Raw genomic sequence first — 113,638 nt, 5'->3', positions numbered from 1 at the left:
CGTGCGGCAGCCCGACCACGACCGCCTCCGCGACGTCCGGGGCGGCCGCGTAGACGGCCCGCTCGACCTCCAGCGAGGCCACGTTCTCGCCTCCCGTCTTGATCACGTCCTTGACCCGGTCGGCGAACCACAGCACGCCGTCCTCGCCGAGCCGGCCGACGTCGCCGGAGTGGAACCAGCCGTACCGGAACGCCTCGGCGGTCGCGGCGTCGTCGTCGAGGTAGCCGTTCATGGTGGACGGGCCGCGGTAGACGATCTCGCCCTCCTCCCCCGGGCCGAGCAGGGTCCCGCCGGAGTCCATGACCGCGACCCGGACCCCGGTGATCGGGGTGCCGACCGCACCGATGTGGGTCAGCTGGTGCTCGGGCCGGAACAGGGTGGTGCACGGGCTCATCTCGGTCTGCCCGAACAGCAGCGCGAAGTCGCAGCCGAAGCCGTCCAGGCAGGCCCGGATCAGCGGCTCGGGCATCGGCGCCATCGCGTACACCGCGCGCCGCAGCGACGACAGGTCCCGACCGGCGAACGACGGGTGCTCCAGCGCCGCCCGGTACATCATCGGCAGCCCGAACACCTGGGTGATCCGCTCGCGCTCGACGGTGTCGAGGAACGCGGCGGGCTCGAACCCCCGGGCGAGGTGGATCGTCGCCCCGACCAGCACCGCCGGGGTGCAGAACGCGTTGAGCTGCGCGGTGTGGAACATCGGCATCATCGCCAGGAAGCGGTCCGCCGCCGACCAGCCCGAGTCCAGCGCGGCGGAGAACGACTCCAGGGTGACCGCCAGGTGCGAGGTGACGACGCCCTTCGGGAACGACGTCGTCCCCGAGGTGTACAGGTAGGACAGCGGGTCCCGATCCTCGACCAGCACCTCGACCGGCCCGGCGCCGTCCCCTCCCCCGGCCTCGACGTCGGCCAGCGGGACCCCGGCACCGGCCACCCCGCCGGTGCCGGGCGCGACGAACACCTCGGTCACCGCGGGCACCTGCTCCCAGGCGGGCGCGAGCGCCGCGACCAGCTGCGCCTCGACGACGATCCCGCGGGCCCGGGAGTGGCCCAGGACGTAGGCGACCTCGTCCGGACGCCAGCCCAGGTTCACCGGCACGCAGACCAGGCCGAGGCGGGCGCAGGCGTAGTAGACGGCGAGGAACTCGGCGCTGTTGCCCGAGGCCAGCGCGAGCGCGTCGCCGCGGGTCCAGCCGCGCGCGGCGAGCCCACGGGCCAGCCGGTCCACCCAGGCGTCCAGCTCGGCGTAGGTCCAGGACCGCTCCCCGTCGACGACGGCGGTCCGCCCCGGCCGGGCGGCCGCGCTGCGGCCGAGCGCGTCGGCGACGTTGACCCGCCCGATCAGGTTCCGGTCGAGCTCGCCGGCACCCATCAGTACGACCTCGGCAGCCCGAGCCCGTGCTGGGCGACGTGGTTGAGGATCATCTCGCGGTTCACCGGCGCGACCTGCATGAGCCGGGCCATCCCCCAGTACGGGATCAGCCCGTACTCGCTGGCCAGACCGTTGCCGCCGTGGGTCTGCATGGCCGCCTCGACGGCGTGCGTCGCCGCCTCGGCCGCCGCGTACTTGGCCATGTTGGACTCCTCGCCCGCGGGCATCCCGCGGTCGTGCAGCCAGGCGGCCTTGCGGGTCATCAGCGCCGCGAGCTCGGTCTCGATCCGGGCCCGCGCCAGCGGGTGCGAGACGCCCTGGTGGGCGCCGATCGGGGTGTCCCAGACCTGCCGGGTGCGGGCGTAGTCGGCCGCCTTGGCCAGCGCGAACCGGGCGATGCCGACGCCGAGCGCGGCGCCGGTGATCCGCTCGGGGTTGAGGCCGCGGAAGACCTGGCGGAACCCGTCGCCCTCGGCGCCGACCAGGTTGCCCGCCGGGACGCGGACGTCGTCGAAGTGCAGGACGTGCTGCTTGTCCGGGGCGATGAGGTCCACCGGCAGCGGGGTGCGGGTCAGCCCGGGCGAGTCGACCGGCACGACGAACAGGCTCAGGCGCGCCTTCCCGTCCGGCGCCTTCCCGGTCCGCGCGACGACCAGCACGGCCTCGGCGTCGTCGGTGCCGGAGATGTAGTGCTTGGTGCCGGTGAGCACCCAGTCGTCGCCGTCGCGGTCGGCGCGGGTCGCCATCCGGTGGGTGTTGGAGCCCGCCTCCGGCTCGGTGATCGCGAAGACGACCTTGGTCGAGCCGTCGGCGAGCCCCGGCAGCCAGCGACGGCGCAGCTCCTCGGAGCCGAACTCCCCGATCACCTCGGCCGAGATCGCCGCGGACACCAGCACCAGCAGCAGCGGGGCGCCCTGCGCCGCGGCCTCCTCGCAGACGATGGACAGCTCCACGAGCCCGCCGCCACCGCCACCGTGCTCCTCGGCGACGTTGACGCCCAGGAACCCGGCCTGCCCCATCGCCTTCCACAGCTCGTGGGTGTGCCTGCCCTCCCGGGCGCACCGCAGGTAGTACTCGCTGCCGTAGGAGGCCGCGATGGCGGCGACGGCCGCCCGCAGATCGCGTTCCTCGTCGGTCTCGGTGAAGTCCACGCCGACTCCCTAGTGATCCGTTGTTCACTTGTGGCGGACCGTACCGCGCGGATGCGATGCTGGAAAGATGCCGACGCGAACCAGCTCCGGAACCGCGGGACCCCCGCGGCGGCGCGACCCGGACCGCGGGGAGCGGATCCTCGAGGCGGCGGCCCGGCTCGCGGCCGGTCGCGGCTTCCACACCGTCGGGATGGCCGAGATCGGCGCCGAGGCCGGCATCGTCGGGTCCGGGATCTACCGGCACTTCGCCTCCAAGGAGGCGGTCCTGCTCGCCCTGCTCGACCGAGGCATGGCCCGTCTGGAGGCCTCCGCGGCGGCGGCGCTGGCCGCGGGCACGCCCGAGCGCGAGACGCTGACCGTGCTGGTGGCCGACCACATCCGGCTGGTGACCGAGAACCGCACCGAGTTCGCCGTCTACTACGGCGAGGTCCACACCCTGCCCGCCGAGGCCCGCCGCGACCTGCGGCGCCGTCAGCGCCACCACGTCGAGGACTGGGTGCACGTGCTCGCCCCGCTGCGCCCGGACCTGTCCGACGGCGAGCTGCGCGTGCTGGTGCACGCCTGCGTCGGCGCGATCCAGTCGACGCTGTTCTTCCGCAGCGGCCTGGACCAGCACCGGCTCGTGGGGCTGCTCGGCGGGCTGGCGCACGGCCTGCTCGGGGTCGACCCGGTCCACCGGTGAGGACCCGTGGTGATCTCCCCGGCATCCGGTTGACAACAACCGGCTCCGCGGGTTCGGTGGGAGCGTGACCGGCTTCCTGCTGACCCGACGCCGTCACGTCGACAACCTCGTCGTCGTGAGCCAGGCCTGTCGCTGAACGCGTCACCGCAGGTCCGTTTCCTCCCTCTTTCCTCTCTTTCCGGCGCCGTCGCGCGCCCGTCTGCCGTGCCCGGCACACCCCGAGGAGTCTCCCGTGTCCGATGCTCTCGCCACCACGCCCAACACCCGGATCCAGGAGCCGCTGAAGTTCGCGTACTGGGTCCCGAACGTCTCCGGCGGGCTGGTCACCAGCACCATCGAACAGCGCACCGACTGGGGCTTCGAGTACAACCGGAAGCTGGCGCAGACCGCCGAGAACAACGGCTTCGAGTACGCGCTGTCCCAGATCCGCTACATGGCCAGCTACGGCGCCGACCACCAGCACGAGGCCACCGCGTTCTCCCTCGCGCTGGGCCTGGCCACCGAGCGGCTCAAGGTGATCGCCGCCGTCCACCCCGGCCTGTGGGAGCCCTCGGTGCTGGCCAAGTGGGTCGCCACCGCCGACCACCTGACGAACGGCCGGCTCGCGGTCAACGTCGTCTCCGGCTGGCTGAAGGCCGAGTTCACCGCGATGGGCCAGCCGTGGCTCGAGCACGACGAGCGCTACCGCCGCAGCAACGAGTTCATCCGGGTGCTGCGCGAGATCTGGACCTCCGACGGCGGCGCCGAGTTCGCCGGCGACTTCTACCGGATCCGCGACTTCGACCTCAAGCCCCGCCCGGTCGACGTCCCCGGCCGTCCGCACCCGGAGATCTTCCAGGGCGGCAACTCCACCGCGGCCCGCTACAACGGCGGCACCGTGTCGGACTGGTACTTCTCCAACGGCAAGGACTACGACGGCTTCTCCGAGCAGGTCGAGGAGGTCCTCGGCCACGCGAAGACCGCCGAGCGACTGCAGCCCGTCCGGTTCGGCCTCAACGGCTTCATGATCGCCCGGGACGGCGAGAAGGAGGCCCGGGACACCCTGCGCGAGATCATCGAGAAGGCCAACCGGCCCGCCGTCGAGGGCTTCCGCGACGCCGTCCAGCAGGCCGGCAACTCCACCGGCGACAAGCGCGGCATGTGGGCGGACTCGTCGTTCGAGGACCTCGTCCAGTACAACGACGGCTTCAAGACCCAGCTGATCGGCACCCCGGAGCAGATCGCCGACCGCGCGATCGAGTACAAGCGGCGCGGCGCGAACCTGCTGCTGCTCGGCTTCCTGCACTTCCAGGAGGAGGTCGAGTACTTCGGCGCGAAGGTGCTGCCGGTCATCCGGGAGAAGGAGGCCGAGCTGGCCGCCCGCGAGCCGCAGCTCACCACCGTCTGACCGAACCGCCCGACCGACACCGTCCGCACGGGCCCGGCGACCGTCGTCGCCGGGCCCGTCCGCGTTCCCGGGGTCCGTCCTGACCGGACATCCCGCGCCGCGTCCCATTTCCGGGAACGTCTCGTTGACTTCCACCGTGATCTCCCCGAACACTGGGACCGTGCTGTTCACCGAGCTCACCCGTCGACGCCACGTCGACCTCTCGCGTGTGACCTCGTCGCTCTGTCGCTGACTGGCATCCCCGCGGAGCAGGCCCTCTGACCTGCGCCGCGGCCGGCGACCCCGGTCGCCGGTGACCGCCCCGACAGTTCCCTCCCGTCCGGGCCCACCGTTCCTCCGCCGATTCGGTGCGCATTCCCGCGCGTATCCGCCGAATCGTGCGCCGCCGTGCCCGGACGCCTTTCTCCGACGACGAGGAGACACACCGTGACCACGACCGAGAACCGTTCCGAGCCCACCACCGTCGAGTCGCTCGACTGGTCCGCCACGCCCACCGACGCCGCGGGCTGGCTGGCCCGGGCCCGCGACGTCCGCCGCGTCCTGGAGCGTGACGCCGCGGCCCGCGACCGGGCGGGCGCCACCCCGCACGACGAGGTCGCCCTGCTCAAGGACTCCGGCCTGGTCACCCTGCTCGGCCCGGTCGAGCACGGGGGCGGCGGACAGGAGTGGCCGCTGGCCTACCGGGTGATCCGCGAGGTCGCCGCGGGCGACGGCTCCATCGGCCAGCTGCTCGGCTACCACCTGCTCTGGTTCTGGGCCGCCCGGCTCGTCGGGACGCCCGAGCAGATCGCGGCGGTCGAGGCCGACGCCACCCGCAACCGCTGGTTCTTCGGGGGCGCGGTCAACCCGCGCGACGCCGAGCTGACCATCCGCGACGACGGCGACGAGCTCGTGTACTCCGGCCGCAAGTCGTTCTCCACCGGCAGCAGGGTCTCCGACGTCACCGTGCTGGAGGGGGTGATCGAGCGGACCGACACCCACGTCTTCGCGATCGTGCCGAGCCACCAGGAGGGCATCGTCTTCGCCGACGACTGGGACAACATCGGCCAGCGCCTCACCGAGTCCGGCAGCGTCACGATCACCGACGTCCGGGTGCCGTGGGCGGCGGCCGCCGGGTTCACCGACCGGGTGTTCACGCCGCGGGTCTACAACACGCTCAACGTGCCGATCATCCAGCTCGTCTTCGTGGCGTTCTACCTCGGGATCGCCCGCGGGGCGCTCGAGACCGCGGCGCGCTTCACCCGCGAGCGGACCCGGCCGTGGCTCCACGGCGGCCACGAGCGCGCCGTCGACGAGCCCTACCAGCTCGACCTCCACGGCGACCTGCACGCGAAGCTGTGGGCGGTCGAGGCGCTGGCCGACGCCGTCGCGCAGGAGCAGCAGGTGATCCACCGCGACGCCGACGGCGTCACCGCCGAGCAGCGCGGTGAGCACGAGGTGCGGGTCGCCGCGGTGAAGGCGCGGGCCACCGACGTCGCGCTGGAGATCACCTCGGGGATCTTCGAGGGCCTCGGGGCCCGCGCGACGACGACGGAGCTGGGCTTCGACCGGTTCTGGCGCAACGTCCGCACGCACACCCTGCACGACCCGGTCGCCTACAAGCGGCGCGAGGTCGGGGCGTGGGTGCTGCGCGACGAGCTGCCCGAGCCGACCTGGTACTCCTGACCCCGCCCGCGGTGCCCGCCCCCGTCCGGTCGGGGCGGGGCGGGCACCGCGCCGGGACCGCGGCGGCGCCTCAGGTCAGGGCGGCGCGCAGCGACCCGGCGTGCTCGGCCGCCCAGGCCTCCACGGTGGTCCCCGGCCGCCCGGTGACCTGCTCGACCACACCGTTCGGGGCCGCCGCGCCGGCCCGCAGGAACTCCCCGAGGACGGTGTGGACGACGACCCCCGCCCGGTCGGCGTCCATCGACCCGGCCAGCACGGCGGCCGCCTCGTCCGGGGTGACCTGCTCGAACCCGATCGGCACCCCGGTCGCCGCCGCGATCGCCGCGACCCACCGGCGGCGGGTGACCGCCTCCGGGCCGGTGAGGGTGAGCGCGCGCCCGTGGTACTCCTCGCCCGCGGTGAGGGCGACGGCGGCGACCTCGGCGATGTCGGTCATCGCGGTCGGGGTGCTCGCCAGGTCCGGCCACGGCTCCCGGACCACCCCGTGCGCCGCGATCTGCGGCAGCCACATCCGGCAGTTCTCCACGAAGTCCGCGGGCCACAGGTGGGTCCACGGGACCGGCGCGGCCTCGACCGCGGTGACGACCGTCCCCCACCAGCTCTCCGGCTCACCGGACAGGTCGACCACGTGCCCGACCCCGGCGGCCGCCGCCCGGTCGAGGACCTCGGCCACGGTGGGCACGTGCGGTGCGAGGTAGACCGCGCGGACGCCGTCGAACACCCGGTCCAGCGACGCCAGCCGGTGCAGCGAGCCGCGCACGACCTCGACGTCGCCGGGCAGCGCGGCCCGGACCGGGTCGACGGTGAGCGCGCGGACCGGCTCGTCGGTGCGCGCCCGCAGGTGGTCGACGACCATCCGGCCGATGTTGCCGGTCGCGCCCGTGACCAGGACCGTCATGACCCCACCGTACGACGGCGCGGGCCCCCCGACACGACACCGCCCGCCCCGGTCGCGCCGGGGCGGGCGGTGTCGTCGCGCGGCGGTGCCGCGGTGTCGCGCTGTCGGCGCGTGCCGGTGCGGTGGTGCCGCCGGAGCGGCGCCGCGGTGCCGGGACGCTCAGCCGACGGTCGTGCGGTCGCCCTCACCCGCGGGGGTGCGGTCGGTGCGGACCCGCGGGAGGAACCGGCCGGTCCGGGCGCGGTACTCGTCGTACTCGGCGCCCAGCGCGCTGCCCAGGCCGGGCTCGTAGACCGCACGGGCCTGGATCTGCACCGCGACCAGGATCAGCACCCCGGCGAGCACGCCGAGCAGGGTCGGGGCCATGAACAGCATCCCGGCGCACCCGACGATCAGGCCGGTCAGCGCGGGGTTGCGGACGCGGCGGTAGATCCCGCCGGTGGCGAGCACCGGGCGTCGTGCGGCGTCCGGGTCACCGGCCGCGGCCGCCCCGGCCTCGGTGGCCGAGCGGCGCCACACCGTGCCGAGCTGCAGCATCGCGACCGCGACGACGGCGAAGCCGAGCAGCAGCAGCCCCGCCCCGACGACGGCGACCGCCGGCCGGGCCAGCACCGAGATCGGCTGCAGCACGTCGAGGGCGACCAGCAGCGGCGCACCGAACCCGAGCACCGCGGCCAGCACGAACAGCGTGCGGGCCCACCAGGCCGGGCTGCCCGGGGTCCGGGCGACGTCGAGCCTGCGCTCCCCGCGGGCGCGGTGCGCCCGACCGCGGAACCACAGCCCGGCGCCGACGGCGAGCGCCCCCAGCACCAGCGCGGCCCAGCCGAGCCCGTGGTGCCCGGCGACGTCGAACACGCGGCCCCAGGCGTCCTCGCCCCACACCTGCGGGACGGCCTCGTAGAGCAGCCAGGCGCCGAAGACGAAGAACATCACCGCGGCGCCGATCGAGATGGCCCGCTCCGGGAGCCGCTTGCCGAGCTGACGCCCGACGACGATGGCCAGACCGTCCGCGGCGACCATGCCGACCGTGGACCCGGCCCAGATGCCGATCGACCCGGCGAGGGTGTCGTGCTGGGCGGCCAGGGTGATCGTCGCGAGCATCGTCTTGTCACCGAGCTCGGCGAGGAAGAACGCGACCGACGCGGCGACGACGGCGGACCCGCCGGCCCGCTTGGCCTTCGCCTCCTCGTCCTCGGAGAGGCTGTCGCCGCGCAGTGTCCAGGCGCCGAACGCCAGGAAGGCGACCGCGGCGACCAGCGCGATCCAGCCGGTCGGGATCGACGCGCCCAGGCCGTAGCCGACGGCGACCGACACGAGGTGGGTCACCGAGGTGGCGATCGTGATCCCGATCAGGACCGGGATCGCGTTGAAGCGCGTCGCGAACGTGAGGGCCATGAGCTGCGACTTGTCGCCCAGCTCGGCCACGAAGATGACGCCGAAGCTGATCGCGAACGCGATCAGGAAACCGTTCATGTCCATCCCTCGATCTCGACCGGACCGAGGTGGGGGTGCCCTCGACCCGGAGTATCCGGATCGAAGGTCTCGCTCGCCTGGTGGTGGTCAGGCCGCTGCACCCGGGTCGGCCGTCGGAGTACGAGGCGGACCAGTATGTCGAGCGCAGCGTTGGGAGCTACTCCCCTTCGCGTACGCCGGAGACGGTACCTCATCGATCCAGAGCGTCTCGACACCTGATGCACATACGACGCTGTGATCGCCCTCTCAGCGCCGACCCCCTCCGATGGCTTAGCGTCGCGAACGAGTCGTGTCACCGGTGACCGAGGAGGACCCCCATGCCCGAGGCCGTCGTCTGTGCCGCCGTCCGCACACCGATCGGGAAGCGGAAGGGGTCGCTGGCCGAGGTCCACCCGGTCGACCTGTCCGCCGCCGTCCTGAGCGCCCTGGCCGAGCGGACCGGGATCGACCCCACCGTCGTCGACGACGTCGTGTGGGGCTGTGTGAACCAGGTCGGCGACCAGGCCGCGCAGATCGGCCGCTACGCGCTGCTCGCCGCGGGCTGGCCGGAGACGGTGCCCGGGGTGACGGTGAACCGCGCGTGCGGGTCGAGCCAGTCCTCGTTCGACTTCGCGGCCGGGATGGTGCTGGCCGGGCAGTACGACGTCGTCGTCGCCGGTGGGGTGGAGTCGATGACCCGGGTGCCGCTGGGCGCGGGCCGCGACCTGGGACGTCCCTACGGGCCGCTGGTGCGCGAGCGCTACCGCGCCGACCTGGAGTCCGGGGAGTTCCCGAACGGGGACTTCAACCAGGGCGTCGGCGCCGAGCGGATCGCCCGGGACTGGGGACTGTCGCGGACCCGGCTCGACGAGTACGCGGCACGCAGCCACGAGCTCGCCGCCGCCGCGATCGACGCCGGCGTGTTCGACGACCAGCTCGTCGACGTCCCCGGCGCGCCCGGGTTCACCGCCGACGAGGGCCTGCGCCGTGGCACCACCGCCGACACCCTGGCCGCGCTGAAGCCGTCGTTCTCCGCGGACGGGGTGATCCACGCCGGGAACAGCTCGCAGATCTCCGACGGCGCGTCGGCGGTCCTCGTGACCACCCCGGAGCGGGCCCGCGAGCTCGGCCTGACCCCGATCGTGCGCTACCACTCCGGGGCCGTGTCCGGTGCGGACCCGCTGCGGATGCTGACCGGGCCCATCCCGGCGACGCAGAAGGTGCTGAAGCGTTCCGGGCTGTCGATCGGTGACATCGGCGCGTTCGAGGTCAACGAGGCGTTCGCGCCGGTCCCGCTGGCCTGGCAGGCCGAGCTGGGCGCCGACGACGCCGTGCTCAACCCGCTCGGCGGGGCGATCGCCGTCGGGCACCCGCTGGGGGCCTCGGGCACCGTGCTGCTCACCCGCCTGGTGCACCACATGCGCGACCGCGGGATCCGCTACGGGCTGCAGACCATGTGCGAGGGCGGCGGCACCGCCAACGCCACGATCGTGGAGCTGGTCGCCTGACCTGCTAGGTTCCGCCCGTGCTGTGGGTGGGGATCATCGCGCTGCTGGCCGGGGCCGCCTGCGTCTGGGTCGCGGTCCGCACCCAGCGCCGGGTGCACGCGATGATGGCGGCCGAGACGCTGTCGGTGCCCGAGCTGCTCGACCTCGCGGGCGTCGCGGCGGAGCTCGCCGGGCGGCCGGGCACGTTCCGGAAGGTCTGCGAGGTCGTCGGGCAGACCGCGCCCGCCCCGGTCGGGGTGCTGCACTCCGACCTCGCGGGCGTCGACTGCGTGTGGCACATGCAGCGGGTCGAGCGCCGGTTCGAGCGCCGTGAGCGCGACGACGAGGGCCGCACCCGGACGCAGACCCACACCGAGACCGTGTCCGAGCGGACGTCCCCGCACGGCTGGGCGCTGCTGCGCGACGGGCACACCATCGGCGTCGACCCGGGCGGGCGGCACCCGGACCCGGTGGAACGGGTGCTGGACCGGTTCGACCCGGCCGACGACCGGGGCCGTGGCGGGGACCGGACCGTCGGCTACCGCAACCAGGAGTGGGTGCTGCGCCCCGGCGTCGCGATGTACGTCCTCGGCGAGGTCGACGACCGCGACGGGCCACTGGTGATCCGGCCCCCGCAGGACGCCGGCGGAACCTTCGTGCTGTCCACCCGCACCGAGGCCGAGCTGACCGAGTCCGACCGGCGCGCGCAGCGGCTGTGGGCCCGCGGCGGGGCCGCCCTCGCGGTGCTGGGACTGGTGCTCACGGTGGTCGGCGCGATCTCCTGACCTGCCCGGACCGCCGGTGAGGACCCGCGTGCCGGGCACTCTCACCCGATGCCCGAGCGATTCCCAGCGCGGTCACAGGGTCGTCTCAGGGTCACGGCGCACAGTTGCCCCATGACCGAGAACGGGCCGGGAACGGGCGAGTCGTCCGACGGACGGACCTCCACCGGAGGCGGCGCCACCGACCCCGTCCGGCCCGCACGGCGTCACGAGGGGGCGGTCCCCGCCCACCCGGCCGGCGACGACGGCACCCACGCACAGGAGGCGACCACCGTGACCGACACCGACCACCGGCAGCAGGGCGGCAGCCAGGGGGGCGACCCGGGCGGCAGCCACGGGGCCCAGACTCCCCCGCCGTGGGCGACGACGAGCAACCCCACGATCCCGGCCTACGGCGCGGGGAGCCCGCCCACCTCGGTGTACCCGCCGTTCCCGCAGCAGGGTCCGGCTCCGAGGCCGCCGCGCCGGTTCGGTGCGGGCCTGGCCGCCGTCGCGCTGACGGCCGCCCTGGTCGGCGGTGCGGCCGGCGTCGGCGGCGCCTACCTGGTGCTCGACGGCTCCTCCACCCCGGCCACGCTGACCAGCGCCGCCGCCCCCGGCACCCCGGCCACCCCCGCCGACGGCTCGATCGCCGGTGCCGCGGCCGCGATCACCCCGAGCACGGTGGACATCCAGGTCCGCACCGCGCAGAGCGTCGCCGAGGGGTCCGGGGTCATCCTGACCTCCGACGGCCAGATCCTCACCAACAACCACGTGGTCGCGAACGCCACCGACGGCGGCCGGATCACCGTGTCCACCGCCGACGGGAAGCAGTACACCGCGACCGTCGTCGGCACCTCCCCCAGCTACGACCTCGCCGTCATCAAGCTGCAGGGCGCCAAGGACCTCAAGCCCGCCACCCTCGGGGAGTCCTCGAGCGTGCAGGTCGGCGAGCAGGTCGTCGCGAACGGCTCGCCGCAGGGCCTGTCCGGCACCGTCACCGCGGGCATCGTCTCGGCGCTGAACCGGACCGTCACCGCGGGCGGCGACGGCCAGGCCCCGGTCGTCTACAACGGCCTGCAGACCGACGCCCCCATCAACCAGGGCAACTCCGGCGGCCCGCTGGTCAACCTGGCCGGGCAGGTCGTCGGCATCAACTCCGCGATCGCCACCGCCGGGCAGAGCTCCGGCTCGATCGGGCTGGGCTTCGCGATCCCGGTCGACACCGCCAAGCGGGTCGCCCAGGAGCTGATGGACTCCGGCGTCGCGACCAAGCCGCAGCTCGGCGTGCAGGGCTCGGTGTCGGCCTCCGGCAGCGCCCCGAGCGAGACCGCGGGCGCGCAGATCACGACGGTGGAGCCGAACTCGCCGGCGGCCGCCGCGGGCATCAAGGCGGGCGACGTCGTCACCAAGGTCAACGAGTACCCGGTGTCGAGCTTCGCGGACCTGATCGCCCGGGTCGGCAACTTCACCCCCGGCCAGCAGGTCACGCTGACCGTCGGCAGTGGGTCCGGTGCCCGTGAGGTGCCGGTGACGCTCGGCAGCGTGCGCGACACCGCCGCCGCGACCGCCCAGAACGGGGCGCGCACCGTGCCCGAGGGCGGCTCCACCGGCGAGCTGCCGTTCGGCATCAACCCCTTCGGCGGCGGCAACTGACCTGATCCCCCCGGGGCGACGCCACGCCCCGGGCACCCGCTCCGGCCGGGCGCGACATCCCCCTCCCGTCGCGCCCGGCCGGTTCCGTGTGCGCGGGTGGACGAGCGTGCCGGCCGGCGGGGCCGCCGGGGATCAGCCGGTGGGGTGGCGGGCCCGCAGCCGGGTCCGCACCCGCCCGGCCAGCGCGGTGACCGCCGCGACGACGGCCACCAGCCCGACCGCGAGCAGCGCGGCCACCAGCGGGGAATCGGTGAGGTTGCCGGTCAGCACCCCGAGCACGCCGTAGAGCAACGTCCACAGCACCGCCCCGGCCGCGACCGCGGGCACCAGCTTCGCCCAGGTCATCCCGGAGACCGCAGCCGCGATCAGGGTCGGCACCCGCCCCGCGGGGGCGACCCGTCCGACCAGCACGACCAGCCAGCCGCGCTCGGCGAACGCGCCGCGCATCCGTTCGATCCGGGCCGCGGTGCGCTCACCGCCGAGCCGCCCGCCCGCGACCGCGGCGCGGACCGGGTCACCGGCCAGGCGGGCGACGGCGAAGGTGATGACGTCACCGAGCAGGGCCGCGGCGAAGGACAGCAGCAGCACCACCGGCAGCGACAGCGCGGAGCTGGTCATCGCCGTCGCGGCGGCGGCGCCGACGATCGCACCGGTCGGCACGACCGGCACCACCGACCCGAGCAGCACTCCCCCGGCGACGACGAGGTAGGCGATCCGCCCGGCGTCCGGGCTGAGCTCGGCGTCGAGCCACTCCTGCGCGGACGCGGCCAGCAGGTGCGGCGCGCTCACGCCGGCGTTCCGACGGCGTCGCCGGGCGGGAGCACGAGGGCGCGGGTGGACAGCCCGGCCGCGGCGACGGCGTCGGCGAAGTCGTGGGGCGGGCGCACGAGCAGCTCCCGCATCCGGGACCCGGTCCGCCCCGGGACCGAGCACAGCCCGGCGACGGCGAGGGTCCCCCAGTGCACCGGCAGCGCGACGGCCGGTGCGAGCCGCCGGACGGCCTCGGCGGCACCGGCCGGGTCGAGGTGGCCGGGGCCGAGGTTCGGGCCCCAGCCCCACACCGGCAGTGCGGCGAGGTCGATCGGGCCCTGGGCGGCGACGTCGTCGAGCCCGGGGAACAGGCCGGTGTCCCCGGCGACGTAGACGCGCAGCCCGTCGCCCTCCAGCAGGTGCCCCATGGCGTCGGCCTGCGGGCCGTGGGTGAACCGGGGCCCCCACCGGTGCCCGGAGTGGTCGGCCGGTGTGCCGGTGACGCGCAGCCCGTCGAAGACCCGGGTCTGCCCGACGGCGAGCTCGGAGACCCGGGCGACGCCGCGGCGGCGGAGCCAGTCGCCGGCGCCCGCGGGCACCACGACCTCCGCCGCGCGCGGCAGCCGGCGCAGCGAGGCGAGGTGCAGGTGGTCGGCGTGCAGGTGGGAGATCAGGACCAGGTCGGCCCCGGCGGGCCCCTCCGGGTCGACGGCCGGCGCCGTGCGGCGCAGCGGCCCGACCGACCGCCCCAGCACCGGGTCGGTCAGGACGGTGCGCCCGCCGATCCGCAGCCGCAGGGTGCTGTGGCCGAGGAAGGTCGTCTCCGGCAGGTCCACACCGGCGAGTATCCCCTCAGGCGTTGCCGAGGACCCGGTCGACCGCGATCTGCAGCACCACCCGTGCCGGGTTCTCCCGGGGCTGCTTGTACTCGGCGGCGTAGCGGCGCTCGGCGTCGGCGACGACGTCGGGCTCGTCCCGCACGACGGCGCGGCCCTCCAGCGTGGACCAGGTGCGCCCGTCGACGACGGTGACGCTGACCCGGGCGCCGTCCGGCCCGGCCGCGGCGACGTTGCGCGCCTTCTGCGACCCGCCGCTGCAGATCACCCGGGCGGTGCGCTCGGCCACGTCGACGGTCACCCCCACCGGCACCGCGTGCGGGGTGCCGTCGCGGCGCGGGGTCACCAGGACGCACGGGCGGCGCTGGGACCAGAGCTCGACGAACGCGTCGGAGACGGCGTCGTCGAGGGACCGGCGGCGGCGCCGGGGCGGTTCGGGGGTGGTCGTCACGGTCGCCATCCTGGACGTCGTGCCGGGCCCCGCGCGCCCCGGCACGCCGAGGCCCCGGTCACTCCGGGCGACGCCACCCGCCCCGGTGATCCCCGTACGGGCGACTTCCCTGGCCCTCTCGACCGGGTGTCGCTTCACTCTCCGCCATCGGACAGGGCGTCACGTTCGCCCCACCGGTCACCAGGATCACGTTCGTCACAGGGAGTGGATCATGACCGCACGTTCGCTCGTCCGCCGCACCGGCGCCGTCGCCGCGTCGCTCACCCTCGCCGCGCTCGCCGGGGTCCCGCTGGCCGGGGCGGCGTCGGCCGCGGAACCGGCCGTCACCCCGGTGGCGAGCGCCGTCACGGCCCCGACCGTCGCCACCGCGGGCCCGGTCGTCACGGCCCCGGCCCAGGAGGACACCGAGGAGCCGCCCGCCGAGGAGCCCGCGGACGACGCGACGCCGGCCGACGAGGACCCCGACGCCACCGCCCCGGACGCGACCGATCCCGAGGAGACCGCGCCCGAGGAGACCGCCGCGGCCCCGGAGGCGACCACCCCCGCGGCCGGGTCCCCCGCCGCCGGGCGCGGCAGCGACCTGGACTGTGTCGACCTCTCCCGTGCCCAGGCCCAGGCCGTGCTCGCCGCCGACCCGTCGGACCCGAACAACCTGGACCGCGACAACGACGGCCGGGCCTGCGAGGGCTCGGACCTCGTCGCGGCCGCCGGTACCGGGCAGGTGCGCGCGGTCCCGGGCGGTGGGGTCGAGGCCGGTGACGGCTCCGGCGGCGCCGGGGTCGACCCGACGGTGTTCCTGCTGGCCGGGACGGGCGCGGTCCTCGCCGCCGGGGCGGGCGTCGTCGTGTGGAACGGGCGTCGCACCGGCCGCGCCGCACTCCCCCTGACCACCCGCCACTCGTGACCCCCACCCCCACCCCCGCCCTCGCACCCGCACACCCGTCGGGACACCGGACGCGCACCGGTCCGGAGAACGCGCTCCCGATCGGGGACGCGTCCTCCGACCCCGCGCGCGTCCGGGAGCCGCGGGGGCCGCTCGGGCCGCGTGGGTCGCGCGGGCCTCGTGCGGTGCGACGGGTGTGGTGGGGGCTGCTCGTCGTGCTGGCGCTGGCCGTCCCGCTCGGGGCGCCGCCGGTGGCGCTCGGTGGGGCGGTGCCGCCGCTGCCCACCACCACTCTCCGTGCGGCGGCGGCCCCGCTGCCGTCGTCGGAGCCGGTGCGGGTGCGGGCGCCCTCGATCGGGCTCGACAGCGGGCTCGTCCCGCTCGGCCTGACCGGGCGCGGAACCCTCGAGGTGCCGCCCGACGGCGCCGACACCGGCTGGTACACCGGCGCCCCCACCCCGGGCGCCCGGGGACCGGCGGTGCTCGCGGCGCACGTCGACTGGGACCACGAGCCGGGCCCGTTCCACCGGCTGCACGCGCTGGCCCCCGGTGACCTGGTGTCGGTCGACCGCGCCGACGGCACCACCGCGACCTTCGAGGTCCAGGCGGTGCGCCGCTATGCCAAGGACCGCTTCCCCACCGCGGCCGTCTACGGCGACCTGCCCGGCGCGGGCCTGCGGATGATCACCTGCGGCGGGACGTTCGACCGGGGCGTGCGCAGCTACACCGACAACGTCGTGGTGCTCGCCTCGCTGGTCGACCCGGGCCGCGGCCCGGTGTAGACGCCGGTCGGCCGGAACCGCAGACCGGGCTCGGCGTACTCCTCCAGGGCGTGCGCCACCCAGCCGACCGTCCGGGCGCAGGCGAACAGCAGCTCGCCGGCGTCGGGGCGCAGGTCGTGGGCGTGCATCAGCGCGGCGAGCGCGAGGTCGACGTTCGCGGCGGGTCCGTCGCCACCGCGGTCCATCCCCGCGACGACGGCGTCGACGCAGGCCACGACGTCGTCCGCGGCCGGGTCGGCGCGCAGCCGGTCGAGCAGCACCGTGGCCCGCGGGTCGGTGCCCCGGTAGACCGAGTGCCCGAAGCCCGGGACCCGCTCGCCGGCCCGCAGCCGCTGGGCGAGCGCGCCGGGCGGGTCCTCCAGCGCGTCGACGAGGAAGCGGTGCGCGAGCCCGCTGACCAGACCGTGCCGGGGCCCGTCGAGGGCGCCGAGCCCGGCCGAGACGACGGCGTGCACGTCGGCCAGGGTGCTCGCGGCGACCCGGGCGGCGACCGTCGACGACGCCAGGCCGTGGTCGGCGAGCAGGACCAGCGCGGCGCGGACGTGTCCGGCCGTCGCCGGCGCGGGTGCCCGGTCCGGGTCACGGACCAGCGCCGGAAGCAGCCGCTCCGCCAGGTCGGACCGGCCGGACCCCGCGGGCACCGGCTCCGCCCCGGGACCCGGCTCCCCGCCGGGCCCCGCCCCCACGGCGCCCCGTAGCCCGCCCGCGGCTCCCGGGTCCCCGGCGAGCGCGGTCACGACCGTCCCCAGCAGCGACGACGCCGTCGCCACCACCGCTCCCGGCCGGGCGTCGGCGCGCAGCGGGTCGGCCGCGGCCACCGCGGCGACGGCGAGCCGGAACCGGTCGGTCGCCCGGGCCCCGGCGGGGGCGGCGGTGAGCACGGCACGCGCCGGGGCGAGCAGGTCCGGGGCGGCGTCGAACGGCACCCGGCCGGGGACCTCCCACAGCAGCGCCGCGACGTGCTCGAGGTCCGAGGACGCCGCGAGCGCGGGCACCGCCACCCCGCGGAACCACGGCCCGTCGTCGGCGACGAGTGTGATCCGCGTCCTGATGCGCTCGACCGTCCCGGACGGCTCGCCCGACTCGCGGCCGCGCGCGGCGAGGGCCTCCACCTCGTCCTGGGCGAACCGGCTGCCCCGCCGCTGCGCGCCGCGCACGCTGGTCAGCAGCCCGCGGCTGGCGTAGGCGTACACGGTCTCCCGCTTCACCCCGAGGCGTTCCGCGGTCTCGGCGACGGTCAGGTACTCCACGACGTGGACCGTATCAACATTGACTGCATCAATATTGACAATGGTTCCCGACGGGCGGACGGTCCGGTCATGACCAGCACCGACAGCATCGGCGCCGCCGTCCCGCAGGTCCCACCGGGCCTGCGCGGCGTCGCCGTCACCAGCACCCGCATCGGGGACGTCCGCGGCGACGAGGGCTTCTACCACTACAGCCGGTACTCCGCGGTCGACCTCGCGCGCACCCGCACCTTCGACGACGTGTGGTTCCTGTTCGTCCACGGCCGTCTCCCGGACGCGTCCGAGGCCGCGGAGTTCGCCGCCGCCACCGCGGAGCGCCGGGTCCTGCCCGACGCCGTCGCCGCGCAGCTGCCCGCGATCGCCGACGCCTGCGGGCCCGACCTGCTCGCCGGGCTGCGCACCGCGCTGTCGCTGCTCGGCCCGCAGCACGGGATGCGCCCGCTCTGGGACGACCCGGCGGCGGGCACCCGCGACGCCGCGACCGTCTGCGCCGCGACACCGACCGTCCTCGCCGCGCTGCACCGGCTGCGGCACGGCCTCGACCCGGTCGCGCCGCGCACCGACCTGTCCTCCACCGCGAACTGGCTGTGGATGCTGGACGGGGCCGAGCCCGCGCCGGCGCACGTCCGCGCGCTCGACGCCTACCTCGTCGCGACGGTGGACCACGGCTTCAACGCCTCCACCTTCACCGCCCGGGTGGTCGCCTCCACCGGCGCCGACGTCGCGTCCTGCGTGGTCGCCGCGCTCGGGGCGTTCGCCGGGCCGCTGCACGGCGGCGCCCCCGACCGGGCGCTGGAGAGCCTCGACGCGATCGACCGCGACGCCGGCGGCTCGCCGGAGCGCTGGGTGGCCGACCGGCTCGCCGCGGGGATGCGGATCATGGGGTTCGGCCACGCCGTGTACCGCGGGCCGGACCCGCGCTCGGCGCTGCTGCGCGAGGTCGCCGCGGAGCTGGGCGGGCCGCTGCCCGCGCGTGCCGCCGACGTCGAACGGCGGGTGGCCGCCACCCTCGCGGAGCTGCGCCCGGACCACCCGCTGTTCGCGAACGTCGAGTTCCACGCGGGCGTGGTGATGGAGGGCTGCGGGATCCCCCGCAGCATGTTCACGCCGACGTTCGCGGTCAGCCGGGTCGTCGGCTGGTGCGCGCACGTGCTGGAGCAGGCCGCCGAGCGACGCCTGATCCGGCCCTCCGCGGTCTACGACGGCCCGCCGCCGCCCGAGCCGGTCCCCGCGCGCGGGAGGTGACCCGGCTTGCCGGACGGGTGACCGGCATGCTCATCTGATGGGTGACTCCCGCTTCAGCGGGGTCGTCCGCAGGCACGATCTGTCACCCACCACGGAGGTCGAGTGTTCCGGGCACGCCGTCCGCACCAGCAGCCCGAGAGCACCCACCCCGAGGGATCCGCACCGGCGCCGCCACGCCCCGGCGTCGCGATCGCCGTCCTGGCCTCGTGCGGGCTGCTCGTCTCGCTGGTCCAGACCATGGTCGTCCCGCTGCTCCCGCGGTTCCCGGAGCTGCTCGACGTCAGCGGGTCGACGGCGTCGTGGCTGATCACCGCCAACCTGGTCGCCGGCGCGGTGTCGGCGCCGGTGCTGGGGCGGCTCGGCGACATGTTCGGCAAGCGGCGGATGCTGCTCGTCGCGCTCGGCCTGGTCGGGGCGGGGTCGCTGCTCGGCGCGCTGGCGCCCGGGATCGGGCTGCTGCTCGTCGCCCGGGTGCTGCAGGGCGCCGCGTTCGGGGTGATCGCGCTCGGGATGAGCCTGATGCGCGACGTCCTGCCCGCCGACCGGGTCGGGTCCGGGGTCGGGCTGATGTCGTCCTCGCTCGGCTTCGGCGGGGCCATCGGGCTGCCGATCACCGGCGTCGTCGCCCAGTTCGCGAGCTGGCGCTGGCTGTTCGCCGGGGCCGCGGTGCTCGGCGTCGTGCAGATCCTGCTGGTCCGGCGGCTGGTGACCGAGTCACGGCTGCGCACCGGCGGCCGGTTCGACGTGCCCGGGGCGCTCGGCGTCGGCGGGGCGCTGGTGTGCCTGCTGCTGGCGATCTCCAAGGGCAACGACTGGGGCTGGGCCTCCCCGACCGTGCTCGGCCTGTTCGCCGGCACCGTGGTGCTGGTGGCCGCGACCGTCCGGTGGGAGCTGCGCGTCCCCGCACCGCTGGTGGACCTGCGGGTCTCGGCACGGCCCGCGGTGCTGCTCACCAACCTGGCCTCGGTGCTGGTGGGCTTCGCGATGTTCGCCGGCTTCGTGCTCGCCACCCAGATCCTCCAGGCGCCGGTCACGACCGGCTACGGGTTCGGGCTCTCGCTCGTCGTCGCCGGGCTGGTGCTGCTGCCGATGGGCGGGTCGATGGTGGTGTTCTCCTCGGCCTCGGCGCGGCTGTCGCGGCTGCGCGGCCCGCGCACCACGCTGGTGATCGGCACGCTCCTGCTGGGGGCGGGCAACTTCGCCTTCGCCGCGATGCCGTCGACGGTGCCGCTGCTGATGGCCGCCTCCACCGTGGCCGCGGTCGGCGCCGCGCTCGCCTACTCGGCGATCCCGCTGACGATCATGCGTGCGGTGCCGGAGTCGGAGACCGCCGCGGCGAACAGCCTCAACACCCTGGCCCGCCAGCTCGGCACGAGCTCGTGCACCGCGGTCGTCGCGGCCGTGACGGCGACCTACGTGCTCGGCGACGGCGGACCCCCGTCGGCAACGGCGTACACGATCTCCTTCGTCGCGGCGGGCGCCGCCGGGCTGCTCGCCACGGTGCTGGTGCTGCTCACGCCCACCCCGGCGGCGGAGACCGTCGAGGCCCCGGCCCCGGCCCCGGCCACCGCCCACGGCTGAGCACCGGACCACCCGGGAACGGTGCCCCGGGAATGGGGACCGCATTCCACCGACGCATTCCCCCTCGGGTGCCGTCCCGGCCGTCCCGGCCGCACGCCGCGGCCCGCGCGCGACCGTCCACATCGGAGGCGGGGCGCCGTCCTCCCCCGTTCGGACGATGGCGCACCCCACCAGGTGCGGGTGACGATCACCGCACGGGCTGTGACGCCGACGACCACGCTCCCGCCTGCATGTGCACGCGTCGGGACCGACCGGCCACGCCCGGTGATCATTCCACTGTGGACGACCTCCGCCCGCCAACCTGCGGATCTGCGGAATTCTTTCGGGGAACCGACGAGTAGAACCGACCGGTAACATTCTCGCCGGTAACAGTCCGAGTTGACCGACCATCCGTGAGAGCGCACACTCGGCGGCTGGATCACATTCCGATCGTGACTGTTCATCGATAGCGTTGCAGGCACCGCAACCGATCCGATCGACCAGGCCGCACCGCGTCCCGCCTGGCGATTCCGCCGGTCGACGCCGCTGCTGGAGGTCGTCACATGAAACCGTTCGTGGTCAACAACCACGACCGACTGGTCTTTCCCGCCAATTTTCTCGGAGAACTCGACTTCTCCGTCATCGACGATATGGAGCAGTTCACCGCCATCGTCGGTCGCGATTTCGAGGCAAAGGCGCCCACCGGCACCGACATCCTCGAGCGGGTCACCAGCGGCGCCTACGAGAGCCGCTTCGCACTGCTGCGCGACATGAGCCAGAACCTGTTCTGGGTCAACCGGTACACGCTCACCATGTTCGAGAAGCGTCCGACCCGCTGGCGTGACCTCCCCCGCCACCGCAACGACGTCTTCCTCCCGCTGCTCACCCCGTGGCGCGACGGCGACAAGAAGGTCCGGGCCGTCGCCGACGCCTTCGCCGCGCTCCCCAGCACCTGGGACGAGGCGACCGAGCGCCGCATCTTCGACCTCCTCTTCGACGTCTACGGCAACCGTCGCCACCACGCGACCGAGCTGCCGGCCGTCAAGCCGACCGTCGAGCAGTTCCTCACCACGCCGGGGGCGCAGACCTTCGTCGTGCCGCAGCACGACCCGGACTACCCGGTCTTCTCCTTCAACGAGATCCTCGACGCGCACGCCGAGCGTCCCGAGCTCGAGGCCCTGACCCGCTGGGCCATGGTGCTGCACAACCAGTACCCCTGGGACCGTGCCGCCACCGAGCTGCGCACCGCCGACGAGATCGGCGACGACGAGTACGTCATCGCCTTCCACCCCCGCAACCGCGACGTCGAGCAGTTCCTGGACCGCGCCACCGGCACCCGCCCGGCGCGCCGCGGCCGGCTCTCCACCCAGTCCGACCCGGTCGAGCCCGCCACCCCGCTGCCCCCGATCCGGGTCCGTGAGGCGTTCGCGGTGCAGCCGAGGATCGAGGCGCTCGCCGTCGTCCGGGGCGAGCACGTCTGCTCCAACGACGACGTCGTCCGCAACTCCGCGTTCTCCTGGTCGCCGATGAGCGCCGACGAGATCTCCGCCAAGACCGGCATCGACCAGCGCCGCTACACCGAGCTGGACATCGAGGACCTGGCCTGGGCCGCCGCGGTCCGCGCGCTGGAGCACTCCGGCCGCGACCGCTCCGAGATCGGCGCCGTGCTCGTCGCCACCTGCACCAGCGAGCGGCTCATCCCGTCGCTGTCGACGTGGCTGTCCGGGCGGCTCGGGCTGCTCCAGACGCACTGCTCGGCCGACATCGTCGCCGCCTGCGCCGGGCTGCCCTACGGCCTGTCCGAGGCCGTGCGCCAGCTGCAGGAGGTGAACCGGCCGGTCCTGCTGGTCTGCGTCGAGAAGTTCTCCGACAAGATCGGCAACGTCCGCACCTCGCGGATGATCTTCGGTGACGGCGCGGCCGCGATGGTCGTCGCCCCGGCCGCCGAGGGCGAGCGGGGCGACATCGACCTGCTGCAGACCTACGCGTCGGGCCCGGACACCCAGGTGAACTCGATCATCTGGCCGAACCCGGAGTTCGACAACGACATCACCGTCTACGGCCCCGAGGTCAAGGCGCTCGTCGCCCGCTACCTGTCGCAGATGATCGGCGAGCTCACCGAGCAGGCCGGCCCCGACGGCGAGGGCTCGATGCTCGACGCCGTCGACCTGATCGTCCCGCACCAGGCCAACAAGACGATGATCCTGCAGCTCGCGGGCAAGGCGGGGCTCTCGGCCGACCAGCTGTACTTCAACATCGAGTCGATGGGGAACGTGTCCGCGGCGTCCATCCCGATCGCGCTGTTCGACTCCGTGGCCGACGGCGTCGTGTCCGGCCGGACCCGGGTCTTCGCGCCCGGCTTCGGGGCCGGGGCGGTGGGCGGCTACGCGGTGCTGGAGGTCGACCCGGCCGTGATGGCACCGGAGGTCCACCTGGACCCGACCGCCGCCGCACTGGCCGAGCCGGCCGCCGCACCGACCTCGGACGACGTCCGCATCGCCTTCGGCGAGTAGGCACGACCGGGTGACACGGGCCACAGTGGGCGGGAAGATCCCTGTCCGAGAGGTGAGCCCGCCCGCATTCCGGCACCGACCGGGCCACCGTCCGTACCGACCCGCCGACCGCACGACGACGATGTCGATGCGGCACACCGCCGCCGTCCCGTCGTCGCACCCGTAGGAGCAGTGAAGCCCAGCCATGTTCTCGCGCATCGCCATCGTCAACCGCGGCGAACCCGCCATGCGGTTGATCAACGCCGTCCGTGAGTGGAACGCCCAGAACGGGCCCGACCGCCGCCTGCGCACGATCGCGCTGCACACCGCCGTCGACCGGCGGGCGATGTACGTCCGTGAGGCCGACGAGGCCGTCCTGATCGGGCCGGACGACCCGGACCACATGGGCGCCAGCCCCTACCTCGACCACGCCGAGCTGGAGCGCGCGCTGCGCGCCACCCGCGCCGACGCGGTCTGGCCGGGCTGGGGCTTCGTCTCGGAGAAGGCCGACTTCGCCGAGCTGTGCGAGCGGCTGGGGATCACCTTCGTCGGCCCGTCGGCCGAGGTGATGCGCCGGCTCGGGGACAAGATCGCCTCCAAGCAGCTGGCCGAGTCGGTCGGCGTGCCGATGGCGCCGTGGTCCGGCGGTCCGGTGGCCGACGTCGAGACGGCGCGCAAGGCCGCCGAGACCGTCGGCTACCCGCTGATGGTGAAGGCGACCGCGGGCGGCGGGGGCCGCGGCATCCGCTACGTGCCGGGCCCCGAGCAGCTCGACGAGGCCTTCGAGCGGGCCGCGTCGGAGGCGTCGAGGACCGCCGGGGACGCGACCGTGTTCCTGGAGCGCGCGGTGTCGGGCGGACGGCACGTCGAGGTGCAGGTCGTCGCCGACGCCACCGGTGACGTCTGGACCCTCGGGGTGCGCGACTGCTCGGTGCAGCGGCGCAACCAGAAGGTCATCGAGGAGTCGGCGTCCACCGCACTCGACCCCGAGCAGGAGGCGCTGCTGCGCAGCTCGGCCGCCGAGCTGGCCCGCGCCGCGGGCTACGTCAACGCCGGCACCGTGGAGTTCCTCTACCAGCCCGAGGAGAAGCTCCTCTCCTTCCTCGAGGTCAACACCCGGCTGCAGGTCGAGCACCCGGTCACCGAGGCGTGCACCGGCGTCGACGTCGTGAAGCTGCAGCTGCACGTCGCCGCGGGCGGCACGCTCGCCGAGGTCGCCCGCGAGGTCCCGGCGGCCCAGGGCTGGGCGATCGAGGCCCGGCTGACCGCCGAGGACCCGGAGCGGGAGTTCGCGCCCGCCCCGGGGCGCATCGAGCACCTGGCGCTGCCGTCCGGTCCGGGCATCCGGGTCGACACCGGCGTCGCCGCGGGTGACGTCATCCCGCCGCAGTTCGACTCCATGATCGCCAAGGTGATCGCCTGGGGCCGCGACCGCGACGAGGCCCGCGCGCGGCTGTCCCGTGCGCTGCGCCAGACCTCCGCGGTGATCGACGGCGGCTCCACGAACAAGGCGTTCCTGCTGGACCTGCTCGACCGCGACGAGTTCCGCTCGGGTGAGCTGCAGACCACCTGGCTCGACACGATGATGGCCGACGGCTACGCGCCGCCGCGCCGCCTCGACGTCGCGCTGCTCGCCACCGCCGTGCAGAGCCACGACGGCCACGTCGCCCGCCAGCAGGAGCGGCTGTTCCGCTCCGCCGAGGCCGGCCGGCCCGAGGTGGGCTACGAGACCTGGCACCAGACCGATGTCACCGTCGCCGGGCAGTCCTACAAGCTGAAGGTCGCCCGCACCCGCGCCGGCCGCTACACCGTCGAGCTGGACGGCGTGTCGGTCGACGTCGACGTCGAGCGCAACGGCGCCTACGAGCGCCGGCTCACCGTCGGCGACCTGTCCTGGACCGTGCTGTCGGTCGCGCAGGAGGCGGACTACCTCGTCGAGGTCGACGGCGCCGTGCACCGCATCTCCGGCGGCGAGGCCGGCATCGTCCGCGCCCCCGCCCCGGCGATGGTCGTCGCGCTGCCCGTCACCGCGGGCCAGACCGTCTCCGAGGGCGACACCCTCGCCATCGTCGAGTCGATGAAGCTGGAGACCTCGCTGCGGGCGCCGTTCGACGGCACCGTCGCCGAGATCCTCGTCCCGGCCAACACCCAGGTCGACGGCGGCACGAAGCTCGTGCGGCTGGAGCCGTCGGCCGACGCGGACTCCACGGTCCCCAGCGGGGAGCGCGCCGACCTGTCCGCGTTCGCCGCGGCCGGCGCCGACACCGACGCCGCCGCGACCGCGGCCGACGCCCTGTCCGCGCTGCGCTTCCAGGTGCTGGGCTTCGACGTCGACGAGCGCCAGGCCCGCCCGCAGCTGCGCCGCCTCGCCGGCGCCCGCGAGCAGCTGGCCGCCGACGACCCGGCCGTGCTGGCCGGGGAGACCGCCGTCCTGCAGATCTTCGCCGACCTCTGCCAGCTCTCGCGCAACCGGTCCGAGACCGACGACGAGACCGGCGAGACCGAGCGCAACCCGCAGGAGTACCTCTACGCCTACCTGCGCTCCCGCGACGCCGACGACGAGGGCCTGCCCGAGTCGTTCCAGACCAAGCTGCGCCGGGCGCTGGCCCACTACGGCGTCACCGAGATCGACGGCGGGACCGGCCGCGCCGACGACCTGGGCCCGGCGCTGTACCGGATGTTCCTGGCCCACCGCCGCGCGCCGCAGCAGGTGCCGGTCGTGCTGGACCTGCTGAACTGGCGGCTGCGTCACCCGGAGTCGGTCGCGAACCTCTCCCCCGCGGCGCGCGAGGACTACCTGCGCACCCTCGACGAGGTCGTCGTCGCCACCCAGCTGCGGCACCCCGTCGTCGGGGACACCGCGCGGCTGGCCCGCTACCGGGCGTTCGACGCCCCGGTCGTCGCCGCCGAGCGGGACCGGGCGCTGGCCGAGGTCCGGGAGAGCCTGGACGTGCTCGCCTCGGACCCGGAGACCGCGGACCGGGCCCGCCGGATCGACACCCTCGTCGGGTCCTCGGAGCCGATCCTGGGCGTGTTCGGGGAGCGGCACGACGCCGTCCTGCTCGAGGTCATGACCCGGCGCTACTACCGGGTGCGGGTGCTGCGCGACCTGGAGCTCGTCGAGCACGCGGGCAAGCCGCTGCTGACCGCCCGCTACCAGCACCTGGGCCGGGACCGCACGGTCTTCGCCTCGGTGATCGACAACAACGACCCGGCCGCCGCGCAGGCCGTGTCCGACGAGCTGCGCCGCCGCGTCGGCGAGCTCGACGGGGACCGCACCGCGCTCGTCGACCTCTACGTCACCTCGACCAAGGCCGACGACGGCGGTGACCCCGACGCCCGCGCCGAGCGCGTCCGCGCCGCCCTGGGGAAGGTGCCCGCGCACCTGCACCGGGTCGCCGTCGCCGTTCGCCCGAACCCGCGCGCCGCGGGCACGGCGAGCGACGAGGCCGAGCCGCCGACCTGGTTCACCTTCCGGCCCGACGAGACCGGCGAGCTGGTCGAGGACCGCACGCTGCGGGGCATGCACCCGCTGGTCGCGGACCGGCTGCGGCTGTGGCGCTTCCGCAACTTCGAGCTGCACCGCCTGCCCGCCGCCACCGACGTGCACCTGTTCCGGGCCACCGGCCGCGAGGTCACCGCCGACGACCGGCTGGTCGCGATGGCCGACGTCCGCGAGCTGACCGTGCTGCGCGACGAGGAGACCGGGAAGGTCCGCTCGCTGCCGCAGTTCGAGCGCGCGCTCGACGCCTGCATCAACTCGCTGCGTGCCGCCCGCGCCGGGGACCGCACCCTGGCCCGGATGTCGTGGAACCGGATCGCGCTCTACGTGTGGCCGGAGGTCGACGTCCCGCTCGCCGAGCTGGACTCGGTGGTCCGCCGGCTCGCGCCGCGCACGGCCAGCCTCGGGCTGGAGCAGGTCCTCGTCGAGTTCCGCACCGCCGACCCGCAGGTCACCGGCGGCCAGGGCGGTCCGCGCTCGATGCTGCTGCGCATGTCCCGCCCGCCGGGCGCGGGGCTCACGGTCAAGCTCGACCAGCCCCCGACCGAGCCGATGCGCGAGCTCGACGCCTACGACCAGAAGGTGCTCAAGGCCCGTCGCCGCGGCGCCGTCTACCCGTACGAGATCGTCCCGCTGCTCACCGCCCCGGTCGACGCCGGCCCGGGCACCTGGCAGGAGTACGACCTCGTCGACCCGGCGGACCCGGCGCTGCCGGTGCCGGTCGACCGCGCGCCCGGCGGCAACAGCGCCAACCTGGTGCTCGGCGTCGTCTCGGTGCCGACCCGGCGCTACCCGGACGGGATGGAGCGGGTCGTGCTGCTCGGCGACCCGACCCGGGCGCTCGGCGCGATCGCCGAGCCGGAGTGCCGCCGCGTGATGGCCGCGATCCACCTGGCCCGCGAGCTGGACGTGCCCATCGAGTGGTTCGCCGTCTCGGCGGGCGCGAAGATCGCGATGGACTCCGGCACCGAGAACATGGACTGGATCTCCCGGGTGCTGCGCGGGATCATCGAGTTCACCCAGGACGGCGGGGAGCTCAACGTCGTCGTCACCGGCATCAACGTCGGCGCCCAGCCCTACTGGAACGCCGAGGCGACGATGCTCATGCACACCAGGGGCATCCTGGTGATGACGCCGGACTCGGCCATGGTGCTGACCGGCAAGCACTCGCTGGACTTCTCCGGCGGCGTCTCGGCCGAGGACAACTTCGGCATCGGCGGCTACGACCGGATCATGGGCCCGAACGGGCAGGCGCAGTACTGGGCGCCGGACCTGGGCGGCGCCGTGGGCGTGCTGCTGGCGCACTACGCCCACACCTGGACCCAGCCGGGCGAGCGGTTCCCGCGGCCCGCGCCGACCACCGACCCGGTCTCCCGCGACGTCACCACGGCGCCGCACTCCGGGCCGAACTGCGACTTCACCACGCTCGGCGAGATCTGGGCGCCGGAGACCAACCGGGAGCGGAAGAAGCCGTTCGACATCCGCTCGGTGCTGCGCGGCGTCGCCGACGCCGACCACCCGACGTCGGAGCGGTGGGCCGACATGCACGACGCCGACTCGGTCGTCGCGCTCGACGCCCACCTCGGCGGCCAGCCGATCGCGATGATCGGCATCGAGTCGCGGCCGCTGCCGCGGCGCGGGCCGCGCCCGGTCGACGGGCCGTCGCAGTTCACCGCCGGGACGCTGTTCCCGCGCTCGTCGCGCAAGTGCGCGCGGGCCATCAACGCCGCGTCGGGCAACCGGCCGCTGGTCGTGCTGGCGAACCTGTCCGGGTTCGACGGCTCGCCGGAGTCGCTGCGCGGCCTGCAGCTGGAGAACGGCGCCGAGATCGGCCGGGCCATCGTCAACTTCGACGGCCCGATCGTGTTCTGCGTGGTCTCCCGCTACCACGGCGGCGCGTTCGTGGTGTTCTCCGGAACGCTGAACGACAACATGGAGGTCGCCGCGATCACCGGCTCCTACGCCTCTGTGCTGGGCGGGGCGCCCGCCGCGGCCGTCGTGTTCGCCGGCGAGGTCAACGACCGCACCGCCAAGGACGAGCGGGTCACCGACCTGGAGACCCGGATCAAGCAGGCCGTCACCGACGGGGACGAGGCGACGGCGGCACGGCTGCGCGGCGACCTCGCCACCCTCCGCCCGGACGTCCGCTCCGAGAAGCTCGGCCAGGTCGCGGACGAGTTCGACACCAAGCACTCCATCGAGCGGGCGCAGTCCGTCGGCTCGGTGCACCGGATCGTCTCCCCCGACCAGCTCCGGCCGTACCTGGCCGACGCGGTCCAGCGGGGCATGAAGCGCACTCTCGACACCCTTGGAGGAAACGCATGACCGCTATCACCGATACCCACCCGGAGCAGCGCGTCGCCATCGTGACCGGGGGTGCGCGCGGGATCGGCGCCGCGATCACCACCGCGCTGGCCCGCACCGGGGTGCACGTCGCTGCGGGGTACTCGTCGAACTCCAAGGCCGCCGACGAGCTGAAGGGCAAGCTGGAGGCCGAGGGCGCGTCGATCTCGGTGCACCAGGGCAACGTCGGCTCGCCCGAGGACTGCCAGCGGGTCGTGTCCGAGGTCCTGGAGCAGCGGGGCCGCGTCGACTACCTGATCAACAACGCCGGCATCACCGTGGACAAGACCGTCCGCAAGCTGACCGTCGACGACTGGCACGCCGTGCTGCGGATCAACCTGTCCGGCGCGTTCTACATGACCAAGGCCGTGCTGGAGCACATGACCGGCAACGAGTTCGGCCGGATCGTGAACATCTCCTCGGTGATCGGCCAGACCGGCGCGATGGGCCAGGCCAACTACGCCTCGTCGAAGGCCGGCCTGATCGGCTTCTCGAAGTCGCTGGCCCAGGAGGTCGCCCGCAAGGGCGTCACCGTCAACTGCGTCGCGCCGGGCTTCATCGAGACCGAGATGGTCGCCGCGGTGCCGGAGAAGGCGCTCGAGAAGATCGTCTCGAAGATCCCGGTCGGCCGCCTCGGCCAGGCCGACGAGATCGCCCGCGCCGTGCAGTTCCTCGTCGACGACCGCGCCGGCTACGTGACCGGCTCGGTGATCAGCGTGAACGGCGGGCTGGACATGGCGTCCTGACCGTCGTTCTCCCCGGCCGAGGGCCTCGCACAGTGTCGTGCGGGGCCCTCGTGCGTTCCGCGGGAGCGCTCAGCCGCGGCTGCAGAGCCCCTTGGCCGCCAGCACCCGCGCGACGGCGGTGTCGTTGGCCTGCGCCGTGATCCGCCCGTCGGCCAGCGCCTTCTCCGCGGCGTCGAGCAGCGGGGCGACCGGGGTGACGTTGGAGAACAGCGCCATGTCCGCGCCTGCGGTCAGGGCCCGGGTGGTGGCCTCGGCGAGCCCGAAGCGGTCGGTGATCGCCTTCATCGCACCGAGGTCGTCGGTCATGGCGAGGCCGTCGAACCGGTAGTCCTCACGCAGCAGCCGGTAGGCGGCCGGGGCGATGCTGGTGGGCACGTCGGTGGTCAGGCCCGGGACGTCGAGGTGGCCGAGCATGACCCCGACCCGCCCGTCGAGCGGCTTCCCCGGTCCGACGAGGTCGGCGTAGGGCCGGAGGTCACCGGCACGCAGCCGGTCCAGCGGCGGCGTGCTCACCGAGCCCTTGTGCGAGTCACCGGAGCTGTGCCCGTGGCCGGGGAAGTGCTTGAGGACGCCGAACACCCCGCCGGCCACCTGACCCTCGGCCCAGGCCGCGGCGTAGCGGGTGACGGTGGCCGGGTCGTCGGAGAACGAGCGGTCCCCGATGACGGCGGTGCGCGGCTGGTCGGAGACGTCGACCGACGGCGCGAGGTTCCAGGTCACGCCGCGGGCCTTCAGCTGCCCGGCGCGCTTGCGGGCGATCTCGGTGACCTGCTCGGGGGTGTCGGACGCGGCCATCTGCCGGGCGCTGGGGACGTCGCCGTCGAGCTCGTCGATGCGCTGGACCCGGCCACCCTCCTCGTCGACGGCGACGGCGAGCGGCGTGCGGGACACCTTCTGCAGCGCCGCGAGCCGGTCGTCCTGCAGCAGCGCGGTCGCGTTCCCGCCGAGGAACACCCCGCCGACCTGCGAGTCCCGCACGATCGCGGTGGCACCGGCCGGGTCGGCGGCGTCCACCCCGACCATCAGGCGCTGGGCGAGCCGGTCACGCGGGGACAGCGCCGCCACCATCGGGGCGCAGGTGTCCGGGTCCGGAGCAGGCTGTGCCGCCGGTGCCGCCTGCGGCGCTGCGCCCGGCGGGGCGGCGTCGGTGCTGTTCGCGGTGAGCTGCGGCCCGGCGACGGCGACGAGCCCCGCCGTCAGCGCGCCCACGACGGCGGCGGTGAGCAGTCCGGTGCTGCGACGGCGTCGCTGCCGGATCACGGGGTGGGGTCGTCCAGGCACTCGCATCGCGACCATCGTGACAGGCCCGCCGCGGCCCGGCGCCCCCGCCGCGCCGCGGTCACCGGCTGCCCCGGCCCGACCCGCTCCGCCGGATGCGGGGCTCAGCCGATCGCGGGGACCCGCTCGGACTCCGGCGGCGGGCCGGGCGGGGTGCCGTCGCCGAACGGGCGCCCGCCCAGCTCCTCGCGGCCGTGCGCGGTCGTCCAGCCGGCGGTGTCGGGCCCCTTCGGGACGATCCCGGTCGGGTTCACCGACGCGTGCACGCCGTAGTAGTGCTGCTTGACCTGCTCGAAGTCGATGGTGTCGCCGAAGCCGGGGGTCTGGAACAGGTCCCGGGCGTAGGCCCACAGCACGGGGAGCTCGGTGAGCTTGTGCCGGTTGGCCTTGAAGTGGCCGTGGTAGGCGGCGTCGAAGCGGACCAGGGTCACCCACAGCCGGATGTCGGCCTGGGTGATCGAGTCACCGACCAGGTAGCGGCGCGTCGACAGGTGCTCGGACAGCTCGTCCATCCGGGACCACAGGGCGTCGTAGGCGCGGTCGTAGGCAGCCTGGGACGAGGCGAACCCGCACTTGTAGACGCCGTTGTTGACGTCGTGGAAGATCCCCTTCCCGATCTCCTCGATCGCGTCCGGGTCGGTCCACAGGTCCGGGGCGCCCTCGCGGTGGAGCTCCCGCCACTGGGTGGACAGGTCGCGCTCCAGCAGCGCGTACTCGTTGGTGACGACCTTGCCCGAGGAGACCTCGACCATCGCGGGGACGGTGACGCCCTCGTCGTAGCCGGGGACGGCCTTCTCGTAGGCCTCGCGCAGGTACTCGATGCCGAGCACGGGGTCGACGTCGCCCGGGTCGAGGTGGAAGCGCCAGCTGCGCTCGTCGTGCAGCGGGCCCGCGACGCCCATCGAGATCGCGTCCTCCAGCCCGAGCAGCCGCCGGGTGATGATCACCCGGTTCGCCCACGGGCAGGCGCGCGCACCGACGAGGCGGTAGCGGCCCGCCTCGACCGGCCACGGCGACGACCCGTCGGCCGTGATCCGCTCGGCCACCCCGAGCGCCTCCCGTACGAACTCACCGCTGTCCTGGTCGGTCCCCATGCCCGCCAACGCTAGCCCTGTGGTCGGATGGGCGCATGGGTGTCGACGGTGACCTCGCACGCGGCCTGTCCGAGCTGGTCACACCGGGTTCCCGGGTGGCGCTGGCCGACGGCTGCGGGCTCCCCTACGCGCTCGCCCGCCCGCTCTCGGCGGTCGCGGCCCGGGCCGGGGGTGTGCGGCTCGTGCTGGGCTGGGTGCCCGGCCCGGCCCCGGACCTCGACCCGGCGGCGTTCGCCGACATCCGCACCGTCGTCGGGGGGCCGGGGGCGCGGGCGCTGATCGAGTCCGGGCACGCGCACCGGGTCCCGGCCCGGCTCTCGGCGACGCCCGCACTGCTGGCCGGTCCGCTGCGCCCGGACCTGCTGCTGGCGACCGTCGTCCGCGACGACCGCGGTGACCTGCGGTTCGGCGCGGAGGCGTCCTGGATGCGCGGCCTGTACGACGCCGGGGTCCCGGTCGCGGCGGTCGTGTCCCGCTCCGCGCCGCACGCCGACGCCGGTCCCCCGCTGGCCGGGGTGGAGGTGCTCGGTGAGGTCGACGGGCCGGACGGGGCCCCGCACACCGTCGCCACCCCCGCGCCGGGCGACGCCGACCGGGCGGTGGCCGCCGCGGTCGCGGGCCTCGTCCCGGCCGGGGCGCGGATCCAGTTCGGCCCCGGGCGGCTGGCCGCGGCACTCGTCGAGGCCCTGGACGTGCCGGTCGCGGTGGACTCCGGGCTGCTCGCCGACGCGGTCGTCGACCTGGACGAGCGCGGGCTGCTGCGCGGGACGCCGTCGGCGACGGCGCTCTACGGCAGCTCCCGGCTCTACGACTGGGCAGACCGGCTGGGCCGCGCCGGGCACGGCACGGTCCGCCCGGTCGAGTACACCCACGACGTGTCCCGGCTCGGCTCCGATCCGGGCCCGCTGGTCGCGCTGAACACCGCCCTGGAGATCGACCGGGCCGGCCAGGTCAACGTGGAGGGCGTCGCCGGCTCGGCGGCCGGGATGATCGGCGGGCACCCGGACTTCGCCGCCGCCGCGGCCCGCGGGCCGGGGCTGTCGGTGATCGCGCTGGCCTGCACGCACCGGGGCCGCCCGACCCTGGTGGAGCGGCTCGGCGGACCGGTGACGACGCCGTCGCACGACGTCGACGTGGTCGTCACCGACCGGGGCGTGGCCGACCTGCGGGGGCTCGGCCGCGGGGAGCGGCGACGCGCACTCACCGCGCTGTGGGGCGGCACCGTTGCGACGGACGGGTGAAATCCGATCCGTGCTGTGACCGGGAACACAGATCACCCGGGGTAAGCGACGGGGCCTCGCGACACGCCCGGAGACCGCCGTCGGTGACCGGTCGTCCACAGCGGACCGACGCCGTGTGACGTCCGGGTAACACCACTGGTCGGCGCGCGCGCCACCCGCCGCCGAGCGCGTCGGCCGTGCGATGTCCGAAAACGTCCCCGATGACCGGCTGAGTTGCGTATAACACAACTCCTGGGCCCGATCCAGGCCCGCGGCCGGGGACCGGACGGGACGCCCGTCCCCGCCCTACGGTCGGCCCGCCCCGCACCCGACACCTTCGACGAGGAGGCGCGGTACATGACGGCCGACCAGCGCAGCGGACCACCCGGGCTCGACGGCACCGTGCAGGAGTTCGGCGACTCGCCGACCGAGGTCCGCGAGTCCACCCACTACAAGCAGGAGTACGTCCAGTCCTTCGTGGACAAGTGGGACGAGCTCATCGACTGGCGCGCCCGCTACGCGAGCGAGGGCCGGTTCTTCGTCGAGCAGCTGCAGCGGCGCGGTGTGCGGAGCGTCCTCGACGTCGCGACGGGCACCGGCTTCCACTCGGTGCGGCTGCTCGAGGAGGGCTTCGACACCGTGGTGTCGGCCGACGGCAGCGCCGAGATGCTGGCGAAGGCCTTCGACAACGGCATGCGCTTCGGCGGGCACGTCCTGCGCGTGGTCCAGGCGGACTGGCGGTGGCTCAACCGGGACGTGCACGGCGAGTACGACGCGATCATCTGCCTCGGGAACTCCTTCACCCACCTGTTCTCCGAGCGCGACCGGCGCCGGGCGCTCGCCGAGTTCTACGCGATGCTCTCCCACGACGGCGTGCTGGTCCTCGACCAGCGCAACTACGACGCGATCCTCGACAACGGCTTCACCTCGACGCACCGGTACTACTACTGCGGCGACGACGTCGTCGCCGAGCCGGAGTACGTCGACGACGGCCTCGCCCGGTTCCGCTACCGGTTCCCCGACGGGTCCCAGTACCACCTGAACATGTTCCCGCTGCGCAAGGACTACACCCGCCGTCTCATGCACGAGGTCGGGTTCCAGCGGGTCGAGACCTTCGGCGACTTCCAGTCGACCTACGCCGACGACGAGCCCGACTTCTTCGTGCACATCGCCGAGAAGGCCTACCTGGACCAGGAGGACGCCGAGTGACACGGACGACCCAGGACACCGCCGAGCACACCGCCCGGTCCTACTACGACTCCGACGACGCCGACACCTTCTACTCCCGGGTCTGGGGCGGCGAGGACATCCACGTCGGCGTCTACCGGGCACCGGACGAGCTGATCTCGGTCGCCAGCGCCCGCACGGTGACCCGGATGGCCGAGGTCGCCGGGGTCGGCCCAGGCACCCGGGTGCTCGACCTCGGGGCGGGCTACGGCGGCGCGGCCCGCCGGCTGGCGGTCGCGCACGGGGCCACGGTGCACTGCCTCAACCTCTCCCCGGTGGAGAACGCCCGCAACGAGCGGATGACCCGGGAGCAGGGCCTGGACGGTCGGGTCGAGGTGACCACCGGCAGCTACGAGGACGTGCCGGTCGAGGACTCCTCGGTCGACCTGGTGTGGTCGCAGGACGCGTTCCTGCACTCCGGCTCCCGCGACACCGTGCTGGACGAGATCGCCCGGGTGCTCCGCCCCGGCGGGCAGGTGGTGTTCACCGACCCGATGGCCGTCGACGGGCTCGACCAGTCCTCGATCCAGCCGATCCTCGACCGCATCGCACTGTCCACGATGGCCACGCCCGGCTTCTACACCGGCGGTCTGGAACGGCGGGGCTTCACCGGGGTCCGGTTCCTCGACCACGCCGAGCACCTGCCGACCCACTACCGCCGGGTACGCGAGGAGCTGGTGGCGCACGAGGAGGAGCTGTCGTCGTCGATCTCGGGGCCCTACCTGACCGCGATGAAGGCGGGCCTGCAGCACTGGGTGGACGGTGGCCGGGCCGGGAAGCTGACCTGGGGGATCGTGCACGCCGTCCGCGGCTGAGCGCAGTCCGCGGCCGGGACCCGGCCGCGGCTCAGCCGCCGAGGAACGCGCGGACCGCGGCGGTGGTCGCGGCGGGCTGCTCGTCGACCAGGAAGTGCCCGGCCCCGGTGACCGCCTCGCCGGTGACCAGCGCGGGGTCGGCGGCGGCGCGGCGCCAGACGTCGAGCGGGCTCTCGTCGTTCGCGCCGACCACGCCGCGCTCGCCCCACAGCACCAGCGTGGGAGCGGCGATCCGCTCGTGCGCGGCGGCGGAGGCGGCGTCGTGCTCGAGGTCGATCGAGGCCCCGGCGCGGTAGTCCTCCAGCATCGCGTGCCGGGCCGCCGGGTCGGCGAACGCGCGCTCGTAGGTGGCCAGCGCCTCGGGCGGGTGCGCGTCGAGCCCCGAGCCCCAGCCGCCGAGCAGCGAGTGCAGGTAGCCGATCGGGTCCCCGGCGATGAGCCGCTCGGGCAGGTCGGCGGGCTGGATGAACAGGAACCAGTGGTAGTACGCCGTCGCCAGCGCCCGGTCGGTGTGGGCGTAGACGTAGGCGGTGGGGAGGATGTCGAGCAGCGCCGCCCGCGCGACGCGCTCGGGGTGGTCGAGCAGCATCCGGTGGGTGACGCGGGCGCCGCGGTCGTGGCCGACCACGGCGAAGCTGTCGAACCCGAGCCGCGCCATGACGTCGACCTGGTCGGCGGCCATCGCCCGGAACGAGTAGCCGGCGTGGTTCTCGCCGTCGGCGGGGCGGCCGGACTCGCCGTAGCCGCGCAGGTCGGTGGCGACGACGGTGTGGTCTCGCGCCAGGTCCGCCGCGAGCGGCCCCCACATGGCGTGGGTCTGCGGGAAGCCGTGCAGCAGCAGCACCGGCGGGCCCTCGCCGCCGCGCACCCCGTGGACGACGACCCGCTCCTCGGGCGGGCCGACGGTCAGGTCGAAGGCGTCGAAGTCGACTGTTCCGGGCACGGGTGCCGTCCTCCCTGGTCGGGTCGCGCGCCGGCGGCGGCCGGCCGTGCCACATCGAACACCCAGAACCGCAGCACCGCGAACCGCAGCAGCCCGCCGGCGAGGCTGGCGGCCGCGACGACCGCGGCCTCCTCCCCCGGCGTGGTGGCCCCGGCCAGCTGGTGCAGCGCGAGCAGCACCGCGGAGGTGTAGGTCGCGTAGAACGCGACGGTGCCCGCGTCCTGCACCCACTCGCGCAGCCGGTGCGCGGGGGCGCCGTCGAAGGCGAAGCGGCGGCTGGCCTCGGTGCTGATCGCGGTGGTGAGCACCAGCGCGACCAGGTTCGCCGGGACGGCCGGGAGCACCGGGCGGAACAGCAGGAACAGCGCGGCGTTCAGCGCCGTCGCCCCACCGCCGACGGCGGCGTAGCGGGCGAGCTGTACGGCCAGCGGGTACCGCCGCGACAGCGCGACGACGGCACCGGTCACGGGCCCGGGGACCCGGGCCGCGGAGGTCGCCGGGTCCCCGAACGGCACGTGTGCCGCCGACTGTGCTGCGTCCACCGGTCCTCCCGCCCCTGCTGGGTAGATCTTCGCAGGAGTACCCCCGACGGATCACCGGGAATCAACCGGACGCGTCACACCTTCACGGGGTGATGCCCCGGGCGGGTGCGCGCGCGGCCGGGCACCGTCACAGTGCGAGGAACACCGTCTCCCCCTCGCCGCGCAGGCGGATGTCGAACCGGTACCGGCCCGGGCCCTCCGCGACGGCGACGAGCGTGTGCCGGCGCGCCTCCGGGACCGCCGCGAGCAGCGGGTCGGTGGCGTGGGCGTCGGCGTGCTCGGGGAAGTAGATGCGGGTGACGACGCGGTCGAGCAGGCCGCGGGCGAACACCGAGACGTTCACGTGCGGAGCCTCGGCGGAGCCCGCACCGGAACCGTCGGGCAGCGCACCGGGCAGCACGGTGCGGATCCACCACCGGCCCTCGTCGTCGGTGGGGCAGCGGCCGAAGCCGCGGAAGCCCTCCACCGTGGACTTCGCCGCGCCGCGCGGGTCGTCGGGGTGGTCGAAGCGGCCGTCCGGGTCGGCCTGCCAGGTCTCGACCAGCGCGTCGGGCACGAGCGCGCCGGTGCCGTCGACCACGGTCCCGCCGATCAGGACGGCGCCCGGGGTGCCGTCGGGCACGACGTCCGGGCCGTCCGGCCAGGGCAGGCCCAGCGACAGGTACGGGCCGACGGTCTGGGTGGGGGTCAGCGGCAGGCTCATGCGTGGGGCTCCTCGAACGGGGTGGCGCCGCGGCCGCGCAGCACGATGTCGAAGCGGAAGGCCAGCGCCCACTCGGGGCGGGTCGCGTCGAGGTCGAAGGTGGACACCAGCCGACCGCGGGCCTCCTCCGGCGTCGCGTTGTAGATCGGGTCCTGGCCGAACAGCGGGTCGTCCGGGAAGTACATCTGGGTGACCAGCCGCTGGGTGAAGGCCCGCCCGAACAGCGAGAAGTGGATGTGGGCGGGGCGCCAGGCGTTGTGGTGGTTGCCCCACGGGTAGGCGCCGGGCTTGATCGTGGTGAACGAGTAGTTGCCCTGCGCGTCGGTGAGGACCCGGCCGCCGCCGGTGAAGTTCGGGTCGAGCGGGGCGGGCCAGTTGTCCCAGCGGTGGGCGTAGCGGCCCGCGGCGTTGGCCTGCCAGACCTCGACGAGGGTGTCCGGGACAGGGCGGCCGTCGGAGTCGAGCACCCGCCCGGCGACGACGATCCGCTGGCCGAGAGCCTCGCCGCCGGCGCCGACGGTGAGGTCGTCGTCGCCGGGGCGGACCGGGCCGGTGAGCAGCGGGCCGGTGATCTCCGTGAGCCGCTGGGGCAGGATCACCGGCTGCTCGGACGGCGCCCGCAGCGTGGTGCTGCGGTAGTCCGGTGAGAGCAGCGGTGCGTGGGTCCCGGCCGGGACGGGGGCGTAGCCCTGCATCGGCGGTCCTTCCTCGTGGTGGGTGGGGTCTAGACGGCGCCGTGCGGGAGGCCGACGTAGTTCTCGGCGAGGCTCGTCGCGGCGGCGCGGGAGGTCACGGTGTAGCGCAGCTGGGAGCGCTGCAGGCCGACGCCGAACGCGTCGCCGCCCTCGGTGGTGGGGTCGAAGCGGTGCAGCATCGAGGTCATGAACCAGGAGAAGTGCTCGGCCCGCCAGACCCGGCGCAGGCAGGTGTCGGAGTAGGTGTCCAGGCCGCCGGTGTCGCCGTCGCGCAGCGCGCGGACGACGGCGTCGGCGAGCACCCGGACGTCGGCGATGGCGAGGTTCATGCCCTTCGCCCCGGTGGGCGGGACGATGTGCGCGGCGTCGCCGGCGAGGAACAGCCGTCCGCGGCGCATCGGGGAGGCGACCATGCTGCGCATCGGGGTGACCGAGGGCTTCTCGAGGAACTCGCCCTCGTTCATCGTGAAGCCCTCGCAGGCCAGGCGGGTGTGCAGGGCGTCCCAGATGCGGGCGTCGGACCAGTCGGCCGGCCTGGTGTCGTTCGGGACCTGGACGTAGAGCCGGGTCACCTCGGGGCTGCGCATCGAGTAGAGCGCGAAGCCGTCGTCGTGGTGGGCGTAGACGAGCTCGTCGGTGGTGGGCGCGGCCTTCGCGAGCACCCCGAGCCAGGAGAACGGGTAGACCCGCTCGGCGACGTCCGGGGCCACCAGTGGGCGGGAGACGCCGTGGAAGCCGTCGCAGCCGGCGATCACGTCGCAGCGCAGGACGTGCTCGGCGCCGTCGGCGTCGGCGTAGGTGACCGACGGGGTGTCGGTGTCGACGTCGTGCAGGGCGACGCGTGAGACGCCGAACTCGACGGGCAGGCCCGCGTCGTCGACGCGGTCGGCGAGCAGGTCCTTCACGACCTCCTGCTGGCCGTAGACGGTGATCCCGGTGCCGACGAGGTCGGCGAAGTCGATCCGGTGGTCGGCGGCGGGGGCGCCGGGGGCCTCGGCGAAGCGCAGCGAGATGCCGGTGTGCGGCATGCCCTCGCGGTCCAGCCGTCCGGCGACGCCCATCCCGCGCAGCAGCTCGACCGTGGGTGCCTCCAGCACCCCGGCGCGGACCCGGGCCTCGACGTAGCCGCGGTCGCGGGCCTCCAGCACGACCGAGTCGACACCGGCCAGCGCCAGCAGCTTCGCCAGCACGAGCCCGGCGGGGCCCGCCCCGACGATGCCGACCTGGGTCCGGGACTCGCGTCGCTGCGTCATGGGACCCACCTTCCCGTTCCCGGGCGCGGCCATTCGACCGAGCTTCCGCTCTACGGAAGAATGCCCGGTCATGACGACGCGTCCGGTCCGCTCGGGGGTCACCGCGCGGGTGCTGGACGTGCTGGGCGCGTTCAGCGCGCAGGCCCCGGTGCTCGGGCTGACCGACATCGCCCGGCGCACCGGGCTCCCGCTGACGACGGTGCACCGGATCGCCGGTGAGCTCGCCGCGGGCGGGGCGCTGGACCGCGGCGACGACGGCCGCTACCGGATCGGGCTGCGGCTCTGGGAGATCGCGCACCTGGCCCCGGCCAGCCACGGCCTGAGGGAGGCGGCGATGCCGTTCCTGGAGGACCTGCACGAGGTCACCCGGCACAACGTGCAGCTCGCCGTGCTCGACCCGGACGACGCCGGCGAGGTCGTCTACGTCGAGCGCCTGTCCAGCCACGACGCCGTCTCGATCGTCACCCGGACCGGGTCACGGCTGCCCTCGACGGCGACCGGGGTCGGGCTCGTGCTGCTCGCGCACGCCGACCCGGCCGCGGTCGAGGCCGTGCTGGCCCGGCCGATCCGCCGGTTCACGCCGTGGACGGTGTGCCGCGCCGACGGCGTCCGGGCTCTGCTCGCCCAGGTCCGGACCAGCGGTTTCGTGGTGTCCGACCGGCAGATCGAGGAGGTGTCGATGTCGGTGGCCGCCCCGGTGCGCAGCGGGGACGGGCCGGTCGTCGCCGGGCTGTCGATCGTCGTGCCGGCCGCGACGAACCCGCACACCCTGGTGCCCGCGGTGCGCGCGGCGGCCCGCGGGATCAGCCGGGCGCTCGCCGCATCGTGATCGTTCCGATGCCGTGGCCGGTACGCCCGTCGTGGCGTTCCGTGCCACCGTGACGACGTGCGCGAGTTCCGGATCGAGATCCCCGACGCCGAGCTGGACGACCTGCGTGAGCGGCTCGCCCGCACCCGCTGGCCGGACCCGGGGACCGTCGACGGCTGGTCCCAGGGCGTCCCGCTGGACTACGCCCGCGAGCTGTGCGAGTACTGGCGCACCCGCTACGACTGGCGCCGCGTCGAGGCCGAGATCAACGCGTGGCCGCAGTACCGCACCGGCCTCGACGGCGGCGGCGACGACTCGGTCGAGATCCACGTGCTGCACGCCCGCTCGAAGCACCCGGACGCGATGCCGCTGCTGCTCACCCACGGCTGGCCGGGCTCGCTGGTCGAGTTCCTCGGCGTGCTGCCGGCGCTGACCGACCCCGAGGACCCGGCCGACGCCTTCCACGTCGTCGTGCCGACGCTGCCCGGGTTCGGGTTCTCCGGCAAGCCCACGACGACCGGGTGGGGGGTCGAGCGGATCGCCGTCGCCTGGGCGCAGCTGATGGACCGGCTCGGCTACGAGCGTTTCGCCGCGCAGGGCGGCGACTGGGGCTCGATGATCACCTCCGCGCTGGGGACCGCGGCCCCGGAGATGCTCTACGGCATCCATCTGACGATGGCGCTGGCCCCCAAGCCCGACGACGCCGCCGAGCTCACCGCGCAGGAGAAGGCCGACATCCGCTTCTCCAAGGAGTTCTCCCGCTACGGCTCCGGCTACTCCGCCGAGCAGTCCACCCGTCCGCAGACCATCGGCTACGGGCTCGCCGACTCCCCCGCCGCGCAGTGCACGTGGATCGTGGAAAAGTTCTGGGACTGGACCGACTGCGCGGGCCACCCGGAGAACGTGATCAGCCGGGACCGGCTGCTGGACAACGTCATGCAGTACTGGCTGGGCTCGGCCGGCGCGTCGTCGGCGCGGATCTACTGGGAGAGCTTCGCCCGCCGCCGCCTCGACGACGTCGAGGTCCCGACCGGCGTCGCCCAGTTCCCGCACGAGATGGTGAAGCTCCCCCGGTCCTGGCTGGAGCGCCGCTACACCGACCTGCGCTGGTTCTCGCGTCCCGACGTCGGCGGGCACTTCCCGTCGCTGGAGCAGCCCGAGTCCTTCGTCGACGAGGTGCGGGGGTTCTTCCGCACCCTGCGCTGAGGTCTCAGACCACCAGCACGGACGCGGTGAACGCGTGCAGGTGGTTGCCCGGCCCGACCGGTCCGATCTCCCCGGCGGCGAAGAAGCCGGCCACCCGGGGACCGGCCGCGTCGCCGGACCCGCTCGCGTGCGGGTCGAGGCCGACGCGCACGGCGTGCACGTCGTGATCGGCGTCGCCGAACATGCCGGCGCCGCGGCCGTTGCAGGAGAACAGCAGCGCGCCCGCGGCCGGCGCGGCGCGGCGCACCGGGGCGAGCAGCTCGTGCAGGTCCTGGGCGGCACCCGCGGCGTCGCGGACCTGGAAGCGCACGGTGGTGCCGACCTCGACGACGTCGCCCGCGATGACGGCGCCGTCGCCGACGTCGACGGCCAGCACCGCGCGGACCAGGAAGTCCCCGCGGTCGTGGGACTCGGCGTACTCGTCGACGGCGACGCCCAGATGCAGCCCGGTCAGCGCCTGCTGCTGCTCCTCGGGCGGCAGCGCGGTGACGATCTCGCGCAGCCGCTCCGCCGCGGGCCGCCCGGCGAGCTCGGCGATCCGGTTCTCCTCCGCGCGGGTGACGACCATCGGCGGCCCGATCGGGCGGCATCCCTGGCTCACGACGACCCGCGCGTCGGACGTGCCGCCAAGCAGCACCCCGACCGCGCCGCCGTGGTGCACGGTGCCGCCGGCGAACAGCCGGTTGGCCCCGGGACCGCCGGGCCCGCTGGCCAGGCCGCCGATCACCGGGAAGCCCGGGTTCGTCGACGCGAGCCGGTCCAGCACCCCGCTGACCGGGAACGCGAACGGGTCGGCGAGCAGGACGGCGACCCGGTCGTCCTCGGCGGGCGGGACCAGGCCGCGCACGCCGATCGCGTCGCGGCCGTCCGGTCCGGCGCCGGGGCGGCGCTCGGCGACCGGGAAGATCGTCCGGACCCGGGTGCCGGGCAGCGACGCCGCCCAGACGGCGACGGCGGGCTCGCCCTCGACGCCGCGGCCGTCGGCCATCACGCCGTGCGCGGTGGTCCCGATCGTCGCGCCGGGCGCGGCGAGCTCCATCACCCGCAGCCCCGCGGCCTCGACCTCCTCGACCGGCGCGGCGGCCCCCGCACCGGGGCAGACGAAGAACACCACGAGGTCGGGGACGACGCCGAGCGCGGCCAGCGCCTGCCCCGTCGCGACTTCCGCGGCGCCGACGAGATCCGGCCCGACAGCCAGCCCGTCCCCGACCTGCACGACGCCACCCACCACCATGGCTCCCGACGCTACGTCAGCCGGCGGCTCCCGCACGGGTTCGGGCGTCCCGCACGGGATCGGGACCCGTGTGGGACGCCGGATCCCGTGCGGGACTCAGCGGCGGAGGGCGGGGACCCGGCCGGGGCGAGGCCAGAGGCGGTGGCGGGCGACGGCGTGGACGCGGGCGGGGCCCAGGGTGGCCGAGTCCGTGGAGCCGAACGGGTTGTCGCCGCGGACGTGCCAGCCGTCGCCGTCGGGGTGCACGGCCCGCTTCACCGACAGCTGTCCGGGGCGGGACTCCCAGGTCACGAGGACGACGTCGCCGGACCGGACGGGTGCACCGAACCGGACCAGCACGACGTCGCCGTCGGACAGGGCCGGGGACATCGACGGCCCCCGCACCGTGACCCTCCGCAGGCGCATCCCGGACTCCCTCCAGAGTGGATCTCTCGTGACGTGGTCGTCCTGCCCGACCACCGCCGCGAGGGTAGGGTCGCCGGTGCCAGAACGATCACCCCACCAGGGAGGACACTCATGCGGCTGTCCCGCATTCTCCGTCCGCGACTGGAGGCCACCGCGCACTGCGACCTCCCCTGCGGCGTGTACGACCCGGCCCAGGCCCGGATCGAGGCCGAGTCGGTCAAGGCGATCCAGGAGAAGTACCAGGGCAACGAGGACGTGGACTTCCGGGCCCGCGCCATCGAGATCAAGGAGCAGCGCTCCGACCTGGTCAAGCACCACCTGTGGGTGCTCTGGACCGACTACTTCAAGCCGCCGCACTTCGAGAAGTACCCGGAGCTGCACGAGCTGTTCAACAAGGCCACCAAGGCCGCCGGCGCGTCGGGCACCAAGGGCTCGAACGACCCGGCCACCGGCCAGGAGCTGCTCGACTACATCGCCCAGATCGACAAGATCTTCTGGGAGACCAAGCAGGCTGCCTGATCCAGGCGCACGACGGCGCCGGTCGGCGGGGAGCGATCCCCCCGGCCGGCGCCGTCCGCGTTCCGGGGGCACCCGACCGCGCAGATCCGGCCGGGGCCCCGGAGTACGGTCGCCCGGTGATCATCTGGCTCAACGGCGGGTTCGCCGCGGGGAAGACCACGCTGGCCCGGGAGCTGCACCGGCGCCTCCCCGACGCCGTCGTGTACGACCCCGAGGACGTCGGCCTGATGCTGTGGAAGTGGCTGCCGCCGGGCGAGGACTTCCAGGACCTGCCGAGCTGGCGGGAGCTGGTCGTCGCGACGGCCCTGTCGCTGCGCAGGCACCACGCACGGACGCTGGTCGTGCCGATGTCCCTGGTCCGCGACACCTACCGGGGGGAGATCCTCGACGGCCTGGCCGACGCGGGCGAGGACGTCCTGCACGTCTTCCTGGACGCCGCCCCCGAGGTGCTGCGGGACCGGCTCCGCGCCCGTACGCCGCCACCCGGTGACCATCGCCCGAACGGGTCGGCGCTCGACTGGGCCCTGAGCCGGCTGGACCCGGCGGCCGCGGGCCGGCAGCCGGCGGGGACCCTCGTCCTGCGCTCGGACCGGCTCACCCCGGCGGAGCTCGCCGACGCCGTGCTCGCCGCCGCCGACCGACCGTCGTGACCGTCGTCGGCGTCAGGTCGGCTCGTCGTCGACCTGCGCGGTGAGGTCGTCCAGCATCCGCCCGAGCAGCCGGGCGAGGTCGGAGCGGTCCTGCTCCGACCAGCCCTCCATCGCGCCGGAGAACCACCCGAGCGCCTCGCGCAGGTAGCGCCCGACCGCGTCGGCACCCCCGGGGGCCAGCTCGACGAGCCGGGCCCGCTGGTCGGCCGGGTCGGCGACGCGGCGCACCAGGCCGCGGCGCTCCAGCTCGTTCACCTGCCGCGTGACGTGCGGCCCGACCACCTGCATCCGGGTGGCGATCTCCCCCACCCGCAGCGGGCCGCCCGCCGTGTGCAGCGTGATCAGCACCGACAGGGCGGGACGGTCGACGTCGATGCCCGCGGCGGCGACCGCGCGCTCGACCACGCGTCCCCGGCTCAGGACGGCGCTGAGCTGGGTGATCCGCGGCAGCAGCGCGGCCAGCACCGGGTCGTCGGACACACGTCCCCCTTGATAGATACCTAAGTTAGGTATACGTTCGGCGTTGTTGGAAAAGGATACCTAAGTTAGGCAGGTACATCATGAAGGGGACGATCCTCGTGTCCGGGGCGAGCATCGCGGGGCCCGCGCTCGCCTACTGGCTGCACCGCCGGGGCTTCGCCGTCACCGTCGTCGAGCGGGCCGGTGCGGTCCGCGGCGGCGGCTACCCGATCGACGTCCGCGGCACCGCGGTCGAGGTGGTCGACCGGATGGGCCTGCTCCCCCGCGTGCGGGCGGCGCACGTCGACTCGCAGCGGCTCACCTTCCTCGCCCCCGACGGCACGCCGATCGCGACCGTCGACCCGGAGGCCGCGACCGGCGGGACGCACGGTCGCGACGTCGAGCTGCGGCGCGGCGACCTCACCGGCGCGCTGTACGACGCGGTCCGCGACGACGTCGAGTTCGTCTTCGGCGACTCGATCGCGAGCCTGACCGATCACGACCACGGCGTCGACGTGACCTTCCACAGCGGAGCCGAGCGGAGGTTCGACCTGGTCGTCGGCGCGGACGGGCTGCACTCGGCCACCCGCGCGCTCACCTTCGGGCCGGAGGAGCAGTTCCACCACTACCTCGGGTACTGCTTCGCCGGGTTCACGATGCCGAACCATCTCGGCCTCTCGCACGAGGGCGTCCTGTGGAACGTGCCGGGCCGGGCGGGCATCCTCTACGCCACGGGCGACGCCCCCGAGGTGCACGGCTTCCTGAACTTCGCCCGCACCGACCCGCCGTTCGACGCCTTCCGGGACCCGCAGGCCCAGCGCGACCTCGTCGCGGAGACGTTCGCCGGGGACGGCTGGGAGATCCCGCGGATGGTCGCGTCCATGCGCACCGCCGACGACCTGTTCTTCGACGTCGTCAGCCAGATCCGGATGCCACGCTGGTCGTCGGGCCGGGTGGCGCTCGTCGGCGACGCGGGTTACGCGCCGTCGTTCATGAGCGGGCAGGGGTCGAGCATGGCGCTCGTCGGGGCCTACGTGCTCGCCGCCGAGCTGGCCGCGGCCCCCGACCACGCCTCCGCGTTCGCCGCCTACGAGGACGGGCTGCGCGGGTTCGTCGAGCTCAACCAGGCCCTCGCCACCGGGGGCGGCGGGCTCGTCGCACCCCGTACGACCGAGGACCTGGAGCGGCGCAACGCGGCGTTGCGCGAGCCGGTGGGCCCCACCGGTGACCGCATCCGCGAGGCGGCCTCGGCCTTCACCCTCCCGGCCGCCGCGTAGACGCGGCACCATTCCCGGCGTGCGTACCCACGTCGCGCTGCTGCGCGGGATCAACGTCGGCGGCCACGGGAAGGTCCCGATGGCCGACCTGCGCCGGGTGCTCGGCGAGCGCGGCTGCGCCGACGTCGTCACCCACATCCAGTCCGGAAACGTCGCCCTGACCAGCCCCGCGGGCGACGACGAGGTCGTCGCCACGGTCGCCGCGGCGCTGGTCGAGGAGTTCGGCGTCGAGCGCCCGGTGGTCGTGTTCGGCCGCGAGGACTACCTCGCCGCGGTGGCCGCAAACCCGCACCCGGAGGTCACCGACCCGAAGCAGCTGCACGCCCTGTTCCGGGCCGGCCCGGTGTCCGACGACGACCGCGAGCGGATCGCGGCCGCGCTGGCGGCCGAGCGGGCGAAGGGCGGGCGGGGCGACGCCGTCGCCCGCGGGCGGGTGGTCTGGCTGCACCTGCCCGACGGGTTGGGGCGCAGCGAGCTCGCCACCCGGCTGGCCGCCCGGACGAGGGCCGGTGACCAGGGCGGGACGATGCGGAACCGGGCGACCGTGGAGAAGCTGGCCGAGCTCCTGGGCTGAGCCGGACACGCGACGGCGCCGCGGCCGCGTCCGGTCGGACGTGACGCACGGCGCCGTCGACGGTGGATTCGAGCTGCCAGAACGATCCCCACCGCGTCACCCGCATTCCTGCAAGTGACTTGCAGAAGAGTACATGTGGCGAATCGCTGCGTCCATGCGTGCGCGTCACCCGTCGCGGGTAGGCAGCAGTTGCTACATAGTGGCAAGTGACCACGCGTGGCATCCCGCCGCGCGTCCCCGACGAGGAGAGGACCCATGGCCGAGTACACGCTCCCGGACCTGCCCTACGACTACTCCGCGCTCGCCCCGCACATCGCGCCCGAGATCATGGAGCTGCACCACTCCAAGCACCACAACACCTACGTCCAGGGCCTCAACACCACCCTCGACAAGCTCGCCGACGCCCGCGACAAGAACGACTTCGGCGCCGTCGTCGGACTCGAGAAGACCCTCGCGTTCAACCTCGGCGGCCACGTCAACCACTCCGCCTTCTGGAACAACCTCTCCCCCGACGGCGGCGACAAGCCCACCGGCGACCTCGCCACCGCCATCGACGCCGACTTCGGCTCCTTCGACAAGTTCCGGGCCCACTTCACCGCCGCCGCCACCACCATCCAGGGCTCCGGCTGGGCCATCCTCGGCCACGACCAGCTCGGCGACCGCCTGCTCATCCACCAGCTCTACGACCAGCAGTCCCAGCTCCCCGCAGGCCAGACCCCCATCGTCCTGCTCGACATGTGGGAGCACGCCTTCTACCTGCAGTACAAGAACGTCAAGCCCGACTACGTCAAAGCCTGGTGGAACGTCGTCAACTGGGCCGACGCCGTCGAGCGGTTCGCCGCCGCGAAGGGCTGAGCCTCCCCGCACCGCCACCGCTCCCCGCCCGGGAACCCCGGGCGGGGTGTCGTGCCCTCAGCGGTGCGCGCCCGGCCCGGTGACGCCGGTGGCGCGCAGCAGCAGGTGCATCGCCAGGTCGACCGAACGCTCGCGGACGTCGGCGCGCCCGCCGGGCAGCTGCGGGTCGCGCGCGATGACCTGGCCGTCGGCGGTGGTCACGCAGAAGCAGACGTAGCCGACGGGCTTGGCCTCGGTACCGCCGCCGGGGCCCGCGACGCCGGTGACACCGACGCCGACGTCCGCCCCGAACCGCGCCCGCGCACCGTCCGCCAGTGCCCGCGCGACCTCCGGCGACACGGCCCCGTGCGCCTCGATGAGCGCGGCGGGGACGTCGAGCAGCGCGGTCTTGGCCTCGTTCGAGTACGCGACCACACCCCCGGCGACATAGGCCGACGACCCGGCCCGGTCGACGAGCCGCCCGGCCAGCAGCCCGCCGGTGCAGGACTCGCCGGTCGCGACCGTCCAGCCCTTCGTGCCCAGCGCCGCGGCGAGCAGCTCGTCGGTGGTGCTGCCGTCGTCGCTGATGAGTGCGCGGCGGTGGCGGTCGACGATGCGGGCGGCCAGATCACGGGCCACGGGCTCGGCGCCGGGCAGCGGGTGCAGGTCGACCTCCAGCTCCGAGCGTCGCAGGCAGGTGGTCACCTCCACCCCGGACATGTCGAGCTCGGCCTCCAGGACGCGCAGCGTCTCGGCGATCTCGGACTCCGGCAGCCCGGCGAAGCGCAGGAGCGTGGCCTCCGCACGGGGCACCCGGGTCAGCAGCTCCGCCACGGGCGCCGACTCCAGCGCGGCGGGCCACATGCCCTGCAGCTCGCGCGGCGGCCCCGGCAGCACGACGACGAGCGGCCCGCCCGGCCGCGTCACGGCCAGCCCCGGCGCGGTCCCGACCGGCTCGAGGACGCTCGCGCCGCGCGGCACCCTGGCCTGCTTGGCCGTCGCCGCGTCGAGCGCGGGCCCGGCCCAGCCGGCGCGGCTCGCCCAGCCGGCGACCCGGTCGTGGATCCGGCCCTGCAGCGCGGTGTCGACCTCCATCTCCGCGCCCGCGAACCCGGCGACGACCTCGGCGGTCAGGTCGTCGGCGGTCGGCCCGAGCCCACCCGAGGTGACGACGAGGTCGTCGGAGGCGACGAACTCCAGCGCCGAGCGCAGGTCCTCCGGGCGGTCCCCCACCAGCAGGACCCGCGAGACGGCGAAGCCGAGCTCGCCGAGGGAGCGGGCGACGAAGGGACCGTTGGCGTCGGCGACGTGGCCGGTGAGCAGCTCGCTCCCGGTGACCAGGACCGACGCGATGGGACGGGACTCGCTCATGATCCGAACCTACCCGCGCCGGGACGTCCGCACCCTGTCGCGCGCGGGGTCACCATCGGTGCAGGTCCGGGGCGTCGGGACGCCGTCCGGAGTGGACTCGCCACCCGTTCGGGTGATGATGGTGCGCGACACGCCCGGAACCGGACCACTCCGGCGTGTCGTCGCATCGCGAATGCCGCTCATCGTGCCCCCGGACGGCCGCGGGCAACCGACCCGCGCGGCCGCCGTCGTCACCCGTACGGCGCACGATCGGGCGGCACGGCTCCGACCTGCACCGACGCCGTCCGTCGCACCACATCCGGTGAACTCCGTGACCGCGCACACGCACAGTGTCCGTTTTCCGGCAACTGCGCACTCTCAGTGTGAGCACAGCGGGCGTACCCGACACTGTGTCCCATGTCAGGGATGTCTGCGCCGAACGACGCCGCGACCTGGGTCGGTGAACTGGACCGGCTCGGCCCGCTGCGTGATCTGCGGGTCGACCCGGCCTTCCACGCCGCCCGTCTGCTCGTCACCGTCGGTGGCACTCCGCAGGGCCAGGTGACCGTGCCGCTGCGTGGCGGTCGCGCCACGATCGCGGAGCTGCGGTCCGCACTGATCACCCTGGGGTCGCCCGAGCAGGTGGCCCCGGCGCCGGTCGCGGGCGACCCGGTGACGGTGGTGATTGCGACCCGCAACCGGCCGGACTCGCTGGCCCGCTGCCTGCGCGCGGTCCTCGCCTCCGACCACCCGGCGCTGTCGGTCGTCGTCGTCGACAACGACCCGCCGGACGAGCTCACCCGCGACGCCGTCGCCGCCGCCGGGTCCCCGCGGGTCCGCTACGTCCGCGAGCCCCGCCGGGGCGCGTCGGTCGGGCGCAACCGGGGTCTCGCCGAGGCCCGCACCGAGATCGTCGCCTTCACCGACGACGACACCGAGGTCGACCCCGCCTGGGCCTCGCGCATCGCCGGCGCGTTCGCCGCGGACCCCGAGCTCGCCTGCGTCTCCGGCCCGGTGCTCGCCGCCCGCCTGGGCAGCCCCGAGGAGCGCGCCGCCGACGTCGCCCTGGCCTGGAACAAGGGCTTCACCCCGCGCCGGTTCACCCTCGCCGAGCCCCCCGCGGACTCCCCGATCTTCCCGTTCGCACCCGGCCTGTTCGGCATCGGCGCCAACCTCGCCGTGCGCGCCGGGGCCGCCCGCGCCGTCGGCGGCTTCGACGAGGCCATGGGCCCCGGCACCCCCACCCACGGCGGCGAGGACTGCGAGTTCCTCGTCCGCATGATCCTCGCCGGCAACGTCCTCGGCTACGCCCCGGGCGCCTACCTGTGGCACCACCACCGCCCCGACCAGGCCGCGCTGCGCAAGCAGATGGAGGGCTACGCCGTCGGGCTGGGCAGCTTCCTGGCCAAGGTGGCGCTGTCGCCGCAGGGCCGTTCGGTCGCGCTGCGCCGGCTCCCGGCGGCGGTCGCCCGGCTGCGCCACATCTCCGACCGCGAGGCCGGCGCGGGCGTGGCGATGCCCGCCGACGCCGACCAGACGCGCAACCGGGGCCTGCTGAACGGCCCGCGGGCCTACCTCCGGTCGCGCCGCGCGGTGCGGCGGGCCGGCGGAGCGGTGCCGCCGCTGATCGGGCCGGCGCGGGCCGGGACGACCGCCCCGCACAAGATCCTCGCGACCGGCGGCCACCCGGCCGTCACGCCCGCCCGGCCGCACGGCACCGGCGGGTACCCGGCCGTCGCGCCGGCCCGGCCCCAGGGCACCGGGGGCCACCCGGCCGCCGTACCCGGGCGGCCGCAGGACACCGGCGGGTACCGGCCCGTCCCCGCCCGCACCGGCGGCCCGTACGGCGCCGGCCCCGCCCGGCGCGGCTGAGCCGCCCGCGGGTCCGCGGCGACGACCCGCGCCACGGCCCGCGCCACCGCCCGCGCTAGGACGCGGTGACGTCCGGACCCGGCCCCAGCAGGGCCGGGTCCGACGACGCGGCGACGAGCCTGCCGTGCGGGTCGGCGACCAGCCGTCGCGTCGTGGTGTCGAGGACCCCGAGGGTGCACTCCACCTCGGCCGCGAGATCGTCCGTCCGGGCCCCGTCGGCCGCGGCCACCCGGACGATCCGGTGACTCATCGTGAACGGCTTGCGCGCCGTGAACGCGATCACCGAGTCGATCCGCAGCTCGTCGCCGGCGCGCAGCTCGGCCCGGAAGTGCGCCGTCGTCGACAGCAGCACGATCGTCAGGCCGTGCGCGCCGAGCGCGTGCTGGGACAGCCCGGCGGCGCGGAAGTGCTCCATCCGGGCGTGCTCGCCGTACTGGTGGTAGACGGCATGGTTGACGTGCCCGTTCACGTCCATCTCGTAGCTGCGGACACCGATCCGGACCCCGAACGGCGGAGACTGCTCGACGCTCATGGTCCACACCCTGCCAGCCGGGCCGGACCACCCCGGGCAGCGCGCCCGACCGCGTCGCGGAACGTTTGTGCCACCTACGACCGCGGTCGTAGGGTGGGTGGCCGCGCTGACTAGGCTGGTGCGGAGGCAGCACGAGCGGTACGTCAAGCAACGGCGGCCGGTTGTCACTCACGGTGAAGTCGATGGCGCGTCCGGGAACGGACCACGAGCACGTCGACGGCGCCGACGGCGACGACTCGCGAGGGAGCACGACACATGAGCAGTGAGACGCCCACCGGGGTGGGGGGAGACCAGGGCCCCGACGTCGGCGAGGTCGTCCGCTTCGAGGTGGTCGAGCACGGTGACGGCGCCGTCGTCGTCCACGTGCACGGCGAGATCGACACGATGACCGCGCCCGTGCTGAGCGAACGACTCGCCGAGCGGATCGGCTCCGCGAGCCTGCTGGTGGTGGACCTGACCCGGGTCACGTTCCTCGGGTCGGCCGGGCTGGCGGCCCTCGTCGAGGGCAAGGAGAAGGCGGAGAACGCCGGCAGCCGGCTGCGGCTGGTCTGCGGCTCGCACGCCGTCACCCGCGCACTCGAGGCGACCAACCTGATGTCCCTGTTCGACGTGGCCGACGGCGTGCCGGAGGCGCTCCGCACGGCCTGACGACCCGGAGGCGTATGGGTGCCTGGTGGCCCCCGCGGTCTTCAACACCGACGTGGCCGAGCATCTCGGCCAGGCGGGTTCGATTCCCGTCCGCCTCCGCCGACCACCACCCCCGACGACCGGGACGACGAGCCCCACTGCGATGAGCATCCTGCACCTGGACGAGCTGTCCCCCACCTCGGGTGACGGCCCGTCCGGTGTGCCGGAGCTCGCGGCCGCGGTACGCGAGGGACGGCTGAGCGCAGCCACCGTCGCCGAGCGGCTCCTCGCCACCCCCGACGACACGGTGCCCGTGGGCGCCGGGCTGGTGGTGGATCCCGGACCGCTGCGCGCGGCCGCCGCGGCGCTCGACCGGCGCACCGACCGGTTCGCCCTGCCGCTGGCAGGCGTCCCGGTGGTGGTCGAGGACGGCATCTCCGTGGCCGGGCGCGGGGACGAGATCGTGCGCAGGCTGCGGGCCGCGGGCGCACTCGTCGCCGGGCGGGCGCGGACCGCCGAGCACGAGGTGGGCCTCGACGCCACCCCGGGCGGCCGGGCCACCGCGACCGTGGTCGCCTCCGGCGTCGTCCCGCTCGGGATCGGTGTCGACGGCGACGGCACCCTGCGCTGCGCCGCCGCCGCGCACGGGATCGCCGCGCTCAAGCCGGGCCGCCGGGTGCTCCCGCTGCCCGACGCCGCCGAGCGACGCTGGTGCGGGCTGGCCGAGCCGACCCTGCTCGCCGGGCGCGCGGAGGACCTCACCGCGGTGCTCGACGCGCTCTCCCGCGGCACCGGCGGGCCGCCCGCGCCGTCGTCGGTACTGCGGCTCACCACCCCGGCCGGTACCGGCCCCGGGCCGGCCGCGGCGCCCGTCTCCTCGCTGGCCGCGTCGCTGCGCACCGGCCGCACCCGGCTCGCCGGGCCGGACTCGGCGTCCGCGGTGCACGCGGCGATCCGGATCCTGCAGGACGCCGGACTGGGCCTCGTCGCGGCCGACCCGCCGTACCGGGCCGTGCTGGTCGTGCACTCGGCCCGCCGCCGTCAGGCCGGGCTCGCCCGCCGGGTGGAGGACCTGGGCCTCGACCCCGCCGAGCTGCCGCGCAGCGCCCGCAGCCTGGTCCGGCGCGGCCGCCGCGTCCGGCGTCTGGGCGGGCTGCGTCCCGCGACGCCCGCGTCGTGGCGGCAGCGGATGGTCGCCTGGCTCGACGACGCCGGCGCCGAGGCCGGTCTGCTGCCCGCCCCGCCCGGGGCGTCCGGGGCCGGGTCCACCGGGGTGGCCGCGTGGAACCTGGCCGGGCTGCCGTCGCTGGTCGCGCCGGTGCACCGGCCCGGGGAGCACGGCTGCGTGCAGCTCGTGGGCCGGCCCGGTTCGGAGCGGCGGCTGCTCGCGACCGCCGCCCTGCTCGCCGGGGAATGATCCCCGGCCCGGCTCAGTCCGCGGGCGGGGACCAGACCCCGGTCGCGACGAACCGGTCGAGGGTCTCCCTGTAGGGCGCCAGGTCCATCCCCTGGGCGGCGACCCAGGCGTCGTCGTAGTAGCTGTGGCGGTAGCGCTCGCCGCCGTCGCACAGCAGGGTCACGACGCTGCCCGCGCGTCCGGCGCGGAGCATCTCCGCGACGACCTGGTAGACGCCCCACAGGTTGGTGCCGGTCGACCCGCCCGCCCACCGGCCGGTGCGGTCGCGCAGGTGCCGGGCGGCGGCGACGCTGGCCGCGTCGGGCACCGGGACCATCCGGTCGATCACCGACGGGACGAAGCTCGGCTCCATCCGGGGCCGCCCGATCCCCTCGATCCGCGACGCCGCCCCGGTCGCGTACGACGGGTCCCCCGCCGTCCAGCCGGGCAGGAACGCCGACCCCTCCGGGTCGACGACGGCCAGCCGGGTCGCGAGCCGCCGGTAGCGCAGGTAGCGGCCGATCGTGGCCGAGGTGCCCCCGGTCCCGGCCCCCACGACGATCCACTCCGGCACCGGGTGCGGCTCCTCGGCCAGCTGGGCCAGGATCGACTCGGCGATGTTGTTGTTGCCGCGCCAGTCGGTCGCGCGCTCGGCGTAGGTGAACTGGTCGAGGTAGTGCCCGCCGGTGTCCGCGGCGAGCCGCTCGGCCTCGGCGTAGACCTCGCCGCCGTGGTCGACGAAGTGGCAGCGCCCGCCCTCCCGCTCGATCAGCGCGATCTTCTCCGGGCTGGTCGAGCGCGGCATGACCGCCACGAACGGCACCCCGAGCAGCCGGGCGAAGTACGCCTCGGAGACCGCCGTCGACCCGGAGCTGGCCTCGACGACCGTGGTGCCCTCGGTGATCCAGCCCGACGCGAGCGCGTAGAGGAACAGCGACCTGGCCAGCCGGTGCTTGAGGCTGCCGGTGGGGTGCACCGACTCGTCCTTGAGGTAGACCTGCACGCCCCACTCCGCGGGCAGCTCCAGCACGTGCAGGTGGGTGTCGGCGGAACGGTTCGCGTCGGCCTGGACGCGGCGCATCGCCTCGTCGACCCAGGCGCGGGTACGGGCACAGGAACGGTCGACGGGCTGCACGCCCCCGACCCTAGATCGGGCTCAGAGCCGGACCAGCCCGGTCCCCTCGGTCACGGTGCCGATCCGGGCCGCGTCGTGCCCGCGCCCGCGCAGCCACGCGACGGCGGCGTCGCCGCGGCCGGGGGCGGCGCCGAACAGCAGCCCGCCGGAGGTCTGGGCGTCGGACAGGACCAGCAGGTCCTCCTCGCCCGCGGAGCCCGCGACGACCCGGTCGTCGATCCAGGCGCGGTTGCGCAGCGTGCCGCCGGGGACGACGCCGTCGGCGACCAGCTCCCGCACCCCGCCGAGCAGCGGCACCGCGGCGACGTCGACGTGGGCGTCCACCCGCGAGGCGACGGTCATCTTCGTGAGGTGCCCGAGCAGGCCGTAGCCGGTGACGTCGGTGCAGCCGGTGGCGCCCGCCTCGCGGGCGGCCGCGGCGGCGTCGGCGTTCGGGATGGTCATGACGGCGACGGCGGCGTCGACGTCCGCGGGCACCCCGCGCTTCACCGCGGTGGTGGTCACCCCGATCCCGAGCGGCTTGGTCAGCACCAGCTCGTCGCCCGGGCGGAGCCCGGCGTTGGTCAGGACCCGGTCCGGGTGGACCTCCCCCACCACGGCGAGGCCGTACTTCGGCTCCGGGTCGTCGATCGTGTGCCCGCCGACGACGGCGAACCCGCACCGCCGCCCCACCCCCGCGCCGCCCTCCAGGACCGCGGCCAGCACGTCCGGCCCGAGCTGCTCGGACGGCCAGCAGACCAGGTTCAGCGCGAACAGCGGGGTGCCGCCCATGGCGTAGACGTCGGAGACGGCGTTGGTGGCGGCGATCGCGCCCCAGGTCCCCGGGTCGTCGACGATCGGGGTGAAGAAGTCGGTGGTCGCGACCAGCGCACGGTCCGCGGACAGCCGCCAGACCGCGGCGTCGTCGCCGGTGTCGGTGCCGACCAGCAGGTCCGGATGGGACGGGGGCGTGACCGCCGCCAGGACCTCCCCCAGCTGGGCCGGTCCGAGCTTGCAGCCGCAGCCCGCGCCGTGGCTGAACTCGGTGAGACGACGGGCGACACCGGTGTCGGACATGTCCCCATCCTGGCAGCGTCGCTCCGTGATCGCCTGCGTCACACACCGTCGACCGCCGGACTGCCGCCGTCCGCCGAACGGGGACTGTCGGGCTGCGCCACGGGCACGGAGACTGACGCACCGTGAGCAGCTGCACGGGGGGTACGACGAGGTGACCGACGGTGTCACGGATACCGGCGCCGAGGTGACGGCCGAGGACGTACGCGACGACGAGACGACCCGATCCGGGGACGCGGTCCTCCCGGCCGGACCCGTTCCCGAGGCCGTGCTCCCTGCGACGACGGCCGCCGGACTGCCGCAGCGGGCCCCGCGCGGCGGCGACGGCGCCCGCAGCGTCGAGCACACCGTCGAGGACCTGGTGGGCCGCCTCGCCGCGGCCGAGCACGCCCGCGACGCCGCCGAGCGCCGGGCCGAGGCACTCGCCGCCGCCCTGGAGGACGCCCGGTCCCGGCCCGCGGAGACCTTCGGCATGCGCGCGGACAAGGTGCTGCGGATGGCCGAGCACGAGGCCGCGATGCGGCGGCGCACCGCCGAGACCGAGGCCGCGCAGCTGGTGGACGCCGCCCGCGACGAGGCCGCCCGGATCGTCGACGACGCCCGCGCGGAGGTCGACCGGCTGCGTGCGGCCGGGGTGGCCGCGCGGCGGGACAGCGAGCTCGTCGCGGACACCGCGGCGGCGATGCACGCCCACGTGTCCGCGCTGCGCTCGTCGGTGCGCGAGGAGATCGCCCGGCTGCACGGGATGCTGGGGTCCGAGCTCGGCAGGCTCGACGCGCCCGCCCGCGCCGCGCGCGGCGCCGACCAGGGCGAGCGTGTCCGGCGCCCGGTGGGCGGTCCGGCGCACGCCCTGCGGACCGGGGAGGCCCCCGGGGTCGACGGGGCCCCCGTCGCCGACGCCGCCGTGGTCGAGGACCACGACGAGGAGGCCGTCGACCTCCCGGCGGTGGTGCTGCCCGAGCAGCGGGAGCCGGAGCCGGAGCCGCCGGCCGATGCGGCCCCGGCGACCGGCACCGCCGCCGGCACCGAGGGCAGCGGGCAGCGGACGTCCTGACCCCGCCCCGGAGCGCGACGGCGCGGAGCACGGGACAGCACGGTGTGACGGGGGTTACGGTGCGCCGGTGACCCCCGCCGAGCCCGACCCGCGCCGGCGCGTCCCCCGGACCGACGTCGTCCTGGCCGACCCGGCGCTGGCCGGGGCCGCCGCACGGTTGGGCCGGCCGCGGGTCAAGCGCGCCGTCGTCGCGGCGCAGCAGGACGCGCGGGCGGGCCGGATCGCGCCCGAGGAGGTCGCCGCCGTCGCCGGGGCGGCGCTGCCCGCCGCCGCGACCGGGATCCGGGCGGTCCTCAACGCGAGCGGTGTCCTGCTGCACACCAACCTGGGCCGGGCGCCGCTCTCGGCCGCCGCCGTCGACGCGCTGGGGGTGGCCGCGGGCACCTGCGACGTCGAGCTGGACCTGGCCACCGGGCGGCGCGGGCCGCGCGGCACGGACGCGCTGGCCGCGCTGCGCGACGCCGTCCCGGGTGCGGGGGCGGCCTGGGTCGCGAACAACGGCGCCGCCGCACTCGCGCTGGTCTGCGCCGCCCTCGCCGGCACCGGTCGCGAGGTCGTGGTCTCCCGGGGCCAGCTCGTCGAGATCGGCGACGGCTTCCGCATCCCCGAGCTGATCGAGTCCACCGGGGCCCGGCTCCGCCCGGTCGGCACCACCAACCGCACCCACCTGCGCGACTACGCCGGCGCGATCGGCCCGGACACCGCGTTCCTGCTGGTGGTGCACCCGTCGAACTTCGTGGTGACGGGGTTCGTCTCGGCCGTCGGGGTCCGGGAGCTGGCCGGGCTGGGGCCACCGGTCGTCGTCGACATCGGGTCCGGGCTGCTGACCCCGCACCCGCTGCTGCCCGACGAGCCCGACGCCGCGGGCACCCTCGCCGACGGCGCCGACCTCGTCACCGCCTCCGGGGACAAGCTGCTCGGCGGACCGCAGGCCGGTCTGCTCCTCGGCGGCGGGGACCGCGGCGCCGCCCTGGTCGAGCGGGTGCGGCGCTTCCCGCTGGCCCGGGCGATGCGCGTCGACAAGCTGACCCTCGCGGCGCTGGAGGCGTCGGTGGCCGGTCCGCCGACGCCCGTCCGGGAGTTCCTCGACGCCGACCCGGCCGCGCTGCGGGCGCGGGCCGACGCGCTCGCCGCGGCCCTGGCCGCCGACGGGATCGACGCGACCGCGGCGGACACCGTCGCCGGGGTCGGCGGGGGCGGCGCACCCGGGGTGGAGCTGCCCAGCGCCGCGGTCGCGCTGCCCGAGCGGTACGCGGCCGCGCTGCGCGCCGGTGACCCGCCGGTGCTGGGCCGGGTCGCCGACGGGCGCTGCCTGCTCGACCTGCGGGCGCTGCCGCCGTCGGCGGACGCGACGCTGGCCGGGGCCGTGCGCGCGGTGCCCGTGCGTCCGGAGGACTGAGCCGTGCACGTGCTCTGCACCGCGGGCCACGTCGACCACGGCAAGTCCACGCTGGTCCGGGCGCTGACCGGGATGGAACCCGACCGGTACGCCGAGGAACGCCGCCGCGGGATGACCATCGACCTGGGCTTCGCGTGGACCGAGGTGCCGGGGGCGGGCACGGTCGCGTTCGTCGACGTCCCCGGGCACGAACGCTTCGTCGCCACGATGCTCGCCGGGGCCGGTCCGGTCCCGGCAGCGCTGTTCGTCGTCGCCGCGGACGAGGGCTGGATGCCCCAGTCGGGGGAGCACGCCGACGCGCTCGCGGCCGCGGGCGTCACCGACGGGCTGCTCGTGGTCACCCGCTCCGACCTGCTCGACCCCGAGCTGGCCCTCGACGACGCCCGCGCCGCGCTCTCCGCCCGCGGCCTCGGCGGCTGGCCCTCGGTCGCCGTCTCGGCCCGCACCGGCACCGGTCTCGACGCGCTGCGCGGCGCGCTGGCCGCGCTCACCGCCCGGCTGCCCGCACCCGACCCGGACGGGCCGGTGCGGCTGTGGGTGGACCGGGCGTTCACCGTCCGCGGGGCCGGGACGGTCGTCACCGGCACGCTGCGCAGCGGCACCGTGCGCCCCGGCGACACCCTGGAGCTCGACGGCGCCGCCGGCCGGGCACCGGTGACCGTGCGCGGGGTGCAGGAGCTCGGCGAGCCGGTCGACGCCGCCGCCGCGGTCGCGCGGGTCGCGCTGAACCTGCGGGGCGTCCCCCGCGACCGGGTCGACCGCGGCGACGCGCTGCTCGGCCCGGGGGCGTGGGCGGTGACCGGGGAGGCCGACGTCCGGCTGCACGGGGTCGGCGGGCCGGTGCCGCTGCCGTCGTCGCCGGTCGGGCTGACCCTGCACGTCGGCTCGGCGGCCGTGCCGGTGCGGGTCCGCCCGCTCGGTCCCGGACCGGCGGGCGGCGAGCCGGTCGTGCGGCTGACCCCGGCACGGCCACTGCCGCTGCGGATCGGGGACCGGGCGGTGCTGCGTGACCCGGGTGCCGGACGGATCGTGGCCGGGGTGACGGTGCTGGACCCGGCACCGCCGCCGTTGCGCAGGCGCGGCGCGGCCCGGCGCCGGGCCGACGAGCTCGCCGGGGCCGGGGCCGTCCCCGACGCCGACGCCGAGCTCGCCCGGCGCGGCACCGTCCGGGCCGACGACCTGGTGCGCTGGGGCGTGCCCGCCGGCGAGGTGGCCGCGCTCGCGGCCCGGGTCCCCGGCGCGGCGGGCCGGCTGCTGCACCCGGCCGCCGCCTCGTCGTCGGCCGCCGCACTGGCCGTCGCCGTCGCCGCGCACGACGCCGAGGACCCCCTCGACCCCGGGCTGCCGCTCGCCGCGGCCCGGCGCGCCGCGGGGCTGCCGGACGTCGCACTGGTGGAGGCCGTGCTGTCCGCCGTCGGCGGGGCCGGTCTCGTCCTGCGCGACGGGCGGGTGCGGGCCGCCGCGGACGCCGGCCCGCCCGCCGCGCTGCGCGACGCCGCGGCCCGCGTGCGCGCCGACCTCGACGGGGCCCCGTTCGCCGCGCCGGGGGCGGCCCGGCTCGCGGAGCTGGGGCTCGGGCCGCGGGAGCTGGCGGTGCTCGACCGGGCCGGGGAGCTGCTGCGGGTGGCCCCGGAGGTCGTGCTCGGCCCCGACGCGCCGGAGCGGGCGGTCGCCGTGCTCGGCGGGCTCGACGGCGCGTTCACCGTCTCCGCCGCCCGGGAGGTGCTCGGCAGCAGCCGCCGCGTCGTCGTGCCGCTGCTGGAGCTGCTGGCCCGCAGGGGCCTCACCGTGCGGATGCCCGACGGGACACATCGCCTGCGCTGAGCGGGCTCCGAGTGGCGACGCCGTGCCGCGGTGCCTACCGTCGACCCAATGACCGACCCCCGTCCGCCCGCCGCCGGCACCACCGACGGCTCGGGCGGGACGTCTCCCGATGTCACCGACACCTGCGACGGGCTGCGGCTGGAGACCTCCCGGCCCGCGGACGGGACGGTCGTCGTCGCGGTGACCGGTGAGCTGGACATGCTGACCGCGCCGGAGCTGCGGCACGCGGTGGCCGAGCAGATCTCGGCGGCCTCGCTGGTCGTGCTGGACCTCGACGGGGTCCGTTTCCTCGGCACCTCCGGGCTGGCGGCGCTGATCGAGCTGCGGGAGCAGGCACACCGGGCCGGGGTCGAGCTGCGTCTGGCGTGCACCGAGCGGCGTGTCCTGCGCCCGATCGGCATCGCCGGGCTGCACCATCTGTTCGACATCCACGACGACGTGCAGGCCGCACTCGACTCCTGAGAAAGTGACCTGAGTCACATCTCGGCGTGCCCGGATCCACCCGACGGCCCGGCGCCGCTCGCGGCGCGTAGGTGCGTGGCGGTGTCGTGAACAGGGGCGATGCCCGGTCCGTCCGACCGGGCGGCCGGCCCCGGACACCTCGCACGGCCCGTCGCTAGCACCGATCCCGACATCGCGCAGGTTTGATCTCGAACCCCCTCGGGAACCGGGGTGAGGAGCCAACCCGGTCCTCCCGGGCCCCGAGCGACGAGGTGAGCACGTGAGCGACGTTTCCCGGCTTCCCGGCCCGATGGACGACGTGTGGCAGTGGCAGCGACTGGGTGCGTGCCGCGGCATGGACAGCGCCGTGTTCTTCCACCCCGACGGGGAGCGCAACCCCTCCCGGTCGCGTCGCACCGAGCGCGCGAAGCAGGTCTGCCGAGGATGTCCCGTGCTGCAGGAGTGCCGTCGCTTCGCGCTGGCCAGCCGTGAGCCGTTCGGCGTGTGGGGCGGGCTGGGCGAGTCCGAGCGCCGCGCCATCATCGAGCGTCGCGACGCCGAGCGCATCGTCGCCGAGCAGGGCCCCGGCCTCGCCGCCGTCGTCTGACGGACCACGTACGACGGATCTCCGATCCGGCACGGCCCGCCCGGGATCCGGGCGGGCCGTTCTGCTGCGCGGGCCGTTCCGACCGCTCGGCGGCTCGGCCGGCGTCACACCGCCGAGGGCAGCGCCTCCGGCTCCGGGACGTCCTCCGCGAGGGGCCCGGCGGGCCGGTAGGGCAGCACCGGCAGGCCGTAGACCCGGGCGACGCGGCGCACCGCGCGGCGGACCACCTCGATCTCCGGGTCGTCCACCGGCCCGGCGGCGGCCGGGGCCACGCACCAGGTGTCGTCGTCGGGGTCGAACCCGACCAGCTCCGAGAGCGCCGCGACGAGGTCCGCCTCGTCGCCGTCCTGCACCGCCCAGCGCAGCCCGAGCCGGTGCACCCGCACCCGCTCGACCGGCAGCGCCTCGACCGGCACGTCCTCGGTGTCGTCCTCGGCCGCCAGCAGCTCCCGCGCCTCGGCCGGTGTCAGCGGGCGCCGGGTGGGGGCCGGGTCGTCCCGCACGACCAGCAGGTCGGTCTCCCCCGCCTCACCGGAGAGCGCCGCGAGCGGGCCCCCCGCACGGGCGGACTCCGCCGCGGTCAGTGCCACCGCGACCAGCCTCCGCGGTCGCGTCGTCCCCTGCCTCACGCTCGCCCCCGTCGATCCCACACGTCGTCGTCCCTCGAGTACAACGCCCGGATCCCCGATTCGGGCGCCGATTACCCACCCGGACGGACGAGTGGGGTCACCCGGTCCACGAGCGGGAGACGACCCCCTGTCCGGAACCCACGGACGGCGCCGACCGCAACAACGCCGTGACCTCGGCCCGCCCACCGGTAGCGCGGATGGGCCGGGCGGTCGAACGGCGCAGGCCCGCCGCCGGGCGGGGCACCGCCGGTGAGCGGCCGCCCCGGACGGTCGAACCCGGACGCCCGACGCGGCCGGAGCGGTCGACTCCGCCGGCCGGGGCCGCCGACACGGGAGACCGGCCGCCGATCGGGTCGGCCGGTGCGGCCGATCGGGGCGGTCGGCGCAGCCGGTCGACCGGACCGTCAGGCCGGGTGGTCCAGTCGGATCGCGAGCAGGGCGATGTCGTCGTCGAGCCGGTCCGGCAGACACACCTCGAGCACCCGCTCCACCACCCGCTCCGGGTCGGCGTCGGACGGCAGCTCCTCCAGCGTGCGCTCGATGAGCTCGGTGCGGGCGTCGGCGTCCTCACCGACGATGTCGGTCAGCCCGTCGGTGTAGAACACGAGCAGCGACCCGGCGGCACACGGGACCGTGGCGCCACCGCGGTGCGCCCCGGCGGCCCGCCCGAACTCCGGGACCGCGCCGAGCATCGGCGAGTGGTGCGCGTCGAGTCGGTGCAGCCGGCCCTGCGGGTCGCGCAGCAACGGCGGCGGGTGCCCGGCGTTGGCGTAGGTCAGCTCGCGTCCGCCGTCGGGGCCCGCCGGCCCGAACCGGGCGTACACCGCGGTCGCCATCGCGGCGATGTCCAGGCCCTGCACCAGCTGGTCGCAGCGGTCGAGCACCGGCCCGGGCGCATCCCCGCCCCAGGCGTAGGAGCGCAGCACACCGCGCAGCTGCCCCATCGCGGCCGCCGCCGACAGGTCGTGCCCCACGACGTCGCCCACCGCGGCGCCGACCGAGCCGTCCGGCATCGGCAGCACGTCGTACCAGTCCCCGCCCACCTGGTTGCCGTCCGCGCCGACCAGGTAGCGGGCCGCGACCCGCATCCCCGGGACCTGCGGCAGCGCCGGGAGCAGGCTGTGCTGCAGGGTCGCCGCCGCGGCCCGCTCCACCTCGTAGAGCCGGGCGTTGTCGACGGCCAGCCCGGCGCGGCCCGCCAGGTCCGAGGCCAGGTGCACGTCGCGCTGGGTCCAGCGACGGCCGTAGGGGAACTGGGTGGACAGCGTCACCAGGCCGAGCACCCGGCCGCGGCCGAGCAGCGGGACGACCATCGCCGAGCGGATCCGCAGCCGCTCGTAGGCCTCGGCCGCCTCCGGGTCGTCGGGGTAGACCTCGCGGCCGTCGTCGGGCAGCTCCTGCACCAGGTACGGCTTGCCGGTCCGCACCGCGGTCTCGGCCTGCTGCTCGATCCGCACGGCCCCCAGTGGACCGGACCGCGACAGCAGCGCCTCGTCGTCGGCGTCGCGGGCGGCGACGGCCATCCGTTCGCGGGTCGCCCCGTCGGGGGTGTCGAGCAGGTCCACCGTGCACAGGTCGGCCAGCTCCGGCACCACGATCCGGGAGAAGCGGCGGCAGGCGTCGGCCACGTCGAGCGCCGTCGTCATCTGGGTGGTCGCCTCGGCCAGCAGCCGCAGCTGGGCCCGCGCGGCCTCGGCGTCGGCGAGCGCCGCCCGCCGCTCCTGCTCGACGACGACCCGCTCGGTGACGTCGCTCTGCACGCCGACGAAGTTGACCAGCTCGCCGTCGCCGTCGTGCACCGGCGAGATGGACACCTGGTTCCAGAAGGCGGTGCCGTCGCGCCGGTAGTTGAGCAGCACCTCGGTGATCGCCCGCCGTTCCCGCAGCGCCTCGCGCACCCGGCGGACCGCGGACCGGTCGGTGTTGGGGCCCTGCAGGAACCGGCAGTTGCGCCCGACGACCTCGTCGAGGGGGTACCCGGTCAGCCGTTCGAACGACGGGTTCACCCAGGCCAGCGGGTCGTCCTCACGCTGCGGGTCGGAGATGGTGAACGACATCTCGGTGGCGAGCACCGCACGGTCGCGCAGGAACCCCATCCGGTCGCGGTCCTCGCCCTGGCCGACCTCGGAGTCCGACAGCGGCAGCAGCACGGCCAGCGCCCGGCCGGGCCCGGTGGCCGAGGCCTGCGCGAACGTGCCCTGGCCCTGGGCACCCGGGTCCGCCAGCGCGAACCCGGTCACCCAGACCAGGGTGCTGGACGCCGTGGCCCCCTCCCCCGGGACCGGGACGCCGTCGCGGTCGGGCATCAGCCCCGGCCCGTGCAGCGCGACCGGCTCGCCGGACACCGCCTCGCCGGAGGCGATCCGGGCCAGCGGGGACCCCTCGCCGGTGTACGGACGGCCGTCCAGGTCGGTCAGCCGCGCGGCCTCGCTCCACTCGCGGACCCCGATGGGCAGCCGCACCGGGCGGTCACCGGCCAGCTCCAGCGCGGTGGTGTTGGCGTAGACGATCCGCCGCTCGGAGATGTCGATCATCAGGACGGCCACCTGTGCCCCGCCGCGCACGTGCGGCATGGCCGGGGTGCTCGGCTGCTCCCCGAAGGACTCCACCGAGGTCGCGACCGCCTGGTCGACGGCCCGGTCCACCGCGTCGCCGGGGGGACCGGCCGGGGCGTCGGGGCCGAGATCGGAGTACCGCGTCACCCGGGCGAGCCTAAGGGCAGGCGCCGTGCCGGGCCCGCCGAGCCCGGCCGGTATCGTCGGGCCCGGTCTCCTGTCGTGGGTGGACCGGACCCGGCGCGGGCCAGGACGGCCCCGCCGCGACCCCGGTGCGTCGTGCGGCGCGAGAAGACACCTGCCCGTCGAGAGCACGGCGGCGCTCCGCAACGCTTCCGCGCCGCCCGGCGCCCGACACGGAGGTGATCACCCTGCCCGGATCCGCGCCGGCGCAACCGTCCCGGGGGGACGGGGACGCCGAGCTGGACGGCACCGACTCCGCCCACCTCGGCGTCGGCTTCTCCTCACCGCGCAGCGGCCTGACCGTGCTCACCGTGCGCGGCGAGGTCGACACCCTGACCGCACCGCGTCTCGAGACCGCCCTCGACGAGCTGCTGGACCTCGCCCCCGACGGCGACGGCCGCGACCTCGCCGTGGACCTGGAGGGCGTCACGTTCCTCGCCTCCAGCGGCCTCGGCGTGCTCATCCACACCGCCCGGCGGGCCGCCCGGGACGGACGGCGGCTGTTCGTCGTCGCCACCAACCGGGCCGTGCTCCGGCCGCTCGAGGTCACCGGCTCCGCCCAGCTGTTCACCGTCCTGCCCGACCAGGAGGGCATTCCCGGCGCCTGAGCGGGCACCCGGTCCTGCACACCCCCGCCGGAGGCGACATGATCCGGCCCGACACCCCCGTCGCACGAAAGGACTCGTCAGCGTGGCCCAGGAGGACGTGGCAGGCACGGCGCACGGCGCCGGCACCGACAACACCGTCCAGATCAGGGTCGCGGCGCGGCCCGCGCTGATCCCCACGGTCCGTGCGGTGGCCTCCGACCTCGCCGCACGCGCGGACTTCGACCTGGACGCGGTCTCCGATCTGCGGATGGCCGTCGACGAGGCGTGCGCGACGCTGGTCGCGATGGCCGCCCCCGGCTCGCCGCTGCGGTGCACCTTCGCCGTCTCCGACGAGCGGATCGAGGTCGCCGCCCGGGTCGAGACCGGCACCGGTGCGCAGCTGCCCACCGACTCCTTCGGCTGGCGGGTCCTGCAGACCCTGGCCGACCACGTCGCCGTCGAGTCCGGTGAGGAGGACGGCGGGCGCCCGGCCCTCACCATCCGCCTGCACAAGCTCGCGGGTCACGGGCTGTGACGTGACGTCGGACCCTCAGTACGCCCACCTCACCCCGCTGCTCGAGCAGTACGCGGGTCTCGACGACGGCGACCCCCGCCGGGACCGGCTGCGCGAGCAGCTCGTCACCGGCTACCTGCCCGTCGCCCAGCACATCGCCCGCCGGTTCAACCACCGCGGCGAGCCCCTCGACGACCTCGTGCAGGTCGCGACGGTCGGGCTGATCAACGCCATCGACCGGTTCGACCCGGAGAAGGGCGGCGAGTTCTTCTCCTTCGCCGTGCCCACGATCTCCGGTGAGGTGCGCCGGCACTTCCGGGACCAGAGCTGGTCGATGCGGGTGCCGCGACGGCTCAAGGACATGCACGTGTCGATCAACGGCGCGGTGTCCGAGCTGTCCCAGACCCTCGGTCGCGCGCCCCGCCCCTCGGAGCTCGCCGAGTACCTCGACCTGCCCGTCGGCGAGGTCCTGGAGGGACTGGAGGCCGCCGAGGCCTACCGCAGCTCCTCGCTCGACGAGATGCTGTCGTCGGAGGACGGCAGCGCCACCGTCGGCGAGCTGGTCGGTGACGCCGACGCCGAGCTCGATCGGGTCGACTACCGCGAGTCGCTGCGCCCACTGCTCGCCGAGCTGGCGCCCCGCGAGCGGACCATCGTGATGCTGCGGTTCTTCGGCAACCGCACCCAGACCCAGATCGCCCAGGAGGTCGGCATCTCCCAGATGCACGTCTCCCGGCTGCTCGCGCAGACCCTGTCGCGGCTGCGCAACCGGCTCGACCCGGAGGACCGCACCTTCTGACGCCCGGGCCGCGCGGCGGCGCCGTGCCCCGTCCGCGAGGATCGGGGCGGGACCGGCGCACCGTCCGGGCCCGGAGCGGGGAGGTAGGAGATGAGCGTGCCGGAACACGTGCTGGTGGTCGGCGCAGGACTGGCCGGGCTGCGCACGGTGGAGAACCTGCGCCGGGACGGTTACGAGGGCCGGATCAGCCTGGTGGGCGCCGAGGAGCACCTCCCCTACGACCGCCCGCCGCTGTCCAAGCAGTTCCTGGCCGGTGAGTGGGAGCGCACCAAGGTCGACCTGTGCACCGCCGAGGACCTCGACGAGCTCGGCGTGCGCACCCACCTCGGCCGCTCCGCGGTCGCCCTGCGGCCCGCCGGGGACCCGGCCGACGGCTCCGAGGTCGAGCTCGACGACGGCACCGTGCTGCACGCCGACGCCGTCGTCCTCGCCGTGGGGGTCACCTCCCGGGTGCTCGACGACCAGCCCGACTCCGCGCACCTGCTGCGCGCCGTCGACGAGTCCGAGCAGCTGCGCGACGCGCTGGCCTCGGCGTCGTCGCTGCTCGTGGTGGGTGCCGGGTTCATCGGGGCCGAGGTCGCGAGCACCGCCCGGGACCGGGGTGTCACGGTCACCGTGGTCGAGACCGGCACCGTGCCGATGGCGCGGCTGCTGGGCGAGCAGGCCGGCGCGGTGGTGGCCCGGCTGATGAGCGACGCCGGGGTCGACCTGCGCACCGGGGTGTCGGTGGCGGAGCTGACGGACGCGGGCGCCACGCTCTCCGACGGGTCGACGGTGACGGCCGACGAGATCGTCGTCGGCGTCGGCGGGATGCTCGACCTGGGCTGGCTGGAGGCCACCGGCGTCGACGTCGCCGACGGCATCCCCTGCGACCACCGTGGCCGGGTCGACGGGCTGCCCGGGGTGTGGGCGGCGGGCGACGCCGCCGCCTGGACCGACCCGGACACCGGCGAGCGCACCCGGCTGGAGCACTGGACCTCGGCGAGCGATCAGGCCGCCGCGGTCGCCGCGGACATCACCGGCACGACCCCGCCGCCCGCCGCGGTGCCGTTCTTCTGGTCCGACCAGTTCGGCATGAAGATCCAGCTCGTCGGGCGGCCGGACCGCGCGGACTCGCTGCTGCCGCTGCACGGCGAGGGTCTCGACGACGGCCCGGTGAAGGGCACGGTGCTCGGCTACCTGCGCGGCGACGACCTCGTCGCCGTCGCCGGGTTCGGCGCGGCCCGGCTCGTCGCCCGCTACCGCCGCCCGCTGGCCGAGGGCGCCGACCGCGCCGCGACGCTGGAGCTGCGCGACTCGCTGTCCTGACACACGAACGCCCGGCCGGTGCGTACACCGGCCGGGCGTGCGTGACGTGCAGGCGGTCTAGCGGAAGATCGAGCGGACGATCGCCAGCCCGACCAGCGCGCCGACCGCGATCAGCGAGTACTTGACCTTCGGGTCGGCGAGCCGCTCCGCGAGCTGCTCCTTGCCGCCCTCGATGAGGTTCTTCGGGTTCGCCCGGTCCGCCAGGGCGTCCAGACTCTCGGCCAGCGCGTCCCGGGTCTTCTCGATCTCGCGCTGGATGTTCTCGGGGTCGCGGGCCACCACGTCCACCTCCGGTTCGGCCGGTACGCGTCCGCGCCCGGGACTCCTGCTGCTCGCGCCCGACGCTGCCCCGACACCGACGTCCGGGCACCGCGAGCGGCGTGGCACACACCGTAGCCACCGCACGGCCCGGTCCGCGCGCCCGGCCACCGGCGCGCCGCCGATCGGGTCGGCCCGACGGTCGTCCGCGCCGCATCCGTCCACAACCGGCCGGTACGTCCACAGGCACCGCACTCGGGTCCGCGGCCCGCCCGGCGGGTGGCACGCTGATCGTCATGAGCACACGGCTGCAGGCGGGCGACACCGCCCCCGACTTCACCCTCGACGACGCCGACGGCACGGCCGTCTCCCTGGCGGACTACCGCGGCCGCAAGGTCGTCGTCTACTTCTACCCAGCGGCGAGCACCCCGGGCTGCACGAAGGAGGCCTGCGACTTCCGCGACAACCTCGCCGAGCTGAACGGTGCGGGCATCGACGTGCTGGGCATCTCCCCCGACAAGCCCGCCAAGCTCGCGACCTTCCGCGACAACGAGAAGCTGACCTTCCCGCTGCTGTCCGACCCGGACCGCGGGGTCCTCACCGCCTGGGGCGCCTTCGGCGAGAAGAAGCTCTACGGCAAGACGGTCACCGGGGTCATCCGGTCCACCTTCCTGGTCGGCGAGGACGGCACGATCGTCGACGCGCAGTACAACGTGAAGGCGACCGGGCACGTGGCGAAGCTGCGCCGGGACTGGAAGGTCTGATGCCCGTCCGGCCGGCGGGCGCGGGATGAGCGGACGTGCCCCGCGCCCGCCGGTGGACCGACGAGGAGCTGGTCGCGGCGGTGGCGGCGGCGCGGACCCTGGCCGAGGTGTGCCGAGCCCTCGGGCTGCGCCCGGGTCGCTACGACCGGCTGCGCGCCCACATCGCACGGGTGGGCGCCGACGCGAGCCACCTGCCGGGCCCGGTGGAGGGCCGCCGACGCCACCACTGGACCGACGACGACCTGGCCGCGGCCGTACGCGATGCGGAGACGGTGTCGGCCGTCCTGTGCCGTCTCGGCTACGCCCCCAGCGGCGGGATGCACCGGCTGGTCGTCGGGCACATCCGGCGTCTGGGACTCGACACCACCCACTTCCGCGGCCAGGCGTGGTCACGCGGACGATCGACGGCGACCCGGGCCCCACGCCCGTTGTCCGAGGTGCTCGTCCGGAACTCGCCGATGCGCAACACCGGTCACCTGCGCAAGCGCCTCGTCGCCGCCGGGCTGAAGGAGGCCCGGTGCGAGCTGTGCGGGCTGGACCGGTGGCGGGACCATCCGTTGCCGCTGCAGCTGGACCACGTCAACGGTGACCACACCGACAACCGGCTGGAGAACCTCCGTATCCTGTGCCCGAACTGCCACGCCCAAACGACGACGTGGTGTGTCCGCAAGAGCCGGCCGGCGTAGCCCAACGGCAGAGGCACGGTCTTTAGGTGGCCGCGAGTGCGGGTTCGAATCCCGCCGCCGGCACGCGTCGCGTCGCCCGCCTCACCCGGCGGGCGGCGCGGTCCCGGCCGGCTCCGCGCCCCCGGGCGCGACGCCGTCGGCCTCGTCCGGCAGCGGCCGCCGGGCGGCGAGCAGCACCCCACCGAGCCCGAGCACCGCGCAGATCCCGGAGACCAGCAGCAGGGCCGGCGGTACGTGCCCGGTCACGGCGTCGCCGAGCGCGACGACGGCGATGGTGCTCGGCGCCGACCCGATCACGGTGCCGACCAGGTAGGGCCAGAACCGCACCTGGGACAGCCCGGACAGGTAGTTGAGCACCGCGAACGGCACCATCGGGATCAGCCGCAGCGACGTCACCGCCAGCACGCCGTGGTGGTCGAGCCTGCGGCGCACCCACACCGCACGCGGGTGGCCGGCGTAGCGGGCGACGAGCCGCCCGCCGGTGGCCCGGACGAGCGCGAACGCCACCACCGCGGACAGCGCGGTCGCGAACAGGGTCAGCGCCGCACCGCCGACGGCGCCGAACAGCACCCCGGCGGACACGGTGAACACCGTCCGGGGGAAGGGCGGGACGTTCAGCGCGACCTGGAGCAGCACGAACACGACCGGACCCCAGATCCCGGCGGCCTCCACGGCCCGGCGCAGCTCACCGAACCGGGGGACGGCGGACAGCCCCAGGGACCGGGCCACGAGTACGACGAGTGCGGCCGCGAGCACCAGCCCGAGGCAGCCCAGCAGAAACCGCCACCACCGCACGGAGATCACGGTACCGAGACCCGCACCGGTGCCGTCGGCCGCGGTCGTCGCACGTGACCGGGCTCCCCCGTGTGCGCCGCCGGCCGCGGCCGACCGCGTGGCCGGGCACCTCCGGGCGCGCCGCCGGGCGCGGCCGGCGCAGGTGCCGCCGGGGCCGGCCGTGAGAGGCTGCCGACCATGAGCGACTCGGGTATCGACCCCGCCGAACTGGACGCCGACGGGCTGGCCGTGCGCCGCGAGGTCCTCGGCTCGGACTACGTCGACGCGGCGCTGGGCCGCGTCGACGACACGACCGCGGACTTCCAGAAGCTGATCACCCGCTACGCCTGGAACGAGATCTGGACCCGCCCCGGGCTGGAGCGCCGGATGCGCTCGGCGGTGACGCTGACCGCGCTCGTCGCGCACGGGCACTGGGAGGAGTTCGAGCTGCACGTGCGGGCGGCCCGGCGCAACGGCCTGACCCGCGACGAGATCGTCGAGATCATCCTGCAGACCGCGATCTACTGCGGGGTCCCGGCGGCGAACTCGGCGTTCCGCATCGCGCAGCGCGTCCTGGCCGAGCCCGCTCCCGAGTAGTCCTCAGCCGTCGGCGAGCAGCGCCTGCAGGTGCGGGACGAGCGCGCGCAGCGCGGTCCCCCGGTGCGAGGCGGCGTCCTTCTCCTCGGCGCTGAGCTCGGCCGAGGAGCGGCCGTCGCCCTCCGGGGCGAAGATCGGGTCGTAGCCGAAGCCGTTCTCCCCCCGCGGGTCGCGCAGCAGGGTGCCGCGCCACGTCCCGTGCACCACGGTGCGCCCGGGCACGGAGGCCTCCGCGTCGGGGCCGCCGGTGCCGTCGGTGCCGCCGGAGGCGGGGTCGGAGTCGAGGCCGGCGGCGGCCGCGTCGGGCGTCACGAGCGCGGCGGCGCACACGAACGCGGCGCCGCGGCGCTCGTCGGGGACGTCGGCGGTCTGCCCGAGCAGCAGCTGCAGGTTGGCCTCGTCGTCGCCGTGCCGGCCGGACCAGCGGGCGGAGAAGATGCCCGGCATGCCGTTCAGGGCGTCGACGGTGATGCCGGAGTCGTCGGCGATCGCGGGCAGCCCGGTCGCGGCGGCGGCGTCGCGGGCCTTGGCGAGCGCGTTCGCGGCGAAGGTCGCTCCGGTCTCGGGGGCCTCCGGGAACTCGGGGACGTCGGCGAGCCCGACGATCTCCACCCCGGAGAGCCCGGCGGCCTCGGTGATCCGGCGCAGCTCGACGAGCTTCTTGGCGTTGCGGGTGGCGAGCAGGATCTTCACGCCTCGCCCTCCCCCGCGGTGTCCGGGGCGTCGGCGGCGGCCTGCGCGGCGATCTTCGGGTGCGGTGCGGCGAGCACCTCGACCTGCAGGCGGGCCAGCTCGGCGATCCCGGCGAGCGCGGAGTCGAGCATGGCGTCGAGGGTCGAGCGGGAGAACGTGGCGCCCTCGCCGGTGCCCTGGACCTCGATGAGGGTGCCGGTCTCGGTGGCGACGACGTTCGTGTCGACCTCGGCCCGCGAGTCCTCCTCGTAGGGAAGGTCGAGCCGGACGCGGCCGTCGACGACGCCGACCGACACCGCGGCGACCTGGCAGGAGATCGGCTTGGGGTCGGACAGCTTGCCCTGCTCGCCGAGCCAGGTGACGGCGTCGCACAGGGCGACGTAGGCGCCGGTGATGGCCGCGGTGCGGGTGCCGCCGTCGGCCTGCAGGACGTCGCAGTCGATCGCGATCGTGTTCTCGCCGAGCGCGCGCAGGTCGATGCAGGCGCGCAGGGACCGGCCGATCAGCCGGGAGATCTCGTGGGTGCGGCCGCCGATCCTCCCCTTCACCGACTCCCGCGACGAGCGGGTGTCGGTGGCCGAGGGCAGCATCGCGTACTCGGCGGTGACCCAGCCGAGGCCGGATCCCTTCCGCCAGCGCGGTACCCCGTCGGTGACGCTGGCGGCGCACAGCACCTTCGTGTCACCGAACTCCACCAGCACCGATCCCGCGGGGTGCTTCTGGAAGCCCCGGGTGATGGTCACCGGCCGCATCTCGTCGTCGGTCCGGCCGTCGGCCCTGCCCTCTGTTCGTGTCACCCGGCCATCGTAGGAAGCCGGTTCAGACCTCGAACACCGCGTCGGGCCGGGCGAGCTCGACGGTCCCGCCGAAGGCCGCCTTGGCCTCGGCGCCGAGGGACTCGCGGTCGAACCAGGCCGGGACGTGGGTGACGACCAGGCGCCGGGCCCCGGCGGCCGCGGCGTGCTCGCCCGCCTCCCGTCCGGACAGGTGCACCCCGGGCGGTCCGGCCTCGGCGTGCGGCCAGCTGGCCTCGCAGAGCAGCAGGTCGGCGTCGCGGGCGGCCTCGACGAGCCCGGGGCAGGCGGCGGTGTCCCCGGAGTAGGTCAGGACCCGGCCGCGGTGCTCGAGCCGCAGCGCGTAGGCGGGGCAGACGTGCACGACCTCGTACGCGGTGACGGTGACGGCGTCCTCGCCGGTGCCGACGGTGAACGGCTCCCCCACCACGAGGTCGTGGAAGGAGAAGACGTCGGTGAGGTCGGTGCGGGCGTAGTCCTCCTCGGTGACGGCGTCGGCGCGGGCGAAGCGGGTGTGCGCACCGGCCGGGGCGTGCACGGCCAGCTTGCGCGCGGTCGCGTCGAACGGGGGCCGGGGGTGGTAGCGACGGTGCACCACCAGCGACGGGAAGTCCGAGCAGTGGTCGGGGTGCAGATGGCTGAACACCGCGGCGTCGAGGGAGAACGGGTCGGCGTGCCGTTGCAGGGCGCCGAGGGTGCCGTTGCCGAGGTCGAGCGTGAGGCGGGTCGCCCCGGCCTCGACGAGGTAGCCCGATGCCGGGGACTCGGGTCCGGGGCCGCTGCCGGAGCACCCGAGAACGATCAGCCGCATGCGCGACCCTAACCCGTTCGTGAGGTACGCCGCAGCCACCAGAGCCCGACGAACGGCAGCACCAGCGGGACGAAGCCGTAGCCGGCGCCGAAGTGCGACCAGACCGTCTCGCGGGGGAAGTCGGCGGGGACGAACGTGGTGAACGCGCCGACGGCGAGCACGCCGACGAGTTCGAAGACCACGGCGGACCAGGCGAGGCGGCGGAAGCCGGGGCCGGTGCCCGCCAGACCGACGGTGGCCAGGATGTAGACGAAGCCGGCGAGCGCGGACAGCGAGTACGCGAGCGGCGCCTCGCCGAAGCGTTCGGCGATCTGCACGCCTGCCCGCGCCGAGGCCGAGAGCGCGAAGATGCCGTAGACGGCGATGAGGATGCGGCCGGGGCCGGTGGCGGTGGCGCGGGGCTCAGGCACCGGGCACCCCCGGGATCCACAGGCCCTGCAGGCGCAGCACGGCGACGAGCGTCCCGATCGCGCCGACGGCGATCACGGCGCCGCCCCAGCGGCTCGGCTCGGCGGTGGCGAACTGCAGTGCGATCACCGGGACGCAGACCGCGACGGCGAGGTAGATGAGGAAGGTCGACTGCTCGGGCAGGGTGACCCCGCCGAGCAGGACCCGGTACGCCGCGATCGCCGCCTGCACGACGATGAGCGCCACACAGATCCCGACGGCGACGGTGTGCACCCGGCTCGGGGGCCGGTTCAGCGCCGTCGTGACCAGACCGAACAGCGCGGTGGCCGAGAGCGCCACGGTGATCACCAGGACGAGCGTTCCGATCACGGCGGGAACGCTACCCCCCGCTCCCGGTACGGCGCGGAGGACCCGCCCGTCGCGGCCGGTGGTCAGGCGGACGGGAGCGCGGCGCCCGCGCGGCCCACGACCGAGCCGATCTCGGGGCCCAGGAAGCGGCGGCCGAGCCGGGCGAAGGGTTCCGGGTCGCCGGTGGCGAGGAAGCGGTGCGGCGCGGGCGGGGTCGTGTCGTCGCGCAGCAGGTCGTGCGCGTGCAGGGTCCGGACCAGGGTGCGGGCGGTCTCGTCGGCCGAGGACACCAGCGTCACGTCCGGGCCGAGGACGATCTCCAGCACCCCGGACAGCAGCGGGTAGTGGGTGCAGCCGAGGACGACGGTGTCGACGCCGGCGCGCTGCAGCGGCTCCAGGTACCCCTGGGCGACGCCGAGGACCTGGCGTCCGCTGGTGGTGCCGCGCTCGACGAAGTCGACGAACCGGGGGCAGGCCACCGAGGTGATCTCGGTGTCGCGGGCGGCGTCGAAGGCGTCGGCGTAGGCGCCCGAGGCGATGGTCGCGGCGGTGCCGATGACCCCGATCCGGCCGTTGCGGGTGGTGGCGACGGCGCGGCGCACGGCCGGGCGGACGACCTCGACCACCGGCACCGGGTAGCGCTCGCGGAAGTCGGCGAGACAGGCCGCCGAGGCGGAGTTGCAGGCGATGACCAGGGCCTTGACCCCGGAGTCGACGAGCTCGTCGCCGATCGCGAGCGCGAGGCGCCGGATGTCGGCGAGCGGGCGCGGCCCGTAGGGGCTGTGCGCGGTGTCGCCGACGTAGACGATCTGTTCGGCGGGCAGCAGGTCGATGACCGAGCGGGCGACGGTGAGCCCGCCGACGCCCGAGTCGAAGATCCCGATCGGTGCGTCGATACCGGGTGCGTCGCTCACACCCGCGAGGGTAGGCGGTCCGCCTTGGCGACCCAGTAGGCGGCGACGACTCCGCCGATCGCGCCGAACAGGTGGCCCTGCCAGGAGACCATCGGGTCCGAGGGCAGGACGCCCCAGAGGATCGACCCGTAGATCAGGAACAGCACGATCGCGAGCAGGATCTGTCTGCCGTTGCGGGCGTAGAAGCCGCGGGTGAGCAGGAACAGGAACCAGCCGAACACGATGCCGGAGGCGCCGAGGACCGGGGCGGGCGAGGTCAGCCAGACGCCGAGCCCGCTGACCAGCCAGATCGTGGCGGTGACGGCGACCCACTGGACGGGGCCGCCGGACATCGCGAGGAACCCGAAGATCAGGAACGGGAGGCTGTTCGCGGCGAGGTGGCCGTAGTCGGCGTGCAGCAGCGGCGCGGTGAGGATCCCGGACAGCCCGTCGACGTCGCGGGGGTAGATCGCCGCCGCGGAGTCGACCATGCCGCCGGAGGCCTGGTCGACCGCCTCGATCACGTAGAGCGCGGCGGTGAACGCCAGCATGATCACCGCGGCGCGCACCGGCGCGGGCGGCAGCACACGGGCGGGGCGGCCGTCCGGGAGTGCGGTCATGTCACCCACGGTACCGGCACGGCCGCCCGTTATGCCTGTTGTGCCCGGTTCAGGCCCAGAGGTGGCCGTCGATGCCCTGCGCTGCGGTCCCCAGGTCACCGGAGTAGGCACCGGTGGACAGGTACTTCCAGCCGCCGTCGCAGACGATCATGACGACGTCGGCGCGCTGCCCGGCGTCGAGCGCCTTGTTCGCGACGCCGAGTGCGGCGTGCAGGATCGCGCCGGAGGAGATCCCGGCGAAGATGCCCTCCTGCTCCACGAGCTGGCGGGTGCGGCGCAGCGCGTCGTAGGAGCCGACCGAGAACCGGCCGGTCAGCACGGTCTCGTCGTAGAGCTCCGGGACGAAGCCCTCCGACAGGTTCCGCAGGCCGTAGACGAGCTCGCCGTAGCGGGGCTCGGCCGCGACGACCTGCACGTCGGGCTTGTGCTCGCGCAGGTAGCGCCCGGCGCCGACGAGGGTGCCGGTGGTGCCGAGCCCGGCGACGAAGTGGGTGATCGACGGCAGGTCCCGCAGGATCTCCGGGCCGGTGCCGCGGTAGTGCGCGTCGGTGTTGGCCGGGTTGCCGTACTGGTAGAGCATCACCCAGTCCGGGTGCTCGGTGGCGAGCTGCTTGGCGACGGCGACGGCCTGGTTCGACCCGCCCGCCGCCGGCGAGGAGATGATCTGCGCGCCGTACATGGCGAGCAGCTGCCTGCGCTCCTCGGAGGTGTTCTCCGGCATCACGCAGATGATCTCGTAGCCCTTGAGCTTCGCGGCCATCGCGAGCGAGATCCCGGTGTTGCCCGAGGTGGGCTCCAGGATCGTGCAGCCGGGTGTGAGCAGCCCCTGCTTCTCGGCGTCCTCGATCATCGCCAGCGCGGGCCGGTCCTTGATCGAGCCGGTGGGGTTGCGGTCCTCCAGCTTCGCCCACAGCCGCACGTCCTCCGACGGCGACAGGGACGGCAGCCCGACCAGCGGGGTGTCGCCGACGGCGTGCAGCAACGAGTCGTAACGCACGGGTTCTCCTCACACGACGGCACCGGGCGGGGACGCCGCCCGGTGCCGGGGTCCGGTGGGGCTCAGCGACCGCCGGCCACGGCCGGGAGGATCGTGAACGTGGAGGACTCCTTGACCGGGGCCTCCAGGCCGCCGGCGAAACGGATGTCCTCGTCGTCGACGTAGATGTTGACGAAGCGGTGCAGCTTGCCGTCGGTGATCAGACGGTCCTTGATGCCGCTGTGCCGCGACTCCAGGTCGTCGATGACCGCCGAGACGGTGTCGCCCTTCGCCTCGACGGTCTTCTCACCGTCGGTGTGCGTGCGAAGGATGGTGGGGATGGAGACGGAGACGGCCATCTCGGTGATCACTCCTGGTGGGTCGCTCTGGCGTGGATTTCTCACGCGCGACAACGCGGCCGGAGTACGGCGACATTCCCGCGCGACCTCCGGCGCGGGTGCGCGAGAGGGTCGATCAGGCCCGGTCGGGCACGTCGTCGGAGCCGGTGTGGGAGAACATGTAGGACTCCACGACCGCCAGCTCGTCCTCCACGACCTCGCCGTCGGCGAGGTGGTAGGAGCGCACCTCGGGCTCGGCGTCGGCGGTGGCGAGGCCCACGATCAGCCAGTGCTGGTCGGGGGTCCACTCCATCTGGGCGACGTCCTTGGGCGACGGGTAGGCCTCGGGCAGGCCGGTGTGCGCCACCGGCCGCCGCGGCAGCCGCGTGTGGGAGTGGACGACGAGCATGCGGCGCTCACCGGCCGCGTCCAGCTCGCGCTCCAGGCGGATGTCCTCGGCCGGGGAGAAGGCGAAGTCGCTCGCCACCTCGTCGGCGTTGGTCATCGGCACGTAGCGCTCGGGGTGCTCGCCGGTCTCGGGACCGACGAGCTGCCCGCACGACTCGACCGGGAAGTCCCGGCGGGCGTGCGCGACGAGCGCATCGACGAGGTCGGACCGGAGGACGAGCACGACCCGAGGATACGCGGCCCCGGCCGCGGGACCGAACACCCGCCGGGCGGGAACCGGCCGTTCACGCACTCGACACCACGGTCTGTGATCCCGGCCACGGCCTCCCGCTCGGGGGTACGTCCATACTGCCCTGCGTGCCCTCCTCCGGTCGCCGTGTCGGATTCGTCCTCGCCGCCGTGCTCGTCGTCGTCCTCGCGGTGGGGGTCACCGTCGAGGCGGTGACACTCTCGGGCCGCCCCGCCGCGGGCGCGCCCGGCTCCGGCACGGTGCGGCTCATCGCGCTCAACGACCTGCACGGCAACCTGGAGCCGCCGTCGGGGTCCTCGGGCCGGGTGACCGACGACGCCGGCGCGCAGGTCGAGGCCGGTGGCGCCGCGTTCCTGGCCGCGCACGTCGCGGCGCTGCGGGCGCAGGCCCCGGCGAGCGTGGTGCTGTCCACCGGCGACAACGTCGGCGCGTCCCCGCTGGCGTCGGCGCTGTTCCGCGACGAGCCGACCGTCGAGGTGCTGGAGCGGGTCGGCGTCGCCGCGTCCGCCGCGGGCAACCACGAGTTCGACGAGGGCATCACCGAGCTGCGCCGGCTGCAGCGCGGCGGCTGCCACCCGGCCGACGGCTGCCGCTTCACCCCGTCCTACGACGGCGCGTCGTTCCCGATCCTGTCGGCGAACGTGACCGAGGGCGGGAAGTCGGCGCTCGCCGCGTCGACGGTGGTGGAGGCGGGCGGCGCCCGGATCGGTGTCATCGGCGCCACCCTGTCCGAGCTGCCCGACCTGGTGTCCCCCGACGGCATCCGCGGCCTGGAGGTCGGCGACGAGGTCGCCGCGATCGACGCGGCGTCGCGCGAGCTGACCGCGCAGGGGGTGCGGGCACAGGTGCTGCTGCTGCACCAGGGCGACGAGGCGACCGGCGACGGCGGCCCGGACGCCTGTGCGATCGAGCCCGGCGGGCCGGGGTCGCGGATCGCGGCCGCGGTGTCCGCCGACGTCGACGCGGTGTTCTCCGCGCACACCCACCAGCAGTACGCGTGCTCGGCGACCGACCCGGCCGGGAACCCGCGACCGTTCGTGCAGGGCCTGTCGTTCGGCAGGCTGCTGTCGGTGGTCGACCTCGCCCTGACCGGCGACGGCGACGTGGACCGCGGCGCGACGACGGCCCGCAACGAGGTCGTCACCCGCGACGTCACGCCCGACCCGGCCGTCGCCGACGTCGTCGACCGTGCGGTCGCGCAGTCGCGGCCGCTGGCCGAGCGGCCGGTCGGGACGGTGGCCGGGCCGCTGCTGCGCGCGGCCGCGCCGACCGGGCTGTCCCCGCTCGGCACGGTCATCGCCGACGCCCAGCTCGCCGCCTCCCGCGGCGACGGCGCCCAGCTCGCCCTCACCAACCCCGGCGGGGTCCGCGCGGACCTGGTGCCCGGCGCGGGCGGGCGGGTCACCTACGGGCAGGCCTACACCGTGCAGCCGTTCGGCAACATCCTGCAGACCATGACGCTCACCGGCGCCCAGCTGCGTGCGGTGCTCGACCAGCAGTTCACCGTCGACGACGGCCCGACGGTCCTGCAGAGCTCGTCGAACCTGCGCTACACGGTGGTGGCCGGGAACCGGGTCGGTGACATCTCGATCGGCGGCGTCCCCGTCACCGACGACGGCCGCTACCGGGTCGCGACGAACAACTTCCTGTCCGCGGGCGGCGACGGCTTCGACACCTTCACCGCCGGGACCGAGCTGGTCGGCGGCCCGGTGGACCTCGACGCGTTCGTCGCCTACCTGGGCGCGAACCCGGGCCTGGCCGCGCCGTCGACCGACCGGATCGTGCGCCGCTGAGGGGCGGCCGGGCGGGTCAGAGCCCGCGGACGCGGACCCGGACCAGGGAGTCCTGCACGTAGGTCAGCCAGTGGTAGACGCCGAGGTGCTGGGCCCGCGGGTCGTCGTCGGGCAGCTGCTCGGGCATGTCCTCGTTCACGTCGAGGGCGGTGCCGAGCGCGAGCCGCACGTCGTTGAGGGCGGCCAGCCAGGCGTCGACCTGGGCCTCGGTGAGCTCGAGCCGTCCGCCCGCCTCGGGCAGGGTGTCCAGCACGGTCGCCGCGGCGGTGTCCTTGGCCTCGATCAGCGACGGCTCGTGCAGCGAGCGCATCCCGCCGGCGAGGTCGGAGTCCTCGGTGGTGAAGTCCGGCAGCAGCCGGGCCAGCACCCGGTCGGTCGGCCGCGACGTCGGGCCGGTGCGGATGCCGGTGAGCTCGGCGAGCTCGTCGGTGGGCGCGAGCTCGGCACGACCGGCGAGCATCTGGCGGATCTCGACGAACAGCCCCCGCAGGACGACGGCCTCCTCGCCGGAGAACCCGGACGTGTAGCGGACGCGGTCGCCCCGGCCGCTGCGCTTCCAGCCGTTCACGCTCAGGCCCGCTGCATGGTGGCCCACAGGCCGGCCGCGTGGAGCTGGGCGACGTGCCCCTCCACGGTGTCCTTGTCCCCCGCCGACACCGCGGCGCGTCCCTTGTGGTGCACGTCGAGCATCAACGCGGTGGCCTTCGGCTCGGGGTAGTGGAACACCTTCTGCAGCACGTAGGTCACGTACGACATGAGGTTGACCGGGTCGTTCCAGACGATGGCCTGCCACGGCGTGTCGGGGCCGGCGGACTCGTCCAGGTCGGGCGCGACCTGCTCGGTGGGCGCCGGGGACGGCGCTGGGGACGGCGCGGACATGCGCCCCATGGTGGCACAGGAGCCGTAGGCTCCCGGCCATGACCGGCACGGCCCTGCTGACCGACCGCTACGAGCTGACGATGGTGGCGGCGGCCCTCGCCGACGGCACCGCGGAACGCCACTGCGTCTTCGAGCTGTTCGCGCGCCGCCTGCCCGACGGGCGCCGCTACGGCGTCGTCGCCGGGACGGGGCGGCTGCTGGAGGCGATCGAGCGCTTCCGCTTCTCCGACGCCGACCTGGAGTTCCTCGCCCCGGTCGTCGACGCGGCGACCCTGGAGCGTCTGCGCGACTACCGCTTCTCCGGCGACGTCGACGGCTACCCGGAGGGCGAGCTGTACTTCCCCGGCTCCCCCGTCCTCACCGTGACCGGCACCTTCGCCGACGCGGTGATCCTGGAGACCGTCGCCCTGTCGATCTTCAACCACGACAGCGCGATCGCCTCGGCGGCGGCCCGGATGGTGACGGCGGCGGCCGGCAGGCCGCTGATCGAGATGGGCTCGCGCCGGACCCACGAGGAGGCCGCGGTGGCCTCCGCCCGGGCGGCGTACCTGGCGGGCTTCGCGACGACGTCGAACCTCGCCGCGGGCGCCCGGCACGGCATCCCGACCGCGGGCACCGCCGCGCACGCCTGGGTCCTGCTGCACGACGACGAGCCGGCCGCCTTCGCCAGCCAGGTCGCCGCGCTGGGCACCGGCACCACGCTGCTCGTCGACACCTACGACATCCGCCGCGGCATCGAGCACGCCGTCGCGGCCGCCGGTCCCGGGCTGGGTGCGGTCCGCATCGACTCCGGGGACCTCGGCGAGCTGGCCCGCCAGGCCCGCGAGCAGCTCGACGCGCTCGGTGCCACCGGGACCCGGATCGTGCTGTCCGGCGACCTCGACGAGTACGCGATCGCCTCGCTGCGCGCCGAGCCGGTCGACTCCTACGGCGTGGGGACCTCGGTGGTCACCGGGTCGGGCTCGCCGACGGCCGGGATGGTCTACAAGCTCGTCGAGGTCGACGGGCGCCCGGTGGCCAAGCGGTCGAGCGCCAAGGAGTCCCGCGGCGGGCGCAAGGCGGCGCTGCGCCGGTTCAAGCCGACCGGGACCGCGGTCGAGGAGGTCGTGTACCCCTACGGCACCGACCCGGTCCTCGGCCCGCACGACCGGGCGCTGCCGGTGCCGCTGGTGCGGGACGGGAAGGTCGTCGCCGACGACGTCGTCACCGGGCTGGAGGCCGCCCGGGAGCGGCTGCGGACGGCGCTGGTCGCCGTACCGTGGGAGGGGCTGAAGCTGTCCCGCGGCGAGCCTGCGATCCCGACCACCTTCCTCACCGGGAGCTGAGCCATGGCACGAGCGTTGATCGTCGTCGACGTCCAGAACGACTTCTGCGAGGGCGGCGCCCTCGCGGTGGCCGGCGGGGCCGTCGTGGCCGCCGGGATCGGGCCGCTCGCGACCGCCGGCCGCGACGGGCGGGTCTACGACCACGTCGTCGCCACCCGGGACGTGCACGTGGACCCGGGGCCGCACTTCTCCGACACCCCGGACTTCGTCGACTCCTGGCCGCCGCACTGCCGCGCGGGGACGCCGGGCGCGTCGTTCCACCCGGCCCTGGACGTGGCGCCGATCGAGTGCGTCTTCGACAAGGGCGCCTACACCAGCGCCTACTCCGGGTTCGAGGGCGCGAGCGGGAACGAGTCGGGCACGCCGCTGGGCGACTGGCTGACCGAGCGCGGGGTGACCGAGGTCGACGTCGTCGGCCTGGCGACCGACCACTGCGTCCGGGCGACCGCGCTCGACGCGTCGCGGCTCGGGCTGGCGACGACGGTGCTGCTGCACCACTGCGCCGGGGTGGCCCCGGAGACGACGGAGCGGGCGCTGGCCGCGCTGGCCGAGGCCGGGGTGGAGCTGCGCACCGCCTGAGCCGGGCACCGGCCGGGAACGCGTCCCGGCCGGTGCCGGTGGCTCAGCGGCGCTCGGCGGTGGCGACCGGGGTGGCCCGGTCGTCGTCGGCCGGGGTGGCGCCGTCGTCGCCGGAGCGCTCCGGGGCGGCCGGGACGCCCGGCGGGTCGACCGCCCCGACCGGGACGGGGCCCGCGTCGGTGTCCCCGTCGTCGTCCTTGGCGAAGGAGCCGACCTTCACGTAGAAGTCGTCGCCGTGGTTGTCGGTCGCCCAGTCGACGGCCTGTTCCATCACCTCGGCGCTCTTGACCGCGCGCAGGATGACCTTGTCGCGGCGCACGTCGCGGTGCAGGGCCACGCACAGCAGCACCATGATCACCACGAACGGTGCCGCGACCAGGATCGTGAGGTTCTGGATGCCCGACAGAGCGTCCTCACCCCCCGTGACCAGCATCAGCACCGCGACCGCGCCCATCGCGGCGCCCCAGAAGACGACCACCCACCGGCTCGGCTCGATGGTGCCGCGCTGGGACAGCGTGCCCATCACGATCGACGCGGCGTCCGCGCCGGACACGAAGAAGATCGCGACCAGGACCATCACCAGCAGGCCGGTGGCGGTGGCCCAGGGGTAGGCGCCGAGCATCTGGAAGAGCTGGACGTTGGAGTCGTCGGAGAACTGCGCGCCCTGCTGGGCCTGCTCGACGGCGGTGCCGCCGAAGATGCAGAACCAGACCAGCGAGACCAGGCTCGGCGCGAGGATGACGCCGCCGACGAACTCACGGATGGTGCGCCCGCGCGAGATCCGCGCCAGGAACATGCCGACGAACGGCGTCCACGAGATCCACCACGCCCAGTAGAAGACGGTCCAGCTGGACAGCCACTCCAGCATCGGCTCGCCGCCGACGGCCTCGGTGCGCCCGACCATCTCGAAGAACTGCGCGAAGTAGGCGCCCAGCGCGGTGGGCACCAGGTCCAGGATGATCACCGTCGGGCCGACGACGAACACGAACAGCGCCAGCGCCCCGGCCAGCACCATGTTGGTGTTGGACAGCCACTGGATGCCCTTGGCGACCCCGGACACCGCGGAGAGGATGAACGCCGCGGTCAGCACGACGATGATCGCCGCGAGCACGCCGGCCCCCGGCACCCCGTCGACCCAGCCGACGGTCTGCATGCCGCCGCCGATCTGGAACGCGCCGAGACCGAGGGACGCGGCCGAGCCGAACAGCGTCGCGAAGATCGCGAGGATGTCGATCGCCTTGCCGATCGCCCCGTCGGCGGCCTTCTGCCCGATCAGCGGGACGAACGCCTGGCTGATCAGCTGCCGCCGGCCCCGGCGGAAGGTGGAGTAGGCGATCGCGAGCCCGACGACGGCGTAGATCGCCCACGGGTGCAGCGTCCAGTGGAACAGCGACGTCGCCATCGCGACCTGCATCGACTCGGTCGTCGCCGGCGCGGCGGACCCGGGCGGCGGGGACCGGAAGAAGGTCAGCGGCTCGGTGACCCCGAAGAACATCAGCCCGATGCCCATGCCGGCCGAGAACATCATCGCGATCCAGGAGACCGTGCGGAACTCGGGCTCCTCGTCGTCGGCGCCGAGCCTGATCCGCCCGAACCGGCTGAAGGCCAGGAACAGCGCGAAGGCCACGAAGGCGGTCGCGGCGAGGATGAAGCCCCAGCCGCCCCCGCGCATCAGGGCCTCGATCATCCCGGACGCGGTCGTGCGCAGGCTCTCCGGCGCCGCGACCCCCCAGACGACGAACAGCAGCGCCAGCGCGGCGCCGATCCCGAAGACCGTCCAGTCCGTGCGGGGGCGTTCCGGGGGTGCTCCGGGGTCCTCGGTACACGACCGGGGATCGACCTGCGTCATGACGTCTCCACCTCTGTCCGGGTGCGGGGGAAGTGCGGTACGTGCGCCGCTCCGTGGGTCGTGCGGGCCCGCCGCCGGGATCGCCGGCACGACGGGGGGCGGGGAGCGGGTGCCGCCGGCCCGGGAGAGGGGCGGCGGACGGGCGGCGATCGGCCGGGGTCGCGACCCGGCAGCACCTGCTCCCCATCAGATACTCGATTAATATATCTGTGCACGTTATGATGAGGCCGAAGCGGCGGTCAAGCCCCGACCAGCCGCCCGGAGCCCGACGACACCGGAGTCGCCACCGTGCCCCCAGCAGTTCCGTCACCCCACCCGCGGCGACCGGCCCACGCCCCGGGCCTGCACGAACACCACCGCTGCGGCCCCTTGACACCGACCCGGGAGACGCGCTCCCATCGTGGTGCGCATTGAGCGACTCGTTGCTTGTTACGCAACAGTTTCCGGTATTTCTCGTGTGTTTCCGCGGTCCCGATCGCCGCCGTCGTCCTCGCGTCGGAATCCCACTGCAGGAGGTGATCCGCTGTGCCGCAACGATTCCACCGTGACCGCACCCCGGTCGCCTCCGGCGCCCGGGCGTCGCGTGGGCCTCCGGTCCCGCGGCGCCGGCCTCCGTAACGCACCGGTGCCGTCGCACCGATCCCGAGCTCGGCCCGCCGGACACACACCCGACGACGGCACCCGACCTCGCACCAGACCCCCAGCCGCACGCCCGACCGTCGCCCACGAGGAGTACCGCCATGACGACCGGTGAGTTGTCGACCCCCGCCACCGAGGGGCAGAGCCTCCCGGACAGCCTGCGAGAGACCCTCGCCGGCCACTACTACACCGACCCCGCGATCTTCCGGGCCGAGCAGGACAACATCTTCCACAAGACGTGGTTCTGCGCGGTGCTGGCCGCGGACCTGGACAAGCCCGGCGCGTTCGAGACCGTCCAGATCGGGCGGGAGAGCGTGATCGTCACGCGGGCCAGGGACAACTCCGTGCGGGCCTACCTCAACGTCTGCCGGCACCGCGGCGCGCGGCTGTGCACGGAGGAGAAGGGCGAGGTCAAGCGCTCCTTCCAGTGTCCGTACCACGCCTGGACCTACGGCCTGGACGGCAAGCTCATCGCGGCGCCGAACCTGAGCTCGATGCCCGACGTCGACAAGGTCGAGTACGGCCTGCACACTGTGCACGTCCGCGAGTGGCTGGGCTACGTCTGGCTGAGCCTGGCCGAGGAGCCACCCTCGTTCACCGACACGGTGATCGGTGACGTCAGCACCCGGCTCGGTTCGCCGGACGCGATCGTCGGCTACGACGTCGAGAACCTGAAGCTCGGCCGGCGCATCTCCTACGACGTCAAGGCGAACTGGAAGCAGATCGTCGAGAACTTCATGGAGTGCTACCACTGCGCGACGATCCACCCCGAGCTCACCGAGGTGCTGCCGGAGTTCGCCGACGGCCTGGCCGCCCAGTACTTCGTCGGGCACGGCGCGGAGTTCGGTGAGGAGATCCAGGGCTTCACCGTCGACGGCTCGGAGGGGCTCGCCCGCATCCCGGGCGTCGCGCAGGAGCAGGACCGCCGCTACTACGCCATCACCGTGCGGCCGTCGGTGTTCATCAACCTGGTCCCCGACCACGTGGTGTTCCACCGCATGTTCCCGCTGACCGCCGAGCGCACCCTGGTCGTCTGCGACTGGCTGTACCTGCCCGAGGTCGTCGACTCCGGCGCCGACATCGACCGCTCGGTGGAGCTGTTCCACCGGGTCAACGTCCAGGACTTCGACGCCTGCGAGCGCTGCCAGCTCGCGATGGACTCGCGCTCCTACGAGAAGGGCGGCGTGCTCGTGCCCAGCGAGCACCACATCGGCGAGTTCCACGACTGGGTGCGCGACCGCGTGGGCTGATCCCCCGCACCACCACGGACGCCCCGCCCGGCCCCGCCGGCGCGGGGCGTTCGTGTGCCCCGGCGCGCGGCCGGGGTCAGAGATGGCGGCGGAAGAACGCGCTGAGGGACCCGACGGCCCGGTCGACGTACTCGGGCACGTCGTACATCTCGTAGTGGCCCGCGCCCTCGACGACGACCGGACCCTCCGCGTTCGGCGCGAGCCGTCGCAGCCGTTCACCGTCCTCGTACTGCCCGGTGGAGCCCCGGCGCCCGGCGACGACCACCTGCAGCGGTTGGGTGAGCAGCCGGTCGGCCAGATGGAAGGCGTCGAACCCGATGAGCAGGGAGTCGCTGCGGCGCAGGCGACGGTTCGTGGACCGCTCGTGGTGCCCGCGGGGCGTGCGGTAGTAGGTGACCGCCTGGAGCGCGTCGACGTCGGTGAGCCCGGCGGCCGCCGCGTCCTCGGCCGAGTCCGGGAGCCAGTTCACGCGGTCGAGGGTCCCGCCCAGCACCTCGGCGGTCCGCTCGGCGGCGAGGTCGTCGAGAGCCGTGGCGACCCCGTCGGCGGCGGGCCCCCGGCCGCGCCGGGCGGCCCCGATGTCGACGGCGACGACGGTGGCGAGTGCCGCGATGCGGTGGTCCGTCCGGGCGGCGTGGACGGTGTAGCCGCCACCGGCGCAGATGCCGAGCGCGCCGATCCGCGCCGGGTCCACGCCCGCGACGGTCGTCAGCGCGTCGACGGCGTAGGAGACGTCCTCGCTCCGCCGGTAGGGGTCCTCCAGGTCGCGGGGCTCGCCTCCGCTCTCCCCCTGGTGGGCGGGGTCGAACGCGAGGGCGACGAACCCGGCGGCCGCGAGCCGCGCCGCGTAGCCGGCGGCGATCTGCTCCTTGACGCTGCTCCCGGGGCCGCACAGCACGACCGCGGCGCAGGACCCCGCGGGGTCGAACCCGTCGGGCAGGTGCAGCGCGCCGGCGAGGTCGACCGGGCCGCGGGGGATGACGAGGGGACGGGGCATCCGGACCGCCTCCGGGGTGGGTTCGGTGCTCCCGCATCTCGTCCGGGAGCAGTACTGGTCCGACCGACAGTGAACCAGTGAGGGACCGCGCCACGGCGGAGGGCGTCGCGTGCCGGGACGCGGAACGGCCCCGCCCCCGCGGTGCGGGGACGGGGCCGTGGGCTCGCGGAGCGGGCGCTACCGGAAGACGACCGTGCTGCCGCCGGTCAGCAGCACCCGGCGCTCGCAGTGCCAGCGCACCGCGCGGGACAGGGCGAGCGCCTCGGCGTCGCGGCCGACCATCTGCAGCGCCTTCGGGTCGTAGGAGTGGTCGATCCGGATCACCTCCTGCTCGATGATCGGGCCCTCGTCCAGGTCCGGGGTCACGTAGTGCGCCGTGGCGCCGACCTGCTTCACGCCGCGCGCGTAGGCCTGGTGGTAGGGGCGGGCGCCCTTGAAACCGGGCAGGAACGAGTGGTGGATGTTGATGGCCCGGCCCTCGAGGGCCTTGCAGGTCTCGTCGGAGAGCACCTGCATGTAGCGGGCGAGCACGACCAGCTCGGCGTCGAACTCGTCGACGAGCGACAGCAGCCGTGCCTCGGCCTCGGGCTTGGTCTCCGCGGTCACCGGGACGTGCACGAACGGCAGTCCGGCCGCCTCGGCCATCGGGCGCATGTCCTCGTGGTTGGAGACGACCGCGACGATGTCGGCGCCGAGGCTGCCGGCCCGCCAGCGGAAGATGAGGTCGTTGAGGCAGTGGCCGAGCTTGGAGACCATCACCAGGATCCGGGCGGGGACGCCGTCGGTGAAGGTGAAGCTCATGCCGAACTCCGCGGCGACGGCCTCGAAGTCGCGGCCGACGGCGTCGAGGTCCACGTCCTGCTCCGCGCCGACCTGGGTGCGCAGGTAGAGGCGGCCGCGCAGCGGGTCGTCGAACTGCTGGTACTCGCCGATGTCGCAGCCGTGCTCGAACAGGAAGGCGCTGACCGCCCGCACGATGCCGGTGCGGTTCGGGCAGTCCAGGGTCAGGATGAAGGAACGGGACACGGCGGCCTCTCCTCGGTCGGACGCGCTCCGCGGAGACCGCGGCACGGTGTAGATAGTGCATTGATATATCAGTCTTAGTCAAGAGGTGTGGGCACGTCCGGCGACTGTTAGGCACGTCTGTCGCGTTAACATGCGACCGTGACCGCATTGCCCGACGACGCCGAGCCGGAGTACACGTCCCTCGCCGACAAGGCGTACACGGTGATCCGGGATCGGCTGATCATGCTCGACATCCCGCCGATGACGGCCATCGACGACGTCGCCCTCGCGAAGTCCCTGGAGGTCGGTCGCACCCCCGTCCGGGAGGCACTCAAGCGGCTCGAGATCGACCGGCTGGTCGTCTCCTACCCGCGTCGCGGGACGTTCGCGACCGGTGTCGACATCACCGACCTCGCCTACATCTCCGAGATCCGTGTGCAGCTGGAGCCGCTCGCCGCGCGGCGCGCCGCCGAGTACGCCGGCCCCACCACGCGGGCCGACCTGGCCGAGCTGGCCGACACGATCGACCGGATCGACGTGCGCACGCTGGACCGCGACGAGCTGATGCGCTGGGACCTGCACGTGCACCGGACGATCTACGAGGCGGCGGCCAACCCACACCTCGAGGACACCCTGATCCGCTACGACAACCTGGCGACCAGGATCTTCTGCCTGTTCCTGGACCGGATGACCCACTTCGACCAGCACGTCGGCGAGCACTCGGGCCTGCTGCGGGCCATCGCGGGCCAGCAGGCCGACGAGGCGGCCGACCGGGCCCGCGCGCACGTCATCGGGTTCGAGAAGGCGGTCCGCGAGGTCGTCTGAGCCCGGCTCAGACGTGGGCGCGCGCCGAGCGGACGGTGTGCGTCAGCAGCAGGGCCGTGGTCACCGGTCCGACACCGCCGGGCACCGGGGTGAGTGCCCCCGCGCGGGTGGCGACGTCGGCGGCGTCGACGTCGCCGACCAGGCTGCCGTCGGGCGCGGTGTTGGTGCCGACGTCGACCACGACCGCGCCGTCGGCGACGTGCTCGGCGCGGATCAGCCCGATCCGCCCGACCGCGACCACGAGCACGTCCGCGGTGCGGGTGTGCTCGGCCAGGTCCTTGGTGTGGCGGTGGCAGATGCCGACCGTCGCGTCGCGCTGCAGCAGCAGCTGCGCGGTCGGCTTGCCGACGACCAGCGAGCGCCCCACGACGACCGCGCTGCGCCCGGCCAGCTCGACGCCGTGGTGGTCGAGCAGCTCGAGCACCGCGGCCGCGGTGGCCGGCGGGTAGGCGGGCAGCCCCGCGGCGAGCCGGCCCGCCGACAGCGGGTTGGCGCCGTCGACGTCCTTCTCCGGGACGATCGACGCGGCCAGCTCCTCGACCCGCACGCCGTCGGGCAGCGGGGTCTGCAGGATGATGCCGTGCACGGTGTCGTCGCTGCTCAGGCGGGCCAGGGTGCGGCCGATCAGCTCGGCGTCGGCGTCCGGGCCGAGGTCGACGACCTCGCACTCCACACCGACCCGGCGGGCGGCGCCGGACAGCGAGCGGACGTACCAGCCCGCGCCCTCGTCGGCGGTGGCGACGACGACGGCCAGCCGCGGCGCGACGCCGAGGACGGTGAGCGCGGCGGCCTCGGCCTGCACGCCCTGGCGCAGCTCGCGGGCGCGCGCGGTGCCGTCGAGCAGCACGTGGTCGGGGTGGGGGGTGGGTGGCGGGGTCATCGGCGGATCTGCTCCCGTACGTCGTCGGTCACCTTGTCGGCCCGGCGCAGCAGGTCGTCGACGCCGGTCAGCGCCGCCTCCAGCTCGCTGCGCGCCGGCGGGTCGGTGAGGCCCGCCAGGTTGATCTCGACGTTGAGCCGGGCGGTGCTGGCCGCGGCCCGTGCGGCGTCGGCCGCCGCGCCCACGTCGCTGATCACGTTGGGGTTGCCGATCGGCCGCAGTCGCTCGGCGAGGTCGACCACCTGCTCCGCGGCGCGGATGACCTGCGCCGGGATCCGGCCCGCCTCGACCAGTGCGGCGGCGATCGCGGCGGTGCGGGCCCGCTTCGCCTCGTCGGTGTCGCGGGGCAGCGTGTAGGCCGCGCCGACGGCGCCGAACGCACGGGCGTCGTCCTCGGCGAGGCCGAGGCCGGTGATGCGCAGCTCGTCGGCCCGGTTGCGGACCGCCAGCACGGTCTCGGCGTGCTCGGCGTAGCGCTCGCCGTCGGTGTAGCGGGCGACCATGCCGAGCAGGGCGGCGGCCTGCGCGAGGTGCAGGCCGGCCGTCGCGCCGCCCCCGGGGGCGGGGACGCGGGCGGCCAGGTCCCAGAGGAACCGGTCGAGGGTGTCGGAACGCATGGGGGTCCTTCCGTGCGGCGGTGCGACGGGCGGGGTGGCACGTCGGCCCGGGGCCCGGCCGGGTGGGCCGGGCCCCGGGTCGTGCGGGTCAGCGCCGGATGCGGCTCATCTCCGGGTCGAACAGCGGCTCGGCCGCGACCGAGGCCCGGATCCGGCGGTCGAAGTACTGGATCTCGACCGTCGATCCGACCGCCAGTCCGGCGGGCAGCCAGGCGTAGGCGATCGGGGTGCCCAGGGTGTAGGCGTACGCCGCGGAGGTGACGTAGCCGGCCGGCTCCCCGTCGACGAGCACGGCCTCGTGACCGAGGACGACGCTGCGGCCGTCGTCGATCGTGAGGCAGGTCAGCCTGCGGGTGACGGCGTCCGGGTCGATCTTCTCGACGGCCTCGCGGCCCACGAAGTCGCCCTTGGTGTGCGGGCGGACGGCGAAGCCGAGCCCGGCCTCGTAGGGGTTGTGCTCGGTCGAGACGTCGGCGCCCCAGGAGCGGTAGCCCTTCTCCAGCCGCAGGCTGTTGAACGCCGCGCGCCCGGCCGCGACGACGCCGAGCGGGCGCCCGGCCTCGTACAGCACGTCCCACAGCTTCCGGCCGTACTCGGCGCTGGTGTAGATCTCCCAGCCGAGCTCGCCGACGTAGGACAGCCGCATCGCGGTCACCGGGATGCCGGCGATGTGCGCGGACATCGCGCGGAAGTACTTCAGCCCCTCGTGGGAGAAGTCGTCGCGCGACAGCGGCTGCACCAGGTCGCGGGCCAGCGGGCCCCAGACACCGATGCAGCAGGTACCGCCGGTGATGTCGCGGACGACGACCGAGTGGTCGTCGGGCAGCGCGCGGCGCAGGTGGTCGAGGTCGAGGTTGGAGTTCGCGCCGACCTGGAACAGCTGCTCGCCCAGCCGGGCGACGGTGAGGTCGCTGCGGACGCCGCCGGCCTCGTCGAGCATCAGCGTGTAGGTGACCGCGCCGACGGACTTGTCCATCTTTCCGGTGGTCAGACCCTCCAGGAACGCGCAGGCGCCCGGCCCGGACACCTCCAGGCGCTTCAGCGGGGTCATGTCGTACATCGCGACCGCGGTGCGGGTCCTCCACGCCTCGACCGCGACGACCGGCGAGTGGAACATCGCCGACCAGGCGTCGCGGGACGGGGCGCGCCACTCGGCGGGCATGTCCTTCGCCAGGGCCGCGTTGGCCTCGTACCAGTGCGGGCGCTCCCAGGCGTGCGACTCCAGGAAGAACGCCCCGAGCTCGCGCTGGCGGTCCACGAACGGGCTGGTCCGCAGGTCGCGCGGGGACAGCTTCGGCTGCAGCGGGTGCAGCACGTCGTAGATCTCGACGAAGTTCTGCTGCGAGGTCTCGTCGACGTAGGCGTCGGTGGTCTCGACCTCGTCGAAGCGGTGCACGTCGCATCCGTGCAGGTCGAGCTCGCTGCGGCCCTCGACGAGCAGCTGCGCGACCGAGCGGGCGACGCCCGAGGAGTGGGTGACCCACACGGCCTCGGCGATCCAGAAGCCGGCGACGTCGGCGGACTCGCCGATCAGCGGCCCGCCGTCGGGGGTGAAGGAGAAGACCCCGTTGAAGCCGTGCTCGATCTTGGACCGCTGCAGGCCGGGCAGCAGCTGCGTGCTCTGCTCCCACTGCTGTGCGAAGTCGTCGGAGGTGAAGGGCAGCATCGAGGGCTGGGTGCGCTCGCCGACCTCGCCGTCGCCGACCTCGGGCAGCTCGGAGATCGACACCGGCATCGGGCGGTGGGCGTAGGAGCCGATGCCGATGCAGTCGTTGTGCTCGCGGTAGTAGAGGTCGGCGTCCTGGTGGCGCAGGATCGGCAGCCGCGCCTCGACGAGCTCGTCGTTGCGTCCGACGAGCTGCTCGACCTGGGTGGTGCGGGCGTACTGGTGGGCCAGCGGCAGCAGCGGCACCCGCATGCCGACGAGCTTGCCCAGCTCACGGCCCCAGAACCCGGCGCAGGACACGACGATGTCGGCGGGGACGGTCTCGCCGTCGGCGGTCTCGACGCCGGTGACCCGGCCGCCGGACTGCGCGATGCCGGTGACGCGCACCGAGCCGCGGAAGACCGCGCCGCGGGACTCGGCGCGCCGCGCCAGCGCGACGACGGCGCGGGCGGCCTTGGCCAGGCCGTCGGTCGGGGTGTGCAGGCCGCCGAGGACCTGACCGGCGTCGAGCAGCGGGTGCAGGCGGGCGCACTCGGCGGCGTCGACGACCGACGCCGGGACCCCGCGGGAGACTGCCCAGCCCTGCTTGCGGTGCAGGTCGGCGAGCCGCTCCGGGGTGGTCGCGACCTCCAGGCCGCCGACCTGGTTGAAGCACCAGCCGCCGTCGACGTCCAGGCTCTTCAGCTTCTCGACGGTGTAGGTGGCGAACGCGGTCATGGTCTTCGACCCGGTGGTCTGGAAGACCAGGCCGGGGGCGTGCGAGGTGGAACCGCCGGTCAGGGGCAGCGGCCCCTGGTCCAGGACGGTGACGTCGGTCCAGCCGCGGGTGGTGAGCTCGTCGGCCAGGTTCGCCCCGACGATCCCGGCTCCGATGATGACGACGCGGGGGGTCATGGTGGTCTCCTTCTCGGTGGTCGTCGGGCGGTCAGCCGGCGAGGGCCCGCGACGCGGCGGGGTCGGCGGCGGGGTCGGGGCGGAACTCCAGGGCGGCGTCGAGCAGCCAGTCGGCGAGGTGGCCGGCGAACGAGCTGCGGACGTGCACGTCGAGGACCGCTCCCCCGTCGGCGTCGGCGGCGGCGTCGCGGGCCAGGAGGATCACCCCGGCCCCGCCGAGCAGCGTCTGGGCGCTGCGCCCGGCCGGGAATGAGCGCGGGTGCAGGTCCAGCGAGCAGCCGAAGGACAGCAGCTCGCGGGCCAGTCGCCCGCCGATCCGCAGCACGACCCGCTGGGCGGAGGTGTCGACCGCGGCGCCGCCCGCCTCCCCGGCGACGAGCTCGCGCAGCGCCGCCTCGGAGACCGCGGCGTTCGGAGAGCGGCTGGTGACCAGCCACTCGTCGGGGCCGAGCCAGACGACCTCGCCGTCACCGGCGGCGGCCCAGGTGTTCGGTCGGGTCGGCAGCGCGGTGCCGAGCGCGGCGTCGACGCCGGCACGGGCCGGGCCGGCCGGGTCGAGCCGCAGGGTGACCGACTGCGCGGTCGGCAGGACCTGGACCGAGAGGCCGCCGCCGGTGTCCCGGGCGAGCCCGGTCAGTGCCGGGGCGTGCGCGTCGAGCGGGTGCGTGGTGGCGAGCTCAGCCGTCACGGCGGGCTCCTTCCGGGTCGACGAGGACGGGTCCGGTGATCTCGACCGGGACCAGCGCCCCCTGGTGCGGGACGTGCACGACGTCGCCGATGCGGTCGCGACCGCCCTTGAGCAGGGCCAGGGCGAAGGGTCGCGCCAGCTCCGCGGACAGGTAGCTGGAGGTGACGTGGCCGAGCATCGGGACCGGCGGCGGGGGCAGGGTGCCGTCGGGCGAGAACTCGACGATCTGCGCTCCCTCGGGCAGCCGGGTGCCGCGGTCGGTCGGGAGCAGCCCGACCAGGTGCTTGCGCATCGGGTCGGTGTTGGAGGCGCGGGCGAAGGAGCGCTTGCCGACGAAGTCGACCTTCTTCTTCGACACCGCCCAGCTCATCCCCAGGTCGTGCGGGGAGACGGTGCCGTCGGTGTCCTGCCCGATGATCGGGTAGCCCTTCTCGGCGCGCAGCACGTGCATCGTCTCGGTGCCGTAGGGGGTGATGCCGTACGGCTCGCCGGCGGCGACCAGCCGCTCCCACACGGCGAGGCCGTACCGGGCGTCGACGTTGACCTCGAAGGCCAGCTCGCCGGAGAAGGAGATCCGGGCCAGCCGGACCGGGACGCCGTCGAGCTCGGTGTCGCGCCAGGTCATGAACTCGAACGCCTCGGCGGAGGCGTCGACGCCGGGGAAGACCGCGGCGACCACGTCGCGCGAGCGGGGCCCGACGACCGGGAACACCGCCCAGTGCTCGGTGACCGACGCGAGGTTGACCCGCAGATGCGGGACCTCGGTCTGGCGCCAGTCCTCGAGGTGGTCGAGGACCGGGGCCGCGCCGCCGGTGGTCGTGGTCAGCAGGAACCGGTCCTCGGCGATGCGCAGCACGGTGCCGTCGTCGGTGACCATGCCGTCGTTGCCGCACATGACGCCGTAGCGGACGCGGCCGACCTTCAGGCTGCTCATCAGGTTCGTGTAGACGAGGTCGAGGAACGCCCCCGCGTCCGGCCCCTGGACGTCGATCTTGCCCAGGGTGGAGCCGTCCATGATCGCGACGTCGCGGCGGGCCGCGGCGCACTCGCGCAGCACGGCGGCGTCCATGTCCTCGCCGGCCCGCGGGAAGTGGCGGGGCCGCTTCCACTGGCCGACGTCCTCGAACACCGCGCCGTGCGCGACGTGCCAGGGGTGCACCGCGGTGGTGCGGACCGGGTCGAACAGGTCCCCGCGCTCGCGGCCGGCGAGCGCGGCGAACGACACCGGGGTGTAGGGCGGGCGGAACGTGGTGGTCCCGAGGTCGCCCGCCGGGCGGCCCAGCAGCTCCGAGGTGATCCCGGAGGCGATGGTGCCGGAGGTCTTCCCCTGGTCGTGGGCGGTGCCGATGGTGGTGTAGCGCTTCACGTGCTCCACCGAGCGGAGCCCGGCGCCGACGGCCCGCTCGATGTCGGCGACGGTCGCGTCCCGCTGGACGTCGACGAACTGGCGCGCGGAGTCCCCCGCGGTGCGCCACAGCACCAGGCCGGGGGTGCGCGCGGGCTCCGGGGCGGAGCTCGGGGCGTCGCCGCCCGCGCCCTCGGCCAGGCAGCCCGCCAGGTCGAGGGTGCCGTTCGCGGCGCCGATCACCTCGGTGCCCGCGATGTCGGCGCCCGGCCGGAAGGCTCCCAGACCGGAGTCGTAGACCAGCTGTCCGCGCACGTGGCTGAACAGGTGCGCGGTGGGCGTCCAGCCGCCGGAGACCAGCAGCAGGTCGCAGGGCAGCACCTCGGTGGCCCCGCCGTCGGCGACGTGCGCGGCGCGGACCCGGCCGGCGTCGTCGGCGTCGGACCCGACGACGGTGGCCCCGGCGCGCAGGGTCACCCCGGCCTCGGTGCACTCCCGCGCCCGCTCGGCGGGCGGCGCGGTGCGGGCGTCGACGAGGGTGACGCGCGCCCCGGCCCCGGCCAGGTCGGCGGCGGCGAGGTAGGCGGCGTCGTCGGTGGTGAAGACGACGACCTCGCGCCCGGCGAGCACGCCGTAGCGGTGCAGGTACTCCCGCGCCGCGGAGGCGAGCATGACGCCCGGGCGGTCGTTGTCGGCGAACACCACGGGGCGCTCGATCGCGCCGGCCGCGACGACGACCCGCCCGGCCCGGATCCGGTGCACCCGCTGGCGGGAGCGGTGGGTCGGGGCGGCCGCGCCGAGGTGGTCGGTGCGCCGCTCCAGGGCCAGGACGAACCCGTCGTCGTAGTGGCCGAAGGCGGTGGTGCGCTGCAGGTGCAGCACCTCGGGGTTCTCCGCGAGCTCGGCGACGACGTCGGCGACGAACCGGTGCGCGGCGCGGCCGTCGATCCGGTCGGTCGGGACCAGGGAGCCGCCGGCCTCCGGACGGTCGTCGACGAGCACCACGCGGTCGCCGCGGCGGGCCGCGGTGCGCGCGGCGAGCAGCCCGGCCGGGCCGGCGCCGATCACCAGGGTGTCGCAGTGGGCGTGGCGGCGGTCGTACCGCGCGGTGTCGGGGACCGTCGCCAGCCGGCCCTGCCCGTTCAGGCCACGGGCGACCAGGCCGTCGTACAGCTCGACGGTGGCGGCCTGCAGCATCGGCTCGGGGAACGGCTCCTCGATCTGCACGAGGCCGACCGGGTCCTCGGTCCAGGCCCCGCCGATGCCCCGCGGGCGGCCGAGCTTGACCGAGCCGCCCAGCACGGTGACCCCGTTCGCGAGCAGCGCGGAGGCCAGCGTGTCGCCCGGGTGACCGGTGTGGGTGGTGCCGTCGAAGACGAAGGTCAGGGTACGGGTCCGGTCCACGCGACCGAAACCATCGATGCGGGTCATGCGCGGGTCCCCGGGATCTGCGGCCGGGCCTCGCCCATCGGATAGACGGCGAGGAACCGGTAGGTGTGGGTGTCACGGACGGCGTTGAACCAGCGGCGGCAGCCCGCGGAGTGGCTCCAGCGCTCGGCGAACGGGCCCTTCGGGTTGTCCCGGAAGAACACGTAGTGCGCCCACTGCTCGTCGTCGAGCTCGGCCGGCGCGGCCGGGTACTCGACGTGGGCCTGGCCGCCGTAGTGGAACTCGACCTCCTCGCGGGGGCCGCACCAGGGGCAGTCGATGAGTTGCACGTCGGGCTCCTGGGGTGTCAGTGGGCGACGCCGGCGGCGCCGTGCTCGTCCACGAGCGCGCCGGTGACGAACCGGTCGAGGGAGAAGGGGGCGATGTGCGGGTGCAGCTCGTCGGTGGCGATGGTGTGGGCCAGGCACCAGCCCAGCCCGGGCGTCACCTTGAAGCCGCCGGTCCCCCACCCGGAGTTGACCAGCACGTTCGCGTACGGGGTGCGGCCCACGATCGGCGACGCGTCCGGGGTGACGTCGACGATGCCCGCCCAGCTGCGCAGCAGGTGCGCCCGCGCGAACACCGGGAACAGCTCGACCGCGGCGGCCATCTGGCGCTCGATGATGTGGAAGGCGCCGCGCTGGCCGTAGCCGTTGTAGGAGTCGACGCCAGCGCCCAGGACGAGCTCGCCCTTGTGCGCCTGGGAGACGTAGACGTGCACCGCGTTCGACATGACGATCGTCGGGTGCACCGGCTCCAGCAGCTCGGACACCAGCGCCTGCAGCGGGTGCGACTGCAGCGGGGTGTCCACGCCGAGCCGGTCGAGCAGGGTCGAGGTGTGCCCGGCCGCGCAGAGCGCGACCTGCCCGCAGGCGATGTCCCCGCGGCTGGTGCGGATCCCGGTCACCTTCGCGGTGCCGTCGGCCACCGACCCCTCGGTGAGGAAGTCCAGCACCTCGCAGTCCTGGATCAGGTCGACCCCGGCCTCGTCGGCGCGGCGGGCGAAGCCCCAGGCCACGTAGTCGTGCTTGGCGATGCCGGCCCGGGGCTGGTAGGTCGCGCCGAGGACCGGGTAGCGGATGTCGTGCGAGACGTTGACGATCGGGCAGATCTTCGCGACGTCGTCGGGGCCGAGGTACTCGGCGTCGATCCCGTTGAGCCGGTTCGCCTCGACCCGGCGGACCGAGTCGCGCACGTCCTGCTCGGTGTGGGCGAGGTTCAGCACGCCGCGCTGGGAGAACAGGATCGGGTAGCCGAGGTCCTCCTCCAGCCCCTCCCACAGCTTCAGGGCGTGCTCGTAGATGAAGGCCGACTCGTCCCACAGGTAGTTGGAGCGGATCAGCGTGGTGTTGCGGGCCATGTTGCCGCCGGCGAGCCACCCCTTCTCCAGCACCGCCACGTTGGTGATCCCGTGGTTCTTGACCAGGTAGTGGGCGGTGGCCAGCCCGTGCCCGCCGCCGCCGACGATGACCACGTCGTAGGAGCGCTTCGGCTCGGGGTTGCGCCACAGGGCGTCGGGGTGCTCGGGCAGGTGCGCCCCGGGAAGTGTGTTCCCGGTGCCGGTCTTCTCGGTGCTCATGCCGTCAGCTCCGGGTAGAGGGGGTGGCGGTCGGCGAGGACGGTGACGCGGGCGGCGAGCTCGTCGAGCTCGGCGTCGCCGGCGGCGGGGCGCAGGGCGCGGGCGATGATGTCGGCGACCTCGGTGAAGTCCTCGGCACCGAAGCCGCGGGCGGCCAGCGCGGGGGTCCCGATCCGGACCCCGGAGCTCACCATCGGCGGGCGCGGGTCGAACGGGACGGCGTTGCGGTTGACGGTGATGCCGACCCGGTGCAGCCGGTCCTCGGCCTGCTTGCCGTCGAGCTCGGAGTCGCGCAGGTCGACCAGGACCAGGTGGACGTCGGTGCCGCCGGAGACCACGCCGACGCCGGGCTCCTGGACCAGCCGCTCGGCGACGATCCGGGCGCCCTCCAGGGTGCGCTGCTGGCGCTCGGCGAACGCGGGCTCGCCGGCGAGCTTGAACGCGACGGCCTTGGCCGCGATCACGTGCTCCAGCGGGCCGCCCTGCTGGCCGGGGAAGACCTGGGAGTTGAGCTTCTTGGCGAGCTCGCCGCGGGCCAGGATGATCCCGCCGCGCGGGCCGCCCAGGGTCTTGTGGGTGGTGCTGGTGACGATGTCGGCGTAGGGCACCGGCGACGGGTGCAGCCCGGTCGCGACGAGGCCCGCGAAGTGCGCCATGTCGACCATCAGGTACGCACCGACCGCGTCGGCGATCCGCCGGAACTCGGCGAAGTCGAGCTGCCGCGGGTAGGCCGACCAGCCGGCGATGATCAGCTTCGGGCGGCGCTCGTGGGCCAGGCGCTCCACCTCGGCCATGTCGACGCGGTGGTCCTCGGCGCGGACGTGGTAGGCGGCGACGTCGTAGAGGCGGCCGGAGAAGTTGAGCCGCATGCCGTGGGTGAGGTGCCCGCCGTGGGCCAGGTCGAGGCCCAGGATGGTGTCGCCCGGGTCGAGCAGCGCGGCCATGGCGGCGGCGTTGGCCTGGGCGCCGGAGTGCGGCTGGACGTTGGCGTAGTCGGCGCCGAACAGCGCCTTCACGCGGTCGATGGCGAGCTGCTCGATGACGTCGACGTGCTCGCAGCCGCCGTAGTAGCGGCGGCCGGGGTAGCCCTCGGCGTACTTGTTGGTGAGCACCGAGCCCTGCGCCTGCATGACGGCGAGCGGGGCGAAGTTCTCGCTGGCGATCATCTCCAGGGTGCCGCGCTGGCGACCCAGCTCGGCGGCGACGGCCGCGTGCACCTCCGGGTCCACGTCGCGCAGCGTCCCGTCGAGGACCCCCGTCGCACCGTTCGACGGACCCCGATCCACGGCGAACGTCGTCATGGGCACCTCCAGATATCTTCTCCAGCGGACTGATATATCAACTGTCTGCGTTCAGCGTCGCACGGCACTCCCGGCAGGTCAAGAGGCTGATCGTGGTCCGTGCGACCGGGCTGCGACCGGCCCCGGACACGCCTGCGGCGCAGGTCCCCACGAGGACCTGCGCCGCAGGTGACGTGCCGGGTCAGCGGAGCCGTTTCGCCAGCTCCCGGCGCATCCGCCCGAAGGGCCGGGGACGGTCGACGCCGAGCACGCCGACGGCCTCCCCCGCGGCGTCGAGGAACACGGCGAGGAACCCGCCGTCGGCCCCGGGGTCGCCGTCGTCGATCCGGACCGAGCCGTCCGCGGACCGGTGTCCCGCGAACTGGATGCTGTGCCCGTACTGGTCGGACCAGAAGTAGGGCACCGCGTGGTGGGCCGGCAGCGAGTGCTCGGTCCCGAGCAGCGCCGCGGCCGCGACGGCCGGTTGCTGCAGCGCGTTGGTCCAGTGCTCCAGGCGCAGCCGGGAGCCGGTGTAGTCGCGATGGGTGCTGGCACAGTCCCCCACCGCGACGACGCCGGGCAGGTTCGTGCGGCCCGCCGCGTCGGTGACGACGCCGTCGTCGAGGTCGAGGCCGGAGCCCTCCAGCCACTCGACGTTCGGGATCGCGCCGATCCCGACCACGACGACGTCGGCGGGCAGCTCGCGGCCGTCGGTGAGCTCGACCCCGGTGACCCGGGGCGAGCCGACGAGCCGGGCCACACCCGTCCCGAGGTGCAGCGGCACCCCGGCGGCGGCGTGCAGGCGCCCGCAGGCGGTGCCCATCTCGGGCCCGAGGGCCCGCTGCAGCGGCACCGGGGCGGCCTCGACGATCGTGACGTCCAGGCCGAGGCCGTGCGCGGTCGAGGCGACCTCGGCCCCGACGAACCCGGCGCCGACCACCACCAGCCGCCGGCCCGGGACGAGGTCGGCGCGCAGGGCACGGGCGTCGTCGAGGGTGCGCAGGGTGTGCACCCCGCCGGGCAGCTCGCCCGGCAGGTTCCGGGCGCGGGCGCCCGTGGCGAGGACGACGGCGTCGGCCGAGAGGGTCGAGCCGTCGTCGAGGGTGACGGTCCGGGTCGGACCGTCGAGGGCGAGTGCGGTGCGACCGAGGCGCCACTCGACGTCGAGGGCGGCGTCGTCGTCCTCGGTCAGGGCGATGGCGTCCTCGTCGGAGCTCCCGGCGAGGAACTCCTTGGACAGCGGAGGGCGGTCGTAGGGGGCGTGCTTCTCGTCGCCGACGACCGTGATCGTCCCGGCGAAGCCCTGGGCGCGCAGGGCGCGCGCCGTGGCGAGGCCGGCGAGCGAGGCGCCGACGACCGTGACGTCGCGCATCAGGTGCCGGCCTGTACGCCCGGGCGGACGCCGGTCGCGGCACCGGAGGCGGGGACCGACTCGACGACGTGGACCACACCGTCGGCGATCACCACCTGGTGCGTGCGGACGGGTGTCTTCGCGGGCGGGCCGCTCGGCATCCCGGTCCGCAGGTCGAAGCAGGCCGCGTGCAGCGGGCACTCCACCGCACAGTCCTCGAGCCATCCGTCGGACAGCGAGGCGTCCTGGTGGGTGCACGTGTCGTCGATGGCGTAGAGATCGCCGTCGACGTTGAAGACGGCGATGGGCACCGTCCCCTGGACACGAACGGACTCCCCGACGGGGATGTCGGACAGCTCGCCCACGAAGATCATGCTTCCTCCACTGTTGCCTATCGCGAAACTCGCCATGCCATGCGCAACCGTATGGTGAGGCCGCAGGTCGCAGCCGTCAACGAGCGATTTTTCGGCCGGCCCGGGACGGGGCATCGGCGTCACGACGTGGAAATGTGAGCGGCTGTCCCCGGTGACCGAAAGGCCCCGAAAACCGGCACCGGCACACTCCGGGCCGCCCGTCGACGAAAGATATATCACTCGTGGACACGTGACACCATGGCCGCGAGAATGATGGTGTGGCGATACTGCATCGCCACGTCGGCGTGGCTGCCGCGGCGCGGCCGATCGATCCGAGGAGACCCCATGACCGACGGACCGCGCAGGCCCCGACGCCGCGGTCCGGTCGCGGTCGAGGAGGAGCGCACGGTCCGGCGGGCGGCCGCGGCGGCCTCGGTCGGCAACGTCGCCGAGTGGTACGACTTCGGCCTCTTCTCCTTCCTCTCCGCGGTGGTGCTCAACCGGGTCTTCTTCCCGGAGGCCGGCGAGTGGTCGCTGGTGCTGACGCTGGCGACGTTCGCGGCCGCGTTCGTCGTCCGGCCGCTCGGCGGGTTCGTGTTCGGCCCGCTCGGGGACCGGATCGGCCGCACCCGGGTGCTCGCGTTCACGGTCCTGCTGATGACCGTCGCGACGCTCGCGCTGGGCTTCGTGCCCTCCTACGAGACGGCGGGGATCGCCGCGCCGCTGCTGGTGCTGCTCATCCGGATGCTGCAGGGCTTCTCCGCGGGCGGGGAGTACACCGGCGCGCTGACCCTGGTCGCGGAGTACGCGCCCGACCGCCGTCGCGGGTTCTTCGGCAGCTGGCTGGAGTTCGGCACGATCACCGGCTACACCCTCGGCGCCGGCGTCTGCGGCGTGCTCGTCGCGGTGCTGCCCGAGGAGGACCTGCTCGCCTGGGGCTGGCGGATCCCGTTCCTGCTCGCCCTCCCCCTCGGGATCGCCGGCATCTACCTGCGGATGCGCCTGGAGGACACCCCGGCGTTCCGGCAGCTGATGGAGCGCTCCCCCGCGCTCGCGACGATGCCCTACCGGCGGGCGATGCAGATCCTGGTCCGCCGCTACCGGGCACCGGCCCTGGTGACCGCGGCGCTGGTGGTCGCCTGGAACGTCACCAACTACGTGCTGACCAACTACATGCCCACCTACCTGACCGGGACGCTCCCCCGGCACGGCCAGCACGGCGCCTCCGGGGCCGCCACCGGCGCCATGCTCGTCGCGGTCATGCTGGTCATGCTGTGCGCGATCACCGCGGTGGGCAGGCTCAGCGACCGGGTCGGCCGCAAACCGGTCCTGATGGTCACGAGCCTGGCCCTGGTGGCCGTCGGACTGCCCGCGGTCTGGCTGATGCGCGACGGCATGATCGGCCAGTTCGTGGGCCTGCTGCTGATGGCCACGGTGCTGGTCGGCTTCGCCGCGGTGCTGCCGTCGACACTCCCCGCACAGTTCCCGACGATGGTCCGCTACGGCGGCCTGGGCGTGGTGTTCAACCTGTCGGTGTCGCTGTTCGCGGGCACCGCACCGACGCTGATCGAGACCGCCGTGACCGCCACCGGCAACCTCGACTGGCCGGGGTACTTCCTCGTCGCCGCGGGCCTGGTCGGCGTGGTCGGCGTGGCGTTCCTGCCCGAGACCGCGGGCCGCCCGCTGGCCGGCGCGGCACCGCTGACCTCCAGCGCGGACCTGCCCCCGCCGCCGATGTCGTCCGACGGCGTCCCGCTCGAGCAGCCGTACGACCACACGCACTGACCCACCCGCACCGGCCCACCCGCACCGGCCCACCCGCACCCGGCACGAACCGCCCGTCGCCCGCCTCTTGGCACGATTGATATATCAGTCTAACATCGTCGGCATGACCAGAGCCCGGCGTGGATCGGAGCGACCGTGAGCATCTCCGTGTTCGACATGTTCAAGGTCGGGATCGGACCCTCGAGCTCGCACACCGTGGGCCCGATGCGGGCCGCGGCCCGGTTCGTCGCGCGGCTCGCCGCCTCGGGCGAGCTGCCCCGTACCGCCTCGGTACGGGTCGAGCTGTTCGGCTCCCTCGGCGCGACCGGGCACGGCCACGGCAGCGTGAAGGCCGTCGTGCTCGGGCTCGCCGGGCACGAGCCGCACCTCGTCGACCCGGTCGGAGCCGACCCGATGGTCGCCGACGTCCGCGCCGGGGGCCGGATCCGCCTCGGCGGGATCCACGAGATCACCTTCGCCCCCGACGACGACGTGGTCCTGCACCGCAACCGCCGGCTCGACTTCCACTCCAACGGCATGCTGCTGCAGGCCTTCGACGCCGACGGCGCCGTCCTGGACAAGCGCGAGTACTACTCGGTGGGCGGCGGCTTCGTGCTCGACTCCGACGAGGCGGGCCGCCCCGTCCTGGTGGAGGACGCGACCCCGGTCGCCTACCCCTTCACGACCGGCGACGAGCTGCTCGGTCTCACCCGCGCCCACGGCCTGTCGATCTCCGACGTCATGCTGGCCAACGAGCTGTCCCGGCGCACCGAGGACGTGGTGCGCAGCGAGCTGCTGCACATCTGGTCGGTGATGCAGGAGTGCGTCGAGCGCGGCGCCCGCACCGGCGGCACGCTGCCCGGCGGGCTGAAGGTCCGGCGCCGGGCGATGGCACTGCGCGAGCGGCTGGAGGCCGCGACCGGCGAGCCGGACGCGCTGCACGCGATGGAGTGGGTGACGCTCTACGCCCTCGCCGTGAACGAGGAGAACGCGGCGGGCGGGCGCGTCGTCACCGCCCCCACCAACGGCGCCGCCGGGATCGTCCCGGCCGTGCTGCACTACGCCGAGCGCTTCCTGCCCGGCTTCGACGACGACTCCGTCGTCCGGTTCCTGCTCACCGCGGGCGCGGTCGGGCTGCTGTTCAAGGAGAACGCCTCGATCTCCGGCGCCGAGGTCGGCTGCCAGGGCGAGGTCGGGTCGGCCTGTGCGATGGCGGCCGCCGGGCTCGCGGAGATCATGGGCGCCACGCCGGAGCAGGTCGAGAACGCCGCCGAGATCGGCATCGAGCACAATCTCGGGCTGACCTGCGACCCGGTCGGCGGGCTCGTGCAGATCCCGTGCATCGAGCGCAACGCGGTCGCCTCGATCAAGGCCATCACCGCGGCGCGGATGTCGGCGCACGGCGACGGGATGCACCACGTCTCGCTGGACAAGGCCATCAAGACGATGCGGGAGACGGGCGCGGACATGAAGGACAAGTACAAGGAGACCGCCCGCGGTGGTCTCGCGCTGAACATCGTCGAGTGCTGAACCGTGTTCTCCGAACAGGACGAGCTGGAGCGGTTCCTGCTGTCGCGCCCGGCGACCGGGCGCCGGAACGGCACCGCACCCGACGCGCCCCGGGACCGCACCCGCGAGGTGCTGGCCGGGCTGGGTGACCCGCAGGAGGCCGTGCGGACCGTGCACGTCGCGGGGACGGCGGGCAAGGGGTCGGTGTGCGCGTTCGTCGCGTCGCTGCTGACCCGCCACGGGTTCCGGGTCGGCGTGCAGGCCTCGCCGCACGTCTACGGCATCCGCGAGCGGTTCCGCATCGGTGACCTCGCGGTCCGCGCGGACGTGCTCGACGACCGGCTCGCCGCCGTCGCGCGTTCGGTGGCCGCGGTCGAGGCGCGCCGGGGCGAGCGCTGCTCGTTCTTCGAGGTCGTGACCGCGCTCGGGTTCGCCGCCATCGCCGGGCGGGCCGACTACGCCGTCGTCGAGACCGGTATCGGGGGCCGGCTGGACCCGACGAACGTCGTCGCCCGGCCGGACAAGCTGGCCGTGCTCACCGCGATCGGCCTGGACCACGTCGACATGCTCGGCAGCACGCTCGGCGAGATCGCGACGCAGAAGGCCGGGATCCTGCCGGTCGGCGGCCGCGCGGTGCTGGCCCGTGGCGGCCCCGAGACCGACGCCGCGGTGGCCCGGGAGGCGGTGCGCCGCGACACCCTGGTCGACGTCGTGGACGTCGCCGCCGCGGCCGCGCTGGCCCGGACCGGTCCGGCGGGCACCACGGTGGACCTGGCCGGGTGGTCGGACGTGCCGCTGGGCCTGCACGGCAGGCACCAGGCCGGGAACGCGGTGCTGGCGCTGCACGCGGTGTCGGTGCTCGCCCGGCGCGACGGCTGGCGGCTCGACCCGCTCGCCGTCCGTCAGGGGCTGGCGCTGACCTCGCTGCCGGGGCGGTTCGAGCGGCGCACCGTCGCCGGCACCCCGGTCGTCCTCGACGGCGCGCACGACGCGCTGAAGCTGTCCGCGCTGGCCACCACGGTGGCCGAGACCCACCCGGGCCGCCCGGTGACCTGGGTGCTGGCGCTGGCCCGGGACAAGGACCTGGGCGAGGCCGTCCGGGCGGTCGCCGGGGCCGGGGCGCGGGTCGTCGCGACCGGGCTGCCGGGCGGGGAGCACGCGTCGCGGCACTGGAACCCGTCCGAGATCGCCGCGGCCGCGGGGGCGGCCGGGGTGCCGGCCGTCGCCGTCGCGGACCCGGCCGACGCCGTCGACCACGCCCTGGCGACCGGCGGGGGTGACCCCGTCGTGGTGACCGGGTCGTTCCGGCTGCCCGGCGCGGTCGCGTCGCGGCTGGACCGCCTGGCCGTCCCCGAGGGGCAGCCGGCATGACGATCACCGAGGACGTGTTTGTGGACTTCGACAGCCCGCGGTCGCTGGCCGACCGGGCCTACGTGGCCATCCGGGACCAGCTGATCATGCTGGAGATCCCGCCGCTGGCCCCGATCGACGACGAGGCGCTGTCGACCCGGCTCGGCCTGGGCCGGACCCCGGTGCGCGAGGCGCTCAAGCGGCTGGAGACCGAGCGCCTGGTCGTGTCCTACCCGCGGCGGGGGACGTTCGCGACCGCCGTCGACATCTCCGACCTGCGCGACGTCTGCGAGGTCCGGACCGTGCTGGAGCCGACCGCGGCGCGGCGGGCCGCCGTCGTCGCCCCGCGGTGGCGGCGCGACGAGCTGCGCGAGCTGGCCGTGCGGGTCGCCTCGCTGGAGGCGCCGCGGATGGGCCGGATCGAGCTCATGCGGTGGGACGTGACGGTGCACCGGTCGGTGTACCGGGCCGCCGGGAACCCGTACCTGGAGGACACGCTCACCCGCTACTACCACCTGGCCACGCGGATCCACTGCCTGTTCCTGGACCGCATGGACCAGGTCGGCCACCACGTGCACGAGCACGGGGCGCTGCTGACCGCGATCGCCGACGGCGACGCCGACCGCGCCGAGGCCGTCAGCCGCGACCACGTCGTCGGCTTCGAGACCGCCGTCCGCGCGGTCCTCTGAACCCGCTCCCCTCTACGGAAGGAACCACTGTGCCGCAGCGTGTCCAGGGCGTCGTCGCCCTCGAGAAGGGCAAGCCCGTCTCCGTCGAGACGATCATCGTCCCGGACCCCGGTCCCGGTGAGGCCGTGGTCAAGATCCAGGCCTGCGGGGTCTGCCACACCGACCTGCACTACAAGCTCGGCGGCATCAACGACGAGTTCCCCTTCCTGCTCGGCCACGAAGCCGCCGGCATCGTCGAGTCCGTCGGCGAGGGCGTCACCGACGTCGAACCCGGCGACTACGTCGTCCTGAACTGGCGCGCCGTCTGCGGCAACTGCCGGGCCTGCAAGAAGGGCAAGCCCCAGTACTGCTTCGACACCCACAACGCCGCCCAGAAGATGACCCTCGACGACGGCACCGAGCTGTCCCCCGCGCTCGGGATCGGCGCGTTCATCGAGAAGACCCTCGTCCACTCCGGACAGTGCACGAAGGTCAACCCCGACGCCCCCGCCAAGGTCGCCGGCCTGCTCGGCTGCGGCGTCATGGCCGGACTCGGCGCCGCGATCAACACCGGCGGCGTCGGACGCGGCGACTCCATCGCCGTCATCGGCTGCGGCGGCGTCGGCGACGCCGCCATCGCCGGCGCCAAGCTCGCCGGCGCCACCACCATCATCGCCGTCGACACCGACCCCCGGAAACTCGACTGGGCCCGCGAGTTCGGCGCCACCCACACCGTCAACGCCAAGGACACCGACCCCGTCGAGTACATCCAGAGCGTGACCGACGGCAACGGCGCCGACGTCGTCATCGACGCCGTCGGACGCCCCGAGACCTACAAGCAGGCCTTCTACGCCCGCGACCTCGCCGGCACCGTCGTCCTCGTCGGCGTCCCCACCCCGGACCTGCAGGCACCCGAGATCCCGCTCATCGACTACTTCGGCCGCGGCGGCGCCCTCAAGTCCTCCTGGTACGGCGACTGCCTGCCCAGCCGCGACTTCCCGATGTACATCGACCTGTTCCTGCAGGGACGCTTCCCGCTCGACAAGTTCGTCACCGAGGAGATCGGGATCGACGGCGTCGAGCAGGCCTTCGAGAAGATGCACGCCGGTGAGGTCCTCCGCTCGGTGGTGATCCTCTGATGGCCCCGGTCGACCACGTCGTCACCTCCGGCACCTTCAACCTCGACGGCGGATCCTTCGACGTCGACAACAACGTCTGGATCGTCGGCGACGACCGCGAGGTGTTCGTCATCGACGCCGCCCACGACGCCGACGCCATCGCCACCGCCGTCGGCGACCGCCGCGTCAAGGCCGTCGTGTGCACCCACGCCCACGACGACCACGTCAACCAGGCCCCCGCCCTCGCCGACCGGTTCAGCGCGCCGATCCTGCTCAACCCCGCCGAGCAGGTGCTGTGGGACATGACCTGGCCCGACCGCAAGCCCGACCAGGAACTCGCCGACGGCCAGGTCCTCTCCGCCGGCGGGATCGACCTGACCGTGCTGCAGACCCCCGGCCACTCACCGGGCTCGTCCTGCCTCTACGCACCCGAACTCGGCATCGTGTTCACCGGCGACACCCTGTTCCAGGGCGGACCCGGCGCCACCGGACGGTCCTACTCCAGCTTCGACACGATCATCGAGTCGATCCGCACCACCCTGCTGCCCCTGCCCGCCGACACCCGCGTCCGCACCGGACACGGCGACTCCACCAACATCGGCGACGAGGCACCCCACCTGGAGGAATGGATCCGCAACGGATCCTGACCCTGCCCCTCGACGGCGGGATCCGTCGCCGAGATGCAGCTCAGCGGGGTGTGGAGATCCACAACTCCCGCTGGGCCGCATCTCGGTGCACGTGCGGGGTCAGTCCCGGAAGCGGAACGGGGCGAGCTTCTCCGCGAGGAGGACCGGGTCGCCGTCCTCACCCGGGGCGTGGTGGAAGCCCTCGGCCTCGGCCAGGCCGATGAGCTCGCGGTCGTGGAACAGGCCGCAGACGTAGCGGACGGTGTCCTCGCCGATCTCGGTGACCGCGACGCGCATCTGGTAGATGCCCGGGTAGTGCACCTCGGCGAGGTACTGGACCGACAGCGTCGACGGGGAGAGCCCGTCGAGCGGGCCGCCCGCGGGGTAGCCCAGCACGTCGGAGTGCAGCTCGGCGAGGCCGTCGAGGTACCAGGAGGCCAGCGCGACGTTGTTCACGTGGCGGTTGGTGTCCAGGTCGGTGAAGCGGGTGCGGACGTCCCAGCGGAACGGGTAGTTCTCGCGGACGGCGCGGGCGTCGCCGCGCTCGGGACGGACCGGGGCGGGGGCCTCGATGCGCAGGGTGGTCAGCGCGCCGCGGACCTCGTCGGTCAGCGGGGCCGGGGCGTCGCCGTCGGTGTGCACCGAGGTCGACTCGCCGGTGGCGACGCACTCGTCGCCGGCGAAGACCGCGTACCGGTAGGAGAACGACGTGGTGCCGATGTGGCTGACGCCGACACCGATCCGGTAGGAGCCGGTGACCCGCAGCGGGGCCAGCACGTCGACCCGGATGGCGGCGAGCAGCAGCCGCACGCGGGACTGCAGGCGGGCGACCAGGTCGGCGCCGAAGGTGTCGCGCTCGACGGCGACGCGGGCGTCCTCGAACCAGCGCACCAGGGCGTCGCGGCCGATCCGGCGGCTCGGGTCGAGGTCGGCGTAGCGGGCCTCGTGCTCGATCAGCACCGGGAACATCCCCGGCTCGGGCACGGTCGGCGTCGTGATGGTTGCTGTCACCCCCCCATCGTGACGCTGTGTCGCCGCTCACCGGCAACCGGCCGTCCGATATCACACCCGGTGAGCTGCCCGGGTACGCCGGGTGCGCGGTCCCGGGTGCCGGGCGGCACGGTCACGGCCGGACCTGTCGGGGGCGCTCGGTAACCTGCCGGACGTGCCTCCCCCCTCGACGGCCCCCGTGCGGACCCAGGACCTGCCCGGTGTGCACGAGCTGCTCGAGGTGGCCGTCACCTCGGTCGGCGGGTCACGCCGCGAGGGCCAGGACCGGATGGCCGACGCGGTGCGCCGCTCGCTGTCGTCCGGGGAGCACCTGGCCGTGCAGGCGGGCACCGGCACCGGGAAGTCGCTGGCCTACCTCGTGCCCGCGATCCGGCACGCGATCGCCCGCGACACCACGGTCGTCGTCTCGACGGCCACGATCGCGCTCCAGCGCCAGCTCGTGGACCGGGACCTGCCGCGCGTCGCGAAGAGCCTCAAGAAGGTGCTGGGCCGCGAGCCCACCTTCGCCATCCTCAAGGGGCGGCGGAACTACCTGTGCATGAACAAGCTCCACGGCGACATGGACGACGATCCGGGCGACGAGCAGCTGTTCGACGCGTTCGCCATCTCGGCGCTCGGGCGGCAGGTGAAGCGGCTGCACGAGTGGTCGTCGGACACCGAGACCGGGGACCGCGACGAGCTGGTCCCCGGCGTCCCGGACTCCGCGTGGCGGCAGGTGTCGGTGACGGCACGGGAGTGCCTCGGCGCGAGCCGCTGCCCGGTCGGTGAGGACTGCTTCGCCGAGAAGGCCAAGGCCGAGGCGGGGCGGGCGGACATCGTCGTCACCAACCACGCCCTGCTCGCGATCGACGCGATGGGCGAGGCACAGGTGCTGCCCGAGCACGACGTGGTGATCGTCGACGAGGCGCACGAGCTCGTGGACCGGGTCACCGGCGCGGCCACCGCCGAGCTGACCGCGGGCACCGTCGCGACCGCGGCCCGGCGCTGCGGCAAGCTCGTCGACCAGGACACCGCGGACCGGCTCGCGGAGGCCGGTGAGGGTCTCGCCGCGGTGCTGGAGGACATGACTCCCGGGCGCTGGGAGTCGCTGGGCACCGCCGCCGCGGGCGCACTGAACGCGATCCTGTCGGCCGGGGCGGGCTGCCGGCAGTCGATGGGCGCGAACAAGCGCAGCGACGACGCCGACCCCGAGGGCGCCGCCGCCCGCAAGCTCGCCCAGGCCGTGCTCGACGAGGTCGTCGACACCGCCGCGCGGCTGCTGGAGACGTTCAAGGAGACCGACGCGGCCAAGCGCCGCGACGTCGTCTGGCTGGGTGAGCAGGGGCCCGACGGTTCCCGCCACAAGGTGCTGCGGGTCGCGCCGCTGTCGGTGGGCGGGCTGCTGCGCGAGCGGCTGTTCAACACCCGCACCACCGTGCTGACCTCGGCGACGCTGGCCCTGGGCGGGTCGTTCGACGCATTGGCCCGGCAGTGGGGCCTGCCCGCGTCGCAGCCCCGGGAGGCCGGGTCCACCCCGCCGTCGAGCGTCGACGAGGGGCACGGCCCGGTCCAGGACCCGGAGGCGCCGCGCTGGCAGGGCCTCGACGTCGGGTCCCCGTTCGCGCACGCCAAGTCCGGGATCCTCTACCTCGCCCGGCGGCTGCCCAGCCCCGGCCGCGACGGCCTCGCGCCGGAGACCCTCGACGAGATCGAGGGACTCGTCCGCGCCGCCGGGGGCCGCACGCTGGGCCTGTTCTCCTCCACCCGCGCGGCGAAGCAGGCCACCGAGGCGCTGCGCGGCAAGCTCGACACCCCTCTGCTGTGCCAGGGCGACGACTCCACGATGCTGCTGGTCAAGCGGTTCGCCGAGGACCCGGAGACCTCGCTGTTCGGCACGCTGTCGCTGTGGCAGGGCGTCGACGTGCCCGGCCCGTCGCTGTCCTGCGTGATCATCGACCGGATCCCGTTCCCGCGCCCGGACGACCCGCTGATCGCGGCCCGGCAGAAGGCCACCGACGCACGCGGCGGGAACGGCTTCCTGTCGGTGTCGGCGACGCACGCGGCGCTCCTGCTCGCCCAGGGCGCCGGACGGCTGCTGCGCGCCACCGACGACCGCGGCGTCGTCGCGATCCTGGACCCGCGGATCGCGACCGCGCGCTACGGCGGCTTCCTGCGGGCGAGCCTGCCCCCGTTCTGGGAGACCACCGACCGGGAGAAGGTGCACGGCGCGCTGCGGCGGCTGCGCGAGTCGTCGTGACCGGCTCCATACGGCGGACGACCCCCGACCCGAGATAGGTTGTGTGCAACCAATCGAGTCCGGAGGAGCACCCATGGCGAACTACACGACCGAGGCCACCTCGACCGGCGGCGGCCGCGACGGCCACATCCGCAGCGACGACGGCTTCATCGACCAGGACCTGAAGATGCCGCCGGAGCTGGGCGGCCCCGGGGGCGCCACCAACCCCGAGCAGCTGTTCGCCGCGGCCTACGCGGCCTGCTTCCACGGCGCGCTGCGGATGGCCGCCCGCAAGGCCAAGACCGCCGTCCCGGACGACGCCCAGGTCACCGCGACGATCCAGCTGGCGCCCGACGACGTCAGCTTCCACGTGGCCGCCGACATCACCGCGCACCTGCCGGGTCTGGACCAGGCGGCCGCGGACGAGCTCGTCGAGGCCGCCCACCAGGTGTGCCCGTACTCCAAGGCCACCCGCGGCAACGTCGAGGTCACCCTCACCGCGACCGTCTGACCGCGGAGCCCGGGTGGTCACGGTGCCGGGGGGATCTCCGGCGCCGGGATCTCGAAGGCGTTGAGCAGCGCCGACACCGACAGGTACATGCCGGTGAGGTGCACGGTGTCGAGCACCCCGTCGCGGCCGAGCGCGGCCTCGGCCGCGGCGTAGGTCCCCTCGGACACCCGGTGCGTGCGGACGAGCTCGTCGACGAACCGGTGCACGACGAGCTCGTCGCCGGTCAGTACGTCGGCGGCGGTGCCGTCCTGCAGCGCCCGCACCGCGTCCTCGGCCAGCCCCACCGACCGGGCGACGGCGGTGTGCGCGTACAGCTCGTACGCCGCGCCCCAGGCCGCGCCGACGGTGAGGATCACGACCTCGCGCACGGTCGCCGACAGCGAGGAGTCCCGCTGGTCGGTGCCGACCCAGCGGTTGAACGCCTTCCCGGGGCCGGGCCGCAGCACGAAGGCGTTGAACGGGCCGATGAGGCCACCGTCGTCGTCGGTGGCGGCGAAGCCGGACTCCTCGGCCCACCGGACCGAGCCGGAGCGGAGCCGCTCGGCGGCGGCGCGCTGCTCGTCGTCGAGGTCGAGGGTCTCGTTGCGGGGCAGCCGGCCGCCCCAGTCGCGGGCACCGGCGGAGGGATGTGTGGTCACACCCGGTGGATCACCGCCCGGCGGTCCCGGCAAACGCGGCCCGGGCCAGCGCGAGGCAGGTCATGGTCCCCGGGTCGACCTCGGTGAAGCCGGCGTCGCGCACCCCGACCACGCCGTCGGTGCCGTCGTCGGCGGCCGGGCACAGCCGGTCCCAGGCGGCCCGGTCCGCGGTCCGCACCGCGCACACCGGTGCCGCGCCGACCGGCCAGCCGAGGGCCGCACCGAGCAGCATCGTGGCGTGCCCGACCTGCGCGGCGGCCTTGCCGACCGTCATCTCCGCGTACGGGGACAGCAGCACCAGCGGGGCGCCGGGGTCGGGCGGGCCCGGCTCGTCGACGGGCAGTTCGGTGCCCCCGATCTGCAGCCGCGAGACCACCTTCGGCGCCTCGTCGACCGGTCCGGGCAGCAGCGCGCGGGCCTCGGCGTCGCCGACCCGCACCGTCACGCCGGGCAGCTCCCCGACCGCACGCCAGTGCGCGCCGCGCGCCCGGCGGGCGATCTTGCGGATGCGCCCGTCCACCCAGGGGGCGACGGCGTCGGACCACTCGCCGCCGGGCTGGGCCCGCGGGTCGGTGCAGACGGCGACCGCGGCCGTCGCGGCGGCCTCCAGCAGCGCGGTGCGTCCGGGGAGCGGGTCGCGCTCGATCCGCAGCACGACCGGCATCGCCCGGACGACGCCGTCGGCCTCCGGCGCGATGTCGCGCTCCCGCGCCCCGGCCCCGTAGCGGCCCGCCAGCAGATCCAGGATCGGTGCGGGACCGGTCACGCCAGCGGGACCCGGCGGAGCACACCCTCGGCGGCGTCGGCGGCCTCGACCTCGGTGCGGGTGATGCCCAGGACGAACAACACGACGTCGAGGTAGGGCACCGACACCGAGGTGTCGGCGATCTCGCGCAGCGCCTGCTTGGCGTTGAACGCCACGCCGAGCCCGGCGGTGGAGAGCATGTCGATGTCGTTCGCGCCGTCGCCGACCGCGACGGTCTGGTCGAGCGGGATGTCGTGGGTCTCGGCGAACCGGCGCAGCGCGACGGCCTTCCCGGCCCGGTCGACGACCTCGCCGACGACCCGCCCGGTGAGCGTCCCCCCGGAGATCTCCAGCTCGTTCGCGGCCACGAAGTCGAGCTTGAGCTCGCGGGCGAGGCCGGCGATGACCTGGGTGAACCCACCCGAGACGACGCCGCAGCGGTAGCCGAGCCTGCGCAGCGTGCGGATCGTGGTGCGGGCGCCGGGGGTCAGCTCGATCCCGGCGGCCACCTCGTCGACGACGGAGGCGGGCAGCCCCTCCAGCGCGGCGACGCGGCGGGTCAGCGACTCGGTGAAGTCGAGCCGGCCCGCCATGGCCTCCTCGGTGACCCGCCGGACCTCGGCCTCGACGTCGGCCCCGGCGCGGGCGGCCAGCATCTCGATGACCTCGCCCTGGATCAGGGTGGAGTCGACGTCGAACACGATCAGCCGCTTGCTGCGCCGGGCCAGCCCGGCCCGGGCCACCGCGACGTCGACGCCCGCCTGCCGGGCCACCCGGACCAGCCGCCTGCGCAGCGTGCCGGGCGGGTAGGCGTCGGCGTCGCCCTCGGGGACCGGGGAGACGAGCAGCTCCAGCCCGGTCACCGGGTAGTCGGCGACCCGGCGGATGGAGTCGATGTTGGCGCCGACCGCGGCGAGCTCCGCGGCGATCGCGCCGAACGCGCGGGCCGTGATCGGCCTGCCCAGCACCGTGACGACGTGCGTCGACGGCGTCCGGGCGGCCTGGCGGCCGTCGCGCTGGATCTCGATGTGCACGGTCATGGCGATGGAGTCCATCGCCGCGCCGACCGTCTCCTGCAGGTCCTCCGGGTCCCCCGCCGGCACGACGAGCGCGCCCAGGGTGAGCCGGCCGTTCACCACGACCTGCTCCAGGTCGAGCAGCTCGACACCGGCCGCGGTGAGCGCGGTGAACAGGACGGAGCTGACACCAGGCCGGTCCGGCCCGGTCACCGTGACGAGCACGGTGGGCCGGGCCGGACCGGGAAGTACTGGGGCCACTACTTCGACTTGGGGTCGCTGTCCGGCTGCGACTCCTTGCCGACCGACTGTGCGAGGACCTCGGTCGGGTGCGCCCGGTTGCCGACGTGCGCCTCGGCGCGCGCCTTCTCGACCAGGTGCGGGTAGTGCAGGTCGAACGCCGGGCGCTCGGAGCGGATCCGGGGCAGCTCGGTGAAGTTGTGCCGCGGCGGCGGGGACGAGGTCGCCCACTCCAGCGAGTTGCCGAAGCCCCACGGGTCGTCGACGGTGCAGACCCGGCCGAACCGGTAGCTCTTGAACACGTTGTAGAAGAACGGCAGCGTCGAGGCACCGAGGATGAACGCGCCGATCGAGGAGATCGTGTTCAGCGTGGTGAAGCCGTCCGAGGGCAGGTAGTCCGCGTAGCGACGCGGGTAGCCCTCGTTGCCCAGCCAGTGC

Annotated in this window: 108 protein-coding genes and 2 tRNA genes (2 of these 110 cut by a window edge); 54 read left to right on the top strand and 56 right to left on the bottom strand. The window is 74.7% G+C overall.

Annotated features, from left to right (window positions below):
• Both KPL57_RS39365 and KPL57_RS39360 read right to left on the bottom strand, forming a co-directional pair.
• Positions 1–1,372, bottom strand: the 5' portion of a protein-coding gene (locus tag KPL57_RS39365; protein ID WP_226355565.1) for an AMP-binding protein. It extends 215 nt beyond the left edge of the window; the window shows 1,372 of its 1,587 coding nt (coding positions 1–1,372); it begins with the start codon at positions 1,370–1,372; its stop codon lies off the left edge, out of view.
• Positions 1,372–2,523 (bottom strand): acyl-CoA dehydrogenase family protein, encoded by a 1,152-nt coding sequence (locus tag KPL57_RS39360; protein WP_226355564.1) that lies wholly within the window; start codon positions 2,521–2,523, stop codon positions 1,372–1,374. Before KPL57_RS39360 ends, KPL57_RS39365 begins: the two co-directional genes overlap by 1 nt.
• Positions 2,524–2,590: 67 nt before the next feature.
• On the opposite strand from KPL57_RS39360, the gene KPL57_RS39355 reads away from it, so the two are divergent.
• The 4 genes from KPL57_RS39355 to KPL57_RS39345 all read left to right on the top strand — a co-directional run bounded on the left by KPL57_RS39355 (position 2,591) and on the right by KPL57_RS39345 (position 6,257).
• Complete coding sequence (locus KPL57_RS39355) at positions 2,591–3,205, top strand: TetR/AcrR family transcriptional regulator (RefSeq protein WP_226355563.1); 615 nt, start codon at positions 2,591–2,593, stop codon at positions 3,203–3,205.
• Between the two features lie 268 nt (positions 3,206–3,473).
• Complete coding sequence (sfnG, locus tag KPL57_RS39350) at positions 3,474–4,592, top strand: dimethylsulfone monooxygenase SfnG (protein ID WP_226356663.1); 1,119 nt, start codon at positions 3,474–3,476, stop codon at positions 4,590–4,592.
• Positions 4,593–4,728: 136 nt separating this feature from the next.
• Positions 4,729–4,824, top strand: a complete 96-nt coding sequence (locus KPL57_RS72915; RefSeq protein WP_350666623.1) for a putative leader peptide — start codon at positions 4,729–4,731, stop codon at positions 4,822–4,824.
• Positions 4,825–5,018: 194 nt separating this feature from the next.
• A complete protein-coding gene (locus KPL57_RS39345; RefSeq protein ID WP_226355562.1) occupies positions 5,019–6,257 on the top strand; it encodes an acyl-CoA dehydrogenase family protein in 1,239 nt (412 codons plus the stop codon).
• Between the two features lie 70 nt (positions 6,258–6,327).
• Here KPL57_RS39345 and KPL57_RS39340 read toward each other — a convergent pair whose 3' ends face one another.
• Both KPL57_RS39340 and KPL57_RS39335 read right to left on the bottom strand, forming a co-directional pair.
• On the bottom strand, positions 6,328–7,155 hold the full coding sequence (locus KPL57_RS39340) for an SDR family oxidoreductase (protein WP_226355561.1): 828 nt from the start codon (positions 7,153–7,155) through the stop codon (positions 6,328–6,330).
• A 159-nt stretch (positions 7,156–7,314) separates the two neighbouring features.
• Positions 7,315–8,628 carry a TMEM165/GDT1 family protein gene (locus KPL57_RS39335; protein WP_226355560.1) on the bottom strand — a complete coding sequence of 438 codons (1,314 nt, stop codon included), beginning with the start codon at positions 8,626–8,628 and terminating at the stop codon, positions 7,315–7,317.
• Between the two features lie 317 nt (positions 8,629–8,945).
• Here KPL57_RS39335 and KPL57_RS39330 point away from each other — a divergent pair, with 317 nt between their 5' ends.
• The 3 genes from KPL57_RS39330 to KPL57_RS39320 all read left to right on the top strand — a co-directional run bounded on the left by KPL57_RS39330 (position 8,946) and on the right by KPL57_RS39320 (position 12,511).
• Complete coding sequence (locus KPL57_RS39330) at positions 8,946–10,115, top strand: thiolase family protein (protein WP_226355559.1); 1,170 nt, start codon at positions 8,946–8,948, stop codon at positions 10,113–10,115.
• A gap of 17 nt (positions 10,116–10,132) precedes the next feature.
• Complete coding sequence (locus KPL57_RS39325) at positions 10,133–10,879, top strand: E3 ubiquitin ligase family protein (RefSeq protein WP_226355558.1); 747 nt, start codon at positions 10,133–10,135, stop codon at positions 10,877–10,879.
• A gap of 111 nt (positions 10,880–10,990) precedes the next feature.
• On the top strand, positions 10,991–12,511 hold the full coding sequence (locus KPL57_RS39320) for a S1C family serine protease (protein ID WP_226355557.1): 1,521 nt from the start codon (positions 10,991–10,993) through the stop codon (positions 12,509–12,511).
• Between the two features lie 132 nt (positions 12,512–12,643).
• Here the strand turns inward: KPL57_RS39320 and KPL57_RS39315 are convergent, their stop codons facing one another.
• Genes KPL57_RS39315 through KPL57_RS39305 form a run of 3 tightly spaced genes read right to left on the bottom strand, consistent with a single transcriptional unit; the run spans position 12,644 to position 14,548 of the window.
• Positions 12,644–13,300 (bottom strand): DedA family protein, encoded by a 657-nt coding sequence (locus tag KPL57_RS39315; RefSeq protein WP_226355556.1) that lies wholly within the window; start codon positions 13,298–13,300, stop codon positions 12,644–12,646.
• Entirely contained in the window at positions 13,297–14,097 is an 801-nt protein-coding gene (locus KPL57_RS39310) for an MBL fold metallo-hydrolase (protein WP_226355555.1), read from the bottom strand. Before KPL57_RS39310 ends, KPL57_RS39315 begins: the two co-directional genes overlap by 4 nt.
• 16 nt (positions 14,098–14,113) lie before the next feature.
• Positions 14,114–14,548: a pyridoxamine 5'-phosphate oxidase family protein gene (locus KPL57_RS39305; RefSeq protein WP_226355554.1), complete on the bottom strand. Its 435-nt coding sequence runs from the start codon at positions 14,546–14,548 to the stop codon at positions 14,114–14,116.
• 211 nt (positions 14,549–14,759) lie between these two features.
• On the opposite strand from KPL57_RS39305, the gene KPL57_RS39300 reads away from it, so the two are divergent.
• Both KPL57_RS39300 and KPL57_RS39295 read left to right on the top strand, forming a co-directional pair.
• On the top strand, positions 14,760–15,452 hold the full coding sequence (locus KPL57_RS39300; RefSeq protein WP_226355553.1) for a hypothetical protein: 693 nt from the start codon (positions 14,760–14,762) through the stop codon (positions 15,450–15,452).
• Between the two features lie 173 nt (positions 15,453–15,625).
• Positions 15,626–16,213, top strand: coding sequence for a class F sortase (locus KPL57_RS39295; protein WP_226355552.1), 588 nt, complete (start codon positions 15,626–15,628; stop codon positions 16,211–16,213).
• On the opposite strand, the gene KPL57_RS39290 is transcribed toward KPL57_RS39295, so the two are convergent.
• Complete coding sequence (locus tag KPL57_RS39290; RefSeq protein WP_226355551.1) at positions 16,153–17,463, bottom strand: citrate/2-methylcitrate synthase; 1,311 nt, start codon at positions 17,461–17,463, stop codon at positions 16,153–16,155. The two genes, KPL57_RS39295 and KPL57_RS39290, sit on opposite strands and share 61 nt — an antisense overlap.
• 69 nt (positions 17,464–17,532) lie before the next feature.
• Between KPL57_RS39290 and KPL57_RS39285 the strand changes: the two genes are divergently transcribed.
• The 5 genes from KPL57_RS39285 to KPL57_RS39265 all read left to right on the top strand — a co-directional run bounded on the left by KPL57_RS39285 (position 17,533) and on the right by KPL57_RS39265 (position 29,348).
• Positions 17,533–18,705 carry a citrate/2-methylcitrate synthase gene (locus KPL57_RS39285; RefSeq protein WP_226355550.1) on the top strand — a complete coding sequence of 391 codons (1,173 nt, stop codon included), beginning with the start codon at positions 17,533–17,535 and terminating at the stop codon, positions 18,703–18,705.
• A 102-nt stretch (positions 18,706–18,807) separates the two neighbouring features.
• Positions 18,808–20,286 (top strand): MFS transporter, encoded by a 1,479-nt coding sequence (locus KPL57_RS39280; RefSeq protein WP_226355549.1) that lies wholly within the window; start codon positions 18,808–18,810, stop codon positions 20,284–20,286.
• Between the two features lie 542 nt (positions 20,287–20,828).
• Entirely contained in the window at positions 20,829–22,778 is a 1,950-nt protein-coding gene (locus KPL57_RS39275) for a 3-oxoacyl-[acyl-carrier-protein] synthase III C-terminal domain-containing protein (protein ID WP_226355548.1), read from the top strand.
• Between the two features lie 184 nt (positions 22,779–22,962).
• Positions 22,963–28,584, top strand: coding sequence for a biotin carboxylase N-terminal domain-containing protein (locus KPL57_RS39270; RefSeq protein ID WP_226355547.1), 5,622 nt, complete (start codon positions 22,963–22,965; stop codon positions 28,582–28,584).
• Positions 28,581–29,348, top strand: coding sequence for a beta-ketoacyl-ACP reductase (locus KPL57_RS39265; RefSeq protein WP_226355546.1), 768 nt, complete (start codon positions 28,581–28,583; stop codon positions 29,346–29,348). Before KPL57_RS39270 ends, KPL57_RS39265 begins: the two co-directional genes overlap by 4 nt.
• Before the next feature lie 69 nt (positions 29,349–29,417).
• On the opposite strand, the gene KPL57_RS39260 is transcribed toward KPL57_RS39265, so the two are convergent.
• Both KPL57_RS39260 and KPL57_RS39255 read right to left on the bottom strand, forming a co-directional pair.
• On the bottom strand, positions 29,418–30,605 hold the full coding sequence (locus KPL57_RS39260) for a glycoside hydrolase family 3 N-terminal domain-containing protein (RefSeq protein ID WP_374203865.1): 1,188 nt from the start codon (positions 30,603–30,605) through the stop codon (positions 29,418–29,420).
• A 125-nt stretch (positions 30,606–30,730) separates the two neighbouring features.
• Positions 30,731–31,720: a glutathione S-transferase family protein gene (locus KPL57_RS39255; RefSeq protein ID WP_226355544.1), complete on the bottom strand. Its 990-nt coding sequence runs from the start codon at positions 31,718–31,720 to the stop codon at positions 30,731–30,733.
• 35 nt (positions 31,721–31,755) lie between these two features.
• Between KPL57_RS39255 and KPL57_RS39250 the strand changes: the two genes are divergently transcribed.
• The 3 genes from KPL57_RS39250 (at position 31,756) to KPL57_RS70650 (ending at position 34,982) form a co-directional block, all read left to right on the top strand.
• A complete protein-coding gene (locus KPL57_RS39250; protein ID WP_226355543.1) occupies positions 31,756–32,961 on the top strand; it encodes an acetyl-CoA hydrolase/transferase C-terminal domain-containing protein in 1,206 nt (401 codons plus the stop codon).
• Between the two features lie 336 nt (positions 32,962–33,297).
• Positions 33,298–34,149, top strand: coding sequence for a class I SAM-dependent methyltransferase (locus KPL57_RS70655; protein WP_308016790.1), 852 nt, complete (start codon positions 33,298–33,300; stop codon positions 34,147–34,149).
• Complete coding sequence (locus KPL57_RS70650; RefSeq protein ID WP_308253080.1) at positions 34,146–34,982, top strand: methyltransferase domain-containing protein; 837 nt, start codon at positions 34,146–34,148, stop codon at positions 34,980–34,982. Before KPL57_RS70655 ends, KPL57_RS70650 begins: the two co-directional genes overlap by 4 nt.
• Positions 34,983–35,013: 31 nt before the next feature.
• Here KPL57_RS70650 and KPL57_RS39240 read toward each other — a convergent pair whose 3' ends face one another.
• From KPL57_RS39240 to KPL57_RS39220, 5 genes are all read right to left on the bottom strand, one after another.
• Positions 35,014–35,925 carry an alpha/beta fold hydrolase gene (locus KPL57_RS39240; protein ID WP_226355542.1) on the bottom strand — a complete coding sequence of 304 codons (912 nt, stop codon included), beginning with the start codon at positions 35,923–35,925 and terminating at the stop codon, positions 35,014–35,016.
• The gene (locus KPL57_RS39235) at positions 35,889–36,467 is read right to left on the bottom strand and encodes a GtrA family protein (protein ID WP_226355541.1); all 579 of its coding nucleotides are present in this window, start codon (positions 36,465–36,467) and stop codon (positions 35,889–35,891) included. Before KPL57_RS39235 ends, KPL57_RS39240 begins: the two co-directional genes overlap by 37 nt.
• Before the next feature lie 127 nt (positions 36,468–36,594).
• A complete protein-coding gene (pcaG, locus tag KPL57_RS39230) occupies positions 36,595–37,170 on the bottom strand; it encodes a protocatechuate 3,4-dioxygenase subunit alpha (RefSeq protein WP_226355540.1) in 576 nt (191 codons plus the stop codon).
• The gene (gene pcaH, locus KPL57_RS39225; RefSeq protein ID WP_226355539.1) at positions 37,167–37,865 is read right to left on the bottom strand and encodes a protocatechuate 3,4-dioxygenase subunit beta; all 699 of its coding nucleotides are present in this window, start codon (positions 37,863–37,865) and stop codon (positions 37,167–37,169) included. The genes pcaG and pcaH overlap by 4 nt, the downstream gene beginning before the upstream one ends.
• A gap of 29 nt (positions 37,866–37,894) precedes the next feature.
• Positions 37,895–39,118: a 4-hydroxybenzoate 3-monooxygenase gene (locus KPL57_RS39220; RefSeq protein WP_226355538.1), complete on the bottom strand. Its 1,224-nt coding sequence runs from the start codon at positions 39,116–39,118 to the stop codon at positions 37,895–37,897.
• A 70-nt stretch (positions 39,119–39,188) separates the two neighbouring features.
• Between KPL57_RS39220 and KPL57_RS39215 the strand changes: the two genes are divergently transcribed.
• Both KPL57_RS39215 and KPL57_RS39210 read left to right on the top strand, forming a co-directional pair.
• Positions 39,189–39,947: an IclR family transcriptional regulator gene (locus KPL57_RS39215; protein ID WP_226355537.1), complete on the top strand. Its 759-nt coding sequence runs from the start codon at positions 39,189–39,191 to the stop codon at positions 39,945–39,947.
• A 57-nt stretch (positions 39,948–40,004) separates the two neighbouring features.
• Positions 40,005–41,132, top strand: coding sequence for an epoxide hydrolase family protein (locus KPL57_RS39210; RefSeq protein WP_226355536.1), 1,128 nt, complete (start codon positions 40,005–40,007; stop codon positions 41,130–41,132).
• A 4-nt stretch (positions 41,133–41,136) separates the two neighbouring features.
• Here the strand turns inward: KPL57_RS39210 and KPL57_RS39205 are convergent, their stop codons facing one another.
• On the bottom strand, positions 41,137–42,366 hold the full coding sequence (locus KPL57_RS39205; RefSeq protein WP_226355535.1) for an FIST N-terminal domain-containing protein: 1,230 nt from the start codon (positions 42,364–42,366) through the stop codon (positions 41,137–41,139).
• A 96-nt stretch (positions 42,367–42,462) separates the two neighbouring features.
• Positions 42,463–42,930, bottom strand: a complete 468-nt coding sequence (locus KPL57_RS39200; protein ID WP_226355534.1) for a S24/S26 family peptidase — start codon at positions 42,928–42,930, stop codon at positions 42,463–42,465.
• Here KPL57_RS39200 and sodN point away from each other — a divergent pair.
• The gene (gene sodN / locus KPL57_RS39195; RefSeq protein WP_062400785.1) at positions 42,883–43,290 is read left to right on the top strand and encodes a superoxide dismutase, Ni; all 408 of its coding nucleotides are present in this window, start codon (positions 42,883–42,885) and stop codon (positions 43,288–43,290) included. The genes KPL57_RS39200 and sodN overlap by 48 nt on opposite strands.
• Before the next feature lie 116 nt (positions 43,291–43,406).
• Entirely contained in the window at positions 43,407–43,940 is a 534-nt protein-coding gene (locus tag KPL57_RS39190; protein ID WP_226355533.1) for an AAA family ATPase, read from the top strand.
• 12 nt (positions 43,941–43,952) lie between these two features.
• On the opposite strand, the gene KPL57_RS39185 is transcribed toward KPL57_RS39190, so the two are convergent.
• Positions 43,953–44,420: a MarR family winged helix-turn-helix transcriptional regulator gene (locus tag KPL57_RS39185; protein ID WP_226355532.1), complete on the bottom strand. Its 468-nt coding sequence runs from the start codon at positions 44,418–44,420 to the stop codon at positions 43,953–43,955.
• A gap of 80 nt (positions 44,421–44,500) precedes the next feature.
• Here KPL57_RS39185 and KPL57_RS39180 point away from each other — a divergent pair, with 80 nt between their 5' ends.
• The 3 genes from KPL57_RS39180 to KPL57_RS39170 all read left to right on the top strand — a co-directional run bounded on the left by KPL57_RS39180 (position 44,501) and on the right by KPL57_RS39170 (position 47,105).
• Positions 44,501–45,676, top strand: a complete 1,176-nt coding sequence (locus KPL57_RS39180; protein ID WP_226355531.1) for an FAD-dependent monooxygenase — start codon at positions 44,501–44,503, stop codon at positions 45,674–45,676.
• Between the two features lie 19 nt (positions 45,677–45,695).
• Positions 45,696–46,250 (top strand): DUF1697 domain-containing protein, encoded by a 555-nt coding sequence (locus tag KPL57_RS39175; RefSeq protein WP_308253079.1) that lies wholly within the window; start codon positions 45,696–45,698, stop codon positions 46,248–46,250.
• A 255-nt stretch (positions 46,251–46,505) separates the two neighbouring features.
• Positions 46,506–47,105 (top strand): superoxide dismutase, encoded by a 600-nt coding sequence (locus KPL57_RS39170; RefSeq protein WP_226355530.1) that lies wholly within the window; start codon positions 46,506–46,508, stop codon positions 47,103–47,105.
• A 57-nt stretch (positions 47,106–47,162) separates the two neighbouring features.
• Here KPL57_RS39170 and KPL57_RS39165 read toward each other — a convergent pair whose 3' ends face one another.
• Complete coding sequence (locus KPL57_RS39165) at positions 47,163–48,455, bottom strand: competence/damage-inducible protein A (RefSeq protein WP_226355529.1); 1,293 nt, start codon at positions 48,453–48,455, stop codon at positions 47,163–47,165.
• A 405-nt stretch (positions 48,456–48,860) separates the two neighbouring features.
• Between KPL57_RS39165 and KPL57_RS39160 the strand changes: the two genes are divergently transcribed.
• A complete protein-coding gene (locus KPL57_RS39160; protein WP_226355528.1) occupies positions 48,861–50,306 on the top strand; it encodes a glycosyltransferase family 2 protein in 1,446 nt (481 codons plus the stop codon).
• Positions 50,307–50,361: 55 nt separating this feature from the next.
• On the opposite strand, the gene KPL57_RS39155 is transcribed toward KPL57_RS39160, so the two are convergent.
• Entirely contained in the window at positions 50,362–50,838 is a 477-nt protein-coding gene (locus tag KPL57_RS39155; protein WP_226355527.1) for a thioesterase family protein, read from the bottom strand.
• Between the two features lie 255 nt (positions 50,839–51,093).
• Here KPL57_RS39155 and KPL57_RS39150 point away from each other — a divergent pair, with 255 nt between their 5' ends.
• The 3 genes from KPL57_RS39150 (at position 51,094) to KPL57_RS39140 (ending at position 52,882) form a co-directional block, all read left to right on the top strand.
• Positions 51,094–51,486 carry an STAS domain-containing protein gene (locus tag KPL57_RS39150; protein ID WP_226355526.1) on the top strand — a complete coding sequence of 131 codons (393 nt, stop codon included), beginning with the start codon at positions 51,094–51,096 and terminating at the stop codon, positions 51,484–51,486.
• Between the two features lie 6 nt (positions 51,487–51,492).
• Positions 51,493–51,585 (top strand) — tRNA-Sec (locus tag KPL57_RS39145).
• Positions 51,586–51,628: 43 nt separating this feature from the next.
• Positions 51,629–52,882, top strand: a complete 1,254-nt coding sequence (locus tag KPL57_RS39140) for an amidase family protein (RefSeq protein ID WP_226355525.1) — start codon at positions 51,629–51,631, stop codon at positions 52,880–52,882.
• 13 nt (positions 52,883–52,895) lie between these two features.
• Here the strand turns inward: KPL57_RS39140 and KPL57_RS39135 are convergent, their stop codons facing one another.
• Positions 52,896–53,942, bottom strand: coding sequence for a PLP-dependent cysteine synthase family protein (locus tag KPL57_RS39135; protein ID WP_226356662.1), 1,047 nt, complete (start codon positions 53,940–53,942; stop codon positions 52,896–52,898).
• A 75-nt stretch (positions 53,943–54,017) separates the two neighbouring features.
• Positions 54,018–55,052 carry a selenide, water dikinase SelD gene (selD, locus tag KPL57_RS39130; protein WP_226355524.1) on the bottom strand — a complete coding sequence of 345 codons (1,035 nt, stop codon included), beginning with the start codon at positions 55,050–55,052 and terminating at the stop codon, positions 54,018–54,020.
• Between the two features lie 151 nt (positions 55,053–55,203).
• On the opposite strand from selD, the gene KPL57_RS39125 reads away from it, so the two are divergent.
• The 5 genes from KPL57_RS39125 (at position 55,204) to KPL57_RS39105 (ending at position 60,374) form a co-directional block, all read left to right on the top strand.
• Positions 55,204–56,103 (top strand): hypothetical protein, encoded by a 900-nt coding sequence (locus KPL57_RS39125; RefSeq protein WP_226355523.1) that lies wholly within the window; start codon positions 55,204–55,206, stop codon positions 56,101–56,103.
• A 67-nt stretch (positions 56,104–56,170) separates the two neighbouring features.
• Positions 56,171–57,502 carry an L-seryl-tRNA(Sec) selenium transferase gene (gene selA, locus KPL57_RS39120; protein ID WP_226355522.1) on the top strand — a complete coding sequence of 444 codons (1,332 nt, stop codon included), beginning with the start codon at positions 56,171–56,173 and terminating at the stop codon, positions 57,500–57,502.
• Positions 57,503–57,505: 3 nt separating this feature from the next.
• Positions 57,506–59,326, top strand: coding sequence for a selenocysteine-specific translation elongation factor (locus KPL57_RS39115; RefSeq protein ID WP_226355521.1), 1,821 nt, complete (start codon positions 57,506–57,508; stop codon positions 59,324–59,326).
• 48 nt (positions 59,327–59,374) lie between these two features.
• Positions 59,375–59,788, top strand: a complete 414-nt coding sequence (locus KPL57_RS39110; RefSeq protein ID WP_062400770.1) for an STAS domain-containing protein — start codon at positions 59,375–59,377, stop codon at positions 59,786–59,788.
• 259 nt (positions 59,789–60,047) lie between these two features.
• The gene (locus KPL57_RS39105) at positions 60,048–60,374 is read left to right on the top strand and encodes a WhiB family transcriptional regulator (RefSeq protein ID WP_060710891.1); all 327 of its coding nucleotides are present in this window, start codon (positions 60,048–60,050) and stop codon (positions 60,372–60,374) included.
• A gap of 104 nt (positions 60,375–60,478) precedes the next feature.
• Here the strand turns inward: KPL57_RS39105 and KPL57_RS39100 are convergent, their stop codons facing one another.
• Positions 60,479–60,964 carry a hypothetical protein gene (locus KPL57_RS39100; RefSeq protein ID WP_226355520.1) on the bottom strand — a complete coding sequence of 162 codons (486 nt, stop codon included), beginning with the start codon at positions 60,962–60,964 and terminating at the stop codon, positions 60,479–60,481.
• Positions 60,965–61,407: 443 nt separating this feature from the next.
• Positions 61,408–63,705, bottom strand: coding sequence for a SpoIIE family protein phosphatase (locus KPL57_RS39095; RefSeq protein ID WP_226355519.1), 2,298 nt, complete (start codon positions 63,703–63,705; stop codon positions 61,408–61,410).
• A gap of 215 nt (positions 63,706–63,920) precedes the next feature.
• On the opposite strand from KPL57_RS39095, the gene KPL57_RS39090 reads away from it, so the two are divergent.
• The 4 genes from KPL57_RS39090 to KPL57_RS39075 all read left to right on the top strand — a co-directional run bounded on the left by KPL57_RS39090 (position 63,921) and on the right by KPL57_RS39075 (position 66,949).
• On the top strand, positions 63,921–64,349 hold the full coding sequence (locus KPL57_RS39090) for an STAS domain-containing protein (protein ID WP_226355518.1): 429 nt from the start codon (positions 63,921–63,923) through the stop codon (positions 64,347–64,349).
• 82 nt (positions 64,350–64,431) lie between these two features.
• A complete protein-coding gene (locus KPL57_RS39085) occupies positions 64,432–64,863 on the top strand; it encodes an ATP-binding protein (protein WP_226355517.1) in 432 nt (143 codons plus the stop codon).
• A 1-nt stretch (position 64,864) separates the two neighbouring features.
• On the top strand, positions 64,865–65,641 hold the full coding sequence (locus KPL57_RS39080; protein WP_226355516.1) for a SigB/SigF/SigG family RNA polymerase sigma factor: 777 nt from the start codon (positions 64,865–64,867) through the stop codon (positions 65,639–65,641).
• 90 nt (positions 65,642–65,731) lie between these two features.
• Complete coding sequence (locus KPL57_RS39075) at positions 65,732–66,949, top strand: NAD(P)/FAD-dependent oxidoreductase (RefSeq protein ID WP_226355515.1); 1,218 nt, start codon at positions 65,732–65,734, stop codon at positions 66,947–66,949.
• 57 nt (positions 66,950–67,006) lie between these two features.
• On the opposite strand, the gene KPL57_RS39070 is transcribed toward KPL57_RS39075, so the two are convergent.
• Positions 67,007–67,228, bottom strand: a complete 222-nt coding sequence (locus KPL57_RS39070) for a DUF3618 domain-containing protein (RefSeq protein WP_062404273.1) — start codon at positions 67,226–67,228, stop codon at positions 67,007–67,009.
• A 275-nt stretch (positions 67,229–67,503) separates the two neighbouring features.
• On the opposite strand from KPL57_RS39070, the gene bcp reads away from it, so the two are divergent.
• The 3 genes from bcp (at position 67,504) to KPL57_RS39055 (ending at position 68,720) form a co-directional block, all read left to right on the top strand.
• Positions 67,504–67,971 carry a thioredoxin-dependent thiol peroxidase gene (bcp, locus tag KPL57_RS39065; RefSeq protein WP_305080701.1) on the top strand — a complete coding sequence of 156 codons (468 nt, stop codon included), beginning with the start codon at positions 67,504–67,506 and terminating at the stop codon, positions 67,969–67,971.
• A gap of 35 nt (positions 67,972–68,006) precedes the next feature.
• Complete coding sequence (locus KPL57_RS39060) at positions 68,007–68,657, top strand: HNH endonuclease signature motif containing protein (protein ID WP_226355514.1); 651 nt, start codon at positions 68,007–68,009, stop codon at positions 68,655–68,657.
• Positions 68,648–68,720, top strand: a tRNA-Leu gene (locus KPL57_RS39055). The genes KPL57_RS39060 and KPL57_RS39055 overlap by 10 nt, the downstream gene beginning before the upstream one ends.
• A gap of 18 nt (positions 68,721–68,738) precedes the next feature.
• Here the strand turns inward: KPL57_RS39055 and KPL57_RS39050 are convergent.
• Positions 68,739–69,452, bottom strand: coding sequence for a TVP38/TMEM64 family protein (locus KPL57_RS39050; protein WP_226355513.1), 714 nt, complete (start codon positions 69,450–69,452; stop codon positions 68,739–68,741).
• A 177-nt stretch (positions 69,453–69,629) separates the two neighbouring features.
• Between KPL57_RS39050 and KPL57_RS39045 the strand changes: the two genes are divergently transcribed.
• Complete coding sequence (locus KPL57_RS39045) at positions 69,630–70,028, top strand: carboxymuconolactone decarboxylase family protein (protein ID WP_062404267.1); 399 nt, start codon at positions 69,630–69,632, stop codon at positions 70,026–70,028.
• Positions 70,029–70,031: 3 nt separating this feature from the next.
• Here KPL57_RS39045 and KPL57_RS39040 read toward each other — a convergent pair whose 3' ends face one another.
• From KPL57_RS39040 to KPL57_RS38995, 10 genes are all read right to left on the bottom strand, one after another.
• The gene (locus KPL57_RS39040) at positions 70,032–70,721 is read right to left on the bottom strand and encodes a non-canonical purine NTP pyrophosphatase (RefSeq protein ID WP_226355512.1); all 690 of its coding nucleotides are present in this window, start codon (positions 70,719–70,721) and stop codon (positions 70,032–70,034) included.
• A complete protein-coding gene (gene rph / locus KPL57_RS39035; protein ID WP_226355511.1) occupies positions 70,718–71,518 on the bottom strand; it encodes a ribonuclease PH in 801 nt (266 codons plus the stop codon). The genes KPL57_RS39040 and rph overlap by 4 nt, the downstream gene beginning before the upstream one ends.
• 22 nt (positions 71,519–71,540) lie before the next feature.
• Entirely contained in the window at positions 71,541–72,326 is a 786-nt protein-coding gene (locus tag KPL57_RS39030) for an MBL fold metallo-hydrolase (RefSeq protein ID WP_226355510.1), read from the bottom strand.
• Positions 72,327–72,334: 8 nt separating this feature from the next.
• Positions 72,335–72,736, bottom strand: a complete 402-nt coding sequence (locus tag KPL57_RS39025) for a hypothetical protein (protein ID WP_073576166.1) — start codon at positions 72,734–72,736, stop codon at positions 72,335–72,337.
• Positions 72,729–73,103 (bottom strand): hypothetical protein, encoded by a 375-nt coding sequence (locus tag KPL57_RS39020; RefSeq protein WP_073576167.1) that lies wholly within the window; start codon positions 73,101–73,103, stop codon positions 72,729–72,731. Before KPL57_RS39020 ends, KPL57_RS39025 begins: the two co-directional genes overlap by 8 nt.
• 62 nt (positions 73,104–73,165) lie before the next feature.
• Complete coding sequence (gene murI, locus KPL57_RS39015) at positions 73,166–73,996, bottom strand: glutamate racemase (protein ID WP_062400757.1); 831 nt, start codon at positions 73,994–73,996, stop codon at positions 73,166–73,168.
• Complete coding sequence (locus KPL57_RS39010; protein ID WP_226355509.1) at positions 73,993–74,595, bottom strand: rhomboid family intramembrane serine protease; 603 nt, start codon at positions 74,593–74,595, stop codon at positions 73,993–73,995. The genes murI and KPL57_RS39010 overlap by 4 nt, the downstream gene beginning before the upstream one ends.
• Positions 74,596–74,644: 49 nt before the next feature.
• Positions 74,645–75,592, bottom strand: a complete 948-nt coding sequence (locus KPL57_RS39005) for a PLP-dependent cysteine synthase family protein (RefSeq protein ID WP_226355508.1) — start codon at positions 75,590–75,592, stop codon at positions 74,645–74,647.
• A 62-nt stretch (positions 75,593–75,654) separates the two neighbouring features.
• On the bottom strand, positions 75,655–75,930 hold the full coding sequence (locus tag KPL57_RS39000) for a MoaD/ThiS family protein (protein ID WP_226356660.1): 276 nt from the start codon (positions 75,928–75,930) through the stop codon (positions 75,655–75,657).
• A 115-nt stretch (positions 75,931–76,045) separates the two neighbouring features.
• Positions 76,046–76,540 (bottom strand): Mov34/MPN/PAD-1 family protein, encoded by a 495-nt coding sequence (locus KPL57_RS38995; protein ID WP_226355507.1) that lies wholly within the window; start codon positions 76,538–76,540, stop codon positions 76,046–76,048.
• 134 nt (positions 76,541–76,674) lie between these two features.
• Between KPL57_RS38995 and KPL57_RS38990 the strand changes: the two genes are divergently transcribed.
• Positions 76,675–78,360 carry a bifunctional UDP-sugar hydrolase/5'-nucleotidase gene (locus KPL57_RS38990; protein ID WP_226355506.1) on the top strand — a complete coding sequence of 562 codons (1,686 nt, stop codon included), beginning with the start codon at positions 76,675–76,677 and terminating at the stop codon, positions 78,358–78,360.
• A 16-nt stretch (positions 78,361–78,376) separates the two neighbouring features.
• On the opposite strand, the gene KPL57_RS38985 is transcribed toward KPL57_RS38990, so the two are convergent.
• Positions 78,377–78,928: a DUF2017 domain-containing protein gene (locus tag KPL57_RS38985; protein ID WP_062400754.1), complete on the bottom strand. Its 552-nt coding sequence runs from the start codon at positions 78,926–78,928 to the stop codon at positions 78,377–78,379.
• A gap of 2 nt (positions 78,929–78,930) precedes the next feature.
• On the bottom strand, positions 78,931–79,239 hold the full coding sequence (clpS, locus tag KPL57_RS38980; RefSeq protein ID WP_226355505.1) for an ATP-dependent Clp protease adapter ClpS: 309 nt from the start codon (positions 79,237–79,239) through the stop codon (positions 78,931–78,933).
• A 38-nt stretch (positions 79,240–79,277) separates the two neighbouring features.
• Here clpS and KPL57_RS38975 point away from each other — a divergent pair, with 38 nt between their 5' ends.
• Positions 79,278–80,564: a nicotinate phosphoribosyltransferase gene (locus tag KPL57_RS38975; RefSeq protein ID WP_226355504.1), complete on the top strand. Its 1,287-nt coding sequence runs from the start codon at positions 79,278–79,280 to the stop codon at positions 80,562–80,564.
• A gap of 3 nt (positions 80,565–80,567) precedes the next feature.
• Positions 80,568–81,143: an isochorismatase family protein gene (locus KPL57_RS38970; RefSeq protein ID WP_226355503.1), complete on the top strand. Its 576-nt coding sequence runs from the start codon at positions 80,568–80,570 to the stop codon at positions 81,141–81,143.
• Positions 81,144–81,186: 43 nt separating this feature from the next.
• Here the strand turns inward: KPL57_RS38970 and KPL57_RS38965 are convergent, their stop codons facing one another.
• Positions 81,187–82,992, bottom strand: coding sequence for a BCCT family transporter (locus tag KPL57_RS38965; RefSeq protein ID WP_226355502.1), 1,806 nt, complete (start codon positions 82,990–82,992; stop codon positions 81,187–81,189).
• A 740-nt stretch (positions 82,993–83,732) separates the two neighbouring features.
• On the opposite strand from KPL57_RS38965, the gene KPL57_RS38960 reads away from it, so the two are divergent.
• On the top strand, positions 83,733–84,881 hold the full coding sequence (locus tag KPL57_RS38960) for an aromatic ring-hydroxylating dioxygenase subunit alpha (RefSeq protein WP_226355501.1): 1,149 nt from the start codon (positions 83,733–83,735) through the stop codon (positions 84,879–84,881).
• Positions 84,882–84,957: 76 nt separating this feature from the next.
• On the opposite strand, the gene KPL57_RS38955 is transcribed toward KPL57_RS38960, so the two are convergent.
• Positions 84,958–85,878: an alpha/beta hydrolase gene (locus tag KPL57_RS38955; protein ID WP_226355500.1), complete on the bottom strand. Its 921-nt coding sequence runs from the start codon at positions 85,876–85,878 to the stop codon at positions 84,958–84,960.
• A 177-nt stretch (positions 85,879–86,055) separates the two neighbouring features.
• A complete protein-coding gene (purU, locus tag KPL57_RS38950; RefSeq protein ID WP_226355499.1) occupies positions 86,056–86,904 on the bottom strand; it encodes a formyltetrahydrofolate deformylase in 849 nt (282 codons plus the stop codon).
• A 138-nt stretch (positions 86,905–87,042) separates the two neighbouring features.
• Here purU and KPL57_RS38945 point away from each other — a divergent pair, with 138 nt between their 5' ends.
• Positions 87,043–87,708, top strand: coding sequence for a GntR family transcriptional regulator (locus tag KPL57_RS38945; protein WP_226355498.1), 666 nt, complete (start codon positions 87,043–87,045; stop codon positions 87,706–87,708).
• Between the two features lie 7 nt (positions 87,709–87,715).
• Here KPL57_RS38945 and KPL57_RS38940 read toward each other — a convergent pair whose 3' ends face one another.
• The 10 genes from KPL57_RS38940 to KPL57_RS38895 all read right to left on the bottom strand — a co-directional run bounded on the left by KPL57_RS38940 (position 87,716) and on the right by KPL57_RS38895 (position 99,810).
• The gene (locus KPL57_RS38940; RefSeq protein WP_226355497.1) at positions 87,716–88,588 is read right to left on the bottom strand and encodes a bifunctional 5,10-methylenetetrahydrofolate dehydrogenase/5,10-methenyltetrahydrofolate cyclohydrolase; all 873 of its coding nucleotides are present in this window, start codon (positions 88,586–88,588) and stop codon (positions 87,716–87,718) included.
• Positions 88,585–89,205, bottom strand: coding sequence for a cyclodeaminase/cyclohydrolase family protein (locus tag KPL57_RS38935; RefSeq protein WP_226355496.1), 621 nt, complete (start codon positions 89,203–89,205; stop codon positions 88,585–88,587). The genes KPL57_RS38940 and KPL57_RS38935 overlap by 4 nt, the downstream gene beginning before the upstream one ends.
• Before the next feature lie 88 nt (positions 89,206–89,293).
• Positions 89,294–91,765 (bottom strand): FAD-dependent oxidoreductase, encoded by a 2,472-nt coding sequence (locus KPL57_RS38930; RefSeq protein WP_226355495.1) that lies wholly within the window; start codon positions 91,763–91,765, stop codon positions 89,294–89,296.
• A gap of 31 nt (positions 91,766–91,796) precedes the next feature.
• Entirely contained in the window at positions 91,797–92,453 is a 657-nt protein-coding gene (locus tag KPL57_RS38925; RefSeq protein ID WP_226355494.1) for a sarcosine oxidase subunit gamma, read from the bottom strand.
• Complete coding sequence (locus KPL57_RS38920) at positions 92,443–95,229, bottom strand: 2Fe-2S iron-sulfur cluster-binding protein (RefSeq protein ID WP_226355493.1); 2,787 nt, start codon at positions 95,227–95,229, stop codon at positions 92,443–92,445. The genes KPL57_RS38925 and KPL57_RS38920 overlap by 11 nt, the downstream gene beginning before the upstream one ends.
• Entirely contained in the window at positions 95,226–95,516 is a 291-nt protein-coding gene (locus KPL57_RS38915) for a sarcosine oxidase subunit delta (RefSeq protein WP_226355492.1), read from the bottom strand. Before KPL57_RS38915 ends, KPL57_RS38920 begins: the two co-directional genes overlap by 4 nt.
• 17 nt (positions 95,517–95,533) lie before the next feature.
• On the bottom strand, positions 95,534–96,805 hold the full coding sequence (locus tag KPL57_RS38910; RefSeq protein ID WP_226355491.1) for a sarcosine oxidase subunit beta family protein: 1,272 nt from the start codon (positions 96,803–96,805) through the stop codon (positions 95,534–95,536).
• Positions 96,802–98,106: a serine hydroxymethyltransferase gene (gene glyA, locus KPL57_RS38905; RefSeq protein WP_226355490.1), complete on the bottom strand. Its 1,305-nt coding sequence runs from the start codon at positions 98,104–98,106 to the stop codon at positions 96,802–96,804. Before glyA ends, KPL57_RS38910 begins: the two co-directional genes overlap by 4 nt.
• A 181-nt stretch (positions 98,107–98,287) precedes the next feature.
• Complete coding sequence (locus tag KPL57_RS38900) at positions 98,288–99,457, bottom strand: NAD(P)/FAD-dependent oxidoreductase (RefSeq protein WP_226355489.1); 1,170 nt, start codon at positions 99,455–99,457, stop codon at positions 98,288–98,290.
• Positions 99,457–99,810, bottom strand: a complete 354-nt coding sequence (locus KPL57_RS38895; protein WP_226355488.1) for a bifunctional 3-phenylpropionate/cinnamic acid dioxygenase ferredoxin subunit — start codon at positions 99,808–99,810, stop codon at positions 99,457–99,459. The genes KPL57_RS38900 and KPL57_RS38895 overlap by 1 nt, the downstream gene beginning before the upstream one ends.
• A gap of 324 nt (positions 99,811–100,134) precedes the next feature.
• Between KPL57_RS38895 and KPL57_RS38890 the strand changes: the two genes are divergently transcribed.
• From KPL57_RS38890 to KPL57_RS38865, 6 genes are all read left to right on the top strand, one after another.
• Positions 100,135–101,574, top strand: a complete 1,440-nt coding sequence (locus tag KPL57_RS38890; protein WP_226355487.1) for an MFS transporter — start codon at positions 100,135–100,137, stop codon at positions 101,572–101,574.
• Positions 101,575–101,709: 135 nt separating this feature from the next.
• The gene (locus KPL57_RS38885) at positions 101,710–103,083 is read left to right on the top strand and encodes an L-serine ammonia-lyase (protein WP_308016797.1); all 1,374 of its coding nucleotides are present in this window, start codon (positions 101,710–101,712) and stop codon (positions 103,081–103,083) included.
• Positions 103,084–103,086: 3 nt separating this feature from the next.
• Entirely contained in the window at positions 103,087–104,433 is a 1,347-nt protein-coding gene (locus KPL57_RS38880) for a folylpolyglutamate synthase/dihydrofolate synthase family protein (RefSeq protein WP_226355486.1), read from the top strand.
• Positions 104,430–105,101, top strand: a complete 672-nt coding sequence (locus KPL57_RS38875; protein WP_178374185.1) for a GntR family transcriptional regulator — start codon at positions 104,430–104,432, stop codon at positions 105,099–105,101. The genes KPL57_RS38880 and KPL57_RS38875 overlap by 4 nt, the downstream gene beginning before the upstream one ends.
• Before the next feature lie 29 nt (positions 105,102–105,130).
• Positions 105,131–106,219 (top strand): S-(hydroxymethyl)mycothiol dehydrogenase, encoded by a 1,089-nt coding sequence (locus KPL57_RS38870; protein ID WP_226355485.1) that lies wholly within the window; start codon positions 105,131–105,133, stop codon positions 106,217–106,219.
• Positions 106,219–106,845: an MBL fold metallo-hydrolase gene (locus tag KPL57_RS38865; protein ID WP_226354971.1), complete on the top strand. Its 627-nt coding sequence runs from the start codon at positions 106,219–106,221 to the stop codon at positions 106,843–106,845. Before KPL57_RS38870 ends, KPL57_RS38865 begins: the two co-directional genes overlap by 1 nt.
• Positions 106,846–106,944: 99 nt before the next feature.
• On the opposite strand, the gene KPL57_RS38860 is transcribed toward KPL57_RS38865, so the two are convergent.
• Positions 106,945–107,835, bottom strand: coding sequence for a thioesterase family protein (locus tag KPL57_RS38860; RefSeq protein WP_226355484.1), 891 nt, complete (start codon positions 107,833–107,835; stop codon positions 106,945–106,947).
• A gap of 145 nt (positions 107,836–107,980) precedes the next feature.
• Between KPL57_RS38860 and KPL57_RS38855 the strand changes: the two genes are divergently transcribed.
• Positions 107,981–110,071, top strand: coding sequence for an ATP-dependent DNA helicase (locus KPL57_RS38855; protein WP_374203864.1), 2,091 nt, complete (start codon positions 107,981–107,983; stop codon positions 110,069–110,071).
• 73 nt (positions 110,072–110,144) lie between these two features.
• Complete coding sequence (locus KPL57_RS38850; RefSeq protein ID WP_226355483.1) at positions 110,145–110,561, top strand: organic hydroperoxide resistance protein; 417 nt, start codon at positions 110,145–110,147, stop codon at positions 110,559–110,561.
• A gap of 17 nt (positions 110,562–110,578) precedes the next feature.
• On the opposite strand, the gene KPL57_RS38845 is transcribed toward KPL57_RS38850, so the two are convergent.
• The 4 genes in view from KPL57_RS38845 to ctaD are tightly spaced (at most 47 nt apart) and all read right to left on the bottom strand, a layout consistent with a single transcriptional unit that may run on beyond the window.
• Positions 110,579–111,199, bottom strand: a complete 621-nt coding sequence (locus KPL57_RS38845) for a carboxymuconolactone decarboxylase family protein (RefSeq protein WP_226355482.1) — start codon at positions 111,197–111,199, stop codon at positions 110,579–110,581.
• 10 nt (positions 111,200–111,209) lie between these two features.
• On the bottom strand, positions 111,210–111,965 hold the full coding sequence (locus KPL57_RS38840; protein WP_226355481.1) for a peptidyl-tRNA hydrolase: 756 nt from the start codon (positions 111,963–111,965) through the stop codon (positions 111,210–111,212).
• Positions 111,962–113,173: a phosphoserine phosphatase SerB gene (gene serB, locus KPL57_RS38835; protein ID WP_374203834.1), complete on the bottom strand. Its 1,212-nt coding sequence runs from the start codon at positions 113,171–113,173 to the stop codon at positions 111,962–111,964. Before serB ends, KPL57_RS38840 begins: the two co-directional genes overlap by 4 nt.
• Before the next feature lie 47 nt (positions 113,174–113,220).
• Positions 113,221–113,638, bottom strand: the 3' portion of a protein-coding gene (gene ctaD / locus KPL57_RS38830) for a cytochrome c oxidase subunit I (protein WP_226355480.1). It continues 1,337 nt past the right edge of the window; 418 of the gene's 1,755 nt are visible here — the last part of the coding sequence; the start codon falls outside the window, past its right edge; it ends in the stop codon at positions 113,221–113,223.

It is taken from the genome of Pseudonocardia sp. ICBG601 (genome assembly GCF_020496245.1).
The sequence above is the reverse complement of the archived record's forward strand: the minus strand, read 5'-3'. Positions and strand labels throughout refer to the sequence as shown.

Coding starts and splice junctions, on each gene's coding strand:
- KPL57_RS38965 (WP_226355502.1), bottom strand. CDS start 82,992: ATGACGCAGGTCGATCCCCGGTCGTGTACCGAGGACCCCGGAGCACCC.
- KPL57_RS39165 (WP_226355529.1), bottom strand. CDS start 48,455: ATGAGCGAGTCCCGTCCCATCGCGTCGGTCCTGGTCACCGGGAGCGAG.
- KPL57_RS38935 (WP_226355496.1), bottom strand. CDS start 89,205: ATGCGTTCCGACACCCTCGACCGGTTCCTCTGGGACCTGGCCGCCCGC.
- KPL57_RS39000 (WP_226356660.1), bottom strand. CDS start 75,930: ATGGCCGTCTCCGTCTCCATCCCCACCATCCTTCGCACGCACACCGAC.
- KPL57_RS39340 (WP_226355561.1), bottom strand. CDS start 7,155: ATGACGGTCCTGGTCACGGGCGCGACCGGCAACATCGGCCGGATGGTC.
- KPL57_RS39135 (WP_226356662.1), bottom strand. CDS start 53,942: ATGCGCCGCGTCCAGGCCGACGCGAACCGTTCCGCCGACACCCACCTG.
- KPL57_RS39330 (WP_226355559.1), top strand. CDS start 8,946: ATGCCCGAGGCCGTCGTCTGTGCCGCCGTCCGCACACCGATCGGGAAG.
- selD (WP_226355524.1), bottom strand. CDS start 55,052: ATGTCCGACACCGGTGTCGCCCGTCGTCTCACCGAGTTCAGCCACGGC.
- KPL57_RS39160 (WP_226355528.1), top strand. CDS start 48,861: ATGTCTGCGCCGAACGACGCCGCGACCTGGGTCGGTGAACTGGACCGG.
- KPL57_RS38960 (WP_226355501.1), top strand. CDS start 83,733: ATGACGACCGGTGAGTTGTCGACCCCCGCCACCGAGGGGCAGAGCCTC.
- KPL57_RS39335 (WP_226355560.1), bottom strand. CDS start 8,628: ATGAACGGTTTCCTGATCGCGTTCGCGATCAGCTTCGGCGTCATCTTC.
- KPL57_RS38920 (WP_226355493.1), bottom strand. CDS start 95,229: ATGACCCGCATCGATGGTTTCGGTCGCGTGGACCGGACCCGTACCCTG.
- KPL57_RS39150 (WP_226355526.1), top strand. CDS start 51,094: ATGAGCAGTGAGACGCCCACCGGGGTGGGGGGAGACCAGGGCCCCGAC.
- KPL57_RS39170 (WP_226355530.1), top strand. CDS start 46,506: ATGGCCGAGTACACGCTCCCGGACCTGCCCTACGACTACTCCGCGCTC.
- KPL57_RS39075 (WP_226355515.1), top strand. CDS start 65,732: ATGAGCGTGCCGGAACACGTGCTGGTGGTCGGCGCAGGACTGGCCGGG.
- bcp (WP_305080701.1), top strand. CDS start 67,504: ATGAGCACACGGCTGCAGGCGGGCGACACCGCCCCCGACTTCACCCTC.
- sodN (WP_062400785.1), top strand. CDS start 42,883: ATGCGGCTGTCCCGCATTCTCCGTCCGCGACTGGAGGCCACCGCGCAC.
- KPL57_RS39270 (WP_226355547.1), top strand. CDS start 22,963: ATGTTCTCGCGCATCGCCATCGTCAACCGCGGCGAACCCGCCATGCGG.
- glyA (WP_226355490.1), bottom strand. CDS start 98,106: ATGACGACGTTCGCCGTGGATCGGGGTCCGTCGAACGGTGCGACGGGG.
- KPL57_RS39285 (WP_226355550.1), top strand. CDS start 17,533: ATGACCAGCACCGACAGCATCGGCGCCGCCGTCCCGCAGGTCCCACCG.
- pcaH (WP_226355539.1), bottom strand. CDS start 37,865: ATGCAGGGCTACGCCCCCGTCCCGGCCGGGACCCACGCACCGCTGCTC.
- KPL57_RS38975 (WP_226355504.1), top strand. CDS start 79,278: ATGACCGGCACGGCCCTGCTGACCGACCGCTACGAGCTGACGATGGTG.
- KPL57_RS39320 (WP_226355557.1), top strand. CDS start 10,991: ATGACCGAGAACGGGCCGGGAACGGGCGAGTCGTCCGACGGACGGACC.
- KPL57_RS39275 (WP_226355548.1), top strand. CDS start 20,829: ATGAAACCGTTCGTGGTCAACAACCACGACCGACTGGTCTTTCCCGCC.
- KPL57_RS38895 (WP_226355488.1), bottom strand. CDS start 99,810: ATGATCTTCGTGGGCGAGCTGTCCGACATCCCCGTCGGGGAGTCCGTT.
- KPL57_RS39140 (WP_226355525.1), top strand. CDS start 51,629: ATGAGCATCCTGCACCTGGACGAGCTGTCCCCCACCTCGGGTGACGGC.
- KPL57_RS39030 (WP_226355510.1), bottom strand. CDS start 72,326: ATGCGGCTGATCGTTCTCGGGTGCTCCGGCAGCGGCCCCGGACCCGAG.
- KPL57_RS38875 (WP_178374185.1), top strand. CDS start 104,430: ATGACGATCACCGAGGACGTGTTTGTGGACTTCGACAGCCCGCGGTCG.
- KPL57_RS38865 (WP_226354971.1), top strand. CDS start 106,219: ATGGCCCCGGTCGACCACGTCGTCACCTCCGGCACCTTCAACCTCGAC.
- KPL57_RS39220 (WP_226355538.1), bottom strand. CDS start 39,118: ATGACGCAGCGACGCGAGTCCCGGACCCAGGTCGGCATCGTCGGGGCG.
- KPL57_RS39215 (WP_226355537.1), top strand. CDS start 39,189: ATGACGACGCGTCCGGTCCGCTCGGGGGTCACCGCGCGGGTGCTGGAC.
- KPL57_RS38900 (WP_226355489.1), bottom strand. CDS start 99,457: ATGCGCGACGTCACGGTCGTCGGCGCCTCGCTCGCCGGCCTCGCCACG.
- KPL57_RS39265 (WP_226355546.1), top strand. CDS start 28,581: ATGACCGCTATCACCGATACCCACCCGGAGCAGCGCGTCGCCATCGTG.
- KPL57_RS39255 (WP_226355544.1), bottom strand. CDS start 31,720: ATGGGGACCGACCAGGACAGCGGTGAGTTCGTACGGGAGGCGCTCGGG.
- KPL57_RS38930 (WP_226355495.1), bottom strand. CDS start 91,765: ATGACCCCCCGCGTCGTCATCATCGGAGCCGGGATCGTCGGGGCGAAC.
- pcaG (WP_226355540.1), bottom strand. CDS start 37,170: ATGAGCCTGCCGCTGACCCCCACCCAGACCGTCGGCCCGTACCTGTCG.
- KPL57_RS39205 (WP_226355535.1), bottom strand. CDS start 42,366: ATGGTGGTGGGTGGCGTCGTGCAGGTCGGGGACGGGCTGGCTGTCGGG.
- KPL57_RS39045 (WP_062404267.1), top strand. CDS start 69,630: ATGAGCGACTCGGGTATCGACCCCGCCGAACTGGACGCCGACGGGCTG.
- KPL57_RS39180 (WP_226355531.1), top strand. CDS start 44,501: ATGAAGGGGACGATCCTCGTGTCCGGGGCGAGCATCGCGGGGCCCGCG.
- KPL57_RS38955 (WP_226355500.1), bottom strand. CDS start 85,878: ATGCCCCGTCCCCTCGTCATCCCCCGCGGCCCGGTCGACCTCGCCGGC.
- KPL57_RS39300 (WP_226355553.1), top strand. CDS start 14,760: ATGACCGCACGTTCGCTCGTCCGCCGCACCGGCGCCGTCGCCGCGTCG.
- KPL57_RS39355 (WP_226355563.1), top strand. CDS start 2,591: ATGCCGACGCGAACCAGCTCCGGAACCGCGGGACCCCCGCGGCGGCGC.
- KPL57_RS38970 (WP_226355503.1), top strand. CDS start 80,568: ATGGCACGAGCGTTGATCGTCGTCGACGTCCAGAACGACTTCTGCGAG.
- KPL57_RS39250 (WP_226355543.1), top strand. CDS start 31,756: ATGGGTGTCGACGGTGACCTCGCACGCGGCCTGTCCGAGCTGGTCACA.
- KPL57_RS39110 (WP_062400770.1), top strand. CDS start 59,375: ATGACCGACCCCCGTCCGCCCGCCGCCGGCACCACCGACGGCTCGGGC.
- KPL57_RS39155 (WP_226355527.1), bottom strand. CDS start 50,838: ATGAGCGTCGAGCAGTCTCCGCCGTTCGGGGTCCGGATCGGTGTCCGC.
- clpS (WP_226355505.1), bottom strand. CDS start 79,239: ATGTCCGCGCCGTCCCCAGCGCCGTCCCCGGCGCCCACCGAGCAGGTC.
- KPL57_RS38890 (WP_226355487.1), top strand. CDS start 100,135: ATGACCGACGGACCGCGCAGGCCCCGACGCCGCGGTCCGGTCGCGGTC.
- KPL57_RS70655 (WP_308016790.1), top strand. CDS start 33,298: ATGACGGCCGACCAGCGCAGCGGACCACCCGGGCTCGACGGCACCGTG.
- KPL57_RS38940 (WP_226355497.1), bottom strand. CDS start 88,588: ATGACCCCGCCACCCACCCCCCACCCCGACCACGTGCTGCTCGACGGC.
- KPL57_RS39010 (WP_226355509.1), bottom strand. CDS start 74,595: ATGACCGCACTCCCGGACGGCCGCCCCGCCCGTGTGCTGCCGCCCGCG.
- KPL57_RS38910 (WP_226355491.1), bottom strand. CDS start 96,805: ATGAGCACCGAGAAGACCGGCACCGGGAACACACTTCCCGGGGCGCAC.
- KPL57_RS38850 (WP_226355483.1), top strand. CDS start 110,145: ATGGCGAACTACACGACCGAGGCCACCTCGACCGGCGGCGGCCGCGAC.